Genomic DNA, 115,343 nt, shown 5'->3' with positions numbered 1-115,343 from the left:
TAGAACAACAACCAGATCGCCTTGCCAATGGCGTAGTTTTTAATTAAGCGAGCCTCGTACCAGTCTGGCAAATCGGCATCCAGTTCGTGAACCCCCTGAAAAGCATGGTGCTTGATATGGAAATTCTTAAACGTTAATGCCGTTGGGAATACGGTTGGGAGGTTGGCAAAAATAGCCGCCCACATATTAGCCGTCGGTTTGCGAAAGATCAGATTATGAGCCGCTTCGTGAATACAAACGAATAGCGTGTGTGCCGGGAAGGCGCCAATAAACCAGGCAGCCGCAACCACAATCCACCACGATTGGTCACGAACGAGCCAGGCCATACCCGTCATCAGAACTACACAAAAGGCAGCCACCCAAAACGTATTCGGGTTTTTCTGACCAATCAGTTTCTTGATTTCGGGGTGAGATTTAAGGATTTGTCGGGTGCGAATTCGGTGAGGTTCGGAAGCGTTTGAACGTACAAAATCAGTTAACGTTGCCATAGATGAGGTGTCGCCGTACAAATTCGGTGAAAAATGAAGAGTAAAATTAACACATTTTCAATGGATAACGCCATTTGCCCCTCCTTAAATTTCCTGACTTTAGTCATATTTTCATCATTAAAACGAGAAAGGCGGAACTGAGCAGCCCCGCCTTTACTGATTCAGGTTGATTCAACAATTCTTGAAGTGTATGGCGGAATTAGTGAAGTAGGTGGAGTTAGTGAAGTAAATTATATAGTCCTGTTTTACTCACTTAACTTACTTGACTAACGCCACTTAATATCCAATCGGGAAGGAATAGCCTAAAGAGACGGCTACACCCCGATTCCGAACATTTACATTGACAACGGGCACCTGTATCTGCCGGGTGAAGCCCTGCGTATAGCGGCCTTCGATAAAGAACTTACCCGCACCTGCATCCATTGCAAGCCCCAGACCGCCGACAGCACTCACATCCCAGCGACTTAATGTACCTCCGTAGTTTACGTCAATATCATAAGGTTGGGTCGTAAACAAGGCCGAAGCCCGCGTCCGAATTCGACCATCCAGGGCATAACTTGCAGCAGGTCCTGCAATCAGATAAGGTTGAACAGGACCATCGCTCAGATTGAATTTAAACAGCAGGGGCACTTCAAGTTGTTGCGATTGGTAGGCAATGGTGGCACCTAGTGGAAGATTAAACCCACCCAGATTAAGATCGAAACCTTCTTTTATAGCGACACCTTTCTGTACATACGCCAGTTCGGGGCGGAAGGAAACACGGTCACTCAACGGAATATCCAGGAAGATAGCGCCGGTTGGTCCAGCCGTTGGATGAAAATCAGGAGTCAGGCTACCCAGAAAGTCGGGTTTAGAGGCAAAGCCCCAGTTGGCACCACCCCGGATACCGACCTGAACCTGAGCAAAAGACGTTTGGATAGAAAATAAGCCAAAGAAGGCAAGAACACCGGCAAGCACAATTCGTTTCATGGTATTGAAGGGATAATAGACTAAGAAATGAGAACCTGAAATTGATTGTGTAAAGCGTAGGCGATAGGCGACGTGATTAGTTATTGGCGTTTTCGTTGGTTAGAGGACACGACTTCAGAAAGGATTAATCCCTATCAAAAAAAAATATGGCGATCCGTTTAAAATCTTTCCATGTAGCGTCACTACCGCACGTTTTTCTCTGGTAATCAGCCAATTGTATTTTTTGTTGAAAACATTGTAGCGGTCTCGTAACTTTACCAATAACCTACGATCCTTAACCTAACGATGAAGTACATTAAGCCAACTAAGTTCAGCTATCTGCCTAAGTTCCTGATGCCGCTAGATGTGCTGGGCCTATTTGAGTGTGACCCTTTCGGCAGTTCGTTGCTAATCAGACGAATACTGATTGGCACGGTTGGTTGGCTGACCTATGCGCGTTATACCGTAGTGAATCGGATTCAGATTGAAGGAACCGAAAACTTAGAAAATCTGCCCATCAATAACGTTCTGTTTCTATCAAATCATCAGACCTACTTTGCCGATGTCATTGCGTTTTTCCACATCTTCTGCGCCGTAAAATGGGGGTTTCAGAACACAATGGTACCACCTGTTTATCTGTTCGGCCCTCGTGCGCGGCAGTATTACGTGGCGGCTTCTGAAACCATGAAAAAAGGCTTCGTGCCCCGTGTTTTTGCTGCGGGTGGCGCCCTGACAATCGAACGATCCTGGCGGGCAGAAGGGCGTGAAGTGCAGCGAGCAGTTGATAATACTGCCAATGAGAAAATTGGAAAAGCCTTAGCTCACGGTTGGGTAGTGAGTTTCCCACAAGGTACTACTACGCCTTATGCCCCCGTTCGGAAAGGGACTGGGCACCTCCTGAAAAACAACCAGCCAATCGTTATACCCGTTGTTATCAATGGCTTTCGTCGCGCCTTCGATAAAAAGGGGTTACGCTTCAAAAAACGAAATACACTCCTGACAGTCCAGTTTAAAGCACCTTTGCATTATAGTCCCGATGATACGGTCGATGACATTGTCGCCAAAGTTCGTCATGCCATTGAACAGGACGCTCCTGAGTGGGCGCAGGAAAAAAGTTGATTGGAACAACCGCTACTTTTGATAACCTATACCCCCTTTGTCAACCCACCTTATTTATAAGCGAATGACAAAGCCCCTTTATTCCTAAAGCCGAACTGTTATGAAACCGTTTTCCGAAGTAAACCCGGATCGCAAAAGTTGCCTTTTCTCTGTCTTTCTTCTTGCACTCATCTTCGTTTCCGTTAGTTGTAACAAGTCCTATAAAACGTCTTCCAGCAAAGACTTTACCCGAGTCGTACTGGATACAAATCCGTCTGTAGAGCCCTTATCGCCGGAAGCAAGTATTGAAAAAATTCAATTACCGCCCGGATATCATATTGAACTGGTAGCCAGCGAGCCCATGATTCAGGAGCCGGTTGCACTGGCCTGGGATGGCAACGGCAGACTGTATGTAGCCGAGATGAATACCTACATGAAGGATGCCAGCGCTACCGGTGAGTATGCGCCAACAAGCCGGATTAAACGGTTGGAGGATACGGATGGCGATGGCAAAATGGACAAATCAACCATCTTCATTGATAGTCTTGTTTTACCCCGCACCATTTTGCCTGTGGGCGATCAATTATTGGTGGGTATAACCAATGTTCTGCACATCTGGAGCTACCGGGATACAAACGGTGACGGAAAGGCCGATGAGAAGAAAATAGTCTTTAATAACGATGCCATCGACTCCCGAAATCTGGAACATCAGAATGGCGGGATGATCTGGAATCTGGATAACTGGATTTACCCCACGCGTGATAACCTTCGGTATAAATACAGGAACGGAAAACTGCTGGCCGACACCCTCGTCGACAATATGATTGGCCAATGGGGAATGACGACCGACAATTACGGTCGCTTATTTTACTCAGAAGCTGGCCCTGGATTGCCGGCAGTACAGATTCAGCAAAACCCAGCTTATGGGGCCCTGAACTTTGCCGATCAATATTCAGAAGGCTTCACGAAACCATGGCCAATTATCGGGACTGTCGATGCGCAGGGAGGACGAGAAGCGTTACGACCCGAAGATAATACGCTGAACAAGTACACGTCGGGCTGTGGGCAATCTATTTTCCGTGGCGACCGCCTGCCTACCGATATGCAGGGCGATTATTTCATTCCAGAGCCTGTAGGGCGGATTATTAAACGGGGGAAAGTGAGTAACAAAAACGGGAAAATTTACATCGAAGATGCCTACAAACAGCAAGATTGGCTGGCATCGGCCGATATGAATTTCCGCCCCATCAATACGTATACGGGTCCCGATGGCTGTTTTTACATTGTGGATATGTACCACGGCATCATTCAGGAAAGCGAATGGACAAAGCCCGGTTCGTATTTAGGGGGGATCATTCAGCAAAAAGGACTATATAAGAATCGGGGAATGGGCCGTATTTACCGGGTGGTGCACGACGACTTCAAGCGCGACACACGTAAGCCAAACATGCTCAATGAATCGGCCAGCCAGTTGGTTACCTACCTCGATCATCCCAACGGCTGGTGGCGCGACAATGCCCAATTATTGCTGATCATAAAGAATGACCAATCGGTTGTGCCGAGCCTAAAACAGATAGCCACTGGTGAAAAAGCATCGCTGGCGAAAGCACCTAGTCCATTAGCCCGTATTCATGCCTTATGGACGCTGGAAGGCTTAGATGCCATTGACAAACCAACCCTTTTTCGTGCATTTACCGACGCTGATCCACAAGTCAGAAAGACAGCCGTCTGGGTTAGTGAGTATTATCTAAAGAAAAAAGACCTGGAAGTAATCGAGAAACTGGCCTCCTTAAAAGCTGACCCAAGCGCCGATGTTCGCATCCAGTTGGCGTTATCACTTCGGAGCCATAAAACGCCCCAAACGCAGTCACTTGTCAAAACGCTGCTGGCCGAAAATCCGAAGAACGAACTCATGCAGTTCTCATTTACTACGTTTGCCGAATCCCAGAAAATGCTCCAGGCCGAGCAGGAACGAACCCGCAACCTAAGCCCCGCCGACCGCGCATTGGTAACGCGGGGAGCCACGATTTTTAAACAACTCTGCGCTACCTGTCATGGCCCCGATGGAAAAGGAATCGCGATGGGTGGCAAGCAAATGCCAGCTCCTCCTTTGGTCGGCTCGCCCCGCGTAAAAGGCGACAAAACACTCCTGATGCAGTTGCTACTAAATGGTATGCGAGGTCCCGTTGATGGCAAGACCTACCCGGATATGATGCCCTCAATGGCCAGTAACGACGATAAATGGATTGCCTCAGTATTGAGCTACGTCCGAAACAGCAGCGAACTAGGTAATAAAGCCTCCGTTGTTACGCCAGAAGAAGTTGCTTACACGCGTGCGAATACGCCCGTGATTTCGGCGGGGATGACCCAGCAGGAACTGGAAATATTTAAGTTAGGCCGGGCCGAACGAACAAACTGGAGCAAACCCGAAGAAAAGGATAAGTCTCATAAATAATCGCTTGTCATGAACCTGTCCTTCTTAAAAAAATTTCCGGGTTTTCTGCTCTTACTTGGCACGCACGCCCTATTTGCGCAGGAATCCACGTTTACGAATCGAATTGGAATGGAGTTCGTACTCATTCAGCCGGGGAGCATGATTGTTGGACGATTTCAGCCACCCTATCCGCACCAGCCTCAGCCAACAGAGGCATCTAAAAAGAGCGAGCCGGGCATACCGTGGACTCAACAAGATTATCAACTCGCCGAAACGTTGGTTAAGCAGGATGCACGGCCCGGCTTTACGGTCAAGATCAATCGCCCATACTACATTGGCAAATTTGAGGTAACTCAGGCCCAATGGAAGCAGGTTATGGGCATGAACCCATCCGCTTTTCAGGGGAGCAAGGTTAAGGACGAGGCAGACCAGCATCCGGTTGAGCAGGTTTCCTGGCAGGATGTTCAGAAATTCCTGACGAAATTAAATGCGCTGGATAAAGACCATCATTACCGGTTACCTACCGAATTCGAGTGGGAATATGCCGCTCGTGCAGGTGCTCAGGATGATATTTCGTGGAAAGCCATTTGGGCATCGGCACAGATGGGCTCAACAACAACGAGCAAGATAGGTCAGAAAACACCTAATGCCTGGGGACTTTACGATACGCTAGGCAACGTTTGGGAGTGGGTTCAGGATTATTACAACGAGAAACTCTTTGCCGACCCAACCGGCTCACCCCGCACAGGTAGCCAGCATGTGCTGAAAGGAGCCTCGTTTGTGGGTGATGTGAAAAATGCGACCTACATGACCCACGCAGCAGGGCCAGGCAACGGCTGGGATATTGGATTCCGGATCGTCATGGAAGTCAAGTAATCAACCCAACAACAAGATGGTCGTATCTATGACTCGCAGGAAATTAATTAGCCTCCTCCTACTTACACTGATAGTAAGCATTGCCAATGCTCAGATTGGCAAAATCCCATCGGGCTTCACACCACTTTTCAACGGAAAAGACCTGAAAGGATGGCACACCAGCCGAACATCGCACCAGGGTACTACCGGTAATTTTTACGTAGAAAACGGCGTCATTACGCTAAAACAATACCCGTATGGGCAAGGTGGTGTTCTGCTAACCGATAAAAAATACGGCAATTTCGAATTGTACCTGGAAGCAAAAGTTGACTCGTTTTGCAACGGGGGTATTTTCATTCGATCTACCGAAAGCGGGGCTGCTTATCAAATAGAACTGGCTATGCCCGGAGGCTTAGGTGATCTGTTAGGTGAGCGGATGAATGTGAGTAAGGGCGCTCGTGCCGAAACGATTGCTAAAGTCTGGAAACCCGGCGAATGGAATTCATTCCGTATCCGTATGGAAGGCGACATTCCCCATATTCGCTTATGGGTAAACGATCAATTTATGTGGGACGTTACAGAACCCGTAAACGACTTTGTGGCGGGTGAAACAAAAGGCATGATTGGCCTTCAGGCGCACTGGTCAGCCGTGTATTCGGCGGCAGCGGAGTCTTTCAATATGGCCAATTCCTGGAAACCCGGTGCTGCCCACCGCTTCCGGAATATTGCCATTAAAGAATTGTAACGTGGCCCTCTGGTCCGCATAGTTGAAGAATATTCTTCAACTATGCGGACCAGAGGGCCACGTTACTTTACTACAAAAGCCAGCGGAAGAAAATATAGAGGGTAAACGATAGCAATATCGAAACGGGTAGGGTAAGTACCCAGGCCAGAGCAATGTTCCGAACAGTAGAAGCCTGCAGGTTTTTAACCCCTTTACTGGCCACCATACTCCCGGCAATTCCAGATGACAAAACGTGTGTGGTACTAATTGGCAGCTTCAACCAGGTGCCAACTCCAATCATTGTTGCAGCCACTAATTCGGCAGATGCACCCTGGGCGTAAGTCAGGTGTTGCTTACCAATTTTTTCACCCACCGTTACCACAATCCGGCGCCAGCCAATCATGGTACCCAGGCCTAATGAAAGTGCAATCATCAGGATAACCCAGAAAGGGGCATAGTCCGTAAACCGACGCAAGCCACTTTCTTCACCAAGGCTTTTGTTCAAAGTCGCCATTTGGCTTGCACTTACGTTGGCACCTTCGTCGGCCGTAATTTTTTTCATATTGCTGTTAATCAACAGCAAATCCTTCCGGACATCCAGACGTTTTTCGTTCGGAATTTTCTTATCAACAAGTGCTCCGTTTATTAGCAGCTTTAATTCAGTCAGTTCAATACGGGTTTGTGCCAGCCGATCCCGGTTAATGGGCGAAAGCTGATTGGAATCCAGCACTGCAATGGTTTGCTCGATACCCGTGATGTTCGTCTGCATCAACCTTGGATCGAGGTCAGATTTAATGGCAAAGTGGTAAGGCACAATCCCAATCAGGATAAGCATAATCAAACCAACCCCTTTCTGTCCATCATTACTACCGTGGAAAAAACTCACTAAAGAACAGGTAGCAATCAATACAGCCCGAATCCAGGTAGGTGGTTCGCTGTTTTTCTTAGGCTCTTTAAAAAGCTGTGCTTTCACGTCCTCGGCCACTAACCGGCGAAGTACAAACATCAATACGATGGCGAGACTGAAACCCAGCAATGGCGATAGTAATAAGGCTTCGCCGGTTTCGATGGCTTTGTCCCAGTTAACAGCGGCTCCGGCTGTATTTTCAGGCAAGGTTGAGAAAGCAAGGCCAACGCCTAGGATGGAACCAATGAGTGTATGCGAGCTTGAACTGGGAATACCAAAATACCAGGTTCCTAAATTCCAGATAATAGCGCTCAGTAGCAAGGCCAGCACCATAGCCACGCTATGATACACGTTCTGATCAACCAGTAATTCAACAGGTAGCAGGTTTACAATACCCATTGCAACGCCAATACCACCCAGCAATACGCCAGTGAAATTGCAAATACCGGACCAGACAACGGCAACAGTGGGTTTCAGCGAATTGGTATAAATGACGGTTGCTACAGCGTTGGCTGTATCATGGAAACCATTTACAAATTCAAAAGCACAAGCAGCAAATAAGCTGATGAAGAGGAGGATAAAAACATCCGTTTCTAATCCAAACATGAGTGGGTGTCTTCTGTGTACAGGCAAACAGTGGGTCCGTAAGCCAATGATTGCCACAAAAGTAAGACAAACTTAGGAGAGCAGTATTACCAAATTGTTAAGTAGAGCCGCAAGTAGGCAGCTCTACTTCTTCCCCGCTAGTTGACCACAGGCCGCATCAATATCTTTGCCACGACTCCGACGCACATTTACCGTTACGCCTTTAGTTTCTAAAAAGTCTGCGAATTTATCTAGTGTCTGGGGATCGGTATTTTTAAAATTAGCCTCGGCAATCGGGTTGTATTCAATAATATTGATCTTAGCCGGAACGCGCTTTGTGAATTTCCAGAGTTCCTGGGCGTCCTGCAAGGTATCGTTGAAATTATAAAAGAGGATATACTCGAACGTAATACGGGTTCCCGTTTTCTTGTAGAAATAACCCAGTGCATCGCCCAAAGCCTCCAGCGTATTACTCTCGTTGATGGGCATAATCTGATCCCGCTTCTGGTCATTGGCGGCATGGAGTGAAAGCGCAAGATTGAACTTCACGGCATCGTCGCCAAGTTGCCGAATCATTTTAGCAATACCCGCCGTTGACACCGTAATCCGCTTCGGCGACATACCTAACCCATCAGCCGACGTAATGCGGTCCACGGATTCCAGTACGTTTTTATAATTCAATAGCGGTTCACCCATGCCCATGTACACAATGTTGGAGAGGGGAACATCGTAATTATCCTTCGCCTGCCGGTCAATGGCTACCACCTGATCATAGATTTCGGCAGCGTCGAGATTTCGCTTTCGATCCATGTAGCCCGTTGCGCAGAACTTACAGGTCAGCGAACAACCCACCTGGCTTGATACACAGGCAGTCATACGATCAATATCATCGTGACGTAACGATGGAATCAGAACGCCTTCCACCAGATTGCCATCAAAAAGTCGGAATGAGGATTTTATGGTACCGTCGTTGCTGCGCTGCTGCTGATCGACGGTTAATGGACGAATCTCAAAGTTTGTATTCAGCAACTCGCGCGTTGGCAGCGACAGATTCGTCATCTGCTCAAATGAAAGCGCCGATTTTTTCCACAGCCATTCATGAACCTGTTTGGCCCGGAATCCCTGTTCTCCGTTTTGAGTAAACCAGTCTTTTAACTGAACCGCAGTCAGTTTACGTATGTCTTGTTTCATGATACAAAGAGCGAAAGAGTGAATAGCGAAAGAGCGAAAGCAGAAAAACCACTCCTTCACTCTTTTACTCTTTCGCTCTTTACATTTTCTGCCCGCCATTTTTTTCCGGCTTCGAGTCCTTTCGGTACCCAAACGGCTGCTTTATCCATCACTTTGGGCGCAATAGGCCGTATGTAAGGATACAAGAATGCCGTTTCTGCCTGGCGAGCGGGCATTTTTACGCCCATATGGCTTAACAACCAAAGGATAACACTAATTCCAAAGACCCATGTAAAAAGACCTACAGCGGCTCCTGCTACACTATCAAATGTTCCTAGTACAGAATACTTAAGCGACCGTCGGATGGCCAACCCCATCTGATTGATCATCAATACAGTTGGGAAGAAAATCACTGAAAAGCCTAGCCATGGCAGGATTTTCCGGGCCAATTCGCGGCTGATGTAGGGACTGAGCAAGTCAATACCAAAAGCCAGAAATTTAAACCCGACTATCATGGCTACCACAAAGGCAATAACGGCTACGATCTCCACCAGGAGGCCTTTGCGATAGCCGTTAAAAACGCCCCAGGCAAGGGGGATGATCATGAGCAAGTCGAGGGTGTTCAAATTTTTAATGAGTGAATGAGTGAAAGAATGAAAGAGCGCAAAGAGCTTGCATCAGCAATCCACTCTTTCACTCATTCTCTCTTTCGCTCATTGTAACAATACCTTCACCATGGCCGAAATGGCTTTTCCATCAGTCTGGCCAGCTAGTTCTTTAGTTGCTACGCCCATTACTTTACCCATATCCGATGGCACGGAAGCACCAAGGCGGGTAATGATGGCCTGTAGTTTTTCTTTCAATTCGGCTTCGGAAAGTTGCTTGGGTAAATACTGCTCAATAACCGCAATTTCTGCTTCTTCTACAGCCAGTAAATCAGGGCGATTTTGTTGGCGATAGATGTCGGCAGAGTCTTTCCGTTGCTTTACAGCTTTGGTCAGAATTTTAGTTTCGTCTTCGGGTTTTAGTTCGCCTGTTTGACCTTCTTTGGTTTCTTCGAGCAGGATCATGGACTTCACGGCTCGTAACGCGCGAAGTTTGTCCTGATCTTTAGCCAGCATAGCCTGTTTTATATCGGCGTCAATTTGTGCTTTTAATGCCATTGTCGTAATGAATAATGTAGAATGTAAAATTGATAATGATTTATTGGTCGTAGCACCATGAACCATCATCGGTTTGGCAAAGTTAAGAAACCAGTCATTGTTCATTGTACATTACCCATTTTTCATTAGCTGATGACTCGTTTAAGCGTTAATATCAACAAAATTGCTACCATCCGGAATGCACGGGGTGGAAATAATCCAAATCTGGTACAGGTGGCTCTTGATTGCGAACGGTTCGGAGCACAGGGCATTACGGTTCACCCCCGTCCCGATGAGCGGCATATCCGTTATCAGGACGTTCTGGATCTTCACGACGTTGTTACAACTGAATTCAATATTGAAGGAAATCCCGATGATCGGTTCATCGAACTGGTAAAGCGGGTGAAGCCTGCTCAGGTAACACTCGTACCCGACGCTCCCGATGCCATTACCTCCAATGCCGGTTGGGATACCATTCGCCATGCCGATCACCTACGTCAGTTAATTGACACCTTCAAAGCCGATGGCATTCGCGTGTCTATTTTCGTTGATGCCGACGAACGTATGGTAGAAGGTGCCAAGGCCGTTGGTACCGACCGAATCGAGTTATATACAGAACCCTACGCAACGCACTATGCCGAGAATCGAGAAGCTGCGGTGGCTCCGTTTGTTCGGGCGGCAAAGCGAGCGAACGAACTAGGTCTGGGCCTGAACGCTGGCCACGACCTGAGTTTAGAAAATCTGCGTTATTTCAACGAGCAAGTGCCTGGGCTGGAAGAAGTTTCCATTGGCCATGCGCTTATTTGCGATGCGCTTTACTTTGGATTAGAGAATACGATTCAGATGTATTTACGCTGTCTGAACCGGGATTACACTGATTAAAGGATTTATCTGATTTTGCTTCCAACAGAAACGAATAAATAACAAAATCCTGTAAATCTATAAATTTGCTAACTATCGGCCGCGTCGGCGGTCCGACCAGAATGATTCATAAGTTATCCGTTGATGCTTTTTTAGACAAAGCCCAGGACCTACCCGTTATTGACGTTCGGTCGCCGGGAGAGTACGACCATGCGCATATTCCGGGTGCCATCAGCATTCCACTGTTTGATAATGAGGAACGGGCGCTGGTCGGCACGAAGTATAAGAACGCGGGGAAAGATGCGGCTGTGCTACTTGGTCTTAGTCTGGTCGGGCCAAAACTTGCCGATTTTGTTAAGCAATCGAAAAAACTCAATCCCTCAACTAAAGAAGTACTTGTGCATTGCTGGCGGGGTGGTATGCGTAGTGGCTCCTTCGCGTGGTTGTTAGATACGGCTGGCCTGACGGCTTCCACACTTATCGGCGGCTACAAAGCGTATCGCAACACGGTTCTGGCAGCCTTTTCAGAACCCCGAAATCTGATAATTCTGGGCGGAAAAACAGGGAGTGGCAAAACGGATATACTAAAAGAACTGGCCCGACAAGGAGAGCTGGTCATTGATCTTGAAGGACTGGCGCACCATAAAGGGTCGACCTATGGTGCCATCGGCCAGTTACCGCAACCTGCCACGGAGCAATTCGAAAATCAGCTGTTTACGAAGTGGCGACAACTTGACCAGCTCCCCGAATCATCCTCCCGCCGAGTATGGCTCGAAGACGAAAGTAGAAGTATAGGCTCCTGCTTTATTCCAATGCCACTCTGGCAACAAATGAGGGTTGCCCCTGTAGCCTTTATCGACCTTCCCAAAGAAATCCGTATTCAGCGACTAGTAGCCGAATACGCCGGAATCGACCCAGCGGCCCTCGTTGCCGCAACCGAACGCATTCGGAAACGACTCGGCGGAAAAGTGACGAAAGACGCGCTGGATGCACTAGCCCGCCAGGATTACGCTACCGTTGCTGATTTGACACTGGATTATTACGATAAAGCCTACCTGCACGGGCTGTCTCTGCGCGATGCTGACCGTATTCACTCAATAGACATTAAGGAAGATAACCCACCAGAAACAGCACGGCAACTAATTGAGTGGGCCAATGCCAGCAGTTTGGGCTCGCCAGTCAACGCTAATCGCTAGGATTGTTTCTTTTTCTTGGTATCGCTCATCCGCCGAACCACTTCCCGTTTCTTAAAACCCAGGTGCCAAACCGCAAAGGGTGTCTCCTGGTTGCCAAAACAGGCTGCACAAATCAGGCTATTGACCGCAACAGGTACATTGTACACGAATGTTGTATCCGTGATTTTCTGAATGTTAGAACTAGATACCATTTTCTGTTTGGTGCCGTACAGATAAGCATCCAGGATTTCCCGCTCTTTAGTGCTTAACCCTTTATTCTGGATATCAGCTTCGCCTAGTAAGCGGATATCCAGTGCATAGTTTTCGGCAATAGCTTTTGTACGAGGCAGATTTTGTAGCTGACAGAGTTTGGCTCGTTCAGCAGGATTTGTCGTTTTCTGGAGTTGAGTGGTTAGCTCTTTTTCAACTGCGACACTGACTTTCGTGCCAAGATTATCAACAGTTTCAATGAGGTCAGCATTCGTAATCCGTTTAATCTTCGAGTCGGCCATTTCTGCCTTTAGCTCACTGGTATAATGCACCCGTTCAGGATTACAGGCCCCTAAAAAGCTGGTTAACAGAGAAAACAGAAGCAAGGAGCGTATCATATAACAGGAACTTAATGCGGTTACGTTTCGTCATTTATCAGGAAAACCATCCTGGCGTCGGCTTGGTTGCAATTACGCAATACAAAGCTGAATTGCCGGGATGCCAGACCACGGGATTTTCGTAATTTTGTATTTCTTAATTGTCACATCGTCTTGTCATTCTATTAGAACGACAAATAAAGTTATAACTCATGCTTGACCAGTTAGAAGCCATTCGTGAACGCTTCAACGAAGTAGCTCAACAAATTGTGCAGCCCGAGGCCGTTTCGGACCAGAAGCGCTTCATGAAGCTTAGTAAAGAATATAAGGATTTAGAAAAGATTGTTGTGCAGTACCAGGCGTACACCCAACTGCTTGAAGAAATCGAGAATGCCAAGCAAATCATCGCAACCGAGAAGGACGAAGATTTCCGGGAGATGGCCAAAGGCGAATTAGATGAGTTACTACCCCGCCGGGATACGCTGGAGGAAACACTCAAGGAAATGCTGATGCCCAAAGACCCCAACGACAGTAAAAACGTTATCCTCGAAATTCGCGGGGGGACCGGGGGCGATGAGGCCGCCATTTTTGCGGGCGATATTTTCCGGATGTACCAACGCTTCTGCGAGAAAATGGGCTGGAAAATGTCTCTCGTTGATTATACCGAAGGCACATCGGGTGGTTATAAAGAAATTATCACCGAAGTAGAAGGGGAAGATGTATACGGAAAGCTCAAGTTTGAATCGGGAGTTCACCGTGTGCAACGCGTACCCGCAACCGAAACCCAGGGCCGGATTCACACGTCAGCCGCCAGCGTAGCCGTACTTCCCGAAGCCGAAGAGGTAGACGTTGACATTAACATGAACGACATTCGCAAGGACACGTTCTGTTCATCGGGGGCGGGTGGTCAGTCGGTTAACACGACCTACTCAGCGGTTCGTTTGACCCACATTCCAACGGGTCTGGTGGTTCAGTGTCAGGACGAACGATCGCAGTTGAAAAATTTCGATAAAGCCTTAACGGTATTACGTTCCCGCCTGTACGAAATCGAGTTACAGAAACACAATGATGCTATTGCTTCGCAGCGCAAAACGATGGTAGGTAGTGGCGACCGTTCCGATAAAATCCGGACCTATAATTACCCCCAAAGTCGCGTTACCGATCACCGCATTGGTCTTACAGTATATAATCTCCCTGCCGTTATGGACGGTGGTATTGGTGAATTTATCGAGCAACTCCGCATCGCTGAAAACGCCGAGCGGCTGAAAGAAGGCGCAACGGCTTAAGCCTAGTTGTACCCACGGGCTTCAGCCCGCGCAAATGTGGATAGGATTGAAATACGGGCTTTATCCGTGGATACAAACAGGAAGGGGCAAATCGAGTCGATTTGCCCCTTCCTGTTTGTATCCACGGATAAAGTGGTTCATGACTACGAACCCCAGCAACATTTATAGCGCAACCTGTTGCTAAGCCGTTAACGCGGTCATTCGCTGAATAAAACCCGTTAGCCAGCGCGTTTTATATACTTGATTAAAAAGCGTAATGCCGATCACAGCGCAGGTAATGCCCGCCATGACATCCAGTACATAATGATGGCTTGTATAAACGGCCGAAAACCAGATACCCACCATCACAACCGCAAAAAATAGATTGACCAGTCCCAGCTTATTTTTTATGCCGTAGTACAAAACAATCACGGGATACGACGAATGAAGCGAAGGCATAGCCGCAAACACATTCGAGCTTTTGGCATAAATACCACTAAAGAGCGAAATACCAAAATACTGATCAAAATTGGCTAAGCCAGCGGTGTTTCCGGGTGTGTGCGGATGAAAGGTAAAGCCATACAGCTGTACGTACCAGGGTGGAGCAGCGGGATATAGATAGTAGATAATAAAGCCAAGCAGATTAACCAGCACAAACGTCAGCGCCAGGGGAAAGAACGCTGGTCGATTTTTGATGAAAAGGTAGGTAGCGAACAGCAGAGGAATAGGAATCCAGCTTACATAAAACAGCCCGGTCAGTACGTTTAAAAATGTTGTTCGGTGGGCCAGCCAGTATTCATTGGGCGTTAGAACTGAAGAGTCGGCGGGAATACCAAACAGGCTCTTTTCAAGTAAATACAGGGATTTGATGTGTACATCATTGTATTGGTAGTTTGGAAACGCTTTCATGTAGTCGAAAATGATCCAGTACACAATGAAGATTGAAAACCCGATTAGAAACTTACGGCTCTGGTCGGAAGCAAAGAATAGCGCATTCACTAGCCCAACCAACACCAACTGATCTGACTTAAAGCCAACCAATATAAAGGATAGCAACAGATAACCCAGAGAGACGATACTTAGTGTTAGAATCTGTTTGTAACGAGATGGGCTGGTAATTGAGGAAGTAGGTGTCATTTTATTACTAAACACGGTACTAGACCATAATACGTTCAACAGTACTCTCTCCCGTAGACGCATTGATCCCTTCAACCTGAATATACTTTACATTCGGCTTCCACATGGTCCCGCCTTCTATATGCAGATAAAGGCGTCTTAGAATTACCTTTTTCTGATTCACGTTCGCGTAGACGTAGTAGCCTGCATCCCGTTCCGATTTAGCCAATCGTAAAGGGAATTTTTTATAGGATACAAAGTTCAGTTCATACTCCTGGTTTGAGAGCGCCCGCGCTTTGATCCCATACGCAAACGTACGTTGAATGTACGAAAGCTCCTTCTGCTGACTTTCTTCGGTATAGCGAATCCAGAAAACATGAACGGGGTCCTGCTTATCCAACTGGCCATTTTTTACATTCAGCGCACAGATAATCGTATTTGAATTCGGGTCTCGCTGAAGGTAAAACAACTGGTTAGGAATATTTCTAGGTACCGGAAAGCTGGTTATTGGCTGATCGTGGTCAGACGTCAACTTCTTCGGAACTGCCGATTGGCTCAATGAAGGAGCCAGGAGCAAGAGTGCCAAAACCAGAGCACCCGGCAAAGAGGCTGACTTTTCTTTTTGCGTAAGTGCTTTTTTTGAATCCGTCAACCGCTTATAGGCCGTTATATTGGTCATAAACGCCATGATCGTTAGCGGTAGCGTAAAAATGGACATTGTTTCAAAAACGTGCACAGGAATACCCGGCACATACAGCTTAAAATCAGGCCCGAGCAGAGGGGCCAGACAACCACATGCCAGCGCCGACACGCCAATGGTTATGACCCGTTCGGGGCGCTGCATAAGACCGCCTTTGCACTCGATGCCTAAGCCCTCGGCCCGGGCGCGAATGTAGCTGACCATCATGGAACCGATCAGCGCAATAAATGCAAACAACGAACCCAAAAAGTAATGCTGGGCAATCAGGTAATAACAAATACCCAGAAACATGATCAGTTCACTATAACGATCCAGTACCGAATCGAAAAGCGCACCATATAGCGAACTCATCTTACCCAGACGCGCTACCTGTCCATCCAGCATATCAAATAAACCGGCAAACAGTACCAGCGCTCCGGCCCAGCCAACATAGCTTAAATCGCCCCGGTTGCCTTGCTGAGCCCCCAGAATGAAGATACCCGCTACGCCTATGTTTAACACCAGACCAATGGTTGTGATCATGTTTGGTGTTAGCCCTAACCGAATTAGTAATCTAACGATGGGATTGATGACCGTATAAATCCCGAATTGAATTTTTGTGCGAAACGAAAGTGCCTGTTGCATAGTGAGTAGGCGTCATAAGTTAAAAATCAAATGTGGCCCGGGCGCGTATACCCCATTGTGACACATTTGGATGATCTAAGTAATTGAGTCGTTTAACCAGGTCGACCCGGAAAAACTTAAATACGTTGGCAACACCTGCACTGGCTTCAATGTAAGGTGTTTTGTTTAACGTGTACGTGTACGGTACCCCCGACGCATCCGTTGGGAATTCGTACAGCGATGGATTCTGCTGAGGGTCATTCTGACTCCGTAAACCACCATAGAGCGCTTTAAATGAAACGGCTTCCCGCCATTTCAGTTTTTTAAACAAGGGGATTTTATTAAAGAAAAATCCATTGAATGAGTGGTCAATACTCAGGCTGGCATAGTGGTCGCTAACGAATTCCAGAAAATTCATCAGGTTATACGAATTCAGTTGATACGCATACGTTTGGTTAGCCCGGTGAATTGTCAACAGAGGGAAAGGGACTTGCCCGAAAATATAGCCACCCTGCAACGTTACATTTGAATACCCCAGCTGGGATAACAAAAAGCGCTTGCTAATGCTCCCCATTAAATTCTGATAGTTGTATTGGCTACCAAGTAAGCCCTGTACGCCAGCGGCAAAGCGGAGTGTGTATACCGGATAGCGGCCCACAATCGGCACGCGGTAAATCTTACCCTGATAGAATTGCTCATTAGGCGCCCAACGCGTTTCTACTGAAAACTCAGACGTTGTTAGCGTATGAGACGGTGCAGCATCGCTCTCATCAATTCGCTTAAACTGGAGTGCCCCAGCTGGTGACTGCTGCCAGTTTTTGAAGCCAATCGTATAAGAAAAGTGGTTCTCAAATTCATGAACGTAGTCAATCCGCCAGGTATCGTTATAGAGCCATTTATCATTAACACCCCGTTTGAACGACAGTAGAAAATTATCCTCCTGCACAAATTGAAGTTCCTGACCTGGAATCTTCGTATCGCGCTGAAAACTGGCCCGAACGTAATTTTGCGGAAACTGGTAAATAGTCTTATTGTTAATAGAATACGTTCCACTCAGAAAATACTTCCAGCGCTGGTCTTTAAACCCATAAGCCGCATAGGTTTCGGCATAGTAGCGTTTGCTTAACTCAGGCGTGGTACGTCCGCCCAATCGGAGCCGAAACCCCTCAACCGGATTGAAACTATAGAATGTATTGGCCGGACCTACTTCAAACGCATTGAATGATTTGTAACCCGCCAATAAGAATGTCAACGTACCCATCGTGCGCCTGAACGAGGGCATTTGTTTCAAACTATCAATATTGGCATACACCTTCGACTCGGAGGCAGAGAGCGTATCATGGCGGTTTTCTTTCCAGAACAGGTCAGTTTTTGTGGCCGCATCAGCTTCTACGACCTGTGGTGGACCCGTATAAAAATCATCAGAGTGTGCTTCGTTCGTTATATAGTTCCGATACGACAAGGTTCTCTCACCGAAGATACCCCCGCCTTTTCCTTTGCTAATGCCAAAATCGGCCAGTAAATCACTCTTACTCAGGAAGTATTTCCCGTCTGTATGCTGATCAAATTGCAGTCGAATCCGTAGATCGCGAACCCAGTTCAGGTTAATTTTGGGGTTTACCGTTAGATCTATTTTCTGAACCGCATAATTACTATCCAGGGTCACGTACATTTTCCCTTCAAACAGCATGTCGGTCCCATTACGGGGCACAAAGTTCAAGCCGACCAGCTTTGTCGTACCAATCACGAGTGTATCGGCCAGATAATACTGATAGAAGGTTGGGGCACTACTGGCAATGGGGCTGAGGAACTGGTTGGTCATCAAAAAGATCGAATTCGAATAAATATCGACCTTTGAATACATCCGATTCAGGTAAAGACTAAGGCCATTGTTGTCGAAATACTGGCCAAAATCGACCCGTTTTTTCGCCTTAATAATGGTTTTTTCCTTCTCTGGATTTTTACGATAATACGTATCGGATACTTTTTCTTCCAGATAAACGGGCAACAGGGATTTCCCCGGCAACGTAGTCGTGTCCCGATTGTTCAGTAGAAAGCGGTACTTCTGAAAGATTTTTCGTTCTGCTACTTTGGTAGATAAACTACTGAGCGAAAACTGAAGTTTATCGTATTCTTCATAGGCCGCATACTCGTAATGCCCGATCTGATTTTGTTCTTTGTGACTGATTACATTTCTGATCAGTTCAACAGCCGGATTATTTTTATTCCGATACCGTTCCTGCTTGCTTTTTCGAATGACAACTTCATTCAAAAGCTGGGAATCCGGCTCCAGCCGAAGGTTTACCTGCTGTGCTGAGCCAGGTTTAATTGATCTGACGATTGATTTATAGCCAAGAAATGAAACGGAAACTTGCATAAAGTTTCCGTTTGCCGTTAACGTATAAGTCCCTCGTTCATTACTGGTCGTACCAATTGTGGTGCCCACAAAAATAATGTTGGCAAACGGCAAGGGCTGGTTGGAAGCCCCGTCGATAATGGTTCCAGTAACAGTAGTTGTCTGTGCGCGGCTCAAACCAGAAATAAGCAACAATAAGCCGCACAGGAGCGAGACTATACGGTATGGTGCGCAACGGTATAAATGATTCATGACATGGTGAAGACGAAGTCTTTCTGTAAAAAATAATTGTAACTGACGCCAACCAGTATACCTACGATAGTTTTGGCTACCAGGTACTGGACACCCAGGAAATGAGTGGCGACGAAAAGTCCGGTTGCATTAGCGCCTGCATTGCCGAGCCACACAAGGACAAACCGACTGAACTGTGAGGCAACGGGCTGATTACTATTGGCAAACGTCCACTTTTTTGAAATAATAAAACTGACAAGCCCACCACCAATTGCCCCGCTTACACTACCCGATAAATACCAGAAGTGCCACAGACGCACACACAGAATAGTCGTCAAAAAGTCGACCCCTGTAGCCATAAGGGATGTAGCCTGAACTTTAATAAATGTTTGCATTCGATTTATAAAATACCCAAACCCAGAGCAACCTGTAACACTATGTTCGCATAAAGACCGGCGAGCAGATCGTCCAGCATAACGCCCCAGCCTCCACTCAATTTTTCCAGCTTTCGAATACCGAAGGGCTTGGCTATATCAAACAGACGAAATAAAAAAAGTCCTGCCAGCAGGGTCTTTTCGTTAATCGGGATAAACAACAAACTCAGACACATACCAGCGACTTCGTCAATAACAACCCGGTAGCTGTCTTTACCCCACTCCGCTTCAACTACATTTGCCGACCAAATTCCAATTACCGTAATCAAGCCAGTGACTAGTAACGGAACGAGAATCGGATCGCCACTGGCCTGCGCCATAGCAGGCCAGGCCAGATACCAGACACCGCAACACACAACTGCGGCTACCGTGCCTCCGCCTTTCCGGATATAGCCAATGCCCAGGCCGGTAGCAATTAGTTTATGCATTGATTATAGCCTTTATCCAATAACAGGTTGTGTCCATTACTTGTTAGTTAACCTGCTGTAATTCAATGTCACTTATAGATTCAGGCATTGGTTCAGCGATGAATAAAAAGTTAATAATCATCTCCGTAATAAACCGTTTATGATCATCAGCATAGGTATTAAATGCCTCTTCATCCATTTGCCAGGTACTCATCGTAATGGCTTTGCCCAGAAAAATAAACTGCGTGTTCGACAGTAAAAGGCTCAACACATGTTGCATTTTAACGGGACGCACGATGCCTTGACGAATCGCTTCGTTTAGCTGCTGCTCAAAGAGTAAAGCCGCCTGGGTTTTAGCCGTCTGTATAAGGTTTATTAACTGATCTGGGTCCCGGTGTAACTCATTCAGGATAAAGATGCACAGGCTCGGATTCTGCTTGAACGTCTGAAAATCGTGTTCTATTAATTCAATAATTTTCTCTTTCAGACTAATAGGCTTATTGAGCACTGTTATCATGCCTTGAAAGAAGAGTTGAAGCATTTCCTCGAAAACAAACGCGAACAATTTTTCTTTACTACGGAAATAGTAATTCATCAAGGCACAGTTCAGCCCAGCCTCCTTGGAAATATCGCGGGTTGTAGCTCCAGTAAAGCCTTTTTCCAGGAATACTTTTCGGGCTGCTTCTTTAATTTTCTCTTCAGTTGAACTAACCATTTGCATCATTACTGGGTTTTGTTGTGTAAAGATACGGATGCTTATTTATATTTGTCAACTGTTTTAATCAAATGTTTAAACTATGTGATTAAAGCAATTCATTATATGAAATTATTGCGAGCGTTGACCAATTTCATTCGTTTATAGAGGTCGACACCCCTTACCCTAGTAGCTCGCGGTACTGGATAACAGTAATAGTATCAACACTCAAACGTAGTCTGTCAAAAAAGGCTAGACATCAATTATGATCGACATCTGCACAATTGGCCATATATCACTGGACAAAGTCGTCACTCCGCATTCGGTGACTTATATGCCGGGCGGAACTTCTTTTTATTTTTCTAAAACGCTTTTACAGGCGGATATCGAGTATAAACTAGTCACGGCGCTTGCCTTGCAGGAACATCATATTGTTGATGATCTGCGGGCGGAGGGCGTTGATATTTACACCTTACCAAGTACGCACACTGTTTATTTTCAAAACAGTTATGGCGACGACCAGGATTACCGCGAGCAACAGGTACTACGAAAGGCCTCTCCCTTCAGTGTTTCGCAAATGCCCGAATTGCGTGCCAAGGTATTTCATCTGGGACCACTGCTTGCCGATGATATTCCGGTCAAGCTAATTCAGGATTTATCAAAAAATGGGCTGGTATCGTTAGATATACAAGGCTACTTACGGCGTGTCTGGAATAAAAAAGTAGTCTATCAGGACTGGCCCGCCAAAAAGAAAATCCTTCCGTATGTCAGTATTTTAAAGGCCAATGAATTTGAAATGGAACTTGTTACGGGCCGAAAGAATACGAGGGAGGGAGCTATGTATCTGGCCGATCTGGGCGTGCGCGAGGTAATTATCACGCTCGGGAGTAAAGGGTCTCTCATTTATACAGGAGGTATCTTTTATGAAATTCCAGCGTTCAAGCCTAGGGCTGTAGTGGATGCCACTGGCTGTGGCGATACCTATATGGCAGGTTATTTACTGAAACGCGTTAAGGGTAGCCACGTGCAGGAGGCCGGCGAATTTGGAGCGGCACTAGCCACATTAAAAGTTGGCTCATCAGGTCCCTTTTCTGGCCCTCTTGATTTGGTTACTACATTAGGATTAGGAGAGCAAGGCGTTTTAAGTTAACGCCCTAAGGCTTAGTCACAAAAAAGCGTGCATTGACTAGCTAGCAGGTAAATTTTCAGAAACCATCAGAAAACGCGAATGGATTGATAGCATATCAATCCATTCGCGTTTTCTGATTACCAGGAATCTGATGTTTGTAAACCCTGTGGTCTAAGCGCTTGCCAACTCCATCTAGTCGCATGCGGTTATACATACGTTTTCGTTTGATAAGAGTAACTTTATTTACCGAACAATCCCAACAGAGAACGGTTAACTTAGATGATCCTACCGCCATACAACCAGCCTCCGAAATCGTTTAATTCTTAAACCCGTATTCTCCGACCAATTGCATGCAGGACGAAAACGAAACACCTCAATTGACAGAGGATGAAAAGAAACTATTCGAAGAGTTGATGCCAGAAGATCTGGCCGAAATTCTCGATATAGGTGTCAACAGACGTCATTTCCTGAAGTTAATAACCCTGGCTAGCGGAGGAATCCTGGCTGCGCAGTCAGCGGTTGCAGAGCAAGTACTAATCAGACCACTGAGTGCACCGTTACCAGCCGAACTCTCTCCCACAACTATCGAAAACGGTGTAACTATATCGTTCAAGGTCAACGGTACCGTTCGTAAGCTGATGGTTGATTCCAGAATGACCCTACTAGACACGTTACGGGAAAGGCTGGAACTGACTGGCTCCAAAAAAGGCTGCGACCACGGGCAATGCGGTGCCTGCACCGTGATCGTAGACGGACGACGGGTATTATCCTGCCTGACCCTGGCCGCAGCCTGCGAAGGCAAAACGGTTAAAACGATTGAAGGAATCGCCCAGGGGAATGACAGTCGGAATGCCGCATCACCAACCGTTCGGCTTCATCCAGTGCAGGAAGCATTCCTTAAACATGACGGATTTCAATGTGGGTTCTGTACACCTGGACAAATCTGCTCGGCGGTGGCGCTATTAGAGGAGGCCAGAAACGGCGAGCTAAGTTATGTATCGGAAACCATCCGTAAAAAGGCGGCCCCGCTTCAGTTATCAACCGAGGAAATTCGGGAGCGGATGTCTGGGAACATATGCCGCTGTGGGGCTTACCCAAATATTGTTGCCGCCATTCAGGAGGTTCAGAGCGGAAAACCCGTAGAACAAACCTGGCACATTATAGGCTAATCGCTCTGAACCAGCATACTATGAGACCTTTTACATACACGACGGCCAAAGACCTCCCCTCGGCAACCAAACTTCTGACGGGGAACCTGAACGCAAAATTCCTTGCTGGCGGGACCAATCTTCTGGACCTGATGAAAGAGGATGTCGAACGGCCCAATGAGCTGATCGACATTACCAGGCTAGGCTTGAGCGAGATTAGGCCCATAACGGCCGGAGCTAATACTGGGGGCGCATCGATTGGCGGGCTGGGAAAAAATACCGATGCAGCCAATCACCCTTTGATCCGCCAAAACTATCCGTTACTAACACAGGCCATTCTGGCGGGTGCGTCCGGGCAGATCCGTAATATGGCGACGAATGGAGGTAACCTGCTTCAGCGAACGCGTTGTCCGTATTTTTATGATGTATCCATGCCCTGCAATAAACGCGAACCGGGAACAGGCTGTGGTGCACTGGAAGGCATCAACCGGATGCATGCCATTTTCGGTTGGTCAGACAATTGCGTTGCGGTGTATCCATCCGATATGGCGGTCGCACTGGCGGCACTGGATGCCATTGTTAAGGTCAGGAATGCCAGTGGCCAGGAGAGAGTCATCCTATTCGCAGATTTTCACCGGTTGCCGGGCGATACTCCTGAAAAAGATACGAACCTGAATCACGGCGAACTGATCACCGCCATTGAGCTGCCCAGGAACAACTTCGCCGACAAATCCTACTATCTGAAAGTGCGCGACCGGGCTTCCTACGCCTTTGCCTTAGTTTCGGTGGCAGCTGCCTTGGAAACTAGTGGAACCAAGATCGTACAGGCCAGAATTGCCATGGGCGGTGTGGCCCACAAACCCTGGCGGGCCTTGAAGGCGGAGCAAATGCTTATTGGTAAAGAAGCGACCGAAGCGAATTTCAAGTTGGCTGCCGATGCCGAAATGGCCGATGCAAAGCCGTTGGCACACAATAAATTTAAAGTGGAGTTGGGCAATCGAAGCATTGTACGGGCGCTGCAAATGGCGATGAACGGAGGTAAAGCTTGAGGTTAATGTCAATAAAATCCATGCAACAGAAAAACAAATTAGTCGGCACTCCCATCAATCGCATCGACGGGATACTTAAGGTAACTGGGAAAGCAGACTATTCTACGGATCACCCGGTTAAGAATCTTGCTTATGCCGTTCTGTTTAAAAGCACCATTGCCGCCGGAAAAATTCTGACTATTGATACGACTGCTGCCGAAAAAGCACCCGGTGTTCTGGCCGTTATTACCCATAAGAATGCCCCAAAGCTTAAGGTCGATGGTGGCCTGCGCGGTGGGGCTCTGCTACAAAGTCCTGAAATAGAGTTTTATGGGCAGCATATTGGTTTGGTTGTGGCCGAAACTTTTGAGCAGGCCCGGCACGCTACACGTCTGGTAAACGTGGAGTATGAAAAGACAACACCCAAAGTTGATTTTGACAAGCTGGCCAAGGAGGCTGTACTACCCAAAGACAAAGAGAAGGCGGATGCCAGGCGCGGAGACGCAAAAGCAGCCCTTAGCAGTGCCGACTATAAAGTTGAAGAAGTGTATGGGACCCCCATTGAGCACCACCACCCGCTGGAACCCCACGCCACTATTGCCGAATGGACCGGAGACCATGTTACCCTCTACAATAGTGCACAGATCGTAAATGCGGCACAAAGCGCAGCCGCAGCTACCCTAAACCTCAAGCCAGAACAGGTACGTATCATTTCGCCCTACATCGGTGGTGGTTTTGGCTCCAAAGGGGGGCAATGGGCTAATCTGGTGCTAACAGCCGTTGCGGCCAAGCAGGTTAATCGTCCGGTCAAACTGGCCCTAACCCGTCAACAGATGTTTAATTCGGTAGGGTTGCGGCAGCGCAACTTCCAAAAGGTGAGTTTGGCAGCTACCAAAGATGGTAAGCTGACAGCCCTGGCCCATGAAATTACAACCCATGCGGCCATCCACAGTGAGTTTGTGGAACCCTGTGGCGATTGCTCCAAAATCATGTACGATGCACCCAACTCGCTCATTACGTACCGGGTGGTGCCCATGAATTTGATTCTGCCAACCTACACCCGAGGACCCGGAAAATCCACGGGAAGCTTCGCCCTTGAATCGGCGATGGATGAACTGGCCTATAAGCTAAAAATGGATCCAATCGAGCTTCGCATCAAAAATGAGCCAGCACGTGACCCATCGGATGGTAAACCCTGGTCATCGCGGGCAACGGTTCAATGCTTACGGGAGGGGGCCAAAGCCTTTGGCTGGGACAAACGCAAGGCAGAACCGCGCCAGAACCAACAGGGAAATTATCTGATTGGCTACGGCGTAGCCTGCGGTACCTATCCCGCTCACCAACGACCCACATCGGCCATCGTAAAGCTTAAACGCTCCGGCAATGACGTTACAGCCACCGTTGAACTGGCTGCTGCGGACCTGGGAACCGGCACCTACACCATATTGACTCAAACGGCGGCCGATGCCCTGGTGCTACCCATCCAGAACGTTAAAGTACTAATTGGCGATTCAGACCTCCCCCCTGCTGCCGGTGCCGTGGGTTCGGTTGGGGCCGCTAGTTATGCCAATGCCGTTAATGATGCCTGCATAAAAATAACCGATGAGCTAATTGCTAAATCAGGTAAGCAGTTTTTTGCCCGACCAACGGCTACACAACTGATGATTTCTGAAAAGATCACCGATTTCCAGACCCGAGTGGATTCCAAGCCACCGGGAAATGTAGACGAATACTCTTCTCACAGCTTTAACGCCAATTTTGCGGAAGTAGCCGTAAATATATCGACGGGTATGGTTCGGGTTACCCGTTTTCTGGCCGTGACGGGAGCTGGTACTATTCTGAATCCGAAAACAGCCCGCTCGCAAATTATTGGTGGAAATGTGTGGGGAATTGGCATGGCGCTGACCGAAGAATCCGTTGTCGATCCGCGCTGGGGCAATTTTGCAACCCGATCCTTCGCCGATTATCACGTTCCGTCTAACCTGGATATTGGAACGATGGACGCTATTTTTATCCGGGAAGACGATCAGATTATCAACAGGATGGGGGTAAAAGGAATTGGGGAAGTAGGTATAGTTGGTGTGGCTGCTGCCGTTGCCAACGCCGTTTTTAACGCCACTGGCAAACGCGTTCGGGAATTACCAATAACACCCGATAAGCTCCTGTAACCGCATCAATTAGCAAGGAAACACCTTCCCCGAGGAGAGGATCAATGATTACTTTGCATTTAGTGGATTGACTTCATAAACAAAAGAAGCCGCAACCAATTAGATTGCGGCTTCTTTATGTGCCGAAGGCGAGACTCGAACTCGCATGTCCGTAAAGACACACGCCCCTGAAACGTGCGTGTCTACCAATTTCACCACTTCGGCAGTACGCTTCCCTGTTTGGGATTGCAAAGATAAGAGTCTCTGCGCTGATTGCACAAGGTTTTTGCGTAAATTTTTTCCAGGCTATCGGGTAAATAATAATCGTTCGCCCGGCTGATCCGTTAGGAACTGGCCATTTTCATAAACCACCTTACCCGACACAATTGTATGCGTTACGCTGGCTCCAAATGTATGGCCTTCTAATGGTGACCAACCACATTGATATAGAACGTTTTGCTTCGTAACCGTTGATGGCTGATTCATATCTACCAAAACCAGGTCGGCCCAATAGCCTTCTCGAACGTAGCCTCGGCGGTCGATCTGAAAGCAATCGGCTGGAGCATGGCTCATTTTTCGCACAACCGTTTCGATGGGCAATTTGCCCTGCGTCACAAAATCAAGCATGAGTAACAACGGATGCTGAACCAACGGCAAACCCGAGGGTGCCTGCCAATACGGTTGCTGTTTTTCCTCCCAGGTATGGGGCGCGTGGTCAGTAGCGATGATGTCCAGTCGGTCGTCCAGAAGAGCGGCCAATAGCGCTTCTTTATGATGCGGTGCTTTGATAGCCGGATTACACTTGATCAGGTTGCCCAGGGTTGCATAATCCCGGCTGTCGAACCAAAGATGATGCACGCATACCTCTGCTGTAATTCGCTTCTCGGTAAGGGGAATAGTATTATCGAACAAAACGAGTTCGTCGGCCGTCGAAATATGTAGTATGTGTAACCGGGCGTTATGCCGACGCGCCAATTCAACCGCCATTGACGACGATTTCAGGCAGGCTTCCTCATTACGGATCAAGGGGTGAAGATCCGCCGTTGCATAGTCATCATATTCCGCTTTGTATCGTTCGGTATTGGCCCGAATGGTGGCTTCGTCTTCGCAATGGGTAGCAATGAGCATGGGACTTTGCCGAAACAAACTATCCAGCACCTGCTCATTGTCAACCAGCATATTGCCCGTTGAGGAACCCATGAATACTTTGATGCCGCAAACAGTCTTCGGATCGGTGCGCAATACTTCGTCGAGGTTATCATTCGACGCGCCCATGAAGAATGAGTAATTCGCCAGCGATGTCTGCGCAGCAATTGCGTATTTATCCGCCAGCAAATCCTGCGTCAAGGCATTCGGAACCGTGTTGGGCATCTCCATAAAACTGGTGACGCCCCCCGCTACAGCTGCGCGCGCTTCGGACTTAATTGTGGCTTTATGCGTTAGACCCGGTTCCCGAAAATGTACCTGATCATCAATGACACCCGGCAACAGGTATTGACCAGTTGCGTCAATAATCCGGTTAACAGTACGATCAGACAGTCCCGACTTAATTTGGGAGATGAAGCCGTTTTCAATCAGTACGTCGGTCTCAACAATTTGACCTTCATTCACTAACCGAGCATTACGAATTAATAGTTTACTCATAATAAGCGGGCGGCTTCTTTTGCAAAATAGGTCAAAATTAAATTGGCACCGGCCCGTTTTATGGACATCAACGATTCCATCATAGCGCGTTCGCCGTCGAGCCAGCCGTTTTGCGCAGCCGCTTTTATCATGGCATATTCACCACTGACATTGTAGGCAGCAATGGGCAGATGGAAGTTATCATTCAGAAGTTTTATGATATCCAGATAAGCCAGTGCGGGTTTTACCATTAAGAAATCGGCCCCCTCTTCAAAATCAAGTTGTGCTTCAATGAGTGCCTCACGACTGTTGGCAGGGTTCATCTGGTACGTTTTCTTATCGCCAAACTTCGGTGCCGAATCAAGGGCGTCGCGGAAAGGGCCGTAGAAGGCACTCGCGTACTTGGCTGCGTAGGACATAATCGCTACGTCGTGAAAGCCGCCTTCGTCAAGCACTTGTCGGAGGTAGCCCACGCGTCCATCCATCATGTCGGACGGGCCAATAATATTAGCGCCAGCCTGTGCCTGGGCGAGGGCCATTTTACCCAATACTTCGAGTGTGGGGTCGTTCAGGATTTTACCGTTTTCAACAATGCCATCGTGTCCATCCGAGCTATAGGGGTCCATCGCTACGTCGGTCATGACCATTACGTCCGGGAAGCGATCTTTAATGGCCCGAACAGCCTGTAAATACAGACCATCTGGATTATAACTTTCGGTAGCGTATTTGTCTTTTTTCGACTCAGGCAGGTTCGGAAACAGATCGAACGTCTTGATACCCAGATCGACACATTCCTGAATTTCATCCAGCAGCAGATCCAGTGATAGCCGGTAGATACCCGGCATAGAAGCCACCTCCGACCGAACGTTCTGGCCTTCCATGATAAAAACAGGCAGGATAAAATCAGTGACCGACAAACGGGTCTCCTGCACCATGTCGCGGATAACCGCCGATTGACGGTTTCGACGCGGACGACGTAGTATATTCATTGGTTTTCGTGGAGTGAGCGAAGTAAGTGGAGTGAGTGGAGTAAGTGAAGTGAGTGGAATAGGTGAAGTGAGTGGAATAGTTGCGAACGATCTACTCCACTTATTTTCCTTACTTAACCTACTCTGCTCACTCCACCTACTACACTCACTTCACCCACTACACTATTAACTTAAATCCTTCCCCGTGTACGTTCACCAATTGAACAGTAGGGTCTTCTTTGAGATACTTGCGCAGTTTAGTCACGTACACGTCCATGCTTCGGGCGTTGAAATACGAATCGTCGCCCCAAACCATTTTCAGTGCAAAACTACGACTGACGGGCTGATTGAGGTTCTGTGCCAGCAATTTTAATAATTCAGACTCCTTACTGGTCAACTTCTGCGGTTGCGACTCGGTTGTTGCATCGGTATTCCGGGAAAGCAATTGATGCGGGTAATCGAAGGAAAGCGAGCCGATTTGATAAATAGTAGCTTCCGCCGAATCGGTTGAGCGTTGGTATCGGCGCAAAATAGCCTGAATGCGAAGTAACAACTCCTCCATGCTAAATGGCTTAGTCATGTAGTCATCAGCCCCAACCTTAAAGCCCTGGATAGTATCTTCCTGCATAGATTTGGCCGTCAGAAAGATAATGGGCACATCGCGGTTACCCATCCGAACTTCTTTAGCCAACGTGAATCCGTCTTTCTTGGGCATCATTACGTCGAAAATGCAGAGGTCGTAATTGCCCCCCATGAACAACTGTAATCCCTGATCACCATTGATGGCGCGGTCGGTAGGGTAGCCTTTCATGGTCAGGTATTCCTGCACCAATTGACCCAGATTCGGGTCGTCTTCAACGAGGAGAATGGTTGGCATAATTTCAGTAATTAGTGCAGTAGGTAACCTACGTGAAGTATGTTTCGTATTCGTTTTCACGACTCCACTTAGTTCCTTACTTCACTACTAACTCTTGTTTATAAGGTAAAATCACTTCAAAAGAACTGCCTTTGCCTAAGTGGCTTTCGACCATAATCTGGCCGTGGTGTTCATCAATCATCTTTTTCACATAACTCAATCCTAAGCCGAACCCCTTTACATCGTGGCGGTTGCCGGTTGGCACTCGGTAAAACTTCTCAAAAATTCGGCTCGTCTGGTCTTTCGACATGCCCAGTCCCTGGTCAGTAACCGTAATACTAACGCCTTCAGGAAGGCTTTGTGTACTAAGGGTAATGTGCGGGCTCTCAGGCGAGTATTTTAGTGCGTTGTCCAGCAGATTGTAAACGATATTGGTCAGGTGTAGTTCATCGGCCTCAACCACTTCCCGATCAGCATCAAAATGCAGGTCTACCTCTCCCCCACGCTGCTCAATCTGCAACCCCAGGTTGTTCAGCACCTTTTCGATTACGTCGTGTACATTCACGGGCGATAGGTTGAGTTTAATTTCACCCCGGTCCAGTAAAGCCATCTGCAATACCTTCTCCACATGCGAACCCAGCCGCCGGGTCTCATCGCGGATAATGCCCATATAGCGGGTCAGCCGCGAGTCCACTTGTTCAGGCGGTTCGGAGAAACCCATGCCCCCCTGTCCGCCAGAAGCCATCCCAACTGGCACCCGCCCAACTTTTGACTGGGCTTCCGACCGCAGTTGCTCCTGTGCCATTTCGACGGCCAGCGAGATGGTCGAAATGGGTGTTTTAAACTCGTGGGTCATATTATTAATGAAGTCATTCTTGATATCGGCTAGTTTTCTCTGCCGAACAATCGTGCTAATGGCTATGTAAAAACATGCCAGTATAACCAGAATGAGTACGACCGACGCACCAAACGTGAAACCCAGCCGACTTAAAATGAACTGCTGTTGCGTAGGGAAATAAACATAGACATAATTCCCGGTTTCGAGCAGATTATTGGGAAACAATGCCGCTTTGTAGCCTTCTGCATCGAGTTGGCGGGCATCCATACCCAATGAGGTAAACAGAAATTTGGGTTGTTGCCGAGTTCGAACTCCATAGGCAAATGGAATGCTGATACCTCGTTCAACCAGTGCCTGCTGTAGTAGAGTGTCGAGCGCCAGCCGGTTAACCCGGTCTTCAATGGGCCGATCAGATAACAATAGGCCTTTAAGGACATCTTTAATCCGGTGCGACTGTTCTTCGGCCCGATGTTGACTCATGCTTGCCGGATGGGTGGGAACTCCAGGCTTAACCGACCCGAGCGTATTTTCCGGTAGAGCCTTCCGCTGTGGGGGCGACTGACGAAGGCGCCTTTTGGCCGCTCGTCGGAGTGAATCCCCATTGACCTGCTTATTGATACGGAGTAGCTCGGAACTGAGCACATTTTCGACCCAATGATCGAACTGTTGTTGTTGTAATAGCTGGGTCTGCCAGTCACCAACGGCCATCAACTCTTCCTGCTGCCGAAAAAACTCAACCACAACAGCCGACTGCTCAGCTGACAGTGGCTGAACCGTTGGGTGAAGCACATCCGATTGTACCACAACAGCACCAGCAGGGGTCATTCCAAGCGTCATTGTCTGCCGTGAGTTCGGTGGAATAGCCTGCGTTCGATTCTCCTGTTTCGCTTCGGCCAACCGATCGGCTTGCTTAGCAGTCATGCCATGATAAATGGACTCTTTAGGAATTGACTTTCCTTCTTTTTTGGCAATAGCCATCAGGCGATCCTGTTGCTCACGAGCTTGAATACGCTGCTTGGTCAGGTATACAATTTCCTGCCGTTCCAGTGTCCGAACCACCTCCTGCAACGCATCGGTAACTTTGTAGGCGAATTGTTCTTTCTGCAAGCGCAAAGCACTCCCAATCCAGAATAATTGCAGGCCTACAAGACCCAGCAACCCTATGGCCATTAGTGCAACAATCCAGCGTATACGTTGTCTCGACATTTTTTTACTCGCTCATGCAACCTTCGTCCAAGTTCTGCATCTATTCAAAAACTGGGCGTGGTATGTAAAAGTACGAACGGGGTAGCCTACTCATTGGCGCGTTAACAAACTTTAACACCCCCACTATCAATTGGTTTCACAACTTATTGTTCCTTCGTTTGCAATTATCCTGTACTATGAAAAAAACAGTTTTAGCGGTCTCCCGGTTCACACCGGCCCTGCTTCTGGCAGTCACTTTCAGTGGTGTTGCTCTGGCACAAAAGGCGGTATCGCCATCGCCGAAATCTACTACGAATGACGTAAATGTCCGAATTATTGAACGTAATGGTGATGAAGTTCGGGAAATCGAACGCACGTATAGCATGGATGGCATGAGCGATCCACAACGCGATAAGATGGTTATGAAATTAGTGGATTCGCTCAAGGCAACCCGCAAGGATGGTCGCAAACGGCAAATGACGATCATTGTAGAAGATAATGATAGCGACCGAATTGTATCCCGCAAGCGCATTGGCCCAGGTATGAAACGTATTCCGGGAGACATCTATGTTCAACGGAATAAATTACCCCGTAACAACCGTGAATCGTGGGACAACCAAAACTGGAACTACGAACTTCATCGGGGAGTCGATTCCATGGCGGATCAAATCCGTCGGTTCAAATTCGAGTTCCCAAGAGATTTTGATCGACAGTTAGTTCAACCTTTTGAGAGTTGGTCCCGGAATATCGGCGGCAAACCCTCTACCATTCGGGGATTAGATGCATACCCCAACAATCCTGACCGCGACCAACTGAACGTCCGCTTTACGGCACCCACCAAAGGCGACATAAGTATTATTGTTACGAATCCGAAAGGGAAGGAAGTGGCTAAACGAGAGATAAAAGACTTCTCAGGCGAGTTTGTGGGACAGATTGATCTGGGCAAAAAAGCGCAGGGAATCTATTTCATTACGGTTACCCAAAATGAAGATGGAGCGGTAAAACGGGTTATTGTGGAGTAGTAATTCGTGAAGTGGTGGAGTAGGTGAAAAGAGGGTATTAAGTTGAGTCGTTGATTAATACCCATTCGCTTACTCCACTACTTCACTTACTTCACCCACTCCACTAAACTCAAAAATAATTTGAAAAATTTAGTACTATGTATTGCAAGATACCAAACTAAACATATATCTTTGTAGTGTAATTAAGATAGAGGTCATGAAAACGTTAGTAGTTATCGGCATTTTACTAGTGGGCATCAGCAGTCAGGCATTTAGCATGGGGCACCCACACAATATGTTTGCGGCCCGGAAACAATTGCGGGCTAAAGCATCAGCATCAACAGCCAGACCGAAAGCAACATCGACTATTGGATGGCAACATGCTGTGCAGGTTACAAAAGCTGAGTTCAGCGAGCGTCTTCTGTCGGCTCTGTCACATATACGCCCAGCCAGAGCTTATTAGTCATTACGTTATCCATTATCCCTCTAGTTTGGCGAGCTTCCTGATTCGCCATGTCCCTACTTTAAAGCCTACAGCATCGGCTTCTTCCCTCTGGCCCTTCGGGCCTTTTGTTATTGCCGGTTCGGCACACTACCCAACAAGGATTTCCCTTACACTTACTGGCTGATTTCCGCACATCCCCAACGAGTGTCAACACCTGGGCGTTCGCCTTTCAACTGGCTGCTATCTACCAGCGGCATCATTTTTGTACTTATCCTCCCTACCTATTCCTCCAAATCAACTACTAATTTCCTATCCGTACAGGTAAGGCTCAACCAATCAATACTTTTTAAGTCATAGATGCGAGAACGAATCGTTGGTGTCGTTCTTGCCGTATATAGCGAACGTGTTAACCGTCTGAATTACAGTATGGCCTATACATTATGGTTGACAAAAAGAATTAATTTTCAACTTTAATTTTGTATTAATCCGTTGGCAATAACATTTGTTCTACATTATTTCGTTTAAAATTTAGATAATTCAATGATGAGTGCCAATTTTCGGTAGGGTTTGGCTATTTTTATGGTTTGCCAGAAACTACCGTTAACTGACCTAGACTTTTTTACTTTCAGAGTGCCCATGCGGAACATCGCTGTACGACCAATTTTACTTGTCGGCCTTCTGTCCGTCAGCTTGTTAACGGCTTTCGGTCTAATGAGGCCAGGCCGTAGCTACTGGGCACGACATGCTCATGCGAGATCGCACAAAGCGAAAGCCAAAGTCAAACGACCATTGCCAGTTGTGACTCCTGTTGTTGTTTCGCCCTATAAATATGGGGAAGCCGCTACACCTGTCGAGGTTTTTATGCTTCCCGATAGCGGACGGCAATGGGTAGATAGCGTTTTCCAGGGCCTGACACCTGAGCAAAAAATAGGGCAATTTTTCATGGTCGCGGCCTTTTCAAATCGCCATGAGAATCACTACCAGTACATTGATCATCTGATCCAGAACAATCACATTGGCGGATTAATCTTTTTTCAAGGCGGTCCTTACCGGCAGGCTATTCTGACTAATCGCTACCAGGCTGAATCAAAAGTACCGCTGCTTATTGGTATTGATGGTGAATGGGGTCTGGGCATGCGTCTGGATAGTGCCATGGACTTTCCCAAACAGATGTCGCTGGGTGCTATTCGGGACAACGAGTTGATTTATCGAATGGGGGCCGAGATTGGCCGTCAGTGCCAGCGTTTAGGTATCCATATCAATTTTGCCCCCGTATCCGATATCAATAGCAATCCGGCTAACCCCGTAATTGGAGTTCGCTCATTCGGTGAAGCCAAAGAGAACGTAGCCTTGAAAGCGTCAGCCTACATGCGTGGTTTACAGCAAAACCATGTCATTGCTACTGCCAAGCACTTCCCCGGCCACGGCGACACTAACGCCGACTCGCATCATACACTGCCCACCGTTTCCCGGTCGTCGGAACAAATGCGCGAAATTGATCTGTACCCATTCCGCAAACTTATTGCCGATAGTTTAATGGGAGTAGTAACAGGTCATCTGCATGTACCTGTAATGGACAACAGACCGGCGCTGGCCGCTACATTATCCGAAAAGATTGTTACCGAACTCCTCAAAAAAGAACTCGGATTCCGGGGGCTGGTTTTCACTGATGCGTTGAATATGGGCGGCATTAGTCGGTCACCCAAAGCAATGGACGTGAACTTACAGGCGTTAATTGCCGGAAATGATATTCTTCTCTATCCAGAAAATGTGCGAGAGGCTGCGGCAACGATCCTGAATGCTGTTCAGCAGGGCGTAATTACGCAGGAGTTTATCGACGAGAAAGTCAAAAAGATTCTTAGGGCCAAATATTGGGCTGGCCTTCATCACTACAAACCTATTAACCTGGGCGGTTTATCAGCAGAGTTGAATTCTCCCGAAGCTCAATTGCTCAAACAGGAACTCTGCGAGCAGTCGGTAACGGTGGCCGATAATCAGAACAATCTTCTCCCGCTCAATCGGCTGGATACCCTGCGGCTGGCCTCGATAGCTATTGGAGCCGAACCCGGCAATGTATTTCAGAAAACCCTGAACCAATATGCACCCTTCCAGACAGTGGCTTTCCCGGAAAAACCACTGTCGGAAGCAGACCTCACGAATATGTTAGCTCATGTGGGGGATGCAAACACGGTTGTCATTAGTTTTCACCGAATGAGCGAATCAGCCGCCCGTCGATTCGGGATTACCAAACCTTCTCTGGATCTGATCACCCGCCTGAAACAGCGCGGAACCAAAGTAATTGTTGCAGCCTTTGGATCGCCCTATAGCTTACCACAATTTGCCGGTGCCGACGCCCTTGTCTGTGCCTATCAGGATCTTGATGATATGCAGCGGGTAGTCCCTCAAGTGTTATTTGGCGGACTGGGTGCCCGAGGCATGTTACCCGTCTCAACATCGGGCGATATGAAAGTGGGCATGGGCCTGAGAACCAATCCGGAAGGTAGGTTGTCAGCCGGGTCGCCGGAGAGCGTCGGGATGAAATCGGCCGTATTGAATCAGATCGATGCCATTGCCCAGAGTGCAGTTAAGAATCATGTTGTTCCAGGCTGCGAGATTCTGGTAGCTCGGAAAGGCAAAGTAGTATACAGCAAAAACTTTGGTGCACTGACCTATGCCGCGGGTGCCGAGAAAGTAACGGATGAGACTTTATACGATCTGGCGTCCCTTACGAAAGTACTGGCTACCTTGCAGTCCGTGATGGTGTTATATGACCGGAAACAGATTGATCTAACCCAGAAAGCATCGCTTTATCTACCCGAGCTACGGAATACCAACAAGCAAAATATTACCCTTCAGGACTTGCTCTGGCATCAATCCGGTATGGTATCGTATTATCCAACCACCTGGGATCGCACCCGACTACCAGGCGGAGGGTTGAAAGCTCAATATTACGCAGCTACACAAGACAGCCTCCATACACTTCAAATTGCCCCTACACTCTGGGGTGTCCCCGCCCTGAAAGATTCGGTTTGGAAATGGGTGATTCAATCGCCGATGTCTCGAAAAACCGATGAAGCAGGTAAGCCGGCCTATGTGTATAGCGATCTGAACTTCCTGACCCTACAGAAAATCGTTGAACGGGTCAGCAAACAGCCATTAGATAAATTTGTTACGGAGAATGTATATAAGCCGTTAGGGCTGCACCAACTTGGCTTTACCCCGTTGCAACGGCTACCTCATCCGCAGTGTGCTCCAACGGAACAGGATACCTACTACCGAAATCAATTGCTGGTGGGAACAGTACACGATCAGATGGCGGCAGTGCAGGGAGGTATTTCGGGGCATGCCGGACTGTTTGGTAACGCCCATGACATTGCTACACTCCTACAGATGAATCTTCAGAAAGGCGTTTACGGAGACCAGCGAATTTTGAATCCAATGACCGTGCCTTACTTTACCCAAACTCTTAGTAATCGCAGCTTCCGGGCCCTGGGCTGGGACAAACCTAATCCCGAAAGCGCGGGCAGCGTGTACATGTCACCTAAGGCATCAGCCCGGTCATTTGGTCATACGGGTTTTACGGGTAACGTTGTCTGGGTCGATCCAGATGAAGAGCTGGTTTTTGTATTCCTCTCGAACCGTATTTATCCAACAGCGGGTAATAACTCCATCAATACAACGAAACTCCGCCGACGGATTCATGAAGTAATCTACAGCGCCGTTGAGTAATGGTTTCTTGAGTAAGCGGTAGCGTATTCTTAAGTTGCCCTGCTGGTTAAATTAGCTTATGCCACTTCAATACTGAAGTGGCATTTTTATTGCAGCAACTTATAGGTATGTGTGTCTTCAGCTAATCGAATGGAGACAAAATAGCCGTATACTTCTACTGATCAATCAATTAATCATATATTTATCCTCATAGTTCTGTCTGGTATACTTAGGCAGTGGCTTAGCGCATCCGCATATCAAGCATAAATGCATTAACTTTAGAGTCCAAAATGGATTCATTACTCAATTTTTTATGAAGGGACGTATTTTTTACTCCTATTTAGCGGTTTTGCTGTGCCTAACTGGCCTAACAACGCACGGCTTTGCCCAAACGATTACTACGGTCACATTTTCCCCAGCTACGGTTTGTGCAGGTAGTGGCCTTACGGTAACTTTTACAACAAGTAGCTCATTCGCTGTAGGCAATGTATTCACCGCTTATTTATCTGATGTTGTTGGAGGAACCTACCCAACAACATTAGGCACTCTTGCCTCAAGAACGGGCGGAAATATTAGTGGAACAATTCCCTCGGCAGCTGTTAATGGGGATGCCTACCGTATTCAGATAGTGGCTAGCAATGCTACAAAGGCTAGTAGTTTATCAACCCTCACAATTAGTGTTCCAGCGGCTCCAAGTGTAACTACACCGTCCCCTTATTGTGAAGGCACAACAGCCTCAGCGCTAGTAGCTACCGGCCAGAATCTAAAATGGTATGGTACTAGCCAAAGTGGGGGGACTTCATCTAGTATAGCTCCCGTCCCCAGCACCGCTGCTGCTTTTATAGGCAATTTCAACTATTATGTAAGCCAGACGGTTGGCGGCTGTGAAAGTCCAAGAGCCGCGATTACGGTTACAGTGAAAGACGCCCCTCCCACACCGGCCACTAACCCAGTGACCTATTGTGTGGGACAAACAGCGAGTGCTTTAACCGCAACGCCAGTCTCTGCTGGAGCTACCCTTAACTGGTATGGCACCTTGGCTAGTGGCGGCTCACCCTCTTCTGTTTCTCCAGTTCCTTCAACAACAATTGCGACTACAACGACCTATTACGTCAGCCAAACCCTAAATGGTTGTGAAGGCCCCCGCGCCAGCCTGACGGTAACCGTAAATGGCATCCCCTCTGCCCCAACTGGCACTTCTGCTACCTATTGCGAAGGGAGTACAGCCCAACCATTGACGGCTACTGGTCAAAATCTAAAATGGTATGGAACCAGCCAAACCGGAGGCTCTGGGTCGAGCAATGCCACCGTCCCCAACACGGCAACCCTTGGTACTACTGCCTATTACGTAACTCAAACAGTGAATGGTTGTGAAAGCCCGCGTACGGGTATATCTGTACAGGTGAAAGACAGCCCTAATGCACCAGGCACGTCAACCATTGAATTTTGTCAGGGAGTTGTTGCCCCAACCTTAACAGTAACCCTTACTGCTGGTGCCACCCCAAATTGGTATGGCACAGCTGCCAGTGGAGGCTCGCCTTCAGGGACGGCCCCTATACTTTCTAGCTCCACCGCTGGCACTACAATTTATTACGTCAGTCAAACACAGAACGGTTGCGAAAGTCCTCGTGCCAGTCTGACTGTACGGGTGAAAGCTACCCCAAGTGCTCCGGGAGTCAGTTCAATTGGCCTATGCAATAATAGCACCGCAGTACCCTTAACGGCGACAGGATCAGGCCTTAAGTGGTACGATGCCGCTGATGCTCCACTAGGAGGAGCGCCCACACCAAATACAAATACCTTGGGCAGCCAAACCTATAAAGTTTCCCAAACTGTAGAAAGTTGCGAAGGCCCTAAAGCCACTATTACTGTCACCATCAATGCGATCCCTTCTGCCCCAGTCGGTACCTCTGTTACCTATTGCGAAGGAAGTTCGGCTCAGCCATTAGCAGCTACGGGTCAGAACTTAAGATGGTATGGTATTAGTCAAACGGGAGGTACTTCATCAGGAACACCCAATACTCCTAGCACTACAACTTTGGGCACTACGCTCTATTACGTAACCCAAACGGTAAACAACTGCGAGAGCCCACGGGTAGGAATACCAGTGTTCATCAAAGATACACCTATTGCCCCTGGCACTACGGCTATTGATTTCTGTCAGGGAAGTGGTGCACCAACCTTAACCGCAACACTAGTAGCCAATGCGACGCCTAACTGGTATGGCACCTCAGCTAGCGGTGGTATAGCGTCTGGCACTGCGCCAACGCCCTCGAACTCCACTGTTGGGACAACTGTTTACTATGTTAGCCAAACCCTAAATGGTTGTGAAGGACCAAGAGCGAGCCTGGCTGTGCGCGTAAAAGCAATACCCGGCGCACCAGGCGTTAGCCCAGTAAGTTTCTGTAACAACGGTCCAGCCCAGCCCTTAACCGCGACGGGTTCAGGGCTTAAATGGTATGACGCTTCTGACAGTCCGCTAGGGGGAGCCCCAACCCCAAACACAGGTACTGTTGGCAGTCAGACATATAAAGTCTCTCAAACCGTTGAAAGCTGCGAAAGCCCTAAAGCAACGCTTACCGTCACAATTAATTCGATACCAGCTTCGCCTACCGGCACTTCTCCTAGTGCCTATTGCGAAGGAAGTCCGGCACAAGCGCTGGTGGCTACTGGTCAGAATTTGAGATGGTATGGCACCAACCAAACAGGTGGTTCAGGGTCAAGTAATGCCACCGTCCCTAGCACAGCAGCCTCCGCCATTGGCAGTATTACGTACTATGTAACGCAAACAGTGAATGGCTGCGAAAGCTCACGTACGGGCATACCTGTACAAGTGAAAGACACACCAGATGCACCAGGCACCTCTTTAGTTGAGTTTTGCCAAAACTATGGCGTACCCACACTGACTGCTACCCTGGTAGCCAATGCGACTCCTAACTGGTATGGTACTTCTGCCAGTGGTGGTACAGCTTCTAGTAGCGCACCAGTTCCCACAAATTCCACAGTTGGTACTACGATTTATTATGTCAGCCAAACTCTGAGTGGCTGTGAGGGTCCTCGTGCCAGTCTGAGTGTACGGGTAAAAAGTACCCCTGGCGTACCGGGCGTCAGCCCAATTAGCTTTTGTAACAATAGTCAGGCACAGCCATTAACAGCTAACGGCACCAACCTAAAATGGTATGATGCCTCGGACAACTCAATAGGTAACACGCCAGTACCAAATACAGGCACTGTTGGTAATCAGGTTTATAAAGTCTCCCAAACCTCTAGTGAGGGCTGCGAGGGGCCCAAAGCAAGTATAACCGTTGTTATCAATCCACTTCCTGGTCAGCCGAGCGTATCGAATGTTAACTATTGCCAGGTCCAACAAGATCAACCACCCCAAAATGTAACCTCATTGGCGTCTAACGCCAGTGGTCAAAACCTAAAATGGTATAATAGCGCAGGCAGTCTGCTTTCCGGCGCACCAATTCCTTCTATTACCACCGCTGGCACACAGTCTTATCAGGTAAGCCAGACTGTCAATAATTGTGAAGGAGGAAAAGCAACTATTCAGGTTACAGTTAATACGTTAGCAGCCCCTACTACACCAAAACCGCTGGTTGTTTACTGCCTGAATGATAAGGCAACCCCACTGGAAGCAATTGGCGAATCAGGAAGCCAGCTAAAATGGATTGACCCCTATGGCCGAGTTACTAATGACGCTCCTACGCCATTAACGCTCAACACAAATGTTCAGCCGGGGGGAGATCCTTTCTACGTGTATCAGATTGGGACAAACGGCTGCTATAGTCCGCGTGCTACGATCAAAGCTATTGTTACTTCACCACCCACACTGGCACTGGTTGCGCCCGTATCCACCGTCAATCTAGGACAGAAAGCTCCCTTACAACTGAAGTTTACCAGTTCAGGACCGTATAGTTATACCCTAACGGGTGGGTATTCGGGCACATCACTCAAGGCAGATACAACTATTTCGGTGTTACCACGTGGCAACACCATCTATCAGGTAATTACCGTCTCGAATGGATGCGGTATAGGTTTACCAGGTAGTCCGGCAACTGCCCAGGTCAATGTCATTGTTCCAACTGTTTCAACCAGTTCCCTATCCACAACGACCCTATGCTCTGGAACATCGCTAACTGTACCCTTTACTACAACGGGTCAGTTTAACTCAGGGAATGCATTCAGAATGGAATTGGTGAGTACAGCCGATACATCCAAAAAGTATGCGGTCTCGGCAACAGCCACTAGCTCACCTGTTACGGGTAGCCTGCCTCTTACACTTCCGGGAGGACAGTACTTCGTACGAGTGAAAGCTGATAATCCAGACATAGCCATTATAGGAAGTAACAGTCCTACGTCACTCACCGTGCGCTCGGTGGCTAGTGCAACTTTGACGGGTACACAAACTATTTACGAAGGGACCCCAGCTAACTTAACCCTGACATTTGGGGGAGATGGCCCCTGGACTGCAACCTATGCCGATAGTCTTCGTTCATACACAGCTACAACATCCAGTAGCCCTTATATTTTTGAAGCACGACCTGTTCGAAGCACAACCTATCGACTCACAGCTGTGAGAAATGTCTGCGGTAATGGGCCAATTTCTGGTACGGCAATAATCACAGTAGCACCATTACTAGGCGTAGATGATAACTCGCTTGATCCCCTGGTAAAAACCTATCCAGTTCCTACCCAAACGGTACTCAGCGTAGAATTAGACCTACCACTAACTCGCGATCCAGCAACCCTATCGCTTATGGATGCCCAAGGCAGGCCCGTTCTACAGCATACCACACGGAATCAGCGCAATGAACTCGATATGACTACACAGCCTAACGGTCTCTATTTCCTACGTATACAAGTAGGCGACCGACAAACGGTTCGTAAAGTATTGAAACAATAACATAAGTCGCTACACACAAACGATTATCATGCCCGACGAATATTTTATGGATATTGCCCTTGGTATGGCGGAAGAAGCTGCTGATAATGGCGAAATTCCTGTTGGGGCCATCGTCGTTTGTCGCAACCGAATCATTGCCAAGTCGCGCAATCAAACAGAACAATTGACCGATGTAACGGCTCATGCTGAACTTATGGCTATTACAGCAGCTGAGCACTACTTAGGCAGTAAGTACCTGACCGATTGCACCTTATATGTGACACTGGAACCTTGTGTAATGTGTGCAGGTGCTTTATTCTGGGCACAGCTGGGCCGGTTAGTTATTGGTGCACCCGATCCCAAGCGTGGCTATAGTCGTGTGAATCCATCAATATTACATCCTAAAACCCGCTTAGAATCCAGTATATTAGCCGATGAAAGCCAAGCGCTACTGGCAAAGTTTTTTAATCGCCTAAGAACATAATTTGGAATAGGCTTGTTAACAGAACCGAATAATCTTACATTCTAACTAATCAATACAATGGCTTTTGTATTAGATCCGCTTCCTTACCCAAGTGATTCGCTCGAACCGAATATTGACAAGCAGACCATGGAAATTCACCACGGCAAGCACCACAATGCTTACGTGACGAACCTGAATAATGCCATTGCAGGCACAGATATGGAAAATAAATCCATTGAAGATCTGCTGGCCAGCGTAAGCAAAGCACCAGTGGCTGTTCGTAATAATGGCGGTGGTCATTATAACCATACGCTGTTCTGGAATACAATTTCGGGAAGTGGCGGTGGCCAGCCAACAGGCACGCTGGCTGATGCAATCACGCAGAAATTTGGCTCATTCGATACCTTTAAAGAAGAGTTCACCAAAGCAGCAGCCACCCGGTTCGGGTCGGGTTGGGCCTGGTTGATCGTAACGCCTGAAGGCGAACTGGCAATCACCTCATCCCCTAATCAGGATAATCCATTAATGGATATTGCCGAAGTGAAAGGCTTCCCCATTATTGGTCTTGATGTGTGGGAACACGCTTATTATTTGAAGTATCAAAATCGTCGGCCGGATTATATTGCTGCGTATTTTAACGTAGTCGACTGGAATGCAGCTGAGAAACGGTATCAGCAAGGCAAGCAAGCCTAACTTATAAAGAATGATAAGTGAAGAATGAAGAATAGGAATTGAAAAAATACTTTTCATTTTTCACTCTTCACTCTTCACTTTTTATTACCTTTGCACTCTCAAAAATGGTGATTGTAGCTCAGTCGGTTAGAGCGCCGGATTGTGGTTCCGGAGGTCGCGGGTTCGAGCCCCGTCTTTCACCCTGGATCAAAGCCCTGATTTTATCGGGGCTTTTTTTATTGCCCTACCCTTCTGTCTACAAACTGAGATTCAGTATTCAGTCGACGTTCAGGCTGGCTGGACAGTAAGTAGAGAAATAAAAATTATTGTTTGTGAATCTAGAGTAAGTATTATTACCTATTGATTATCAGAATCTTACCTATAGATTAATTCCTTACAAGTTAATAGTCAGCCCTTACAGCCATTCCCCTCATTTGCTTTATACCGATTAGGCGGTAATTTTGTTTATCTTTTTAAGACAAACATTAAACAAGTCAGTTTAGTTATCATATATGGGTTTGATTGATTAGGGAAAGAAATTATAACGCTTCTTCACCTTCTTTCCTATCCATGCGGCTTGTTTGGTCATAGCCATCTCATCTCATGAGCACGTATTCCATCAGAGACTTAGAGCAGCTTTCAGGCATAAAAGCCCATACGCTGCGCATCTGGGAGCAACGATATGCAATTATCGCTCCCCAACGGACCGATACCAATATCCGGACTTACGATGATCAGGACTTGAAACTTGTTCTGAACATCTCTTTATTGAAAGATCATGGCTACAAAATTTCGGAAATCTCCAAGCTATCGCCAGATGAGTTAGCCAGCGAAGTGGTTAAAGTCTCGGACAGACAAGTTACTTATCCAGATCAAATCCATGCTCTCACCTTGTCTATGCTGGATTTGGATGAAGACCGATTTGAAAAAATCATCAACACAAATATTCTTCAATTTGGATTTGAGAACACGATGATCCATATCATCTATCCATTTCTGAATCGAATCGGTACTCTATGGGTCACAGGATCCGTGGGGCCAGCGCAGGAACACTTTATCACAAACCTGATCCGGCAGAAAATCATTGTAGCTATAGATGGTCAAAGCAAACACACTGTAACTGGCAAGAAATACCTGCTATTTCTACCGGAGGGAGAATTTCATGAGATAAGCCTGTTATTTGCGAACTATATTATTCGTGCCCGCTCTAATAAAGTTATCTATCTGGGGCAAAGTTTACCATTTGAGGAGTTAGCTTATGCCTACGAGCGACACAAGCCTGATTATTTATTTACCGTTATAACGTCACACCCGTCAAACCATGAAGTGCAGCCTTACGTAAACCGTCTGGCGAAAACCTTCTCAGATTCTCATATCATTATGACAGGGTATCAGGTTGTAGGGCAGGACATTGATAGTCCAGATAATACGACGATTATTAACCAGATTAATGATTTGGTCCGAATTGCCACGAATTGAGGTTTTCCAATTTTTCTCTCCAGTTAGTTGCCCCGTGTGAATGATAAGGCACGACGTTCTGCATACGTATATATGTCGCGGGCAAGTTGAAATCCAACGTGACCACCTACACGGGGCGTTTCCAGAAAAATTGATGCATGATGTTCCGCCAGCCAAGCTGGCGAACACTCAGGCGATAGCAACGGGTCATTCTGTGCATTCAGCAACAATGTCGGCACGGTAATATCGGGCATAAAATTGACGGCTGATGCCTGCGTATAAAAGTCGTCTGCATCAGCATAGTTATTGACCGGAGCAGAAAAAAACTCATCGAAGTCCCGCCATTTTTTTACGTATTGCAACTGAGTCATATCCAGCCGCCCGGGAAAGAGGGTAGCTTTCTGGCTTAATTTGGTGATTAGCTTTTTCATAAACCGATTCCGATAGAATCGGTTGGCGGGTCGATCGAGCAGTACGGCACTAGCGCCTAAATCAGTTGGCGCTGAGATGGCAACCCCACGCTTAATTACATCGGGAAGTTGCTTTCCATGAACGCCAAGGTATTTGAGCATAATATTCCCTCCCATGCTATAGCCAACTAGTGCCACGTCATTATAGTGTTTAGTGTGGAGTGCATGATTGATAACCTCCCCTAAATCACCAATTTCGCCATGATTGTACAATCGAAACGCTCGGTTCATTTCGCCACTACACGATCGACAATTCCAGGCCAGTACATCATAGCCGTGTTGAGCAAACAATTTAGCCGTACCTAAAATGTATTGGCGACTACTATCTCCCTCTAACCCATGCGTCAAAACAACCAGGCGATTTCGGCTAGTATCAATCCAATCCAGATCAACAAAATCGCCATCAGCTAGTGTTAACCGCTCACGCTCATAGGTAACGCCCGTCACCTTACGCGTCAGGCTGGGAATAACCGTTTGCAAATGACCATTGTATTGATAGGCAGGTGGACCGGGGTAAGTAGAATGAATCAGCGGCATATAAATTGAACAACGGATACATTTACGTCGTTGTTCCAGCACAAACCACAGTTATGCATATTGCCAAATACCTTTCCGTTATCATTGCCAGCACCATTAAGTTTGTTGGAGGGCCACTTTCGGGTGTCGCACTGGGGTTAACCTGGCCCGAAACGGCAGTATGTACAACACTGGGCATGATGATAAGCGTCATCGTGGTTGCATATGCTGGGGCGGCCTTACAGGCTTTGTGGCGTCGATATCGCCCAGAGCCACCTAAACGATTTACGAAACGAACACGACTGGCCATTCGTATCTGGCGACGGGCGGGTCTGGCGGGTATTGCTCTACTGACTCCACTGATTCTGACGCCAATTGGCGGAACGATCATCGCCGTTTCCTTTGGCGTTAAACGTGGCCCGCTCTTACTCTATATGTTTATTAGTGGTGTTATCTGGGCCGTTGTTCAAACACTTGCCTTTTACCAGATTCCAGGCCTTAAGGGGATTTTTGGCTAGTTGTGAAGTAAGTGAAAGTGAGTGGAGTAGGTGGAGTGAGTACTAGAAACACTTAATGTTCCAAATACTTACTTCACCTACTCCACTCACTTTCACTTACTTCACCAATTTCACTACCTCACCGGCTTACCGACTGAGGTGGCGCTGTGGCTGACTTTTTGCGAAAATCACCCTGAGAGAAATATTTTTCGATCAGGCAGTACATCAGAATAAAGAAGTACCGACTACCCATTTCCTTAATCTTCAGTTTCGACTCACCGTATTTTCGATTTGTCCAGCTATTGGGTACTACCGCATAGGAATACCCCCGTACAATAGCCTTGAGTGGTAATTCGACTGTTAGATTGAAGTGGGGTGCCAGAAACGGTTTAATGCCTTCAATCGTCTCGCGTTTGTAAAGTTTGAATGCATTGGTCGTATCGTTGTATTTAATTCCCATTACGATCCGCACAATGAAGTTGGCAACCCGATTGATAAATTTTTTCAGCTCAGGGTAGTCAATTACTTTCCCATCTTTCCCCCAGCGTGAACCGAACACCGCATCGACATCGGTTTCCAGCATTTTGTGGTAAAATTTCACTAAATCTTCTGGATCATCAGATAGGTCTGCCATAAACACGGCCACGCAATCGCCCGAAAAACGTTCCAGGCCATAGCGTACGGCGTATCCAAATCCGTTCGGGCCTGGGTTCGTATAATAGACCAATGTTGGAATCTCAGTGGCGGCCAATTGTTCCAGTACCTTTAGCGTACCATCTTTCGAATTATCGTTTGTAACGCAGATTTCGTGAGGAACTCCGTGCTTGGCCAATGTTTGATAGAGAATGCGCAGTGTTGGTGGCAGCGACTCCTCTTCGTTATAAGCAGGGATAACAACGCTTAATTTCATAAAAAGTCATGTGCGGGATAAAACCGCAATTGGGGTTAAATTCATCCCGCATTGGCTACCGATAAGGCAATAGGCGGATTGTACTGTAGAGTTTAGCCAGCGGTCCGGGCACAATATAGTCTCTAATCACGTCTTTTGCTTTATCCCAGCCGGGTTTTGCCATATACAGATACTTGAAAGCAAGTCGAGCGCGTCGGAAATAGCTACCTTCATATTGTTTGGCATCAAGCATCATCCGATAATAGCGAGCCATATTACGGCGAAGAATCGCATCGTACCGATAGTCGAGCTCACGGTTTATATCGCTGTACATTTGGATGCGGTTACGCAGAAATGTTTCGTTTCGATAGTTGTCATGAAAACTGGCACCTGCCCGATTTTTCCGATATACCGACATAACATCGGGTACATAACCAATCTTACCGAGTTTGGCTTTCAGAATTAAGCGCGGAATATCGCCACTCGACGATTCCCTAAACCAGGAGGGATACTCCTTAATGCTATTCCGATACATGGTACTCGAGGTAGCCATAAACCAGATTTCATCCTCACCAATCAGATCATCAACCGTATAAAACGGCTTCATATCATTCCCATTGAGTACATGAGAAGGGCTACCATCCTCATAGGTGATCAATGCATTATGAAATGACATTGAATAGTCGGGATGGGCATCCAGTTGATCGGCCTGTTTCTGAAGCTTTAGTGGATCGGTCAAGTAGTCGTCCCCATCAATTAAGGCGTAATAGTCGCCTTTAGCAAGCTTCAGGGTCTCCAGAAAGTTAATCCCCCCATTTTTACCCATATTATGCGGATGCAAAACGCCAATAACCAGGCCGGGATATTGACGTTCATATTCCTGAATAATCTCCCGTGTACCATCACTCGAAAAATCATCTCCGACTAATATTTCAATAGGGAAGGTCGTTTTCTGCGCCAGAACACTATCAATAGCCTCGCGGATGAAATTCTTCTGATTGTAGGTGATAATCAGGACGCTAACTTTTGGCATAACGTTTTATAATAAAGAGTAAGACGTGAGATGTAAGGAAACTCCTTACGGTTTCTCACGTCTTACTCTCATCTATTCACTTCCTATACGGTTACTTCTTTAGCCGTTTGGATATGGGCTTTCCAACCCTGAGGTTCATCTTTTTCAGCAGGTTTGGCCCAGGGATCGTAAAATGGCAAAATGGCTACCCAACGTCCTGCGGGATCGTCCCAACTAAACCGGTCAGCAAAGCTGGATGGACTAACCCAATGCGGTAAGTCGTAGCGGAATAAAATCAAATCACCAATGTCCTGAAAGCCCTCTGTCTCAACAATATGGTCGTTGATCACATAGCCCGTACCACCTGAATTGTAGTCTTTCCCGTATTGATTTAATGCCAGAATAGTGCCTACTTTTTGTGGATTAAGTGGGTGCCAGTGCCGACCGAAGAAACTGCCGCCTAATGGATAATGTGTTACCTGTGGATGGAAATAAGGCTGTCCCTTACGGATACCATATTCTTCATTATTTCCGGTCAGGTTATTCCAGAACTGACGCATGGGTGTAAAAACGCCCATCAACGTCTGTTGTGTTGGCTCTTCAAGGTCAAGGATAGCATCGAAGGTGTGATCATGAAACAGTTGCGGGGCCTGCTGAATCTTGGCAATGTGCAACCGTTGCTTATGCTGGTTATTATCGAATGGATCGGGAACTTCGGCCAGAGGGGTTTTGGACGCCCAGGCGTGAGTGGCTTCAATCACACCACGGAGTGTCTCTTCTGGAATACCGGTTTTGATAATAACAATATTTGGTTCGTTGACTAACCGCATTACCTCTTCATACGGAATCTCGGGCACGATCTGGCCATCCTTGAATTGAGCGTCAACTTTTATAAGGTATTTTGCTACTTCTTTCATGGTTATTCGCTTACTGATTTGGTACAAAGTAGGATGCTGTCTATATAAAATGCAAATTCCACTAGCCTGATTTTAGTCAGTTTTGGGTTGCGTTGCATAGCCGAATCCAGATGCGCCGAAGCCATTTCCATTGTAAAACATTACCCACTGATTTTGATGAGAAAAAATGTGGCAATAGTCCATCATCATTGAATCCCAACCATCAGCCGAGCGCTCTATGCCTGCCAATTCATCTTTCCTTACCCAGTTAATACCATCTGTTGACTCGGCATACCCAATCCTGTAACTACGCTGCACGTCGGTACGGTAGTTGGTTGCGTTCCGGTAGGAAAAATACATTTTGTACAAATTCCCGTCCTTATAAACCGTAGGCCGACCAATAGCATCGGTAAACTCATCGTAACCTACACAAACATGCCCTGTTCGCTCCCAATGAATACCATCTGTTGATTCAGCATACTTTACGTCATAAAATGGCTCCGGATGACCGTTTATCACTTCAATTTTGGTGCAGGACAGGTACCACATCCTCCACCGAATTGAGCCATCGGCCTGCTCCTCACGCATGACACAGGGCTGAGCTACCCAAACCTGATCGAACATATAGCGGTCGAGTAAAGGGCCGGTAAACTTACGCTCAAACGTCAACCCACCATCCCGACTAATGGCCAGACCAATTCCAAGCCGATAACTAGCCGTTTCACTCTTATTCCAGCCGGTATAGTATAACCAGATTTCGTCACCCGCATCGGCGGACCGTACTGGCAAAAACCAGGAAGGCATTGTTCCTGTTTCGTCAAACATGCCAACGGCCCCTTTTGTTAAGCAGGGTTTGTCATGTACATAGACGACTTCGGAAAGATTATCGGGATTCAGTTCAACAAACGATACCGCCGATGAGACGTTTTCATCGCGTGTAGAGAAATAAACCCGCACCTTATCCTTCATGGGATATCCAAACGGAACCTGAGCGTGGGTTCGGCTAAATGGCTGCGAGCCATCGGGTTTATAAATCAGTCCTTCTTTTTGCCAGATCATTAAATTCAGGTATTGCTTACAATGTTAATAAAGCAGGCCGACTACCTTACAAGTCAACAAAATTAAATCGTTGCTAATCAACCTGTCTTATTGCACTTCTTGAACGGTCAATTAGTTTACAAAGCCAGGCGGGCGGCCATGCTATCATGAATCTGGCTCATCGTTTCTTTCAGATCGAACGTCCAGTGCCAACCAGGATAATGTTGTTTGAATTTACTGAGGTCAGAAATGTACCAGATATGGTCGCCACTCCGGTTCGTTTCTGAGTACTGATAATTCATTTTATTACCCGAAATTTCTTCGCAAAGGGCAATTGCTTCGAGCATCGAGCAGTTGGCATACCGGCCACCGCCCGCATTGTACACTTCACCTGGGCGTGGGTTCTGATAGAAATGCCAGAACATGTTCACTAAATCCCAGCTGTGGATATTGTCGCGAACCTGCTTGCCTTTATAGCCAAAAATGGTGTATTGATTTCCCGTAATAGCACATTTCATCAGGTACGAGAGGAATCCATGTAACTGGGCTCCCGAGTGATTCGGTCCTGTTAGGCAACCACCCCGGAACACACCGGTGTTCATCCCGAAATAACGACCATACTCCTGCACCATAATATCAGCCGCCACTTTCGAAGCACCGAAAACAGAGTGTTTGGTATGATCAAGGCTCATGAACTCATCAATACCATTCTCGAAGTACGGGTGGTTCTGATCGATTTCCCAGCGCGTTTCCGTTTCAATCAACGGCAGGAAGTTAGGATTATCACCGTACACTTTGTTGGTAGAGGTAAATATAAAGACTGCTTCGGGGCAGTGTAGGCGGGTCATTTCAAGCATATTGAGGGTGCCAACGGCATTCACCCCAAAATCTGTAAACGGCTCACGGGCAGCCCAGTCGTGGCTTGGTTGTGCTGCTGTATGTAAAACCAGCTTAATATCCGTACCAAATTCCTTGAAGATCACTTCCAACTGAGGAACCTCCCGGATATCAGCGGTACGGTGTTGGTAATTAGAATAGGCGTCAGCCAGACGATTACGGTTCCATTCCGTTGAGCCATCAGCTCCAAAGAAGTACTGCCGCATATTATTATCAATCCCAACAACGAGATCAAATTTGTCAGCAAAAAAGGCAACGGCTTCACTGCCAATTAAACCAGCAGAACCCGTAACTAATGCAATTTTCATGATTTTATGGTGATTTCTTAAGAAGGAATCAATGAAAAATACTATTTATCTCGGTAAAAGTAGCTCAATAAACCCGAAAGATTATAATTTCCCCTAAAAACCTAGCGCACAAAATAGCCAACGGTAATAGATTATGTACTACTTAGTAAGGCTTTTAGCGACAACTGATAAAGGATAATAGGTTAAAGAGCCATTTTTTAGGCGTGCAAATCGAATTTTATCAAAGTGGCTCAGGCAAGGTTCATTTAATGCATTCCAGTCAATAACTGCGTTAATACTCGTCTGTTGAAACCTAAACCGTAGTATATCTTTCCAGGAACGATCAGACAGTACGGGGAAATGATATTGGTAGCCTCCACAGTTTACAACGAAGAATGCATGTTCGGAAAATGGAGAATAAGTCAAATTTTCTGCACGTAAAATTAGACCTGACTTAGTGGAATCAGCATTGGCTTCGTAGCGAGTATTAGTTTCGGTAAAACTTGGTTCAATCTCCGAATAATACCCTTTTTTAATTACAGCGTTAGATACAGTATTAACAAACTCATACTCCTTTTTGCCCTGTATCACTGGATAAAAAAGCCACTTTTTTGTTGAATGGTAGTTCAATGCATCAGCTACTTGGTTAGTAAAATGGGTATACATTCGGGGAATATAAATCGTATAATTTACCAGTGTGATCAAAATACTTATAGCCACGAAAGAATATTTCCAGAAAGTTGTTAAACTTTTTTGTTCTGTACAATAATAGATTAGAATGCCTAAAAAAAGGCAGGGATAAATTTTGTAGTGATCAATTACATTGGCATTTAGTCCATTAACTGAAGACCTTAAAAAGCTAATTAAGGCCATCGATAACGAAAGGAATAGCAGGTAAACTAATAAATATGATTTTTCAGACTTATAGTAAAATGGCTTATTTTTTATCACTAAATAACCTACTATCAATAAAAGTCCGGTCCCAATAAGTAGTGGTATCCAGGGCAGGGCATAATCTGGCCAATTGACAAAATAAGCATGAATTTGAATGAAGTAGAGAAGAGCATGGCTGATAAATTCCACATCGATAACACGCGGAGAATCTGCCTGGCCACCTTGTAGGGAGTAAACTAGTACTAATAAAGAAAGCGTTGCGCCGTAAACAATCAATCGTTTACCATCTTTCTGTACAAGTGAAATAAGTATCCCCAGTAGCCAGACCAATAGTCCATTTCCATTGGAGAAGGTGGCCAGAAGACCTAACAGTATAATCCATCTTAAGGTCCCTTGCTGAACCATTAATCGAATACAGAGTAATGAAAATAGAAATACGGGTAAATTAAAAAAAGCAAAGGTATAATAATTCATAAACGAAATAGGCTGAAAAGCGAGCCAAACTAATACAGCACTACCAATTAAATTGGTTTTTCGTATAATAGTAGAAAGAAAAGCGATAAAGGAAATATTACCTATTATGATAAAAAAAGAGATATTTATTTGTCCTGTTAAGTAAACAAATGGGATGATTAGAAGCCGCTGAAAATAATGACGATGATTATTATACGGATCCAGAAAGGTATGTAGCTTATCCTGAAAAGCGTTTGCACTATCAAATTTATTTATAAAATTAAAGTACCATGAAAAGTCATCTATATAAGGAATATTTGTCAAAAAATGAAAAAATAAACTATAAAATAAAAATATAGGAATTAATATCAGTAAATAGGCAGCATAGTTATTTAATGTAAATTTTGTAGAGTTTGAATGGGTATAGACAGGCATAGGAATGGGCTGATACAGAAATTAGTTACGGCTAACCAGCTGCAGCTCTTAAATTTACTGTAAAATTTAAGGTGCAAATTATATTGTACAACCAGTTACTATAAACTTGGTACAAAAAAATATTTTTCGAGCCTGGGGGTCGGAATTTCAAAAGATGATAATTCCGACTCCCAGGCTCGAAAAATAAAATTTCAAGGAATAACTAACGGTGCTTATACTACGTACCGGTGTAGCTCTTAGTTACCTTGTGCAATAGAACCAGCACCGAATAGCTTCTCGCGAATTTTTTGAGTCCTTGCCTCTAGCTCAGGATTAGGCGTGTACGTATATTTTGATTGAACGGCTGCCGAATCTTTACCTGTTCCATATACTTCGGGGTCCCCAGCCCGGTAATCGGAGCGAAAATCTTCTGCCCGATAATCCGCCTGACGGACGGAGTTATACTTTTGATAGTCGCACGATGCCATCGATACTACTACTACAGCCAACAAACTTATATTGAGTACGCGTTTCATAGCCACTTGATTACGAATTAATTCGACAAAAATAAGAAACAGTCCCTTGTCAATCGTAGTTAGTCGTCAGTTTTTTTCGCTCACATCCGTATACAAGTACCTCAGTTAGCCTAATTTCCTGATTTCATCTCCCACAAACTGCATCAATTCCCGTATATAGTCACGGGAAAAATCGAATGGAACATTGGCGGCTGCATATATTTCACGGATAGGGGCCTTGTAGCCCAGACTCAGTGCTTTTTTATAACCTGCCAGCCCAGCAGCAGGGTCACGTCGGTAGTTCCGCCACACACCAATGGCACCCAATTGGGCAATTCCGTATTCGATATAATAGAAAGGCACCTCGTATAAGTGAAGCTGCCGCTGCCAAATGTACTCCTGATAAAAAGCGAATCCATCCCAACTTGTCACCGTATCGGCAAACTGATTGTAAATCCGCAGCCAGTTTTCACGTCGCTCCGCATCGGTATGCGTTGGGTTTTCGTAAATCCAGTGCTGAAATTTATCAATTGTTGCTACCCAGGGGAGCGTTTCGATAATAGATTCCAGATGCTGCAATTTGGCTCGGCGTAGCTCGTCAGGGTTATCGAAAAATACGTCCCAGTGATCCATTGACAGCAATTCCATACTCATAGAGGCCAGCTCAGCTACCTCCATAGGCGGGTTTCGGAACGCTTTTAGAGGCAGTTCACGCGTTAGAAACGAATGAACGGCGTGGCCACCCTCATGAACCATCGTCACTAAATCGCGCAAACTGGAAGTAGCATTCATGAAAATAAATGGCACACCAATTTCCTCGAGCGGGTAATTATAACCACCAGGCGCTTTGCCTTTCCGCGACTCCAGATCAAGGTGACCCATGGCCCGCATAATGCGCAGATCATCCCCTAATTCCTTATCAAGTCGATCGAAACAGGCAATAGCTTTTTCCAGCAGTTCATCACCCGTTGCGAATGGCTTTAACGGGGGCCGACCTTCCACATCAACCTTTGCATCCCAGGGCCGCAATGGATCTACCGAAGCGTCGGACCGAGAAAGCTTCTGTTCTCGTTCGCTGGCCAGATCATTCAATAATGGTACAATAGCTTCGGCTACTGATTCATGGAAATTGAAGCAATCCTGGGGCGTGTAATCGAACCGGCCTAAAGCCGCAAACGAATAGTCCCGAAAATTAGCAAATCCGGCATTGACCGCTATCTGATGCCGGAGCGTGCGTAACCGATCAAACAGTTGGTCAAGGGCTTCATGATCCTGATAACGTCGTTCCCAGATTTTACGCCACGCTTCCTCGCGCACAGCCCGATCTGTCGATTGCAAACGGTCACTTGCTGCGGGAAGGGTCATTTCCTTACCATCAATAGTCACAGTCATAGCACCAACAATGGCTCCGTATTTGCGCTCTTCGGTCTGTAATTCGGTTTGAAGCGGAATGTTTTCCTCACGAAAAATTTCGATCGCTTTTTTCATACCCCGAACCATAATATCGTAGCCTTCGTCGGTCAACTCACTCAAAAATGGGCTGTTAACTGCCTTCAAGTCTAGATCATTGCCATAAGCAGTCATGGGTGGCTGAATCTCGGCAATAAAGAAGTTGAGATTATTAACCAGTTCTTCATTAGCCGTATCGCAGGTCATCCGAATATAGCGCCATGCAAAATCTTCAGATAAATACGATTCGAGTTCACTCCGATCGATTAACCACTGGCGCAGGTCCTGGGCATTGTGCAGCGGTCGTGCCAGCAGGTTATCAAAAAGCGATTTAACATCATCCCAGCTTTGCAGGGTAAGTGCCTCGCCAATAAATGGCCGGGCAGGACGAGTTGGAATAGGTAGTGTTTCGTTCGTAGTCATTGTTAACTAATAAAATTCTAGAGATCCTTTTGATGCTGTGGACCTACTCTCTTTGAATGCGATTTGTATGTAGTGTATATAGAGCCTGTCACCCGTACGGTCAAAGAAACATAGACCAAACAGAATCCACAAGAATCAATGATAAATAAGCCATTGTAAAACTTTTTTGTTCATAAACTTGCAACTACGAAACGGTTCGTATATGTTTGCTACGAAATTATTCGTAGATCAATTATGAAACCAACCGACTCCGAACTGGAAATCCTGCATGTACTCTGGACCAATGGCCCCAGCACGGTACGTCAGGTACACGATGCATTGAGCCAAAGCCGGGATATAGGCTATACAACCGCACTGAAACTTATGCAGATCATGTATGAAAAAGGGTTGCTTTCCCGCCAGGAAGATGCTCGTTCTCATACCTACACCGCAGCGGTAAGTGAGGAAGATACTCAGCGAAATTTAGTAGATCGCTTTGTTGAAACGGCTTTTCGGGGGTCGGCCTCAAAGTTAGTGATGCAGATACTGGGTCAGCACAAAGCCTCGCGTGAAGAATTGGATGAAATTAAAAATCTGCTAAGTGACCTGAACCGGGACACCGGCCGCCAGGATTGAGCTGATTGACATGATTTTTCTACCGTTTGCGATTTCCCTTGTCACTATCCTCTGATCTGAAGGCTTGTTATTAGTCTGATTTTGTAAACTAACAAACTGATTTTACTCACACTTAACGATTTCCTATAACTCATGAACGCTTTCCATTTTCTGTCGAATCCGGTGGTGGATGCATTGGGCTGGACGCTGCTTCACGCACTTTGGCAGGGTTTTGCATTGGTTCTACCCGTTGCGGTGATTCTGCATTTCCTTCGGAATCAATCGAGTACGCTGCGCTATCGGGTAAGTGTATTTACCTTACTAACCCAGTTGCTGGCATCAGGCGCTACATTCGTCTGGTATTACGAGCCAGCGGTGGTTAATCCGCCTATAGTCCCCACCACTATTCATTATGCGAAACTGGTTCGATGGCAGACCGTGACCCAAACTTTACCCTGGCACCAGCAAACGCAGTTATTTCTGGAAAATCACCTGAGCCAGTTTGTTCTGATCTACCTGATTGGAGTGGCCTTGTTCGGTCTTCGGCTAGCAGGTGGCTGGCTGTATCTGCAACGGCTCAGTAAAACGGCTACAAAGCCCGCTACAACAAACTGGGGAATCCTGACCAACCAACTTCGTTCGGTATTGAACATCCAGTCAGTTGTGCAGGTTCGTGAATCGGCACGTATTGCCGTACCAATGGTCGTAGGTATCCTCAAGCCTGTTTTACTACTACCAATTGGCTTGGCAACGAGCTTATCCCTTCGTGAAATAGAAGCTGTCTTAGCGCACGAATTAGCGCATATAAAACGGCACGATTATGCTGTCAATCTGTTGCAATCGGTCGTTGAGGTGCTTTATTTCTTTCATCCGGCCTTGTGGTGGTTATCAGCGCGGGTTCGTGAAGAGCGCGAACATTGCTGCGACGATCTGGCGGTTCAGGCCTGTGGGGGCGACGGTCGCATACTAGCCCAAGCGCTTGCCCGAGTAGAAGAACTGCGGCTTATACAAGTGGAGCAAACTCCCGCTCTGGCCATGGCTTTTGCCTCAAAACGGCAGCACTTGCTACACCGGGTACGCCGGGTATTGGGTGTACCAACCCGCCCCTTCGTCTCGAACGCCAGTCTGGCCGGATTAACATTCGCTACTATTCTGCTGATGAGTGTGTCTGTCTATGCTGTACAAAAACACGATCAGCCAAAGGCAGAGGCCAAACAACCTAAGCCAGCCCATTCGACCCGCCGACATAAGGTAGATAGCAATTCAGAATATGGTATGGTAGACGGCCAGAAGATTGGCTATGTTGTCTGGAAAGGGCAGAAATTACCCGCTGCCCGTGTCGCGAAGTTGCAACGCCAGCTTAATCAGGTTATGGCTGGCCAACTCTCCCTCGATACCGTTCAGCAACCGGATCGTGACATTCTGTTAACGATCATCGAAAAAAACCAGGCGTTTGATGGAGGTATGAATTCATTAGCCGAAGGGTTATCGCATATTGACTATAACTCTATTGTAGCATCGGCCTTGAACAATGTTCCTCTTAGCCCGGATGGAACGGTGGAAGGACTGGCCAAAGTTGACTACAATAGTATTATTAATGATGCCTTTGCTTCGATTCCTACAGCTAAATCCATCCACGATACGTTAGCCCCACAGCGAGCTTTCCAGCAACGGCAGCTCGATAGCCTGAGCCAGATTATGGCTGAGCGATCACGGCAACTTCAGGCGCTACATCTTCAGATGGAGAAAATGCAGTTTCCAATTGAAGAATCAGAACGAAGCCAGCAGATTGTGGAATGGCGAAAACAAAAACTGATGGAGCTTCGAAATGCCCTGATCGAAAAACAACGGCGGGTGATGTATCAGGATGGAAAACAAAAGCAGAACCTAGATGAACTAGAGAAACAGGTAGCGGCTCTGGAACCAGAAATTAAAAAACAGGAAGCTAGCATTGAAGAAGCCAATAAGCAACTGGAAGCTACACAGGCTAAATTGATGGAAGCGCGAAAACCCCTGGAAAAATTAGAACGCGAATCCCAGCAATTGAATGAACAAATGGAACGCTTATCAGAAGAAATGGAGCGGCACGGAGAAAGTTTATCTCGACTATCTGTAGACTTATCCGATATGGACATGGATGTTAATGTTGATATGCGCCGGTCGGGCTCAATACGTGCCCCTCGCCCTCCACGTGCTATGCGTATGCGCACACCTAGTCCTATGGTAGCGCCAGCACCAGTGGCTCCAGCTTATCCAAGTGTTAACGTAGCTCCGGCAGCACCCACACGCGGCACAGGACGTATCCAGTCGGCTCCTGCCATCGCCCCTACCCCCCCTGCCCGAGCAACCGCTCCTCGGTCAGCGCCAAAACCCGCCGTGGCTCCGAAAGTCCAAGAACCGGAGTAAGGTAGTACCGGACGTCCCGCCGAGGTGTGAAAGAGTGAGGTAGTAGCGATGGGCTATACTTGCGTCTTCAACACCCCGGCGGGACGCCCGGTACTACACTATTCTATCTCAATGACCACATTTGGCCCAACGGGATGAGCTACACAGGTTAATACATAACCTGCTTTCAGTTCCGATTCAGACAGACCATCCTCTTCGTCCAGTTTTACCTTACCCGAGGTGCAACGGCCTAGGCAGGCCGTACACATGCCCGCCTGACAGGAATACGGCAAGTCAATATCGAGATCCAATGCCGCTTCCAGGATAGTCTGATGGGGAGCAACGGCAAATTTATACTCGCTGCCTTCATACAGGACTGTGACTTCGGGTGTACCACTGTCAGCAGCTGTGAGGGGTTCCTCCACCACATCACCCGCCATAACCGGCGCGGTTGCATAACTTTCTTTGTGAACGTGCTCCGTCGAAATACCAACTAGAGCCAATGCAGATCGAACTTCGGCCATCATGCCATCGGGTCCGCATAGGTAAAAGCTAGCATTCTGGCGTTCGGAAGCCGGTAACTGATCCAGCAATTTGGTTAGCGTGTGCTGATTCAGGCGCCCTTCAGGCCCTGTCCAGCCGTATGTGGGCTGGCTCAGGATATGTGTCACCTGGAAACGTGACCGGCCATACCCCTGCTCCATTGCATCCAGATGCGCTTTATAAATGATAGACTCCTGATTCCGGTTACCGTAAATAAGCCAAATCCGGCTGTTGGGTTCAACGTGCATCACCGACTTGGCCATCGAGAACAAAGGCGTAATGCCGCTACCTGCTCCAATCAAAATAATGGTTCGTCGATTCTGTGGATCGAGCTTTGGTACGAAGGTGCCCATAGGCTCCAGGGTTTCCAGTATGTCGCCGGGTCGGATACGATCGCAGAGATAATTGGATGCCAGTCCGCCCGGCACGCGTTTTACAGATACCGATAAGGACACATCGACATGGGGCGATGAGGCCATTGAATAAGAACGCCGAATTTTCTGTCCGTTGATATTGAGTAAAAAGGTCAGAAACTGACCAGGCTGATAGCGAATTTCCTCGTTGATGGGGTGCCAGAAACTTATCGTCACCGCATCGGGCGTTTCCCGAACGATGTCTTTTACTTTCAAAAAATACCGATTTGCCATTACTATTCAGGTTGTTGTACTTCAAACACAGAGGAACAGAGAATAGCAGGAATACTCCTTGACCTTTATGTTTTTCTCCGTTCCTCTGTGTTAAAATTTTCCCACAAAGGTACATCAAGCGGGCGATTGATGAAACTGAACTAACTGTTCAGCAGGAGCTTTCAGGATACTACCTATTGTTAAGCCTGTTTGTTTTACAGCCTGTTGTAACGGCTGAGCGAAATAATAGGCAATTGAACCCACAAAATGAACCGGCCAGAAACCCGCTTCGGGAAACCGTTTGACATAGGTTGTCAGAAATAGGGCAAAGGCTTCTGTTACCAAATCAGTTATATAAGGGTGAGTGAGGTGATCAGATAAAAAGGGCGTGAACGAAGCGAAATAGCGGTTAGGAAACGGTTTTTGATAGGCATTTTCCAGCAGCGTTGGCCGATCAAGTGCGTAGCGGGTCTGGAAAGCCTCACGGAGATCAGTTGGTAAGCGCTCCTGAAAAAAATCCCGGACGAGCGTTTTGCCCAGATACCCACCACTCCCCTCATCGCCGAGCCAAAAGCCCAACGACTGTATACCTCGGGTTAACTGATTACCATCATAACAGCAGGCATTTGACCCTGTGCCGAGAATACACGCTATTCCAGCCTCATGGCCAATCGCGCCCCGAGCGGCTCCCAGCATATCGCTATTCACCTCAACAAGCTGCAAACCGGGTAGCACGTCCTGTAGCGCATCAGCAACAATATGATTCACTGCGGGGCCAGTACAGCCCGTTCCGTAGAAAAAAACCTTTGTAACCAGGGCCTCTTTCAGGTGTGGAATCAGTTGATTCTGTAGTGTAGTCGCCATTTGAGCGGCTGTCTGATAATATGGATTGAATCCATCCGTTTGAATAGCATGAACGATTCCGTTGTCGTCAACAAGACGCCAGTCGGTTTTCGTGGAGCCGCTATCAGCAATAAGGGTGTTCATGGTTTATGGGTAACGTTGACTTATACCAATTTCCCAATTACCGGGAAACGGTTGAAAACGGCGTTTGTATGGGGCGCATCGGCTAGTTCGTCGGTGAGGTCCTGCCCGGCCCAGTGTTCGTAGTGTTTACCATTGCGCCATAGTCGTGATGCCGACAGATCGTAAATGGTGCCCTCATAGGCACACCAGATGTCGTCCCGATCCTGTCCATTGCGTAAAGCTAACTGTGAGCGAGTGAAAGACGGCAAAGAAGTAGGGGTTGGCGGCATACGTCCGTAAACTCAAACAAATGAATTATTAGGCATTAATTTTGCGAGTGCCAACAAAATTAGCGTAACTTTAGCCACTCTGATTACCTTGTATTTGATTAACTATGAGAAAGACTCATTTTACCACTTTCCTTTCAGCTTTAGCTTTATTTAGCCTGTTAATGGGCTGCAATGGCAATAAGGTTCCTCCTGTTTCGGAACGCATCGCCAAAGTCTGGACAGCTAGCAAAGTGGATGAAAACAGCTCAACTGTTTATACGAAAGGAGGCACCAGCAACATTCGAAACTATACCAGTTTCAAACTTGATTTGAGCGCTGCACCAACGGTTAAATATACTGAGTATGACGGCAATACATTCACCGGACAGTATTCTCTACCCGACGATAATACCCTAAAACTGACGAACCTGAACCCTTCGCCAACCGGCGACAATGGAACAATCACATTTACGATTAACTCCATTGATGATAACAATTTGAAGCTTACCCGGACAACAGCCAGCCAGAAAACCGGCAACACCACAAACGTGTACACGCTGACAAATCCCTAAGATTTCCGCAAACCAATTCGTAAAAAAAGCCGTTCCGTATGTCAATCGGAACGGCTTTTTAATGGATAATGATTAATGTACAATGGATAATGAACACACTAATCCATTCATTATCCATTGCACATTAATCATTATCCATTGTTTGTTACTATGACTGATTTAAATACGCTTGGTGAAATCGGCTTGATCGAACGGATTCGGCAGGCAACACCTATACCTACTCACACTGAAACCATTTACGGTATTGGCGACGATGCCGCAGTATTTGACTGGGGTGATGATTATGGGTTACTTACGACCGACATGCTCGTAGAAGGCATTCACTTTGATTTGACTTACGTACCACTGAAACATCTTGGCTACAAAGCCGTGACGTTTGGCGTGTCGGATATTGCGGCTATGAACGGCTTACCGATACAAGCAACTATTAGTGTCGGACTTAGTAGTCGGTTTCCGGTCGAGGCTGTTGATGAACTGTATGAAGGGATTCGGGCCGCCTGTGAAGCCTACAATGTAGATTTGGTGGGTGGCGACACCTCATCCTCACGATCAGGCCTGATTATTTCGGTCTCTGTTTTGGGAAAGGTACCCAAAGACCTGATCACCTACCGAAATACAGCCCAACCCAATGATGTTATTTGTGTAACCGGCGATCTGGGAGCAGCTTATCTGGGATTGCAATTACTAGAACGCGAGAAGCAGGTTTTCCTGGCCGACCCAAATATGCAGCCTAATCTGTCAGAAGAGCGGGCTTATCTGGTTCAACGGCAACTTCGCCCCGATGCTCGCACCGATATGGTTCACGAACTTCGCGATTTAGGCGTTCGGCCTACGGCTATGATCGATATTTCGGATGGACTGGCTTCAGAACTTCTCCACCTTTGCCATCAGTCGGGAACGGGAGCGGTGGTATTTGACGAGAATCTACCCATCGACGACCAGACACACTTAGCTGCCGACGAATTCAAAATCAGTCCTATAACGGCTGCATTGAATGGAGGTGAAGACTATGAGCTATTGTTTACGGTCCGTCCGCAAGCGTTTGAAAAACTGGAAACGAACGCCCGCATCACAGCCATAGGCTACCTTACTGCCGACCCAACAAAAATTGTACTGGCAACAAAAGCCGGTCAACAGACGCCTATTCGGGCGCAAGGCTGGCAGCGGCAAGGATAAGTTTCGTTAAGAGGAATCTCAAGCTTTACACTAGTCAAGTTTGAGATTCCTCCTGGCGTCGGAAAGATTAAAACGTATAAACAGGATATTAATCATAAGCTTTTCGCTAAAGCCGTTGCCCGGCTTTAGCTTTATTTCCTATTCCTATGCGCTTAAACGTAACATTCCTTACTAGCTGGCTTCTCGTGTTGATTATCTGCTTACTAGCTGGATGCAAAAAAACAGAGACTATACCAGACCCCGATATGGCCTCCCGGGTTTCTGGTCGATATGCGGTAACGACCATTACAATTACTGGAAACAGTCAACCCATTACGGTTGTGAATGGTACGGTCATCATGGTTCGAAATGGGGTGGCGCTGGATACAGTAGACCTAACGCTTTCTTATGCAACAGCAAGCACATCAGGGAGTTCAACTTTTTCGGAGACAAAAACGATCACGCTGCAACAGTCGGGAAACGCTATTGACTTATACAGCGGTACAACTAAAGTGGGCAGTTGGACTACAGCCCTGTTAACAGTAACGAACTATCCGTTCAACAATACAACCGTAAGCTTCACCGCGGCTAAGCAATGAGGTAGTGGCTCACCTCACCCGGACGAACTTTGAATAGCAGAGTCTGTCGCAGCGGGGAAGTAGCGTCAATACATCCCCTTGAAAAGCTACGCCCTGTCGAAATGGAACGGTAGCCCGATTGGTCGTAATAAACAGATTAATACCCAAGCCATCCGAGATGGTTGAATCGACCCGAAAGTATTTTATTGGATAGTAGTACGACATTTCGGCCCCGTTGGCGCTTAACTTACCATCCGCACTAAAGGTGAGCGTCTGGGCTGGATTTACCGAATACTTCTGGGTTGAATCGATTGATTTTGAGACCAAAATCGAATCCCGTTGATAATGGTCTTTCACAAAAACAGTATCCTTTACATAATGACCGTTGGTAAATGTAGAGTCTACCACATAGGCTCCTTTCACAAAAACCGAGTCAAATAAGTAATACGCACTGTCAACGGGATAACGCCGTTCGGTCAGACGCCATGTACCCGTAATGCGTGCATCGCTCGCTCCGGGCGAAAACTCATTGGTTTCCTTACACTCAATGAGAAGAGTGGTCAGAAGCAGGCTTAGACTTAGGTATAGAACTTTTTTCACGGGTTAATCAGCGGCTCGTAAAGCTAACGAACAGATGGTTTCTATCATTGCCCTGGTGGCTAGTTGACGCTATAACCAATACCGCGCCAATTTTATACAAATCTATCAAGAATCGTCTACCCCTACAATGCTACAAAAAAACTGTGCCATCCCTACTAAGGAATGGCACAGGGAACAAATCTGATTGTAGCACTTCCTACCGGCTTAAATACAGATTCCGCTCCGAGTATACTTTCTGGAAATAATCATCGGTGAGATCATCAATGAAGTAAATGCCCTCTCCGGTCGATTTCATTTCGGGACCAAGCTCCTTGTTTACGTTCGGGAACTTGCTGAACGAGAACACCGGAATCTTGATTGCATACCCTTTTTTAACCGGCTTGAAATCGAAATCCTTCACCTTCTTGTCGCCCAGCATCACCTTCGTAGCATAATTAACATACGGTTCCTGGTACGCTTTGCAGATGAATGGTACGGTTCGGCTGGCACGGGGATTGGCCTCAATAATGTACACCACCTCGTTTTTAATGGCAAACTGAATATTAATCAGCCCGACAGTTTTAAGCGCAATGGCAATCTTTTTCGTGTGTTCCTCAATTTGTCGGAGCACGTTTTCGCTCAAATCGAAGGTGGGTAGCACAGCGTACGAGTCACCAGAGTGAATACCAGCTGGTTCAATGTGCTCCATGATGCCAATAATGTACACGTCTTCACCATCGCAGATGGCGTCGGCTTCCGCTTCGATGGCGCTTTCGAGGAAGTGGTCGAGCAGGATGTTATTGTCTGGAATATCTTCCAGAATCTTCATCACGTGCTGCTCGAGTTCGTTCTCGTTGATCACGATTTTCATGTTCTGGCCTCCCAGCACGTAGCTTGGCCGCACCAGCAAGGGGAATCCTAATTCGCGCGATAATTCCAGTGCCGCTTCTGACTCCCGTACCGTTCCGAATTTTGGGTATGGAATATCCAGTGTTTTCAGCAATTCCGAAAAATGACCCCGATCTTCGGCTAAGTCGAGGGCTTCCCAGCTTGTGCCAATGATCTTAATGCCGTAACGAGTAAGTTTCTCGGCCATTTTCAGTGCTGTCTGCCCACCCAACTGCACAATAACGCCTTCAGGCTGCTCGTGCATGATAATAGCATGTACGTGCTCCCAGAAAACCGGCTCAAAGTACAGCTTGTCGGCAATGTCAGGATCGGTCGATACGGTTTCAGGATTACAGTTGATCATGATGGTCTCATAACCCGCTTCCTTTGCCGCCAGTACGCCGTGTACGCAGGAGTAATCGAACTCGATACCCTGTCCAATACGGTTTGGCCCCGAACCCAGCACCACCACTTTTTTGCGGTTACTCCGAATCGACTCATTACCGGGCAGGTCAGAAACTGGCTCAGCGTGGTCGGTTGTGATAGGAACCTGGTTGTTGAAGGTCGAATAATAATACGGCGTTTTGGCCTCAAACTCAGCCGCGCAGGTATCCACACACTTATATACCCGACGAATGTTGTGTCTCTGACGGTAATCATACACCTTGCTTTCTTTTACCTGAAGCAGGTGGGCCAACTGTCGGTCGGCATAGCCTTTTTGTTTGGCCGTACGGAGAAGTTCGGGCGGAATATCGTCCAGGTCGTACTGCTGAATTTCACGTTCCAGCTCAATTAATTCTTCGATCTGGTGTAAGAACCAGGGGTCAATTCGGGTCAGTTGCTGAATCGTCCGGAACGACATTCCTGCTTTAAACGCATCGTAGATATGAAACAGCCGGTTCCAGCTGGGGTGTTGCAGACTTTCCGTCAGAGCCGCCCGGTCGGTTAGTTCATGTCCATCGGCACCAAGTCCATTTCGGCGAATTTCGAGCGACTGACAGGCTTTTTGTAGCGCTTCCTGGAAGTTTCGACCAATACCCATCGCTTCCCCAACCGACTTCATTTGCAGCCCCAATGACCGATCGGCTCCCGGAAACTTATCGAAGTTCCAGCGGGGTACTTTTACAATAACATAGTCGATTGCGGGTTCGAAGAAAGCCGAAGTGGTACCCGTAATAGGGTTGATCAACTCATCGAGGTTGTACCCAACCGACATTTTTGCGGCAATCTTAGCAATCGGGTAACCCGTTGCTTTTGATGCCAGCGCCGACGATCGGCTCACCCGTGGGTTTACTTCAATAACGATGATGTCGTCGGTTTGTGGATTAACCGAAAACTGGATGTTACAGCCGCCTGCAAACTGCCCGATGCCTCCCATTACTTTGATGGCCAGATCGCGCATTTTTTGGTACAGCGTATCGGGCAGCGTCATGGCCGGGGCAACGGTAATGCTGTCGCCGGTATGAATACCCATTGGGTCAAAATTCTCGATGGAGCAGATGATAATGAAGTTGCCGTTATTATCGCGCAGCAATTCCAGTTCATACTCTTTCCAGCCCATCACACTTTGTTCGACCAGCACCTCATGAACAGGCGATGCGTGTAATCCGGCGGTAAGTGCCTTATCAAAATCTTCGGGCCGGTTAACGAAACCGCCCCCTGTGCCACCAAGTGTATACGATGGCCGGATAACCAGCGGAAAGCCAATTTCCTGGGCAATTTCTTTACCTTCCAGAAACGAGCGGGCCGTGCGGCCTTTGCAAACGCCAGCACCAAGTTCAAGCATGAGCAACCGGAATTTCTCCCGGTCTTCAGTTGTTTCGATGGCTTTAATATCCACGCCAATAATCTCGACACCGTATTTTTGCCAGATACCGGCCTTATCGCAGTCGATAGCCAGATTCAGAGCGGTTTGTCCCCCCATCGTTGGCAGAACGGCGTCGATGGGCCGCCCCATTTCCTGGTGTTTTTTCAGGATTTCGACGATAGATTTTTTCTCTAACGGCAACAGATACACATAATCTGCGTTGATAGGGTCGGTCATGATGGTGGCCGGATTGGAATTAATCAACGCCACTTCTATGCCTTCTTCCCGAATAGAGCGAGCGGCCTGTGAGCCAGCATAATCGAACTCACATGCCTGGCCAATAACGATGGGGCCTGAGCCAATAATAAGAACCGAGCGAATGTTGGTATTTTTAGGCATTTTTCTGCAGGACAATGACCGCATGGGCGGCCCTGAATGAATCGTGAGTTGAGCAAGCTGCCTGACGGATTACCAGGCAATTCAGGGTCTGGTCAAAAATCCTGCAAAATTAGGGGTTTAGCAGGTAATGGAAAAGGAGAATTTTAGAATATAAAGGCAAAGTGGCGATTCCTTGCCTTACAAGCTGTTTTTTTAAGTGCGTTTACATTGAGAAATAGCTTTTGACCAGAATGAAATCAGGTTTTTACCATGCTACGTCTATAAATCAGCTATGAAACGAGTTGCCATTGTGGGTTGTGGAGGAGCCGGGAAGTCAACTCTGGCTCGTCAGCTTGGCCAATTGACCCATCTCCCGGTCGCTCATCTGGATGCCGTATTATGGCAACCCGGCTGGATCATGACAGACCAGGCTACCGAACTGGTTTTACAAAAACAATTGATTGACCAACCCGAGTGGATCATTGATGGAAATTACGGCTCGTCAATGAACTTACGTTTTACCATGGCCGATACCATAATCTTTCTGGACTTCCCTCGCTGGTTGTGTTTGTGGCGGATTATCAAGCGTTTGGTTACTTATCAAGGGCGAGTTCGTCCTGATATGGCTCCCGGTTGCCCTGAGCGCTGGAGCTGGGATTTCCTGCACTGGATCTGGACATTTCGACAGACTCAGCGCGCACAAATTCTGGCTAAAATTGATCAATATGCTCCAGGACGTACAGTATTGATTTTTAAGAAACCAGTGGAGGTAAACCAGTTTCTGCATCAATTGATGCCAGAGACTTAGCGATACAGAGTGAGTAGAGCGATAAAGGCCAGTGAATAATAACTATTGCAAAACCCTTAACATACCCCTATTTTTGACTAATCTATTTCCTAATACGCTGCGTTTATGGTTCGTCCTTATATACTGTTAGTTTGTGTATTGGTAAGCAGTTTGGCCGTCACCTGCGTTCGTGATTACCCGTCTACCGATCCTCATAAAGCACCCGTTGTGTCGAACCCACCATCCGGCGGATTACCGGGACAGACGCAGACATCTCCCCAAAAACGGCTGTATCTGGACAATGATAAGATACGCGTTGGGATCGATCTGAATGCGGGGGGGGCCATTACGTATCTATCAGAAGCGGGTAGTAGCGTAAATATGGTCAACAATAATGACCTGGGTCGGCAAATACAGACATCGATCTATGCGGGTCCTTACCCCTACAGTGTAAACGGTAAAGATCCAGTTTACCAATGGAGATACCTTGGCTGGAACCCAGTTCAAACAGGCGATTATTACAATAATCCGGCTCGGGTTGTTAGCTATCAGCAGGGCCAAAACACGCTGTATGTTAAAACGATCCCTTTGATTTGGCCATTACTGAATGAACCTGCCGACTGTGTATTTGAACACTGGATTGAATTGAAAGGCAATACCATTCACGTACGCTGTAAGATTGTGGTTAACCGTTCCGATACCACTCAGTATGAGTCCCGGACTCAGGAGGTGCCTTGTGTGTACCTGAATGGTCCCTATTATCGGATGGTAACTTATGGTGGGGTAAAGCCATTCACGAATGATGCGGTATCGGAGTATACCGATCGGGATGTATTGAATCGATATGGGAGCGAAAACTGGATTGCCTTGCTGAATGCTGAGGGACGGGGAGTTGGTTTGTATAAGCCCAATGAGGTCCGATTTGGCTCAGCCGGTTTCGGCGTTACCAAAGTTGGGGGCGAGTTTGATGTGTCGGCAGGATACATAACCAGCCAGCCGCACTTGCTCATTGATCATAATGGGCAGTACGAATTTGAATACACATTGATTGTTGGTGACCTAACTGACATTCGGCAGTTTGCCTACGCCCAACCCCGGCCGCCTACCGGCCCTACGTATAGATTTGTCAATGATCGGCAGGGCTGGTACTTTAACCGCACCCGCGACAAAGGCTACCCAATTCAAAATGAGTTAAATGTTCTCTGGATGCGGGACGATCCGACAATCAGGAACTTTCGGGTTATGAGCCCAATGTCGTTCTGGCACGCAAGTAATGTTCCAAAAATTTACATACAGGCTGCTTTTCAGACAAAAGGAACCATGGCTCGATTTTCGTGGCGAAAGCCCGAAGATTATGACTTTCTGGACATACCGGGTCGGTACGTCGATTTCCCTATTGTGGGTGATGGCCAATTTCGTACCTATGAAATCAATACAAGTCAGTTAGCAGGCTGGGACGGTGCTATTACCCAAATTTCGCTGACAAGTCCTGAGAACCAGCTTCAATTCGAGAATGGATCAATTTTGCGATTGCGAAGTGTAACATCTACCAATTAGAAAAGTCTTGTAGACAAAAAATGAGGGATTCATTTCGTTAACCTAGTTGCTGGTCGCTCAATGAATCCTTCATTTTTTGTTTATGCGTGAACAATCGTGCGTACACCTAGTTGTAATTTCATTTAACAACTCATAGAAATTCAACTGTTATGATCACGAATAAAGAAATCGTTGATGATCTCAACGACCTGGTAAAAATCAACAACGATCGCATTCAGGGATATGAAAAAGCGATTGAAGACAACGAAGATGCGCAACTGGACGATCTGTTCCGCCATTACGTAATTCAGAGCCAAAATTTCCGTAGTCAATTGGCCGATCATATCGTACGCATTGACGGAACGGGCGTATCAGACGCAACGTCTACCGACGTAACAAGTAAAATTCACCGCGCCTGGATCGACATTAAATCAGCGCTGACGGGCAAAGATCGCGATACGGTATTAAGCTCCGTTGAATTTGGCGAAAATGCCGCTATTGAAGCCTATCAGGACGCAATTAATAAAGACCATATTCCGGCTTACATCAAAGAGGATCTTCAAAAGCAACTTAGTGAATTACAGGTTGCCTTTGATAAGATCAAGTCATTGGAGAATGCATAACCTGCATTAATCAACAAAAAAGGATGCTCTTCTAGAAAGGCATCCTTTTTTGTTGAAAATTCTCGTCTTTACCGGGCTTCTGTAACCTGTTTTGACGTCTCTTCGAGTACCTGAGCCAGCTGAAGTAACTGGCCTACCAAACCAACATCCGATGCCTCGTTAGCAGCCTGCTTCGTTAGTTTGCTGAGCGTATGCAATGACCCGGCAATTTTTGGAGCTTTCCCTTCTTCTAAAGCTCGTTTAAGCGAGAACAACTCATCAGCCACGTTTTCGAGTGTCAGATTTCCTTCACCCAATGCATCACTCCACTGATTGATCAGCTCATTGACCGGATTAATGTGTTCAGCCCCTTCCTGCAGCCTATGTAGCGTTGATGCCAGGAGTTGCTGTGGATCTAGTTTGGTTTGTGTTAGCATACAGATTGACGATTTAGGGTTACAGTATTTGGTATTCGGTTTAAGGTATACGGACGCGTAGATTGCTGGCGTCAGCTTACCGTATACCTTAAACCGAATACTATAAACCTTAATTAGGCAATGGCATATCCTGCAAATCTTCGTCAGTAAGTTTAATAGCGGCAGCTTGCAGATTCTCCTCCAAATGCTTTACCGACGATGTTCCGGCGATGGGCAACATTACAGGTGATGCGGCTAAGAGCCAGGCCAGTGCAATCTGGTAATCTGTTGCACCGTGACGGGCAGCTACTTTTTTAATGGCATTTTCGGCAGCCACGTTCCCCGCGTTGAGCGGAAACCATGGAATAAAGGCGATGTTATTTTGCTCGCAGTAGGCAAGCACATCATTCCAGCGTTGCTCGCCAAAGTTGTACATATTCTGTACCGATACAACCTCGAAGTATTTTTTTGCTTCTTCGATCTGGTCAATACCCACTTCCGATAAACCAATATGCCGGATCTTACCCTGTTGCTGGGCTTCCTGTAGAAAACTCAGGAATTCTTCGGACGGTACTTTCGGATCGAAGCGGTGAAGTTGATACAGATCAATCCGATCTAGTTTTAAGCGTTTCAGGCTACCATTAAGTGCTTCCTCCAGGTGTTTTCGGCTGCCATCAACCGGCCATTGATTCGGGCCTGTACGGAGTAGTCCACCTTTCGTCCCAATAACTAAGCCATCGGGATAGGGATGCAGAGCTTCAGCAATGAGCTCTTCCGATACGTAAGGGCCGTAACTATCGGCTGTATCAATAAAATTTACGCCAAGTTCAAGGCAGCGTTTTAATACGCGAATGGATTCGTCGTGATCTTTGGGAGGCCCCCAAATTCCGTTTCCAGTAATCCGCATGGCACCGTAAGCCATACGATTAACGGTTAAATCACCACCAATTGTGATGGTACCAGCCTGTGCGGCCACTTGTGATCCAGCTGGTTGTTCAGTTGCTTGCATAGGTTTACTAATGATTCTGTTTCGGGACTTGCCAATTCGTGGCGTCTTATGATATAAACCAATAGAAATCCGTTTTGTGTCAGCAACCGGAAAAAGTTTTACTTTTTTACCGTTTCTCGATTCCGTCCAGCACGCGTCGAATGACGTTGGCCCGTTGCATGAAATCCAGCGAGGTAGTAACGTCCTGGCTGTCAATTACCTCTTTAAACTGCTGTAAAAAGTCGATATAAGCCGCCAGCGCGTCGGATACATTGGTTCGGTTCTGATCGAAAATAGGCGCCCACATTTGCGGAGAGCTCTTTGCCAATCGCACCGTTGAACTAAAGCCGGTACTGGCCATATCGAAAATGGCCTGCTCGTCTTTTTCTTTTTCCAGTACGGTCAAGCCCAAGGCAAACGCACTAATATGACTTAGGTGTGACACATAGGCCAAATGCAGGTCGTGTTCTTTTGGCGTCATATAGAACAATTTCATACCTATATCCCGAAACAGACTTTCAACCAGCATCAAGCTATCGGCGTTACTTTTCTCCCGATCGCAGATGATGAGGTTTTTACCTGCCAGCAGTTCCTTGAACGCGGCACCAGGCCCCGAATTTTCGGTGCCGGCCATAGGATGAACAGCAACAAACTGGGGCCGTTTAACATGTGCATCAACCAGATCGCAAATCAATTCTTTGGTAGATCCTAAGTCAATGACGGTAGCAGCCGCAGGTAGGTGATCGAGAACCGTAGGCAGTAAGTCGGTAATAATGTTAACGGGTGTAGCCATCACTACGAGGGTACTCTGTGCTACTGCTTCAGCCAGTGGCAACACCTCATCAACAATGCCTTTTGCCAGCGCCAGTTGGCCATTTACGTGGGATGTATCAACGCCAATGAAGCGCATTTTGGGGTATTTCTCGCGAACCGCGAGCGCGAACGAGCCCCCGAGTAGGCCTATGCCAATAATGGAAACAGTCATCTGAACCGGGATTTAACAGATTTAAGGATTAAAACAGATTTTGTGCCCCACGCGGAGATTAAGATTTAGGATGGAATCTTCGGAAATGAGGATTGAGGACACGCTTAAATTCCAGGCTGGAAGCCCCAAAATTTATTAGTAATCCGATTTCCAGATTATACGCTTCCAGGTAGTTGATGGCCTGTGCCAAATGAACTTCTTCTAACTTAATGATCGCTTCTAATTCAACCATAATCGTTTCTTCAATCAGGAAATCAGCTCGGCGGATACCCATTAGAATACCTTTATAAAAAATCGGCATGTCCACTTCTCTAGCAAATCCTATGTTGAATTGCTCAAGTTCATAAGCTAGAGAACGCTGATAAATGACCTCCTGAAAGCCATTACTCAGCACTCGATGTACTTCCATTGAGCACCCGGTAATACGGTGTGTTAACTCGCCATATTTGTAATTTGGCTGCATCGCTACAATCAATAATTCTTAATAATAAGAGCCTATTCATTCAGAAATTTATTGAAAGAGCTATAGAGGAGAGCATTCGATTTTAGAGCAAGTAATTTACTGACAGGGTAAAAACAAAATCTGTTTTATCCTAAAATCCGTTCAATCCCGGTTCGGATACGGTTTTCTGGCACACACAACGATACCCGTACGTACCGATCTCCTTTGGGGCCAAAGATGAAACCAGGCGCAATGAACACATGTTTTTGTCGAAGCAGATCATTCACCAGCGTTTCGGCCGATTCAACGGAGTCGGGCAGTTTGGCCCAGATAAACAATCCCTCCTGATCGGTTGTATAGGTGCAGCCCAGGGCATCCAGAAACGCATGAACGGCATCTAACCGACCTTGATATACAGCGTTACGCGCCCTATGCCAGTCGTCAGAATTACTGAGCGCTTCGGTTGCGGCATCCATGAGCGGCTTAAACTGTCCCGAATCAATGTTGCTCTTGATCGTTAGCACCGCATCGACATAAGCTTTAGAACCCGCCATCCAGCCAATGCGCCAACCAGCCATATTATGCGATTTACTTAAGGAGTTTAGTTCCACGGCCACGTCCTTCGCGCCATCCACCGACAAGAGGCTGATCGGCGGCTTTTTATTCAGAATCAGACTGTAGGGATTGTCATGGCACAACAATACCTGATGCTCATGGGCGAACCGTACCGCCCGCTCAAACAGGGCGCGGGTAGCAGGTGCTCCTGTGGGCATATGGGGGTAGTTCAGCCATATAATCTTTGTCTTTTCATTGGCTGGCTGGGCTGCCAGTAAATCAGTCATAGCTTCCCAATCGGGTTGCCAGCCAGCGTATTCCAGAAGTGGATACTCATGAACAGTAGCTCCTACCATACGGCTTACTGCCCGGTAGGCTGGGTAACCAAGCTCAGGGACTAAAACACCATCGCCTTCGTTCAGGAACGTCAGCGAAATATGGGTTATTCCTTCTTTAGAGCCAATAAGCGGCAAAATTTCGGTATCAGGTTCGAGTGTGACGCCGTATGTATGGCCATAGAAGCTAGTAATGGCCTGCCGTAACTGTGGGGTACCTTTATACGGCTGATACCCGTGCGCAGTTGGTTGCTGCGCCGAACGTACCAGCGCATCAATCGTATTGGCAGAAGGCATCAGATCAGGGTTGCCGATACCGAGGTTAATAATATCATGACCAGCCGCCTGTAACCGACGCACTTCAGCTAGTTTCACCGAAAAATAATACTCCTGCGTTTGGTCAGCGCGGAGGGCAAGGGGAATAATCATTCTGAACCGGGATTGAACAGATTTTAGGATTGACAGGATTTTGGCTAAAATCCTGTCATTGTATACATTGGGATGGCAAAGATACTCGTTGGGGGTAATGCAGTAAATAATCAGGTAGATAAACAAAATCAGGTTAATCCTAAAATCTGTTCAATCCCGGTTCAGACAGGTATTTCAATAACGGGGCCAAATGCAAAGCCTGCATCATCTCGCCGTTATTGATAATCTCCATGGCCCGTTCCCGCGAAATAACATGCACCGTGATTTCTTCGGTGTTTTCGAGATGTTGCGCCTGCTTCACCTCAACCCCCGTTGCCAGAAAGGCATAGGTCAGGTTTGCATGGGTGCCCGGATTTGCAGAGAGTGTCATAAGGAGCTGCCAGGTGCCACCACCAAAGCCCGTTTCTTCCAGCAATTCGCGCTGGGCGGCTACAAGAGGCTCTTCGCCGGGGTCAACCACGCCTGCACAAAGCTCATAGTGAACTCCGGCAATGCCATGGCGATACTGCCGAATGAGTACCAGTTGACCTTCTGTGGTAACGGCCACTACGTTGATCCAGTTAGGATACTCAAAAACAAAATAATTAGGAATAACTCCCCCATTCTCCATCCGAATGGCATCTTTACGAACTGTAAACCACGGTAACTGATGAATGTATTCGGAGGATTCAACCTGCCAGGGCTGGGGATCATTGTCTGGATTCATAGCCGCAAAGGTAGGCACTGCTGGTGGACAAATTGAAGGCTTTTTCGCCAGAGTCATATCAACCGACCTTCCCAATTCGTTGTAAATGGGATTTTTGTCTCCGCTAGTATCGTTCGTCCAACTCACGACCTGATGAAAAATGCCATTGCCCTTTTTGTTGCCGTCTTATGTCTTTTTCTTTCATCCTGCCATCGACCTGTCGCTTATTTTCAGCGCTCATCCCATCCGGCAGCAGCACGAGTAGCCGTTGAAAAGTTAAAAGAGCGAAAGAGCGAGATAGTGAAAGAGCGCTACACATCCCTGGAAATGGTGCCCATTTTGGATTCAACAGAACAAGGCGATCAATCAATTACAAACTTGCCATTAGTTGGTAATCCTGTTGTTGCTAGTCGAAGTCGCCAGCCTGTACAATCGTCGACCAATGCCGGTGTGGTGCGGCATATGCAGCGAGTTCAGTCGATGCTACCGACCCCAACGGAGTCTACTGACAAACAACCGGACCCGAAACCCAAGAAAAAACTCAAATTAGGCAATCAAATTCGGCAGAGTCTGGGTATGAAACTACGCCCCGAACTCAACTGGTGGCAGCGGATTAGCTGGAAGTTGAAAGCCTCCGTCCTGATTATTCTGGTAGCGGTTGTATTCGCCATTCTGCACGTCACAATACTGGCGATCATCTTCGGAATATTGGGCGCATTCCTGATGATTAGTGGCCTGAAGCGGTCATTTAAAGTTAAACGTCCCTGGTTTTAAAATAAAAATGGACCCGCACCGGCGGACCGGCAGATGACGCTGATTATTATGATTTATACTGATAAAAATCTGCGTAAATCATAATAATCAGCGTCATCTGCGGTCCATCATTAAGGCAGTTTTTGAACAGCCTCATAAATCAGATTGATGTATTTCTCCCGGTCAATGTCGTAAACGAACTCAGTATTCGGGGTTTTCTTCAACACATCGAAAAAATCGACGACCGTAGTACCCAGGGTCAATTTCCCTGCCACTTCAACATCCACAAAACACGACTTTGACGTAAACATTGTTGGGTCAATCAGCCAGGCAATAGCGCAGGGATCATGCAAGGCAGCCCCGCCTTCCAGTTCCGGACGTTCACGGCGGTAGAAAATGGAAAAGAAATCCATCAGTTCTGCAACCACCTTTCCCGATTGATTGCCGATGGATCGGAACCGTTCGATATCCTCCTGAAAAACCAGCGCCTTGTGTGTCACATCCAGGCCACACATGGTAATAGGAACCCCGGAATTGAACACTATAGAAGCCGCTTCAGGGTCTACGTAGATGTTGAACTCAGCTGTGGGCGTCATGTTCCCCCGGAAGCCACCACCACCCATCAGCGAGATTCGTTCGATTTTTGGTTTCAAGTGTGGATAAGCCAATAGAAAGGTAGCAATGTTGGTAAGTGGGCCGGTGGGCACAAGCGTTATTGGCTCCTCGCTTTCAGCCAGAATACTCGCCATCGCTTCTATAGCCGATAAGGCCTCTGGCTTTAGCTTGGGATCAGGTAATATCGGGCCATCCATACCCATCTCACCGTGTACATAATCGGCAATGATCAGCTCCCGAAAAAGGGGTTTATCGCAACCTTTATAAATTGGAATATCAGAACCAAGTAATTCTTTAAGCTTTAAGGCGTTAGTAAGGGTCTTCTGCTGAGTCTGATTTCCGGCCGAAGTGATTATAGCTTTGATATCGAAAAAATCGCTGCCAATGGCCAGCATAAGCATAACAGCATCATCGTGGCCGGGATCGCAGTCGATAAGTATGGGCACCTTTTTCATGTTCGTTGATTTTACTGATTCTCTTCGATAAATACCACTACTTATCGCCCTGTTTGGGCGACGAATATACTATCAATTGAGCAAGTGTACGGTTAAGCAACCTAAAGTTGGTTAAGCCAGGGTTTCAATTTGTTCTACTAAAACTGTGGCCTATATTCGCTAATCGTTTTTCGTCTTAGCTTTCCTCAATGCGACACGTTACAACAACTTTATTACTTAGTATAGTCATTAGCCTGTTGGGCGCAAGCCTGGTTATGGGCCAATCCAATGCAATTCCTGCCGATGTGCAGCGAGTGGCCAAAACTGTTCGACCTGAAGCGATTCATACGCATATGGGTATTTTGGCAAACGACTCACTTCGGGGCCGGAAACCAGGTACCCGAGGGTTTGCCATGGCAGCAGATTATGTGGTTGCCCAACTAAAAGCGTTAGGTCTCCAGCCCGCCGGAGAAAACAATGCATTTCGGCAGAATGTGCCTCTCCGTAGGTGGCAGGTAAAGGAAAGCAATAGCTCACTCACGCTACTGACAAACGGGCGTGAGCAACCGCTTACTTATGGGAAGCAGTTTATTCTGAATCCGAATCCCGACCATCCAGCCAGCGACGTAAGCGCCCCAGTTGTTTTTGTTGGTTACGGTGTTTCAGCCCCTGATCTCGGTTACGATGACTACACGGGCATTGATGTGAAGGGAAAAATCGTGGCGTTTCTGAATGGAGCTCCAGCTTCGTTTCCATCCAATCAGCGCGCTTACGCTTCTTCATCAAAGGCGGAAAATGCAGCCGCGCACGGAGCTGTAGGTACTATTGCGTTCAGTTTGCCTACCGATCTACGAAGTCGTATTGAAACGGCGGCTCCCCGCGCCCGGCAAGGAATTACGCGTTGGGTAGACAAGCAGGGAAAACCAAAGAGCACCTATCCTGCGTTGAAAGGGGCCGCATCCATCAGTGATTCGCTGGCACGCTTACTTTTCGCCGGTGCGCCAACTTCCTTTACCGAAGCCATTGGGCAGGCCATGAAAAATCGCTCGCAGGCATTTCCGCTTAACGTTTCGGTTCGAATGAAAACGCAGACCGATATAGCCGAAGATATAGCCGGCTTTAATGTAGTAGCCGCGTTGCCTGGTTCAGACCCAGCGCTGAAAAATGAATACATCGTTCACGTGGCCCACCTCGACCATCTGGGCGTTGGCCGTCCAGTAAAAGGAGATTCCATTTTCAACGGTGCCCATGATAATGCATCGGGCGTAGCCATCATGCTCGAAACGGCACGGCTTTATGCGTCGCTACCCAAAGCCCCCCGGCGCTCTATTTTGTTCGTGGGCGTAACGGGCGAGGAAATGGGTCTGCTGGGGTCCGATTATTTCGCAAGTAATCCAACCGTGCCCAAGGAGAAAATTGTAGCGAATTTGACGTTAGATATGCCCTTTTTCTTTCATCCCTTACTCGATATTGTTCCTTATGGAGCGGAACATTCGAGCCTTAGCAAAGAAGTTAAACAGGCTGCTTCATTTTTGGGCGTCCAGATAAGCCCGGACCCGATTCCCGAACAGACTGTATTTATGCGAAGCGACCACTTTAGCTTTGTACGGCAGGGCATTCCGGCACTTTTCATCAAAAGCGGTTCGCAAACGGGTAATCCCAATCTGGATGGTACCAAACTCAACCTCGACTGGCGGGCAACCATCTACCACACGCCACAAGACGACATGAATCAACCGTTTGATTTCAATGCCGCAGCCAAACACGCGCAATTGCAGTTTCTGGTTGGCTATTTAACCGCACAGGACGATCAGCGCCCCACCTGGAACAAGGGCGACTTTTTCGGGACTAAATTCGGGAAGGACGGTCTGGTAAAATAACCGCAAGGGTCGCAACGGAAAACGCAAAGCACGCTAAGAAATCTTTTCTTGCGTGCTTTGCGTTTTCCGTTGCGACCCTTGCGGTTAGAACTACGTATTTTTCCTCTTAATGCCGCATCCAACAGCTCTTGCCGAAGCCGTTGTTACAGGTTTACCGGCAATTAATTCATTGACAGCCATTTCAACCTATTTCTTGTCACCCGCAGTTGCATCGTACTGATTATTGTCGATAGCACCGATATAAGCAACCCTATAGTGGCTTCCTTCCCGTTTCACAACAAACATATGGGGTGTATTGGTATCCCCAAACGTGCGGGCTACTACCTGACTCTCGTCATATAGATAGGGAAAGGCATAGTTTTTGGACTTAGACCGCTACTGCATGGCCGTATAGGAATCGCCGGAGTGACTTACTGCAACAAAATTGGACTACCCTTCAGATTTAGGTCTTTTACCCGACTCCTGACTTTCCGCATGAATGATTTGCCAGGGTCGATTTTGCTGGTCAGATAATTCGGGTCTGTTTCTTTCCAGAGTGGTGTACCAATAAAGTCTTTATACTCATAATGCCCAATCAGGTAGTCAATGCCTTTGTAGCGACGTTTCAGATAACGAACCAGTTGCACATTGGCTTTCATCTGCGCTTTGGTCAGGTCATTATTGCCAATATTTTCGATACCAATGGCACAGTAATTCAGACCAATACAATGGCGCGCAAAAGTTGTATCGGGAAGTAATCGAAAAATGGTACCATCCCGATCAACCAGAAATGGGACCGACGTATTCAGGCGACTGGCAACCTGAAGATCGGGTCGACCGGGTAATACCGATGGGTTGAATACATCGAAAGTTGCTTCAAGTGTTGGCACGGCTGTCCAGTGCAACACAATCATTTTGGGCTTGATAAATGGTTCCTGTTGTTGAATACCATGCCGTTTCGCTAAGTACTCAAGTGATAGTTGCTTTCGCTCATCATCAAAAATGATAGGCTTATCTACTAGTCGAAAGGTCGGCCTGGCGCAGGAATTTACTAGTAGAAGGAAGGTAACGAAAAGGATAGAAAGAAGATAGTTCACAGGTAGTTGACGGTTGTACCGGTTGAAAAAGTGTGTTATGGTTGAATTCCAGCAAAATAAGGAAATTAGCCTGTAGACATTACTAGGAATTTGAGCGAACAGTAAGTATTAACTGCTAATCAACTTTTATGTATAACTGGAATGTCAGCCTTTTTCCCAGGATTCTGAACTCAGGCGTTAAGTATATTTAACTATCTTTTAATTAAGATTTTACGGGTTTGGGGCCTGCGGATTGTTACTTTGTTACGTTCTTATAAAGCGAATGACGTTAAAAATTGCCTCATATCAACTGTTGTGCTTTAGTCTGTTCTGGGTGTCGGCTTCGGCACAAACTACATTAACCTTACGACAGACTCTTCAACAAGTGCGTACAAATAGCCCAGCTCTAAGAGTTGAACGGCTAAATATAAATGCAGCTCAGGCTGATCAAACGACGGCCAACCTCCGCGCTAATCCTGTTCTGAATAACCAGACGCTGTTTCAATTAACGCCTACGCCCGTTATGCCTGGAGCCGATGCCGCCGGTTTATTGAGTCGGCAGCGACGGCAATTCTGGTTGCAGGCTACCAAAGAATTCGACATTTATAACAAGCGTACCTACCGGAATCGGTTTGCCGAAGCCAACACGAACCTGGCCGTTCGGAGTGTGGCCGAAACTGAACGCAATTTACTGTTCGATGCCGCGAATCGCTATCTCGACGCCTGGTATGCCCGTATCCAGTTGGCCCTATTGCAACGGGCAAAAGCGAACGTGGATACGCTGGTTCAATTAAATAGAGTCCGCCTTAAAGATTTAGTCATCACCAGTACTGATCTGACCCGAACACAACTGATTTCGGATCAATATGACATTCAGACGCGTACGGCGCAACAGGATCTTAGTAATCGGTTAAACGAATTACGCTTAGTGCTCGGCACTCCCGACAGCATCAACGTAGCCATGAACGATTCCATTATTCAGCCCAACTTCACGATCCCATCCCGGCTGTACCCAACCGTGAATGCCTCGGCGGATAGTTTGTTTCGATTGGCTTCTACAACCCGAACGGATGTACAGGTAGCCGAAGCAAATATCGAATCGGCCCGTAGAAACGTAGATTTACAACAGGTACTAGCGAAGCCTCGAAACGAAGCGGGTTTGATCTGGAACCCACAAAATTCCGTTCCCTACGCCGGTATATTTCTAACGATTGAATTACCCGTCTACAGTCGTAATCAGGGTGAAATTCAGAAGTCCAGGGTCTTACAGGAACAGGCCGGGCAGGCAGCCCAATTGGTACAAACCCGAATCCGATCCGAAGTGGAAACGGCTTACCAATCGTTTTTGACCAGTAGGCAAAACATTGACCGGTACTCAATTATCCGACGCGATGCCGACCGGGTACTGGCCTCTGTCCGCTACGCCTATTTGCGGGGTGCCACTACCCTAATTGACCTGCTCCAGGCCCAGACTTCCTGGTTCGATACCCAAACGGCTTATTATCAAACGCTTTATACCTACCGTCAAAATTACGTTCGACTGCTGTACGCAACCGGACAGATTAATCAGTATTAACACAATGAATGTTCGTCTATTAGTAATCGGGCTGTCGTTTCTGACACTGGCTTGTCAGGAAAAGCCTAAGTCGGTGGTTAAGTCGATACCACGCCCGACAATCAGCACCGACGGTAGTCGGCTTACGTTTCCCGACGCCATGATGATGCGTTCTTTTCCAACGCAACCTGCCCGCCTGGCTGCTATCCGTACTGATTTTTCGGCTCCAGGTCATGTAGCCGCAATGGTGGTGCGTTCCGTTGAAACCCCCTCCGAACGATTGGTACTGTTCGATGATCCGGGTTTATCGGATAACTACACCGCTATTTTACAACACCGGAACAACATTCAAACCCAGAAAGGAAACCTGGACCGGGTAAAGGATTTACAGGCCCACGGGGCAGCATCGGGTAAAGAAGTGATTGAAGCGCAGACTCAATTGGCCAACGAAGAGGCAGCCATTATCTCAGACGAAGCCACGCTTAAACTCGCTGGCTTTGACCCGAAGGCGCTCCGTCTAGCGCGCCCAAACACAATCCTCGTCGTTTGCGAAATACCTGAAAATCAATTTGGTAGTATTCGGCAGGGGCTGGTCTGCTCGCTCAATTTTACCGCCTTCCCAAACGAGCGATTTGTGGGACGCATCGACAATGTTAATGACTATGTGGATAACACCACTCGTCAAATTAAACTCCGTATCTCGGTAGCCAACCCGGATGGACGCCTGAAGGCGGGCATGTTTGCCACCGTTCAGTTTGGGGTTACAGAAGGAAAATTTATGACGGCCTCGCGCGATGCGGTCGTAACCGTACAAGGCCGCGATTACGTATTTGTAAAAACGGGGCCGCAAGCTATCGAGCGTAGAGCCGTACAACTCGGTCAGCAACGCGATGATCGGGTTGTGGTTCAAAGTGGCCTGAAGGAAAACGATCAGGTTGTAACGGAAAATGTACTGCAACTGAAGGGATTAAGCTTTGGGTATTGATGACGAAGGGAGAAAAGGGAAGAGAGGGCGGAAAGGGACGAGAGGAATAGCTGATATCAGCCCTTTTGTCCCCTCCTCCCTTTCCTCCTTCCTCCCTCTCCTCCTTTTACATTATGATTCAGAAACTAATAACATTTTCCCTCAAAAATCGCTGGATCGTAGTCGGGCTGGCGGTGGCGGTTATGGGGTTGGGATTGTGGTGCTTCAAACTGCTGAAGATTGAGGCTTATCCCGATATTGCCGATACCAACGTCATTGTGATTGCCAAATACGACGGACGAGCGGCAGAGGAGGTTGAGCAACAGGTTACTATACCGCTCGAACGGGTCCTCAACAGCGTCCCACACGTTACGGATCGTCGTTCCCGAACCATTTTTGGCCTATCGGTCGTGCAGTTGAATTTCGATGAAACGGTTACCGATTACTTTGCCCGTCAGCAGGTTATCGAACGACTTAGCGGTGCGCAACTTCCCGATGGTGTTTCACCCGAGCTAGCTCCGCTCACCACAGCAGTAGGCGAGATTTACCGCTATGTAATTGAAGCCCCAGCCAGTATGACGCCTATGCAACTGCGCGATTTGCAGGACTGGGTCATTATTCCGCAATTACTCCAGGTACCGGGCCTGGCCGACGTAACCACCTTTGGCGGCCCGATTAAGCAGTTTCAGGTTATCCCGGACCCGGCCAAACTCCGGAAATACGATCTGACATTGCAGGATGTGATTGATGCCGTTCAGAAAAACAACCAGAATACGGGTGGTAATGTCATTGCGCGGGGTGGTCAGGGTTTTGCTGTCCGAGGTTTGGGGGCACTCAAAACCCCCGACGATGTGCAACATATTGTTCTGAAAGCCAACGAAGGGGTACCCGTGTTACTCCGCGATGTGGCCAGCGTGGAAATCAATCCGCCCTCGCCATCGGGTATTTTAGGCTACCGGATTCCTGACGAGAATTTAGATGTAATTGGCGCAACGGAAGGGATTGTACTGCTGCGTCGGGGTGAAAATCCGAGTGAAGTACTGGAATTGCTTAAGGATAAAATCGCTGATCTCGAAGCCCGTGAGTTACCCAAAGGCGTGCATTTGCGGGTACTGTATGATCGTGGATTTTTGATCGACCACTCACTCGAAACAGTAGCGCATACGCTTATCGAGGGTATTTCCATCGTGGCTATTCTGCTGGTCTTGTTTTTGGGCAGTTTACGGGCCGCTTTGGTCGTTACCGTTACCATTCCGTTCTCGTTACTGTTTGCCTTTATCCTGATGAAACTGGTGGGTATTCCAGCTAACCTACTCTCATTGGGCGCTATCGACTTCGGGATTATTGTGGATGGAGCTAGTGTCATGGCCGAGCACCTCATAAGGCGCTATCGAGCGTCCGGCCCCGCGGATCGAAACCAGGGTATCGTGAATGTCACGGCTCGGTCGGCGGGGGAAGTGGCCAGAGAAATTTTCTTCTCGGTTACCATCATTATTCTGGCGTATATGCCCATTTTATTGATGCAACGGGTTGAAGGAAAGCTGTTTAGTCCAATGGCCTTGACGCTCTCCTTTGCCGTTATTGGTTCATTAATCTGTGCGCTGACGGTAATTCCGGTGCTGATTTCGTTTGCCTTCCGTAAGGTGCTTGCGCCAGATGGTAAGCCGTTGAAAGGACATAAAAACTTTCTGCTGTCGCCCCTGGAACGAGGCTATCAATGGCTCCTGAAATCAACGTTAATGCGGTCACCTAAAATCGTGGTTGGCGTTGGTATGACAATTGTTCTTATTATGATTGGCTTCGGACTAAAACTGGGTACTGAGTTTCTGCCGGAGCTGGACGAGGGGTCTATTTTCATGAGGGCCTTTATGCCATCGGGCATCACGATTCAGGAAAACGCGAAGATTTCGCCCAAAATCAGAGATATCATTAGTGAGTATAAACCGGTCAGTTTTGTTATTACACAGGCCGGTCGCAACGACGATGGAACGGACCCCTTCCCAACAGACCGTACCGAAATTCTGATTGGGTTGAAAGATTACAGCACCTGGTCGGATACGATTTCGAAGAAAGAAATTGTGCGCTCCATGCAGGGAAAATTGCAGGAAGCGTTTCCGGGCGCGTTCTTCTCATCAGGTCAGCCTATTATTGACCAGGTCATGGAAATCGTAACGGGCAGTGCCGCCGATTTAGCTATTTCAGTAGTCGGTAACGACCTGACGCTGATGCGGGCTAAAGCCGACAGCATTGCCAGTCTGGTACGGGCCATGAATGGTGCGGTATCTGTGAACATTGAACAGGAAGGCCCTCAGGATCAGCTAGCGATCAAGATTAATCGCCCGGCTGCGGCTCGCTATGGGATCAACGTTGCCGAAATTGAGAACATGATCGAAGCGGCTATTGGCGGAAAAGCCATTGGTTCCATCTATGATGAGGCCAAACGCTACGATATTGTGGTACGCTTCACGCCTGAGAGCCGGGGCAGTATCGACGCCATCCGGTTGTTGCAGGTACCTTCAGCAACGGGCGCTCTGATTCCGATGAATGAACTGGCTGATATTCGCTACGTGCAGGGACAGACAAACATTTATCGCATCAACGGAAAACGGATGGTTACGGTCCGTACAAATATCCGGGGGCGCGATCAGGGTGGTTTTGTGAAAGAAATCAGCCAGAAGGTACGCCAGCACGTCAAAATTCCCGAAGGCTATAGCGTGATCTATGGCGGCCAATATGAGAATCTGGAGCGAGCTGGTGGTCAATTAGTTATTTCGATTCCCCTGACCATTGTGGTTGTGTTTCTGTTCCTGTTTATGCTGTACGGAAACGTTCGCGATACGCTGCTGACACTCACCTGTTTGCTGTTCGCGCTGGGCGGGGGGATTGGTGCCTTGCTGCTGCGAGGTTACAACTTCAATGTATCAGCGGGTGTGGGATTTGTGTCGATCTTCGGCATTTCGGTGATGGCAGGTGTATTACTCGTATCGGCGCTGAACCGTAACCTGATCAACAATCCGAAGTCGCTGTTAGAAATCACTATCGAGACAGCTCAGGAGCAGTTCCGGGCCATTATGGCCATTATGGTCGTCGCCATTATCGGTCTTGTACCAGCGGCTATTTCGAGCGGTATCGGTTCCGACGTACAACGTCCGCTGGCTACAGTGATCATCGGTGGTTTGACAACAACCTTGTTGTTCGCCCCACTGATTATTCCGCCTTTATTTTACCTTGTCAACCGAAAACGGCCTCGCCCAACGCCGTTAGATTCTACGGGCCATCACATTCCCGAGCCAATTGAGGAAGGGACGGAGATTTAGTGAATAATGTAAAATGAATAATGGTTAATGTATAATGCAGGCTAGGCTTTTCATTATACATTAACCATTATTCATTTTACATTAAACTTCAGGCGAACTTCTCCAACTGCTTTACCAGCACGTTAAAATCCTTTGGATAGGGGGCCACAAAGGTTTGCTCTTCGCCATCCAGTAGTGTAAATGTCAGGGAATGAGCGTGTAAGGCAACACGGTGAATGAGCGGCAGCTCCTCCGTACCTTCCTTTAAATTAAATTTACGCTTCACTTCCGATAGATAGACTGGCTTTCCGCCATAGGTTGCATCGTTGACGATCGGCGCTTTCAGGCACATCAAATGCACGCGAATCTGGTGCATACGGCCCGTAACGGGCATGCACTCTACCAGCGTCGTTGTTCGATACGCCTGTAAGGTATTGAAAATCGTTTCGGCAACTTTCCCCTTTTCGCGATCAATCCGCACAGCCGTGCCGTCCTTAATCGGAGAAATAGGCAGATAAACGGATATACCCTCGAAATTATGCACCCCGTTCGTTACGGCATGATACCGCTTTGTGACTTCGCGGTGCTCGAACTGCATGGCCAAGTGCCGGTAAGCTTCCGGATTTTTAGCAATTGCCAGAATACCCGAGGTTTCTTTATCTAACCGATGGCCAAGCTGTGCATCTGGATAGTACGCCTTAGCCATCCGCACAATGCTTTGACCACCCCGGTCGGGCGTCCGTTCATCAAGCGACGCCACATGGGGCGGCTTGTTAATCAGTATATAATCCTTATTCTCAAAAACAATGAGGTCTTCAAAATTCAGTTTCACAATTCGAAGTCTGTAGTTTGAAGTTATTTGTTAGCGTAAGAGGTAACTTCGAACTACAGACTTCAAACCTCAAACTATAAACTAAACACAAAAAGCCTCCTCCTAACCGGAAGAGGCTTGATGGACTATCTTGCGAAAGACTATACGGACAGCGTGCCGCGTTCGTAAGCCTTCTGAAGTGTAGCTTCCAGACCGTTTTTGTTGATGGTCTTAATGGCCGATGTAGCCACTCGTAACGTAATCCATTCCCCGGTCGATTCAACGAAGAACCGCTTCTTTTGCAGGTTCGGGAAGAATTTACGTTTGGTTTTATTATTAGCGTGAGAAACGTTGTTCCCCGTGCGTGTGCGCTTTCCTGTGATTTGACAAACTCTGGCCATTACCGTACTCGTTTTCCGTATGAGGGCGCAAAATTCGCTAATTAATTCATAATCTGCAAGTCCTTATTACTTTTTTTTGAATCCATAGGGGCAGTGGCGGCATCCGTTCTGGCAACAATAGCCCCGTTTGAGGTGATACGTTGCCGTAAAAACGACATAACCTTCGGGCGTGTAGTAATAGTCATCATCCGCCAAATGGGGAATTTTTTTCTTCGGCGGTTGAGATCGCATCATGTTTGGGCGTCTGTTGAAGAAGACGTATTTTTGAATATAAACGGTCAGGTTGACCAATTGGTTGCAGATTTTAACCGCTTCTCACTATGATAATCGAACCTACAGAACCAGTCTCTTCTGCCGATAAGGCTATGGAACTGGAATGGCATTACGGTGCTCATAATTATCATCCCATTCCGGCGGTATTAACCCGGGGCGAGGGCGTCTTCGTCTGGGATGTAGATGATAAACGGTATTTTGATTTCCTGTCGGCCTACAGTGCCGTCAGTCAGGGACATTGCCATCCGCGCATTATCAATGCCATGATCCAGCAGGCACAGCGGTTAACCCTGACATCGCGAGCTTTTTATAACGACAAAACAGGTCTTTGCGAAAAATACCTTTGTGAATACTTCGGCTTCGACAAAGCCCTGATCATGAACTCCGGAGCAGAAGGTGGCGAAACCGCCTTGAAACTGACCCGTAAGTGGGCCTATAAAGTTAAAGGGATTCCGCAGAATCAGGCAAAAGTAGTCTTTGCAGCCGGAAACTTCTGGGGACGAACATTGGCGGCTATTTCATCATCAACAGATCCCAGTAGTACCAACGATTTCGGCCCCCTATTGCCGGGTTACATTGTTATTCCATATGACGACCTGACTGCGCTGGAGGATACGTTTAAAAGCGATCCGAATATTGCAGGTTTTATGGTAGAGCCGATTCAGGGCGAAGCGGGCGTTGTTGTGCCCCACGAAGGCTACCTACGGGGTGTACGCGACTTATGCACGCAGTACAACGTCTTGTTCATTGCCGATGAAGTCCAGACAGGCATTGGCCGTACGGGCAAGCGCATTGCCTGCGATCATGAAGGTGTTAAGCCAGATTTGCTTGTGTTGGGTAAAGCACTCTCGGGCGGAACAATGCCGGTATCGGCGGTACTAACGTCCGACGAAGTAATGCTAACCATTAAACCCGGCGAACATGGCTCGACGTATGGAGGCAACCCGTTGGCCTGCGTCGTTACTATGGAAGCTCTTCAGGTAGTTGAGGATGAGAAGTTGACGGAGAATGCAGCGGCTATAGGTGAAATTTTCCGCGCCCGGATGTCGGCCCTGAGTCAGAAAACCGAACTTGTGAAATCAGTACGTGGAAAAGGCTTGCTGAATGCCATTGTGATTACAGAACGGCCTGATCTCGGTGAAGAAACCGCCTGGGAAATCTGCCTGAAACTGAAAGACAATGGTCTGCTCACTAAACCAACCCACGGCGACAAAATCCGCTTTGCGCCCCCGCTCGTTATCAATGAAGAGCAAATGCATGAAGCCTGCGATATAATCGAGAAAACTATTCTTGAGTTTTAACTGTGTTGTCGTACCGACCCTCCCAGTCGGTACGACAACACAGTTTGAACCGCTTCTATGTTACTTGTACTCACCCAATTTAGATTCTATTTTGGCAAAGCACAAGTAGCGCTTAGTTAAGGCAGCTAATTTATTTAGGCTAGCGCTAACAAGCCCACAAGAAGCAGGCCTAGCAGAGGGGCCAGATAGTGGATCTGCTCACGAAGATGAGAAAGGGCTTTGTGAAGCGTATTACGAACAGACTTTTCAGTAATGCCCATGATAGCCGCAATTTCGCGCGTCTTAAAATTCTCATAAAAACGAAGCGTAACCACTTCCAACTGTCGTTGGGGGAGATCTTGAAGTAGCTGGGTTAACCGTTGGGCTAACTGTTCTTCCTGCTCCTGCTCTACCAGCAGTTGCTCTGCCGAGTGAAACGTAGTATCAGCAAAGGCCGATGAAGAAACGGTATCGGATCGTTTCTCTTTTTCGCTCATTCGGTAGAGCTGTCGGCGGAGGGAGCGAAACAAATAGAACTTCACGGAATCGGCCGTTGACAGGTTTTGCCGCAGACGCCATAACTCAATGAATAGATCCTGAATGGCATCTTCAACCGAACCTACTTCAGGGAGTAATTTAAAGCCATAGCTGTAGAGCGGGCTATAATAGCGTTGATACAATTCGGCAAAAGCCAGCTTATCGCCCTGTTTGAGGGCATTCCAGATGAAATCGTCAGATTGCCGTTCAATAGTCATCTATTGTCTGTAGACTGGAAGTAAGATGTAAGCCGATAAACCACCCAAGAAGATTGAAATTTTCACAAATTCAACCTCTATAGTTATATTCTTGATAGATTAAACAAAAGTAATAAGTTTAGCCGATAGCATCAATATACCACTCAGTCGGTAATTTTCACTTCCTTAACCCGGCTTGGTAACCATACCTGCATAGGACTTTTGCCCCGGTTTGCCCACGCATAATAGGGAATGGCGGTGATGGTTCGTGGGCTTGTTTGCACTGCCAGCCCGTCGGGAGACGCTTCAACAACGGATAGATTGGCCTGAATAGCGATGACGGGTTCGTCAAGAATCTGGTGAGGTTTCGTAGCAAATGTGGCTTTAGCCGGTACAAGGATATTCCACGCCCGACCACCATTATCTGCGCCTTCAACGCAATACACTAGCGGACCGCGCTGGAGAGCAACCCGATCCTGATTAGCTTTCACATCAGCTCGGGACGTAACCTGCCGAACGTCCATTGGCAGGGCCACCTCAACAACATCGCCTTTTTGCCAGGTACGATCGATCACCAGATAGCCCTTTTCCTTGCGATAGGCAACTGGCTTCCCATTTAGCAGGACATTTATGGCTGTTTTGACACTATCGGTAAATTGGTAAAGTTTGCCAGGCGCAGGTACGTTTTCTGCCCAACCTGGTAGCCTGACGTGTAAGGCATACGCGACTTTTTTTGCTGGATTAACGGTAATTTTTATGGCCCCTTGCCAGGGATAATTCGTATCCAGTTGAAGCGGTATACTAGTTTTTCCAATTGTGACTGTTGTATTGCTGGCCACAAACAGATTTACCCAGATTCCCTGCTCCGAACGGCCATAAATATAATCGCCCAAGGAAGCAACCAGCCGGGCAATATTTGATGGGCAGCAGGCGGTTCCAAACCATTCACTCCGGCCATAATTACCGCTTGACGATAGTGGGTTGCCATAAAAAAAGCGATCTCCGCTCAGGCTTAGGCCGTCTAAGGCCCCATTGTATAAACTCCGCTCCAGTACGTCAATGTATTTGCTTTCGCCCGTGAGCAGGTTCATGCGCTGATTCCAGAATACCATGCCTACCGATGCACAGGTTTCGCAGTAAGCCGACTCATTGGGTAAGTCATAGTCTTCCGTAAATCCTTCGTTACGGCCCGAAGAACCGATACCGCCAGTCAAATACATATTTCGGTAAACAACGTCTTCCCAGACCGTTGTCATGGCAGTCAGGTAACCGGGATCGTTGGTAGCTGCGGCTACGTCGGCCGCACCCGTGTACTGGTACATAGCACGCACAGCGTGACCAGTAATTTCTTTCTGCTGCTTTACGGGCACATCATCCTGACAATACTTGGGGTTTTTCCACTGATCCCAGATAACACCCTTACCAAAGCCATGACCACGCTGGTCCAGATACCAATCGGCCAGTTTCAGATAGCGATCCTGATGGGTTACGTGGTATAAGCGCATTAGGGCCAGTTCAATTTCCTGGTGCCCACTTACCCAGGGCCGGTTTTTAAGCCGAAATGTCGAATCAATATGATTAGCAAAGCGGATGGCCACATCGAGCAGTTTCCGTTTACCGGTTGTATTGTAGTACGCAACAGCCGCTTCAATCAAGTGACCAGCGCAATAATCCTCGTGCTTTTCCATATCGGTCCAGCGTTTGTCTAAGCCCGTCAGCGTATAGTATGTGTTGAGATAACCATCAGGCAATTGGGCTGCGGCAATCTTGTCAATCCATTCATCGGCTTTCTGTTGAACGGCTGCATCGGGGTGATTTTTAAGCGAGTACGCCATGGCTTCAATGGCCTTGTATACGTCGCTATCATCGTAGTAAATGCCCTCGTGCTGAATGTCGCCCAGCTTTTCGTTCTGTTTACGGGCCACTTTTTCGAAGTTGCGGATACGACCCGTTTTTTCTTCCGTCTGCACAATACAGGCGCGTAGGGTTGCCGTAGCCACTTTGTCTAGTTTAGGCTTCCAGAATTGATCCGTGATATTCACCTGAGCAAACCCAACCGGCTCAAATCGTTGAACAAGCAGTTGAGCGTGCGTGGCTATTGTGGCCGAAATCAGTAAGGCAAGGGAAAGGGTTAACTCCCGTTTGATACGTGTCATAGTTGTAAAAGCAGTCAGGTACATTCTAAAGCAAGTGCCGACCTGGTTTTACGCAGGTGACCAGTTCCATGACCTACCTACCCACCTGACTTTAGGTCAAAAGGCGCTTCTATGGCTTTATTTCTATAAATTCGAATGCAGAAATAGCCGTGCCATGAAAATTCTGATTATTGAGGATGAAGTCAAAACGGTTCAGAGCATTAAGCAAGGGCTCGAGGAGCACCAATGGGAGGTCGATGTAGCCTATGACGGAACGATGGGGTTTCAGTTGGCCGTCCGGTCAGCGTACGCCCTTATTATATCCGACATTATCCTACCCGGCATGAATGGCCTTGAGCTTTGCCGGAAGCTACGGGAAGCCAATGTATCTACCCCTATTTTGATGTTAACAGCCCTAGGTACTACAGACGATAAAATTGTAGGGCTCGATGCAGGCGCGGATGATTACCTGATCAAACCCTTTGAGTTTCGGGAGCTTATGGCGCGAGTCAGGGCACTGACCCGCCGGAGTAACGGGTTGATTCCAACCGCCAACCTGCTAAAAATTGCGGATTTAGAACTCGATCCGGATGCCAAAAAGGTGATGCGGGCGGGCAAAGAAATTTCGCTGACAGCCAAAGAATTTCAACTGCTGGAATACTTCCTGCGGCATCAGGGACGGGTAATTTCTAAGGTTGAATTGGCGGAGAAACTCTGGGACCTGACGTTCGATACCGGCACGAATATCATTGAAGTGTATATCAATTTCCTGCGCAAAAAGATAGACAAAGACTTCGATCCTAAATTGCTCCATACACAGATTGGTATGGGGTATGTTGTAAAGTTATTGTCGTAATGATAAACATCCGCACTCGACTTACTTACCAATTTGTCTTTCTGGTAACGCTTATTCTCCTGTTTTTCTCGCTTGGTGTTTATTTTTTCAGTCAGCTTTATCTGGAAAAACGGTTTTTCAAGCGCCTTCAGGATCGCGCTATTACCACCACAACCCTCCTGTTTGATTTAAAGCAAACCGATAGCACCGTTTTGCGGCTCATCGATGCATCGGGGAAAGAGCCGTTGCTCAATGAGAATATTTCGGTTTACAATGAAAAGACCAAAGAAGTCCTGTTTTCCACCAACCCGGCCAATACCAGTTTCCACGAGCAATTCATCCCGCAACTCGATTCGACTTCGCAGACGCTGTATCTACACAAAAATGAGTATCAGATCGTAGCCATTCACCTAACCAATGGAAAAGACAGTAATTGGGTGATTGTGAGCGGCATTGATCAGACTGGCCGAGAAGCACTGGATGACCTGAAGAAGATATTGATGATCATGATTCTGGCCGCTATTCTTTTGCTTGGCATTTCGGGCTGGCTTTTTGCCGACCGGGCTCTGGCTCCCATGTCGGGCATTATCAGACAGGTCAAGACCTTTTTCCCCGCGAACGTGGAGAAGCGGGTAGAGCATCCGAATCGATCTGATGAAATTGGGCTTTTGGTGGCTACCTTCAATCAGTTACTCGACCGAATTGAGCAGGCGTTGAACACCCAGAAAATGTTTATTGCCAATGTATCGCACGAGTTAAAAAATCCGCTCACTAAGATCAATTCGCAGATTGATGTGGCGCTCATTCAGAAACGCAATCCGGAGGTATATGAACGAACGCTGCAATCACTTCAGGAGGATACCCGCAACCTGACCCAACTTACCAATACACTGCTGGAACTGGCGAATACATCCATTCAGAGCAATACCATGCTATTTGAGCCAGTTCGGATGGATGAACTACTCTGGGAAACAAAAACGCAGTTGCAGCAGTGGCACGATGATTACGTAATCCAGCTTACGTTTACTGATTTTCCGGACGACGAAGAGGCTCTGATCACCCACGGCAACAGGCCCTCACTTAAGGTATTGCTGATGAATCTTATGGATAACGCCTGTAAGTTTTCCCCGACCAAAACAGCTACCGCCGATTTTCGATCCACAGGGGGTAACATAACAATAACCGTTTTCAATGAGGGTGCTCAGATTCCAACAGCCGATTTACCATTTATTTTTCAGCCTTTCTTTCGGAGCAATGCCACTGCACTGTCGAGCAAAGGACATGGCGTTGGGTTAGCCATTGTGTCGCAGATTATCCAGCTCCACAAAGGCGACATTGCGGTACGCTCTACACCCCAGGGTACTACGTTTATCCTGACGCTGTCTAGTAATTGACCTATTTTAATGCTAATCTTATAGAGGTCTCACGTTCTCGCTTGGCTTCGCCGAGTGATGGCTATTTTTTTAACGGCCTCTGGCCGGAGGATAGAAAATCAAAAACGGGCCAGAGGCCCTTGAAGGAATAGTCCTCACTCGGCGAAGCCAAGCGAGAACGTGTGTCAAAACCCCAATCAATGCCTGTATATCATTCACACGGAACCCCTGAAAGGTGCCCCTATTTTAAGGTAAATTTAAGGTTAGATTAAGTCCTGATTAAGTTCGGTTTCGTTGCTTTGCAGATGACCAACTCAACCAGGAGCATGGAATCAGAAGCCACAAGTAATCAGCAGGGAGCCCTGAACATGACAATCGGAGCTTTAGCCGGTATACTGGCCTTGCTAGCCTACCTGTTTATTGGCTCCCGCAACGAAACCTTAGAAGTCCAAAAGCTACTAACGTCTAAAGTAGAGCAATTTGCCTCTACGCAGGTTAAGCTCGATTCAATTTCAACGGTACTGGATGCGAAGATTAGCGAAGTCCGTCGGCTTGGGGGCAACCTTACCGAGCTGGAGCGCATTAAGCGGCAGCTTGAGAATGACAAGAAGAAGTTAAAATACGACCTTACTTTCTCGATTCAGAAGTACAGTTTGAAAATCCGGGATTACACTAATTTCCTGAAACTCCACGAGAGCGATATCCATAAGCTAAAAGTCGAAAATGGGTCATTATTAAGCCGAACCCGTGCTCTTGAGGAGGAAAAGGAGAGCATCCTCAGCGAAAACGAAGGGTTAAAGAACGAAAAGGCAGCATTAGCCAAAACGGTGATTGACTACTCCGTCCAGAATGCCAACCTGCAGAATCAAGTGACGCTGGCTTCGGCCATGAAGGCGATCAATGTGGAGGTAACTGCGCTGGCGGACAATGGAAAAGAACGCCGGGGAGGCACCTACAAGGCCTCGCGTATTGATCGGCTGAAAATAACGTTCATCATGCCGTCGAATCCTATAGCGGAAACAACTAATAAAGATATCTACCTACGCATACTGGATAGCAACGGAGCCGTTGTCAGCGAAAACGGGATTGGTGGCGTCATGTTGTTCAATGGGCATGAGCTTGGCTATAGTGCCCGGCAAACAGTACCCTTTGAGAATAACGACCAGCGGGTTGATCTCTTTTTTCGCCGGGATATTTCTTATAAACCAGGTACTTATACCGTCGAGTTATACGCAGAAGGCTTCCGAATCGGTGATAGCCGTTTCGATGTAAAGTAACCCACAAGCCTTTCCGGCTCGTATTATTTACCTCACTACTCAAGTTATGGAAACTCTATACAAATTTTCAGGCTCTCTATCGCCGGCCTTGCAGCGTTTAGGAGAAATGCTGCGCGACGGAGGCCGATGGCTGCTTGATAAATACCGCCAGTTCCCAATTGCTTACACAACCCTCAGCTATCTGTTTTTCACGATGGCGTTTAGCTACTACCCGGTAGATGGCCATTGGCTGACAGGTTTTGTGATGATGACTTTACCACTGGCCATTCCCTGCGGTTTAGCAGCCTGTATTTACCTGTTCTATAAGCAACAGAAGGGGATTGCGTCTGCCGGGCTGATCTGGGTTTTATTTTCGTTTGTGGTTGTAAAACGACTATTGGGCGTAAGTCCCGGCGATATGGATATCCGTCAGATGGAGAGCCTGAAAGTGCTGAGTTTCAATAGTGAAACGTTTCCCCTTAGCGCAGATAATGGCTTCGATGCCTCCCCTCTACAAGCCGACATTGCCTGTTTTCAGGAATATTCGCCCAATGCACAGATCGAAGACCAATACACAACCAAATTTGAAAAGCTGACCTGTTTCGATAAGGGCCGGGAAATAGGGTTGGCCTTATTTTCCAAATACCCGATTGTGAATCAGTACGGTCGTATCTGGAACCGAACCTTGGGGCCAGATATTAATGGTTTCCTCTGTGCCGACATCGCGTACGGAGCTGATACAATTCGGGTGGTAAACGTACATTTATGGTCGATGGGCGTGCGAACGAATGAAGCCGTAAGCGCCTTGAAGGCAGGTAAATTAGGTACATTTTGTGCAGCCCTATCGGATACTTTTCACAAGCTGAAAGAAGGATTTGAACATCGGAATGAACAACTAAAGGAGGTAGAATCGTACGTAGTGGGCAGCCGCTATCCGGTCATTATTTGCGGAGATTTTAATGAAACACCCATTGGTTATTCGTACGGAAAACTTAGTCAAAACTTCCGAAATGCGTTTGAGGAAGCGGGACAGGGCCTTGGCTTTACCCTTAACCGGCACCCCTATTGTGTACGAATCGATCAGCAGTTTGTGAGTAGTGACTGGCATATTAAAACCTGCCAAACCCTTTCGGGCATTTCCTTCTCCGACCACTTCCCCGTAGTAGCACAGTACGTGCTCAAAAAGTCGTTAAGTAACCCACCCGATATACTGACACAGCGTAGGCAGCTCGGTCATGCCATGGCCAGCAACTGAGCGTATTTGCGCAGAAACGCCAGAAATCATCAGTAAATGGTTCGTTAGCGCCCCTTTTCGAGGGGTATTAATGAATTACACACGATGAAGAATTTAGTCCTACTCATAGTCCTCATTGGTTTAACCAGCTCAGTTACCCACAAAGACCTTACCTGGACGGCCATTGGGGACTCGATCACCTATTTAAATGAGCATCTGGACGAAACCGGCAACCGAATTACCAAAGGATACATGACCCGAGTCGTTGAGCGACTGCCTTATATCCATTATACCAACCAGGGGCATAATGGGTGGACTTCAGGCGGCATTGCAAATTCAATTGACAAATTAGGACTAACCAAAGCCGATATCTACTCCGTCTTTCTGGGTACCAATGACTGGTGGGCAGGCCGTCCGTTAGGTCGTCTGGAGGATTATCAACGCAACACGGGTAACGGTACGGTGTACGGTTCGTTCCGCATTATTGTCAACAAGCTTCGTAGCCTAAACCCTCAGGCCCCGATCATTTTAATCACCCCGATGCAGCGGGTGGATTTTGTCTATCTGGCAAATTTCAAAAACAATGCATATGGATCATACAAAGCCAAAAATGGCCAATACCTCGAAGCGTTTGCCAATGCCATTGACTCAATAGGCCGCTTCGAGCATTTGCCTGTTGTTGATCTCTACCATATGAGTGGCCTGCAAGCGAAGAAGTTAGTGAAGTACAAGCGGCTGAAAGATCCCCAAAGTGGTACATACACCAATTATGCCTATCCTAAATTCATTGACATACCGTTTAACCCCGAAACGGATGAGTACCCCTACCCTACCGGAGCCATTGATAAGACCTATGATGGCTTACACCCCTCCGATAAAGGGTATGCGTTGATTAGCAATCGGCTGATAAAGGTTATCAAACAATATTGAGGCTCCTAGCTTAAATCTACTAAATTCTAGTTTAGCAACTCACTATCGATCTACACCCGTCTTAGGAAGGCCCGCCTGGTTTTCGGGCATGGCCATTGGCTGGGTATACGCGTGTTTGATCGCCGGGAAGTCCTGCCGAATCGAGTTGTGGATGCGCACAATGGCTTTATTGATTGCATCCGTTGTTAAATCAGGCTGAAAGACCACGCCTTGTGCAAGCGTAATCTCTTCCGGACCCAGGTAGATAGTGGCTATCTGGATTGCTTTCAGAACTGCCGGATCGGCTTCGGTTAGGGCTACCAGTTGATTCGACGTAGCTGCGTCGACGCCTTCGCCCAGCAACAGGCTCTTACTTTCGCGGGCCAATACTACAGCCACTGCCACCAGCAATAGACCAATAAAGATTGACGCCAGGCCATCCAGGTATGGGTTTTTAAAGATATGTCCCAGAAATACACCCAGAAAAGCAATGATCAGCCCTAATACGTCGGAGGCATCTTCAAATAAAACAGTGAAGGTAGCTGAGTCTTTACTGTCTTTTATGGCCGCCCAGAACGGCTGACTTCCGCGCTGGATCGTAAAGGCTCGCCAGGCAGTAATCAGGGAATAGCCATCTAAAACAAACGCAATGCCCAACACAATGTAATTCCAGAAGGGGTCTTCAATCAGTTCTGGATGCTGCATATGGGTTACGCCTTCATAGAACGAAACACCCCCACCCACCGCAAAAATCAGGAGTGCTACTACGTACGACCAAAAATACTGTTCCCGGCCGTAGCCAAAGGGGCGTTTCTGATCGGGTGGTCGCTGACTTCGGCTAATCCCCAACAATAACAGCACTTCGTTTAAGGTATCAACCAGCGAGTGAATACCCTCCGAAAGCATGGCCGAACTGCCTGTTATACTAGCTGCTACGAACTTAGTGGCGGCAATACCCAAATTAGCAGCTAGTGCCGTGTATAATGGTGTTTTAGAGGAAGCCATAGTAGTGAAACTGAACCTGGTTCCAGATGTTCGAACCCCAAACTACTTCTTTTTATGGACAATGGCACTCGCGATGTCGGTTACTATTACTCGTGATGTCGGTTCCTTATAACCGACATTTTTAGGTTTCTCAAAACCTACTGTTCGCACTGATAGGTTTTGAGAAACCTCATTTGTCAGGTTCAAGAACCTGACAACACAAATATATAAACACGAAACGCTACAAACCGGCGCTGGTGAACGTATACACGCCCGATCCAATTTTTAGTACTACGTAACCCGGTTCACTACCAGACGCTGTCAAGCCTGCCGCTGCTAGCGATTTTCCACTTTCCAGAACAGTTTCGGCACTTTGGGCAGGTACATAAATGGTAGCTATTGTATTGGCGGGTACTTCCACGGTTAGCGTTAGATGACCCGATTCTTTTTTCCAACTTGAGCGAACGGTGCCATAATACGTTTGCAGACTCGCATTAGCGGAGGTCAGTTTGCCACCCGGTTGGGGTTTGATGATGCTATGTTTATAACCCGGCCCGGTTTCATCGGTGTCAATGCCCGTAATGGTCCGGTACATCCAGTCGCCGACAGCACCATATGCATAGTGGTTAAAGGAAGTCATGGATGGACTTTGGAATGTACTGTCGGGCTTCATAGAGTCCCAACGTTCCCATATTGTCGTCGCGCCCATTTTGACTGGATATAACCACGACGGATATGTTTCCTGCAAGAGCAGGTCATAGGCGACATCGGTACGCCCGAAACGGGTTAGCACATGGCATAGAAAAGGCGTTCCCAGGAAGCCCGTCGTAAGGTGATTCTTGTATTTTTTTATATTCCCGACCAGCCGATCAACGGCCTGTGGCCGCAAACTTTCGGGCATCATATCGAACTGTAATGCCAGCACGTAGGCCGTTTGTGTATCCGAAATCAACCGTCCGCTTGGGGTCATGTATGCATTCTGAAAGGCTGCTTTGATCCGACCCAGAAGCTCCGTGTAATGGGCAGCGTCTTCGGTTTTTCCCAATAGCGTTGCCGCTTTTCGCATTAGATCGGTACTGTACGCATAGAAGCACTGCGCCACTAAATGATTGTCGGTAAAGGCCGACTTGGCTTCGGAGGCCGGGCTGCCTTCGGTTGTTACGTAGGATAGCCAGTCGCCAAATTGAAAACCTTCGCTCCAGAGCGCGTTCCTGGCTACGCTTTCCATGTGGCTTTCATAGGCTTTCATGCTGGCATACTGTTGCTCCACAATTCGTTTATCGCCGTAGGCCAGGTACATATTCCAGGGAATGATGATACTCGCATCCGACCAACCGGCTGCCCCTGCGGGGTCTTCTTTAAGAGGACGTTTATTAAGCACATCTGGAATGATAAACGGAACAGCTCCGTTCGGGAACTGATCGGCAGCAACATCTTTGAGCCACTTCGCGAAGAAACTATTAACGCCAAAGTTGAAAGCCGCCGTTCTGGAAAACACTTCGGCATCCCCGGTCCACCCAAGCCGTTCATCGCGTTGCGGACAGTCAGTCGGCACATCCAGAAAATTACCTCGCTGGCCCCATTGAATATTGCTCTGTAGCTGATTGACCAGGGCGTTCGATGTGGTGAACTCACCCGTTTTCGGCATATCAGAGTACAACGTTATCGCGGTAAAATCGGCCGGATTGATCGGCCCCGTTAGCCCATTAATCTGTACGTAGCGAAAGCCGAAAAAGGTAAAATGGGGTTCGAGCGTTTCGGTTCCTCCTTTAAGCAAATAAGTGGCCTGTGCCTTCGCTGTACGCAGGTTTTCGAAGTAGGGATTACCGAATTTATCGAGCATCTCGACATGTGAAAGCACGATTTTATCACCAGCCTTTCCGGTTACCTTGAACTTTACCCAACCAACCAGATTCTGCCCGAAATCCAGCACGGTTTCGCCCTTTGGGGTAGTTAGCACTTTAATTGGCTGGCGGGTCTCATGCTGCCGAATGGGCTCATTGTAATTCGCAACCAGGTTTGTGTACCCAAACGGTTTCGTTGTTACTCCCGACCAATCGGAGTCAGAATAACCGGGGGTGGCCCAGCCTGTTTTCTCGAGCCGGGAATCATAGAGTTCACCATCGTAGATTTCGGCAAAACGAACAGGGCCGGTCGATGATTTCCAACGCTCATCGGTACTAACCGTTTCCGAACTTCCGTCGGTATACGTAATAGCCAATTCCCCTAATAGTGCCAAATTTTTGCCGTATATATTCTTTTGGTGCTCCCAAACCAACCGTCCGCGATACCAGCCACTGGCCAGCGAAACCCCAATCGCATTCTGACCTGGGATCAGTAAGCTGGTTACGTCGTAAGTCTGGTATTGAAGATGGTTGTTATAACTTGTCCAGCCGGGTGTCAGGTAGGCATCGCCGACGCGTTTACCGTTTATCTGGGCTTCATAAAGGCCATGCGCCGTGATAGACAAGGTAGCCGAACGCACTTTTTTAGAAGCGGCAAACACTTTACGTAATAATGGGCTGGGCCGGTTCACGGTATCTTCAACGAAACCCGGCTCTATCCACTTCGCTTTCCAGTTGGTGGCAGCCAACATACCCGTTTGCCAATAGGCCACAGGACTCCAGGCAGAGGGGTTCTCCGCTGTGTTATCCCAAATACGAACCTGCCAGAAATAGCGCTGTCTGGGTTTTAAAGCTTGGCCTGCATAAGCAATGTGTACCGACTGATCCGATGCCACTCGGCCGGATTGCCAGATCGCCCCTTTGGTTACGGAGGCTGCATCGGCACTTACCCGAACTTCATAAGCTGTTTGGCGGACATTCTGTTTGGTGGAATGAAGCTGCCAGCTAAATCGAGGCACGGCTACATCCAGCCCAATGGGATTGGTGCGATTTTCAGTCAACAGATTTTGAACATTCGACTGCGCAGATGTCCAGGTGCTTAAGCAGATAAGCAGTATGGAAAAAGGAAGTAACTGTTTCATATAAACGGCAGGCACCCTGATAGGCAGCTACATGATTTTTCAAAGGTAAAAAATGCTTATTCAACTACTTGCTCATACTTTCTTATCGTTCAGTTGGCCAATTTCCTCACAACCTAACGTGCTTAGGTGCTCAACAAAAAGCCATACAACCAGTTTAGCAAACTAGTGAACTTGTTTCGAATAGTCTTGAGGCCTTCGTACATACAATCCGTTACTTTACCAACCCTCAGACCAAACTATTCTTAACTTTTCGAGTATATACTTAGGAATCCCACGTCAAGTCTAACTAAAATAATGAGGCAAAGACGTTTATGAATATCATTTGTAGATAAAGCCGATGATTTTAGAATCAGACCCCTCTATACTTAGATGAGTTTAACGAGATCAAACAAACACAATAGCCCCTTAAAGCCCCTGCCTAAAACGCCAACTGGTATTGTAGGGCTGGATGAAATAACGCATGGAGGTCTACCCGCAGGCCGTCCAACCCTCATTTGCGGCAGTGCTGGCAGTGGTAAAACCCTGTTCTCTATTGAATTTATTGTTCGAGGAGCAATGGATCATGATGAGCCGGGTGTCTTTATGGCTTTTGAGGAAAAAACGGAAGAACTAGCCCAGAATGTGGCATCGTTGGGATTTGATCTTGACCAGCTTCAAAAAGATAAGCTGGTCAAACTTGATCACGTCCATATTGAACGAAGCGAAATCGAAGAAACGGGCGAATATGACCTGGACGGGCTTTTTATCCGCCTAGGCTATGCTATTGATAGTATAGGTGCCAAACGAGTTGTGCTGGATACAATTGAAAATCTGTTTGCTGGCCTAACGAATCAGGGCATTCTACGCGCCGAACTAAGACGCTTGTTCGAATGGCTGAAAGAAAAGAAGGTAACCACTATTATTACGGGCGAAAAAGGAGATGGAACCCTAACCCGTCATGGGCTTGAGGAGTATGTGTCTGACTGCGTTATTTTACTTGACCATCGGGTTACCAACCAAATTTCTACCCGACTTCTGCGTATTGTCAAGTATCGAGGATCAACGCATGGTACGAATGAATATCCCTTTTTGATTAATGAAAAGGGGATTTCTGTATTACCTGTTACGTCCTTAACGCTGGATCATCCTGTTTCGTCCGAGCGAATTTCGTCGGGTATCTATACCCTGGATAAAATGCTGGATGGCAAAGGCTTTTTTCGCGGAAGCAGCATTCTGGTCTCCGGCACGGCAGGTACGGGTAAAACCAGTATTGCGGCCTCGTTTGCCGATGCCTCCTGTCGGCGCAATGAACGATGTATCTATTTTGCCTTCGAAGAATCTCCGCAGCAGATCATTCGAAATATGCGCTCTATTGGTCTCGACCTGCAGCATCATATTGATAAAGGGTTATTGAAATTCCAGGCTTCCAGGCCCACCCTTAATGGACTGGAGATGCATCTGGTATCTATTCACAGCCAGATTCAGGAATTTAAGCCATCCACGGTCATTCTGGACCCAATTACTAATCTGATTACGGTTGGTTCAGTTAGCGATGTGAAGTCGATGTTGATGCGGCTGATTGATTTTCTACAAGCCGAGCAAATTACAGTTCTATTCACGGCGCTCTCCTTAAACAATGTTGTTAACGAGCAAACTGACGAAGGCGTATCATCGCTGGTGGATGCCTGGTTATTGGTTCGGGATATTGAGTCTAACGGTGAACGTAACCGAGGGATGTATATCATGAAGTCCAGGGGCATGAAGCATTCCAATCAGGTTCGGGAATTTATCATTACTGATAAAGGAATGGAAATGGTAGATGTTTATTTAGGGCCAGAAGGCGTATTAACCGGTTCGGCCCGGGAAGCCCAGCAACTACAGGAAGAAACAGGTATTGTTCTGCGTGAACATGCCCTTAGCCGGAAAGACCGTGAAATTGAGCGTAAGCGGTTAGTTCTTGAATCGAAAATAACCAGCCTGAAAGAAGAATTCGAATCGGTACAGGACGAGTTAAATAAGACCTATATCGAGGATGAACTACGTAAAGAGGTACTAGATAAGAATCGGGAGCAAATGACTCGTAGCCGCCATAAGGAGTAAATCTAGCGTTCCACCAACTCACTATACATGAAAACAAAAGAAGAAATCTGGGAGTTGCGACTCTACATTGCCGGAAATACCCCTAAATCTCAAACGGCTCTGAGCAATTTAAAGAAGTACTGCGAGGAGCACTTAAAGGGTAAATACATTATTGAGGTGATTGATTTATTGGTGAAACCCCAATTGGCCGAAGGCGACCAGATTTTTGCCGTGCCAACCTTAGTGAAAAAAGTACCCGAGCCCATTCGAAAGATTATTGGTGACCTATCGAATGAGGAAAAAGTCTTAGTAGGATTGAACATTCGTCCGGCAATTAAGTAGATGATTGAGCCATCAAGAACCGGGGATACCGATCCAGATTCGGAAGATTGTCTCTATGTATTGCATTTATTTGTAACTGGAGCGTCCTTGCATTCAACCCGGGCCATTACGAACATTAAGCACATCTGTGAGTCATATCTCCCGGGTAAGTACTCGCTGGAAATAATTGATGTGTATCAGCAAAAGGAGCGGGCAGAACAGGAACAACTAATTGCTCTGCCTCTATTAATAAAACGTTTGCCCCTGCCTGAACGAAGGTTAGTTGGTGATCTGTCCGATACAGAAAAGGTACTCAACGGATTAGGAATTTCCAGGAAATAAGAATGAGTGCGTCTAAAACATATGAGCAACTGGTAGCAGAGAATGAAAGTCTACGCTGGCAACTCGAAGAAGCAAATGAAACGATACAGGCGATTCGAACCGGCCAGATCGATGCATTGGTTGTGGAAGGCGAAGATGGCCATGAACTTTATACCCTAAAAACTGCGGATCAGACCTACCGTATTTTTATTGAAACAATGAATGAAGGGGCCGTAACCCTCAATAGAGATGGCCTTATTTTATACAGTAATTCAACCTTTGCTTTAATGGTAGATTTGCCTTTATCGAAAGTTATTGGCTTATCATTTGATCAATTTATCGCTCCTGATTCCAGGGAGGAATTTGACGCTTTGTTTAAAGGTGTCTGGAAAGGTAATCGGAAGATTGAATTTACGCTTAGCAGTACTCAAAAAGTAGTACCCTGCCAGCTCTCCGCCACTGCCCTAGAACTAGATGGTGGCGTTTGCCTGAGTATGATTCTTACTGATTTGACGCTACAAAAGGAAACTCAGCAGTTATTAAAAGTAAACAACGAGCAGCTCGCCAGAGCAAATACAGCACTTCAGGTTAGTAATCAGGCGTTAAATCGGTCCAATAGCAATCTTCAGCAGTTCGCCTACATTGCCAGTCATGACCTACAGGAGCCTCTACGAAAGATCCAATCCTTTGGCGATCTGCTAAAAAGCCAGTTTGCCGCCCAGTTAGGTGAAGGAGTCAACCATCTGGAGCGTATGCAGGTTGCGGCCGGCCGAATGTCAACCCTAATTAAAGACCTACTGAGTTTTTCGCGCATTTCTACCCAACAGAATACAACAGCCCTTGTTTCATTGACGGGGGTAGTCAATATGGTCTTAACGGATCTGGAACTACGCATCCAGGAAACAGGTGCTGTGGTAAAAGTTGACCCATTGCCTACTATACAAGGCGATAAATCGCAGTTGGAACAGTTATTTCAGAATTTACTGAGTAATGCACTGAAGTTTCGCCGGGCCGATGTTATCCCTCAAATTCAAGTCAGCTCTCAAACGATAGCTGCTTCAGAAATTCCCGATTCAATCAAGCCAACACACCAGGCTGATACCTACTACCAAATCAACGTTTCAGACAATGGAATTGGCTTTGATCAGAAGTATGTCGATCGCATATTTCAGGTTTTCCAGCGGTTGCATAGCAAAAGTGAATTTGCAGGCACAGGTATTGGCTTAGCCATTTGCGAAAAGGTAGCCGCCAATCATGGCGGGGCAATTACGGCTCATAGTGAACCTAGCAAAGGCACTACATTCCAGGTTTATTTCCCCACAGAAGGTAACATATAGTAAATCAGTTCATACAAATAATTAGCTACTAACATCACCGTGTTACTGGCTAATTTAATCATCCCAACATGTCTGTAGGCTAAATTTGTTCGTCTATTAGCGCATTAAAGTATATGCATTACTCGAGCCCCAACTTATTCCAGCAGTGGAACGAATACATAACTATCTAAAATAGTGCACATTACAATAGGATAGAGTCAATTAACTAATTGTATTGAATACCAAAATTAAAAATACTTATATATAAACACCGCTTAATAAATTCATAGCACCAATATTAACCAAAAGAAAATATTAATGTCTATTAACCATATAGATACATTTAATTTGTAAACTAAAACTAACCCATAATTAACAATTTCTCATGCAGGTTGCGTTAACCGACGAAGAGATGATTCGGCAGTACTTACCTACTCAGCCCGATCACTGCTTCGAAGCCCTTTATAACCGGTATGTCAAGAAAGTTTACCGGCGATGCCTGTCAATGACCAATGATTCGTTACAGGCCGAAGATTTTACCCACGATATTTTTTTGAAAGTATTCCATAAACTGGATGCTTTTCAACAACGGTCAAGCTTTTCGACCTGGCTTTATTCAATCGCATATAACTACTGCGCCGACCAGATCAAGCTTGCCAAACGATTGCCAACCACCACCCTGGAAGGAGGTCTGGATTGGCACGGAGCTGACCCAATGGAAGCCCAATTGCACGAAGAAACGCTCCAGATTGTCAGACAGGCGATGGAAACCCTTTCTGTTGATGAGCGTAAGCTGCTCCGTTTAAAGTACGAAGACAATATGAGCATCGAAGAAATTGCTCAGTTGTATGATCTCAAGCTTAGTGCGGTTAAAATGAGACTTAAGCGGAGCCGGGAGAAGGTGCAGCGTTTGTGTGCGCAACAGTGCCATAGCTAATGGATTTTGCCTACAGAAATGATAAGTAGTGATTTTGATTCATAGTAAAGCCCAATCATCAACATGATTGGGCTTTACTATAAGCGGGCAGTCTGATGGATTAAGCCCTACCGGCTAAAAAATCAAAAAGCCGCTTCCGTAAAAGCGGCTTTGAACTCATCTATAGGCTACAGGACCCTCAAGTCCCGGAAGGAGTGCAGCGGTAATGATTAAAATAAGTTTTTGATGTCGATCCTACGATGCAGATGCTCTTCATCTTTGAAGGGCAGCATGACCAGAACCCTACCGTGTTCGTGAACGGCCTCAATATGATCGGCGTCAATAAAAGACGGAATGTCCAGAACCCGTAAAAACATCGGTACAGCCAACCGTTGGCTCGTGCCCTCTTCCTGACGCTCAGATGTACTGACCAGCAATGTATAGAGAACGAGTTTACTGCCCTCAACCAACACATTGAATGAGTTGGCCTTTACGCCCGGAGCAGATAGGGTTATAATTAAGCGTTCATCTTCCCGCTCAACGTTCATGGTGGTCTGACTCGACCCACCATATAGGGTATTCAGCAAGTCGATCTGTCCGCCGGTTCCCTTAAACACGTTTTCTATCGCTTTCATAGTGGATGTTGTTTACTGCTTTATTCAATTCTTTTAAGTATTAGACAAACCTCGTGCCTAATGGATTAATCCTACTTATATCGGCCAGGATGGCAGCCCAAAAGCACTCTTTTTCGTTGAATTATGCCGTTTTGACACTGGAGCCGTCTATTCTGCCACTTTTATTATCTATGTACGGAAAAACAATAGTGTTGCGATTTATGGGCTCTGTGTGGCTCTCTTTCTACACTTTACCACAGTGTATCTGCGTTACTAAAACCTGACTTTCCTACCGTATCTTTGTCAGATCATGCATATTAAAGTTGGAACGCGAAGCAGCCGATTAGCCATCTGGCAGGCAGACTACATACAAACGTTACTTCAGCAAGCGGGCTTAACCTCCGAGTTGGTACTCATTGAAACCAAAGGCGATTTGGTACTCGACCGGTCGCTAGCTAAGATTGGGAGCAAGGGCGTATTTACACAGGAACTTGAAGACCAACTGCGCGATGGCAGCATCGATATTGCTGTTCATAGTGCCAAAGACCTTCCCTCAAGCCTCCCTCCCGATTTGGGAATCATTGCCTTTACCGAGCGTGAACTGGCTAACGATGTGTTGGTTAGCCGAAACAAAGAGGTATCTCTGCGCGGAGGCCCGGTATTTCGCATTGGCACATCGTCTACACGACGGGTAGCCATGCTCAAACACTATTGCCCACACCTGACTACGGTTGATATGCGCGGTAATCTGCAAACGCGTATTCGCAAACTCGACGAAGGTCAATGCGATGCATTGCTGCTTGCCTATGCGGGCGTTCATCGGATGGGGTATGATGACCTGATTGTAGAACACCTGCCCATCACCGAATTTACGCCCGCTGTTGGCCAGGGGAGCGTAGCTATTGAGGTAGCCACTTCGCTGGATAGTCAGGTTTCTGAAGCCCTCACCCGAATCATTAATCATGAGCCGACTGCGGCCTGTTTACGGGCTGAGCGTGCATTTCTGGCCAGACTGGAAGGCGGATGTAGTATTCCATCGTTCGCGCTGGCTCAGTGGACCAGTGACCAGATGATCAGCCTAACGGGTGGTTTGGTTAGTCTGGACGGTAGCCAACTGCTCCGCGAAACCTTTTCCGGCACACCCGAAGAAGCCCCATTATTAGGCCATTCATTAGCCGAAAGCATTCTGGAACGTGGGGGTGATGAATTACTACAACAAATCCGCCAACAACTATGACCGTAACGATTGCTCAATCCGATGCCGATATTCGGCGCTGTGTGCCTGCTATGCTGGCCTTACGTTCCCACCTGACACCTGACCAGGCTTTTGACCGAATTCGCGCTCAACAAGCCAGCGACGGCTTCGTACTTGCCTTTGTGGATACGGGGAATCCATCGGAAACGGTTCCTGCGGTAATTGGCTATCGGTATTTGAATTTCCTATACAGCGGCAAAACGCTGTATATCGACGATTTGTCGACCCTACCCGAAGGACGTGGTAAAGGATACGCCAACGCCTTACTTGATTTCGTGATCGATCAGGCACGGCAATCGGGTTGCCAGTGTGTATCGCTCGATTCAGGACAGAATCCGGGTCGTTATGACGCCCACCGCTTATACCTGAATAAACGATTTAATATTGCCAGTCATCATTTTAAACTGGATTTGTAATGTGTTTATTTAACCGCAAAGGACGCAAGCGATAGCGCAAAGAGCGCGGAGAAAACTTTACTTTGCGTTCTTTGCGCTATCCCTTGCGTCCTTTGCGGTTAACTCTTAAAATACTATGAATCTTTTTCGAATTAGTTGGAGTAATCTAAAAGATAAGCCTCTAAGCAGTTTTCTGAGCGGGTTGCTGATGACCTTTGGCATCACGATTATTTCGCTGTTGTTATTGCTGAACAAGCAATTGGACGACCAGTTTCGGAAAAATATCAAAGGAATCGATATGGTTCTGGGTGCCAAAGGGAGCCCACTTCAACTAATTCTGTCGAGTATTTATCAAATTGATTCACCGGTCGGTAATATCCCGCTCGATGAAGCCGAACGGCTCACCCACAATCCGATGATTAAAACGGCCATCCCGCTGTCTATGGGCGATAATTATCAGTCGTTCCGGATTTTGGGTACGAACAAGAAATACCTCGATCATTTTGAAGCAACGGTTGGGCAAGGGAAGTTATTCGAGCAGAATTTAGAGGTAGTCATTGGCCCCCGCGTTGCTGCTGTTACCGGCTTAAAAATTGGCGATACCTTTTCAGGTTCACATGGCCTGGATAAAGAGGGTGAAGTTCATGCCGGCTCAAAATATAAGGTCGTGGGTATTCTGAACCCAACTAATACAGTTACAGACCAACTTATTCTGACTCCTCTTTCAAGTATCTGGGCTATTCATGACCACGGTCATGAAGAAGGTGAAGCCCATGAGGAAGAAGGGCACGAGGAAGCCCCTCACGAGATTACGAGTATGCTTATAAAGTTCCGAAATCCAATGGGTATGATGGTTGCCAGGGGCATTAACAGCAACTCAAAACTTCAGGCAGCCTTACCCAATATTGAAATCAACCGGCTGTTTACGTTACTGGGCGTTGGCGTTGAAACCTTACGTGGATTAGCTATTGTGATTATGCTTATTTCGGGCGTTAGCGTATTCGTATCTCTGTACAATTCATTGAAAGAACGACGCTACGAAATGGCCCTGATGCTATCTATGGGTGCTACGCGAGCTCAATTATTCGGCATGCTCTTACTCGAAGGGCTAGTATTGGCATTAATTGGTTTTGGCTTAGGCATTTTGCTGAGCCGCGTTGGCCTGTGGCTCTTTTCAAGCAGCGTTTCAGAAGATTATCATTACAACCTGGCCGCATTTGGCATCCTTCCTGAAGAATGGATCTTGTTGGGCGTAGCCATTCTAATTGGCTTAATAGCCGCTGCCCTCCCCGCCATAGGCGTCTACCGCATGAATATTTCCCGAACCCTGGCAGAGGATTAATGTAAAATGAACAATGGTTAATGTATAATGCAGCTAACATGCGTCATTAACATTAACCATTGTTTATTTTACATTAATCCACATTATCCCACTACGTTATAAATTACGACAGGGGCGGATTTATTCTTTAGCGTTACTTCACCAATGCGTTCGCAGGTGAAGGATTCGGCAACTTGCTGCTGTGCCGACTCGGCAATGACAATTTGACCGGGTTGTGCTACCGATTGTAATCGCTGAGCGGTATTAACCGCATCACCAATAACGGTGTAATCTAATCTTCGTAGGGCTGTTGAACCAATATTGCCCGATACCATCTCGCCCGTATTAATCCCGATGGAAACTTGCGGATGATAAGTGGGATTGGTAACCAGACTATCTTCAAGCGTAGCAATCTGCGTCCGCACCGCCAGCGCAGCCTCAATGGCCCGATCAAAATGGTAGTCTCCCCGGAAAACAGCCATTACCGCATCGCCCATAAATTTATCGACGTAGCCACCCTGCCCAAGAATCTCCTTAACCATCACATCGAAATACCGATTTACCAACCGGACAACCGTATCAGGTTCTTCTCGCTCTGAAATCGATGTAAACCCGCAAATATCAATGAATAGGACGGTGGCAACTACGGTTTCACTGGCCGAGAGCGACGTCTCAAATTCGGGCTTGTTCATAAACGTCAGCACCGACTCATCCACGTACATGCGCAGGATATTGTTTTCCTTAATGGCCTGCAATGTTTGCCGGAGCTGCATGATGTACTCCATCGTTTTAGCCATTGTCAACTCCAGATCCTCGAAATTGACAGGTTTGGTAACGAAGTCAAACGCGCCCCGATTCATAGCTGTACGAATATTATCCATATCGCCGTAGGCGGATACGATCACCGCTTTGAGCATTGGATTGCTTTCGTGCAACTTGATCAATAGTGTCAGGCCATCCATACCTGGCATATTAATATCGGTCAGCACCATGTCTGTATCGGGTTGCTGAGCCAGCATTTCCAGTGCTTCTACACCATCATGGGCAAAGATGAATTCGTATTTTTTTTCCCGAATCTGTCTTCGAAACTTTTGCTTGATCAGTAATTCAAGATCCGTCTCGTCGTCAACCACCAATATTTTGGCATTCATGCTAAATCGTGTAGTTTTTGTTTGAGAACCGTAAAGTCGAGCGGTTTCGTCAGAAAATCGTTGGCTCCCAATTTAACAGCCTGTTCCTGTGACTCCGGGTCACCGTAGGCTGTAATCATCATAACAACGGGTGGTGGAGGTGTCTTAAAACCCTCCCGAATATGGCGTAATAATTCAAAGCCACTCATACCGGGCATATTGATATCAGACAGGATCAAGATAACCTCCGATTGATGATCGGCCAGGTAGGAAAGAGCCTCTTCGCCTGAATTGGCAAAGTCTAATTTAAATTCTGCATTACGAATTTCGCGACGGAACCGCTGAAGAAACAAGTCTTTTACGTCTGTTTCATCGTCAACAACTAAAATTTTCATCATTGCTCGGAAGGGTATGACTCAAAGATAGAAAATTTGCCTCAGGCATCATAGATTTGTAAACTTACTACTGAATAACACCTCATCCATGGCTCCAACACCGCAGGAAAACCAAATTGACGTAGGAGCAAACCCGCCCTCCCCCACACAAATACCTGAAATCCCAACGCTTAAAAAGTCAAAAAAAGAAAAAAATAAGAAAGCCAGTAAAGGGGTTGAAACACTATTTCGAACCACACTGTCGAACCATATGAAACTCAGTGAGATGGCCGATCGAAAGGCTAATCTGATGATTTCTATCAATACCATTATTGTTTCCATCATCATTTCAGCTTACGCCCGAAAATACGATGCCCCAGATAACCTGCTTATCCCTAGTTTACTATTGCTGGCGGTCTGTCTGGTTACCATTATTGTTTCATTGATTGCAACCAATCCAACGATTTCGCCCATAAAAAAGCGGAACAGTATACCGGAGGATCGCCCAATTGATTTGCTGTTCTTCGGCTACTATTCCCAGCTTTCGTTAGACGAGTATCGCAAAAAACTGCGCAAACTGCTCAGCAACGATGATGACCTTTATACTAGTCTGATCAATAATATATATGCTCAGGGGCAGGTTCTGGCCCGAAAATACCGGCTACTCAAATTTGCCTACCAGTTTTTTATGATTGGCTTCTCGGTGGTCGTCATCACCGTTGTGATAGCCCTGCTCGCTACGTATTATAGCTAATTCAGTTTAGCCCTTTAATGACCACGCCCGACTGGACATTCTGGCGGAATATGGCTCGTGCCGATGCCGGTTTGCTGAGGAGCGCATAAAAATCATCCAGGTATCTTACTGTACGCTTTACATAGGTTTTATCCAATCGGCTATCGTTCTGATAGAGCGCGTAGACTTGAGGTTTTATCTGATTGAATTTATCGAATACCTGTTGCAGAAGCGGCATCGGGTAAGTAGGCCCCCGGTAGACCCGCTCCCGAACCGATGAAAGACCGAGCTGTTCCGCAGGTTTTGCATAAGACGCTTCAACAATACCGGCATGATCAAAGTCATAGGGTACTGGTAGCGAGCTCGTTACGCCATCAGCAAACAAGCGAATGTTGTGCAAATAAGGCACTGACCAATCAGTATTCCCGATCATGTATTCAAAAACGGCAACGGTAGCCATGCCCAGCGAATCAGCATAACCCATCCCTATTTGCTTCATGGTATTGAGTTTTACGTTATTTCGTTTTGCCAGATCACTCTCATCTTCGAGCAGAAAGCCCCAATGTGTTTCAGGCGCGCGCTTCCCCAGCGAATCGGCATAGGTAACCCGAGCCAATTGAGCCCGGAAGCTTAAGTCTGTGAGCAGATTGTAGAGTTTATACACCAGGTATTCACGTACGACCCATTCGTCATTCTGGCAGTGCGTGACCAGTTTCATCTTATTCTGATGCGCAAATAAAGTCTTCTTAACTTTCTTTTTGGGGAGATCAATCAATAGGGGCGGAAATGTGCAGTTGACTTTACTTCTCCGAAAATTCCCCCGGACTTTCAGTGTCAGGGGTAAGGTATCTAGCTCACTCCCATTCGTATAGGTTAGCACTGCAAGGTGGGTAATCGGCTTATCACCTCTATCTTTTGTCAGATCGCGCAGATTGGCAGTCAGTGTAAATTCTAGCTCACGATCAAGGTCAAATAGTGAAGGTTGCTTGTTGGTATCGGCAGCAATCCTCTTTTTAGGTTTTAAGGCCGAGCTTTTCGTGCTATCCTGAGCGACCGCATCTGGTGTAACACAGGCAGCCCAAACCAGCAGCCCAAGGAGGTAATAGGGTTTCATAGTAGCTTAAAATATGGGCAATTTAATGGAAAATGGGGCGCCAGTCTACTTCATAAAAGCCCGTGCCGATAGGTTCAATAGCGACACGGGCTTTACAAGAAAAACGAACTGGATAAAATGCCGTGTTTATGGCTAGCTCATTTTACAGCAGCAGGTGGCGTCAGATAGCGGGCCAGAAACTTGTATATCTCTTCGCGCGAATCACGAGCCAGTTTAGTATCAAGTCGATTGAAGCTATGCCCACCCGGCGCGTCCTGATAAATCTTGTACTCGAACTTTTTCTCGTGTGCTTTCAGAGCATTTATTAGTGATTCAACCTCCAGTACATTCACATCTTCATCATTCGTGTTGGTATGAATAAGCAGGGGCGTTTTCAGTTTCTGCGCATTCCAGACTGGCGACCGCCGACGGTATTCGGCCACATTATCGGAGGGGTCTTTACCAATGTGGGTAGCTGCCGAGAATATGGTTCGATAGCTGGCGGGTTTGTATCCCAATCGGGCAATGATGTCGGTAACAGGAACACCTGCATACGCCACTTTGTAATCTTCGGGATGGTCGAAAATATTCATCAATGAGATCATTCCTCCGTGGCTCCATCCGATAATACCCACCCGGTCGGCATCTACCTGGGGCATGTTCTCAACGGCCCATCGTTTTCCTGCCAGTACGTCGTCGTTTTCGTAATCGCCGTAATCTATTTGATTATAGAAGGTTCCGCCATAGCCAACGCTCCCTCTATATTCCGGGGCCAGGATGAGGTATCCCTGATCAACCAACTCCCGAACAACATGTGCATAGAGCGTACTGAAATCGCCATGTACACCATCGTGCACGAAAATAAGTAGAGGTAGTTTTTTGGCCGATGCAAACTTCCGGGACACAAAGGTGTAAGCTGGAATTACGACAGGGTTATTGGCTCCCTGACCGGTTGGGTTTTTGATGACATGCGGAGGCTTACTGGCATATCGGACCTTGTCAATAATGGCTATGTCGCCCAGTTTTTGGTACCATAGTAAGTCATCAATGCTTTTTGCCAACCCCTGATCTGAGAAGCGTAGATTTTCTTCCAGCATCCGAACACGTTCGTTCAAATCAACGGACGCGGGTGATGCCGTTTGGCTGGGTGGGGCTGTTTGTCCATAACTACAGACGTGAAGGAGGAAAATTAATGTAGCGAGATACAGGTTGTACATAAGTTAGTTGATTGAGTTATTGGCAAAATACTATTGTTTCTACCTAAGCTCCATCATCTAATCTGTTTCTTAAGCAGGAAGGGAAATTACGAATTTTGTCCCTTTTCCCTCTTCACTTTCAACGGTTAATGTTCCACTATGGCCCTTTGTTACAATATCATAGGCCAGCGATAAACCTAAACCTGTGCCCTCACCCGTGGGCTTGGTCGTGAAAAAAGGCTGGAAGATCTTCTGTTGTACCGACTCAGGAATCCCGGTGCCATTGTCACTAACCACAATCACCGCCTGGCTGTTGTCACAACGAGTGCTGATCGATACCGTTGGTTGGTAGGCCAGGTCTGGGTGCTGCTTCTGACGTTGCTGAACGGCATAAAACGCATTGGTGAACAGATTCAGCAATACCCGGCCAATATCCTGGGGAATCATACTGATCTGACCCAGGGATGCATCAAAGTCCGTCTTCAATACGGCGTTGAAGGTCTTGTCTTTAGCCCGCAAGCCGTGGTAAGCCAGCCGTAGGTATTCATCAGCCAGCGCATTCAGATCCGTTCGCTCTTTACGACCCGTACTTTTGCGCGAGTGTTCCAGCATTCCCTTTACGATACCCGATGCCCGGTTACCATGCTGACTGATTTTTTGAAGGTTATTCGATAAATCAGTTAATAATTCATCCTCAAGCTCTTCATCCCGATCCGCCCCCTTTTTTCGCTCTTCTTGTAACTCCTGCACCAACTCAGTACTTACTTCGGAAAAGTTATTGACGAAATTGAGGGGGTTTTGAATCTCATGCGCAATACCGGCCGTCAACTCGCCCAATGAAGCCATTTTCTCACTGTGAATCAACTGATTTTGTGTAGACTTCAATTCGGCTAGTGCTTGATTCGTCTGATCGCGCTGGATCTGAATTTCTGTCTTTTGCTGCTGCAGGAGGGCATTGGCTTTTTGCTTCTGGCGATTGTTGCGGTAGACCAGAAAGAGTAAGCCCAGGACTAGCCCCATGCCAACGAGGGTGCCAATTAGCAGTTGCCGTTGTCGCTGTGCCGTGGCGGTTTGTAAGGCTTTGTCTTTTTTTAACAAGGCAATTTGCGTTTGCTTTTCGGCAAGCCCGTAATTGTATTGCAGGATAGCCAATTGCTGCTGTGTATTTCGCCCAGACAGCGTATCTACGTAAGCAATGTACTTCTGCTGAGCCGCATAGGCATCGACAAACTTGTTCTGGGCCGCATACACCTGTGCCAAAATTTCATTAGCATCCCGAGATGCCTCTCTGTAACCGATTTGTCGACTCAAGTTCCAGCTACGAAGCGCGTTAACCAACGCACTATCAAGCCTATTCTGCTTGAGATAGGCTCGGGCTACTACCGTTTGAGTCCACACAACCACATCCGTTTCGGGTATTTTCGTTAAAACCGACAGCGCACGGCGGGCCATATTAAGCGCATCGTCATAGTTACCCTGTGCCACATATACAGCCGCCAGATTGCTCTCGGCCTGAGCTGCCAGACGAGGCCTGTTTAATGCATGGGCCAACCGGATCGACTTGTTGTAATAGCGATCAGCCCGGTCATAATCCTCCTGAAGTCGGTAAAGGTCACCAAAGCCATTCAACGACCGGCAAACGCCCTCCTGATCATTCGTACGCTCAAATAACTGAATAGCTGCCGATTGAATAGCTAAACCCTGCTGGTAATCGCCCAGTATAATGTGTAAACTACCCAAACGAGCTGTTGTGCGGGCTAATAGCTCCAGATTAGCTGCTTTTTCGGCTAACTGCTGTGCTTGCAGATTGTACGTTAGGGCCAACACATAATCGCCCCGTTGCGTATAAAACCAGCCAATTTGGCTCAGTACGCGCGCCATACCTGTCCGATCATTCAATTGCCTGAATAGTGCCAAAGCCTGATTCAGGTAAGGGAGCGTTTGTTGATACTCTCTATCCGTAGCATGGCCAATTCCCAGATTATAGAGCGCCGTGGCTTCTCCCCGCTGGTAATTGAGTTTTCGGGCTACTATCAATGCTTCCTGAGCAAACAAAAGGGTTTGTTGCGGCTGGTCACCCCGGAGTAGATAGGCTAATGCATTCAGCCGGTTTACCCGGATCGTATCGGCCTGTAGATGGCCGGCCAATTGGGTACGTAGTGCGATCCGTAACGAATCCTGTGCCTGTACGCTGGTTGCCGTTGCGGCCAACCAAAGCAATAGACTAAACAACAATGGGCGAATAGGCATAGTAACTAGCTGAAACCGGCACCAACTAACTAGTCAACCCTTAAGCCGGTAATGTTATGGTAAATGTTGTCCCTTCTCCTTCCTTACTTTCCACCTCCAACGTTCCCCCATGCCCCTTTGTTACAATATCATACGCCAACGATAAACCTAAACCTGTGCCCTCACCCGTGGGCTTGGTCGTGAAAAAAGGCTGGAAGATC

100 protein-coding genes and 2 tRNA genes (1 of these 102 running past the window's edge) are annotated in these 115,343 nt (G+C 47.2%); 48 read left to right on the top strand and 54 right to left on the bottom strand.

Features of this window, described 5'->3' with window-relative positions:
- Nucleotides 1-488: the beginning of a fatty acid desaturase gene (locus ACYVGO_RS06000; protein ID WP_460968308.1), read on the bottom strand. The gene continues 544 nt to the left of window position 1, outside the view; 488 of the gene's 1,032 nt are visible here — the first part of the coding sequence; its start codon is at nt 486-488; the stop codon falls past the left edge of the window.
- A 276-nt stretch (nt 489-764) separates the two neighbouring features.
- The gene (locus ACYVGO_RS05995; RefSeq protein ID WP_460968306.1) at nt 765-1,457 is read right to left on the bottom strand and encodes a porin family protein; all 693 of its coding nucleotides are present in this window, start codon (nt 1,455-1,457) and stop codon (nt 765-767) included.
- Between the two features lie 285 nt (nt 1,458-1,742).
- Here ACYVGO_RS05995 and ACYVGO_RS05990 point away from each other — a divergent pair, with 285 nt between their 5' ends.
- The 4 genes from ACYVGO_RS05990 (at nt 1,743) to ACYVGO_RS05975 (ending at nt 6,568) form a co-directional block, all read left to right on the top strand.
- Nucleotides 1,743-2,555 (top strand): lysophospholipid acyltransferase family protein, encoded by an 813-nt coding sequence (locus ACYVGO_RS05990; protein WP_142776124.1) that lies wholly within the window; start codon nt 1,743-1,745, stop codon nt 2,553-2,555.
- A 100-nt stretch (nt 2,556-2,655) separates the two neighbouring features.
- Nucleotides 2,656-4,989, top strand: a complete 2,334-nt coding sequence (locus tag ACYVGO_RS05985) for a DUF7133 domain-containing protein (RefSeq protein ID WP_460968304.1) — start codon at nt 2,656-2,658, stop codon at nt 4,987-4,989.
- A 9-nt stretch (nt 4,990-4,998) separates the two neighbouring features.
- Nucleotides 4,999-5,844, top strand: coding sequence for a formylglycine-generating enzyme family protein (locus tag ACYVGO_RS05980; protein WP_460968302.1), 846 nt, complete (start codon nt 4,999-5,001; stop codon nt 5,842-5,844).
- A 28-nt stretch (nt 5,845-5,872) separates the two neighbouring features.
- Nucleotides 5,873-6,568, top strand: a complete 696-nt coding sequence (locus ACYVGO_RS05975) for a 3-keto-disaccharide hydrolase (RefSeq protein ID WP_460968300.1) — start codon at nt 5,873-5,875, stop codon at nt 6,566-6,568.
- Between the two features lie 70 nt (nt 6,569-6,638).
- Here the strand turns inward: ACYVGO_RS05975 and ACYVGO_RS05970 are convergent, their stop codons facing one another.
- The 4 genes from ACYVGO_RS05970 to ACYVGO_RS05955 form a co-directional block, all read right to left on the bottom strand.
- Nucleotides 6,639-8,060 carry an inorganic phosphate transporter gene (locus tag ACYVGO_RS05970; RefSeq protein ID WP_142776128.1) on the bottom strand — a complete coding sequence of 474 codons (1,422 nt, stop codon included), beginning with the start codon at nt 8,058-8,060 and terminating at the stop codon, nt 6,639-6,641.
- A gap of 123 nt (nt 8,061-8,183) precedes the next feature.
- Nucleotides 8,184-9,230 carry a dual-specificity RNA methyltransferase RlmN gene (gene rlmN / locus ACYVGO_RS05965; RefSeq protein WP_460968298.1) on the bottom strand — a complete coding sequence of 349 codons (1,047 nt, stop codon included), beginning with the start codon at nt 9,228-9,230 and terminating at the stop codon, nt 8,184-8,186.
- 56 nt (nt 9,231-9,286) lie between these two features.
- Complete coding sequence (locus ACYVGO_RS05960) at nt 9,287-9,814, bottom strand: CvpA family protein (protein WP_142776130.1); 528 nt, start codon at nt 9,812-9,814, stop codon at nt 9,287-9,289.
- A 108-nt stretch (nt 9,815-9,922) separates the two neighbouring features.
- Entirely contained in the window at nt 9,923-10,372 is a 450-nt protein-coding gene (locus tag ACYVGO_RS05955; RefSeq protein ID WP_460968847.1) for a GatB/YqeY domain-containing protein, read from the bottom strand.
- A gap of 132 nt (nt 10,373-10,504) precedes the next feature.
- On the opposite strand from ACYVGO_RS05955, the gene ACYVGO_RS05950 reads away from it, so the two are divergent.
- On the top strand, nt 10,505-11,233 hold the full coding sequence (locus ACYVGO_RS05950) for a pyridoxine 5'-phosphate synthase (RefSeq protein ID WP_142776132.1): 729 nt from the start codon (nt 10,505-10,507) through the stop codon (nt 11,231-11,233).
- Nucleotides 11,234-11,334: 101 nt separating this feature from the next.
- A complete protein-coding gene (gene mnmH, locus ACYVGO_RS05945; protein ID WP_460968295.1) occupies nt 11,335-12,408 on the top strand; it encodes a tRNA 2-selenouridine(34) synthase MnmH in 1,074 nt (357 codons plus the stop codon).
- Here mnmH and ACYVGO_RS05940 read toward each other — a convergent pair.
- Nucleotides 12,405-12,995: a hypothetical protein gene (locus ACYVGO_RS05940; protein ID WP_460968293.1), complete on the bottom strand. Its 591-nt coding sequence runs from the start codon at nt 12,993-12,995 to the stop codon at nt 12,405-12,407. The two genes, mnmH and ACYVGO_RS05940, sit on opposite strands and share 4 nt — an antisense overlap.
- A 191-nt stretch (nt 12,996-13,186) precedes the next feature.
- On the opposite strand from ACYVGO_RS05940, the gene prfA reads away from it, so the two are divergent.
- The gene (gene prfA, locus ACYVGO_RS05935) at nt 13,187-14,260 is read left to right on the top strand and encodes a peptide chain release factor 1 (RefSeq protein ID WP_460968291.1); all 1,074 of its coding nucleotides are present in this window, start codon (nt 13,187-13,189) and stop codon (nt 14,258-14,260) included.
- Between the two features lie 180 nt (nt 14,261-14,440).
- On the opposite strand, the gene ACYVGO_RS05930 is transcribed toward prfA, so the two are convergent.
- The 6 genes from ACYVGO_RS05930 to ACYVGO_RS05905 are packed head-to-tail and all read right to left on the bottom strand — an operon-like array spanning nt 14,441 to nt 20,801.
- Entirely contained in the window at nt 14,441-15,376 is a 936-nt protein-coding gene (locus tag ACYVGO_RS05930; RefSeq protein WP_460968289.1) for a phosphatase PAP2 family protein, read from the bottom strand.
- Between the two features lie 19 nt (nt 15,377-15,395).
- On the bottom strand, nt 15,396-16,679 hold the full coding sequence (locus ACYVGO_RS05925) for a DUF4833 domain-containing protein (protein ID WP_460968287.1): 1,284 nt from the start codon (nt 16,677-16,679) through the stop codon (nt 15,396-15,398).
- 19 nt (nt 16,680-16,698) lie between these two features.
- Entirely contained in the window at nt 16,699-19,266 is a 2,568-nt protein-coding gene (locus ACYVGO_RS05920) for a DUF5686 and carboxypeptidase-like regulatory domain-containing protein (protein ID WP_460968285.1), read from the bottom strand.
- Nucleotides 19,263-19,640, bottom strand: coding sequence for a GtrA family protein (locus ACYVGO_RS05915; protein WP_142776139.1), 378 nt, complete (start codon nt 19,638-19,640; stop codon nt 19,263-19,265). The genes ACYVGO_RS05920 and ACYVGO_RS05915 overlap by 4 nt, the downstream gene beginning before the upstream one ends.
- Nucleotides 19,641-19,645: 5 nt before the next feature.
- Complete coding sequence (locus ACYVGO_RS05910; RefSeq protein WP_460968283.1) at nt 19,646-20,107, bottom strand: phosphatidylglycerophosphatase A family protein; 462 nt, start codon at nt 20,105-20,107, stop codon at nt 19,646-19,648.
- 43 nt (nt 20,108-20,150) lie between these two features.
- A complete protein-coding gene (locus ACYVGO_RS05905) occupies nt 20,151-20,801 on the bottom strand; it encodes a TetR/AcrR family transcriptional regulator (protein WP_246859349.1) in 651 nt (216 codons plus the stop codon).
- A 244-nt stretch (nt 20,802-21,045) separates the two neighbouring features.
- Between ACYVGO_RS05905 and ACYVGO_RS05900 the strand changes: the two genes are divergently transcribed.
- The 4 genes from ACYVGO_RS05900 (at nt 21,046) to ACYVGO_RS05885 (ending at nt 26,253) form a co-directional block, all read left to right on the top strand.
- Nucleotides 21,046-21,930 carry a PfkB family carbohydrate kinase gene (locus ACYVGO_RS05900; RefSeq protein ID WP_142776142.1) on the top strand — a complete coding sequence of 295 codons (885 nt, stop codon included), beginning with the start codon at nt 21,046-21,048 and terminating at the stop codon, nt 21,928-21,930.
- A gap of 329 nt (nt 21,931-22,259) precedes the next feature.
- Nucleotides 22,260-23,078 (top strand): 2Fe-2S iron-sulfur cluster-binding protein, encoded by an 819-nt coding sequence (locus tag ACYVGO_RS05895; protein WP_460968280.1) that lies wholly within the window; start codon nt 22,260-22,262, stop codon nt 23,076-23,078.
- 20 nt (nt 23,079-23,098) lie between these two features.
- The gene (locus tag ACYVGO_RS05890; protein WP_460968278.1) at nt 23,099-24,106 is read left to right on the top strand and encodes an FAD binding domain-containing protein; all 1,008 of its coding nucleotides are present in this window, start codon (nt 23,099-23,101) and stop codon (nt 24,104-24,106) included.
- A gap of 20 nt (nt 24,107-24,126) precedes the next feature.
- Nucleotides 24,127-26,253: a xanthine dehydrogenase family protein molybdopterin-binding subunit gene (locus ACYVGO_RS05885; RefSeq protein ID WP_460968276.1), complete on the top strand. Its 2,127-nt coding sequence runs from the start codon at nt 24,127-24,129 to the stop codon at nt 26,251-26,253.
- Between the two features lie 120 nt (nt 26,254-26,373).
- Here ACYVGO_RS05885 and ACYVGO_RS05880 read toward each other — a convergent pair.
- The 5 genes from ACYVGO_RS05880 to ACYVGO_RS05860 form a co-directional block, all read right to left on the bottom strand.
- A tRNA-Leu gene (locus ACYVGO_RS05880) sits at nt 26,374-26,457 on the bottom strand.
- 81 nt (nt 26,458-26,538) lie between these two features.
- The gene (locus tag ACYVGO_RS05875) at nt 26,539-27,876 is read right to left on the bottom strand and encodes a dihydroorotase (protein WP_460968274.1); all 1,338 of its coding nucleotides are present in this window, start codon (nt 27,874-27,876) and stop codon (nt 26,539-26,541) included.
- Nucleotides 27,873-28,844, bottom strand: a complete 972-nt coding sequence (gene hemB / locus ACYVGO_RS05870; RefSeq protein WP_460968272.1) for a porphobilinogen synthase — start codon at nt 28,842-28,844, stop codon at nt 27,873-27,875. Before hemB ends, ACYVGO_RS05875 begins: the two co-directional genes overlap by 4 nt.
- A gap of 157 nt (nt 28,845-29,001) precedes the next feature.
- Nucleotides 29,002-29,700: a response regulator transcription factor gene (locus ACYVGO_RS05865; RefSeq protein ID WP_460968270.1), complete on the bottom strand. Its 699-nt coding sequence runs from the start codon at nt 29,698-29,700 to the stop codon at nt 29,002-29,004.
- Nucleotides 29,701-29,776: 76 nt separating this feature from the next.
- Nucleotides 29,777-31,723, bottom strand: coding sequence for a sensor histidine kinase (locus ACYVGO_RS05860; RefSeq protein ID WP_142776149.1), 1,947 nt, complete (start codon nt 31,721-31,723; stop codon nt 29,777-29,779).
- Between the two features lie 176 nt (nt 31,724-31,899).
- Between ACYVGO_RS05860 and ACYVGO_RS05855 the strand changes: the two genes are divergently transcribed.
- The 8 genes from ACYVGO_RS05855 to ACYVGO_RS05820 all read left to right on the top strand — a co-directional run bounded on the left by ACYVGO_RS05855 (nt 31,900) and on the right by ACYVGO_RS05820 (nt 44,358).
- Nucleotides 31,900-32,724, top strand: coding sequence for a T9SS type A sorting domain-containing protein (locus ACYVGO_RS05855; protein WP_460968268.1), 825 nt, complete (start codon nt 31,900-31,902; stop codon nt 32,722-32,724).
- A gap of 196 nt (nt 32,725-32,920) precedes the next feature.
- Entirely contained in the window at nt 32,921-33,166 is a 246-nt protein-coding gene (locus tag ACYVGO_RS05850; protein ID WP_460968266.1) for a hypothetical protein, read from the top strand.
- 618 nt (nt 33,167-33,784) lie between these two features.
- Nucleotides 33,785-36,877 carry a glycoside hydrolase family 3 N-terminal domain-containing protein gene (locus ACYVGO_RS05845; RefSeq protein WP_142776152.1) on the top strand — a complete coding sequence of 1,031 codons (3,093 nt, stop codon included), beginning with the start codon at nt 33,785-33,787 and terminating at the stop codon, nt 36,875-36,877.
- Nucleotides 36,878-37,169: 292 nt separating this feature from the next.
- Entirely contained in the window at nt 37,170-41,765 is a 4,596-nt protein-coding gene (locus ACYVGO_RS05840) for an Ig-like domain-containing protein (protein WP_460968264.1), read from the top strand.
- Nucleotides 41,766-41,793: 28 nt separating this feature from the next.
- Nucleotides 41,794-42,228: a nucleoside deaminase gene (locus ACYVGO_RS05835; RefSeq protein WP_460968262.1), complete on the top strand. Its 435-nt coding sequence runs from the start codon at nt 41,794-41,796 to the stop codon at nt 42,226-42,228.
- A 57-nt stretch (nt 42,229-42,285) separates the two neighbouring features.
- Complete coding sequence (locus ACYVGO_RS05830; RefSeq protein ID WP_460968260.1) at nt 42,286-42,900, top strand: superoxide dismutase; 615 nt, start codon at nt 42,286-42,288, stop codon at nt 42,898-42,900.
- 106 nt (nt 42,901-43,006) lie between these two features.
- Nucleotides 43,007-43,082 (top strand) — tRNA-His (locus ACYVGO_RS05825).
- 400 nt (nt 43,083-43,482) lie between these two features.
- Entirely contained in the window at nt 43,483-44,358 is an 876-nt protein-coding gene (locus tag ACYVGO_RS05820) for a MerR family transcriptional regulator (RefSeq protein ID WP_460968258.1), read from the top strand.
- Nucleotides 44,359-44,381: 23 nt separating this feature from the next.
- Here ACYVGO_RS05820 and ACYVGO_RS05815 read toward each other — a convergent pair whose 3' ends face one another.
- Nucleotides 44,382-45,344 (bottom strand): YheT family hydrolase, encoded by a 963-nt coding sequence (locus ACYVGO_RS05815; RefSeq protein ID WP_460968256.1) that lies wholly within the window; start codon nt 45,342-45,344, stop codon nt 44,382-44,384.
- Between the two features lie 53 nt (nt 45,345-45,397).
- Here ACYVGO_RS05815 and ACYVGO_RS05810 point away from each other — a divergent pair, with 53 nt between their 5' ends.
- Entirely contained in the window at nt 45,398-45,841 is a 444-nt protein-coding gene (locus ACYVGO_RS05810; RefSeq protein WP_460968254.1) for a hypothetical protein, read from the top strand.
- A 118-nt stretch (nt 45,842-45,959) separates the two neighbouring features.
- On the opposite strand, the gene ACYVGO_RS05805 is transcribed toward ACYVGO_RS05810, so the two are convergent.
- From ACYVGO_RS05805 to ACYVGO_RS05770, 8 genes are all read right to left on the bottom strand, one after another.
- A complete protein-coding gene (locus ACYVGO_RS05805) occupies nt 45,960-46,730 on the bottom strand; it encodes a glycosyltransferase family 2 protein (RefSeq protein ID WP_142776159.1) in 771 nt (256 codons plus the stop codon).
- A 55-nt stretch (nt 46,731-46,785) separates the two neighbouring features.
- Complete coding sequence (locus ACYVGO_RS05800) at nt 46,786-47,742, bottom strand: glycosyltransferase family 2 protein (protein WP_460968252.1); 957 nt, start codon at nt 47,740-47,742, stop codon at nt 46,786-46,788.
- 83 nt (nt 47,743-47,825) lie between these two features.
- The gene (locus tag ACYVGO_RS05795) at nt 47,826-48,638 is read right to left on the bottom strand and encodes a hypothetical protein (RefSeq protein ID WP_460968250.1); all 813 of its coding nucleotides are present in this window, start codon (nt 48,636-48,638) and stop codon (nt 47,826-47,828) included.
- A 72-nt stretch (nt 48,639-48,710) separates the two neighbouring features.
- Nucleotides 48,711-49,673, bottom strand: a complete 963-nt coding sequence (locus ACYVGO_RS05790) for a glycoside hydrolase family protein (RefSeq protein ID WP_142776926.1) — start codon at nt 49,671-49,673, stop codon at nt 48,711-48,713.
- 119 nt (nt 49,674-49,792) lie between these two features.
- Nucleotides 49,793-50,860, bottom strand: coding sequence for an NAD-dependent epimerase/dehydratase family protein (locus ACYVGO_RS05785; protein WP_460968248.1), 1,068 nt, complete (start codon nt 50,858-50,860; stop codon nt 49,793-49,795).
- Between the two features lie 138 nt (nt 50,861-50,998).
- The gene (locus ACYVGO_RS05780; RefSeq protein WP_460968246.1) at nt 50,999-52,621 is read right to left on the bottom strand and encodes a hypothetical protein; all 1,623 of its coding nucleotides are present in this window, start codon (nt 52,619-52,621) and stop codon (nt 50,999-51,001) included.
- Nucleotides 52,622-52,857: 236 nt separating this feature from the next.
- A complete protein-coding gene (locus tag ACYVGO_RS05775; RefSeq protein ID WP_142776165.1) occupies nt 52,858-53,136 on the bottom strand; it encodes a hypothetical protein in 279 nt (92 codons plus the stop codon).
- 105 nt (nt 53,137-53,241) lie between these two features.
- A complete protein-coding gene (locus ACYVGO_RS05770; protein ID WP_460968243.1) occupies nt 53,242-54,987 on the bottom strand; it encodes a M3 family oligoendopeptidase in 1,746 nt (581 codons plus the stop codon).
- Between the two features lie 234 nt (nt 54,988-55,221).
- On the opposite strand from ACYVGO_RS05770, the gene ACYVGO_RS05765 reads away from it, so the two are divergent.
- Nucleotides 55,222-55,602 (top strand): BlaI/MecI/CopY family transcriptional regulator, encoded by a 381-nt coding sequence (locus ACYVGO_RS05765; RefSeq protein ID WP_142776167.1) that lies wholly within the window; start codon nt 55,222-55,224, stop codon nt 55,600-55,602.
- 132 nt (nt 55,603-55,734) lie between these two features.
- Complete coding sequence (locus tag ACYVGO_RS05760) at nt 55,735-57,987, top strand: M56 family metallopeptidase (protein WP_460968241.1); 2,253 nt, start codon at nt 55,735-55,737, stop codon at nt 57,985-57,987.
- Nucleotides 57,988-58,085: 98 nt separating this feature from the next.
- Here the strand turns inward: ACYVGO_RS05760 and ACYVGO_RS05755 are convergent, their stop codons facing one another.
- The 3 genes from ACYVGO_RS05755 to ACYVGO_RS05745 form a co-directional block, all read right to left on the bottom strand.
- The gene (locus tag ACYVGO_RS05755; RefSeq protein ID WP_142776169.1) at nt 58,086-59,156 is read right to left on the bottom strand and encodes a ferredoxin--NADP reductase; all 1,071 of its coding nucleotides are present in this window, start codon (nt 59,154-59,156) and stop codon (nt 58,086-58,088) included.
- A 114-nt stretch (nt 59,157-59,270) separates the two neighbouring features.
- Nucleotides 59,271-60,122, bottom strand: a complete 852-nt coding sequence (locus ACYVGO_RS05750) for an N-acetylglucosamine kinase (protein WP_460968239.1) — start codon at nt 60,120-60,122, stop codon at nt 59,271-59,273.
- A gap of 20 nt (nt 60,123-60,142) precedes the next feature.
- A complete protein-coding gene (locus tag ACYVGO_RS05745) occupies nt 60,143-60,391 on the bottom strand; it encodes a cytochrome b5 domain-containing protein (RefSeq protein ID WP_142776171.1) in 249 nt (82 codons plus the stop codon).
- 104 nt (nt 60,392-60,495) lie between these two features.
- Between ACYVGO_RS05745 and ACYVGO_RS05740 the strand changes: the two genes are divergently transcribed.
- From ACYVGO_RS05740 to ACYVGO_RS05730, 3 genes are all read left to right on the top strand, one after another.
- On the top strand, nt 60,496-60,942 hold the full coding sequence (locus ACYVGO_RS05740) for a hypothetical protein (RefSeq protein WP_460968237.1): 447 nt from the start codon (nt 60,496-60,498) through the stop codon (nt 60,940-60,942).
- Between the two features lie 150 nt (nt 60,943-61,092).
- Nucleotides 61,093-62,118, top strand: a complete 1,026-nt coding sequence (gene thiL, locus ACYVGO_RS05735) for a thiamine-phosphate kinase (protein WP_460968235.1) — start codon at nt 61,093-61,095, stop codon at nt 62,116-62,118.
- Nucleotides 62,119-62,363: 245 nt separating this feature from the next.
- Nucleotides 62,364-62,696 carry a hypothetical protein gene (locus ACYVGO_RS05730; protein WP_460968233.1) on the top strand — a complete coding sequence of 111 codons (333 nt, stop codon included), beginning with the start codon at nt 62,364-62,366 and terminating at the stop codon, nt 62,694-62,696.
- A gap of 9 nt (nt 62,697-62,705) precedes the next feature.
- Here the strand turns inward: ACYVGO_RS05730 and ACYVGO_RS05725 are convergent, their stop codons facing one another.
- Together ACYVGO_RS05725 and carB are read right to left on the bottom strand one after the other, a co-directional pair.
- On the bottom strand, nt 62,706-63,275 hold the full coding sequence (locus ACYVGO_RS05725; RefSeq protein WP_142776175.1) for a hypothetical protein: 570 nt from the start codon (nt 63,273-63,275) through the stop codon (nt 62,706-62,708).
- Between the two features lie 196 nt (nt 63,276-63,471).
- Nucleotides 63,472-66,348 carry a carbamoyl-phosphate synthase large subunit gene (gene carB / locus ACYVGO_RS05720; protein WP_460968232.1) on the bottom strand — a complete coding sequence of 959 codons (2,877 nt, stop codon included), beginning with the start codon at nt 66,346-66,348 and terminating at the stop codon, nt 63,472-63,474.
- A gap of 271 nt (nt 66,349-66,619) precedes the next feature.
- Here carB and ACYVGO_RS05715 point away from each other — a divergent pair, with 271 nt between their 5' ends.
- From ACYVGO_RS05715 to ACYVGO_RS05705, 3 genes are all read left to right on the top strand, one after another.
- Nucleotides 66,620-67,135, top strand: coding sequence for a DNA topology modulation protein (locus ACYVGO_RS05715; protein ID WP_460968230.1), 516 nt, complete (start codon nt 66,620-66,622; stop codon nt 67,133-67,135).
- 105 nt (nt 67,136-67,240) lie between these two features.
- A complete protein-coding gene (locus ACYVGO_RS05710; RefSeq protein WP_460968227.1) occupies nt 67,241-68,671 on the top strand; it encodes a hypothetical protein in 1,431 nt (476 codons plus the stop codon).
- Nucleotides 68,672-68,820: 149 nt separating this feature from the next.
- Nucleotides 68,821-69,273 (top strand): ferritin-like domain-containing protein, encoded by a 453-nt coding sequence (locus ACYVGO_RS05705; RefSeq protein ID WP_142776179.1) that lies wholly within the window; start codon nt 68,821-68,823, stop codon nt 69,271-69,273.
- A 68-nt stretch (nt 69,274-69,341) separates the two neighbouring features.
- Here the strand turns inward: ACYVGO_RS05705 and ACYVGO_RS05700 are convergent, their stop codons facing one another.
- The 6 genes from ACYVGO_RS05700 to ACYVGO_RS05675 form a co-directional block, all read right to left on the bottom strand.
- Nucleotides 69,342-69,689 (bottom strand): hypothetical protein, encoded by a 348-nt coding sequence (locus ACYVGO_RS05700; protein ID WP_460968224.1) that lies wholly within the window; start codon nt 69,687-69,689, stop codon nt 69,342-69,344.
- A gap of 109 nt (nt 69,690-69,798) precedes the next feature.
- Nucleotides 69,799-70,677: an aldo/keto reductase gene (locus ACYVGO_RS05695; RefSeq protein WP_142776181.1), complete on the bottom strand. Its 879-nt coding sequence runs from the start codon at nt 70,675-70,677 to the stop codon at nt 69,799-69,801.
- A 106-nt stretch (nt 70,678-70,783) separates the two neighbouring features.
- Complete coding sequence (locus ACYVGO_RS05690) at nt 70,784-71,641, bottom strand: prephenate dehydrogenase (protein WP_460968222.1); 858 nt, start codon at nt 71,639-71,641, stop codon at nt 70,784-70,786.
- Between the two features lie 58 nt (nt 71,642-71,699).
- On the bottom strand, nt 71,700-72,104 hold the full coding sequence (locus ACYVGO_RS05685) for a GxxExxY protein (protein WP_460968221.1): 405 nt from the start codon (nt 72,102-72,104) through the stop codon (nt 71,700-71,702).
- 125 nt (nt 72,105-72,229) lie between these two features.
- Nucleotides 72,230-73,402, bottom strand: coding sequence for a pyridoxal phosphate-dependent aminotransferase (locus ACYVGO_RS05680; protein ID WP_460968219.1), 1,173 nt, complete (start codon nt 73,400-73,402; stop codon nt 72,230-72,232).
- 139 nt (nt 73,403-73,541) lie between these two features.
- Entirely contained in the window at nt 73,542-74,108 is a 567-nt protein-coding gene (locus tag ACYVGO_RS05675) for an NUDIX hydrolase (RefSeq protein ID WP_460968217.1), read from the bottom strand.
- 132 nt (nt 74,109-74,240) lie between these two features.
- On the opposite strand from ACYVGO_RS05675, the gene ACYVGO_RS05670 reads away from it, so the two are divergent.
- Nucleotides 74,241-74,861, top strand: a complete 621-nt coding sequence (locus tag ACYVGO_RS05670) for a hypothetical protein (protein WP_142776186.1) — start codon at nt 74,241-74,243, stop codon at nt 74,859-74,861.
- Nucleotides 74,862-74,971: 110 nt separating this feature from the next.
- Here the strand turns inward: ACYVGO_RS05670 and ACYVGO_RS05665 are convergent, their stop codons facing one another.
- Complete coding sequence (locus ACYVGO_RS05665) at nt 74,972-75,910, bottom strand: nucleoside hydrolase (protein WP_460968214.1); 939 nt, start codon at nt 75,908-75,910, stop codon at nt 74,972-74,974.
- A 188-nt stretch (nt 75,911-76,098) separates the two neighbouring features.
- Between ACYVGO_RS05665 and ACYVGO_RS05660 the strand changes: the two genes are divergently transcribed.
- Nucleotides 76,099-77,769, top strand: coding sequence for a M28 family metallopeptidase (locus ACYVGO_RS05660; protein WP_460968212.1), 1,671 nt, complete (start codon nt 76,099-76,101; stop codon nt 77,767-77,769).
- Between the two features lie 410 nt (nt 77,770-78,179).
- On the opposite strand, the gene ACYVGO_RS05655 is transcribed toward ACYVGO_RS05660, so the two are convergent.
- Nucleotides 78,180-78,845 carry a peptidoglycan recognition protein family protein gene (locus ACYVGO_RS05655; protein ID WP_460968210.1) on the bottom strand — a complete coding sequence of 222 codons (666 nt, stop codon included), beginning with the start codon at nt 78,843-78,845 and terminating at the stop codon, nt 78,180-78,182.
- A gap of 262 nt (nt 78,846-79,107) precedes the next feature.
- On the opposite strand from ACYVGO_RS05655, the gene ACYVGO_RS05650 reads away from it, so the two are divergent.
- The 3 genes from ACYVGO_RS05650 (at nt 79,108) to ACYVGO_RS05640 (ending at nt 84,660) form a co-directional block, all read left to right on the top strand.
- Nucleotides 79,108-80,400, top strand: a complete 1,293-nt coding sequence (locus ACYVGO_RS05650) for a TolC family protein (protein ID WP_142776188.1) — start codon at nt 79,108-79,110, stop codon at nt 80,398-80,400.
- Between the two features lie 4 nt (nt 80,401-80,404).
- Complete coding sequence (locus tag ACYVGO_RS05645; RefSeq protein WP_460968208.1) at nt 80,405-81,364, top strand: efflux RND transporter periplasmic adaptor subunit; 960 nt, start codon at nt 80,405-80,407, stop codon at nt 81,362-81,364.
- 113 nt (nt 81,365-81,477) lie between these two features.
- The gene (locus ACYVGO_RS05640; protein WP_460968206.1) at nt 81,478-84,660 is read left to right on the top strand and encodes an efflux RND transporter permease subunit; all 3,183 of its coding nucleotides are present in this window, start codon (nt 81,478-81,480) and stop codon (nt 84,658-84,660) included.
- A gap of 88 nt (nt 84,661-84,748) precedes the next feature.
- Here ACYVGO_RS05640 and ACYVGO_RS05635 read toward each other — a convergent pair whose 3' ends face one another.
- The 3 genes from ACYVGO_RS05635 to ACYVGO_RS05625 all read right to left on the bottom strand — a co-directional run bounded on the left by ACYVGO_RS05635 (nt 84,749) and on the right by ACYVGO_RS05625 (nt 86,085).
- Complete coding sequence (locus tag ACYVGO_RS05635; RefSeq protein ID WP_460968204.1) at nt 84,749-85,471, bottom strand: RluA family pseudouridine synthase; 723 nt, start codon at nt 85,469-85,471, stop codon at nt 84,749-84,751.
- Nucleotides 85,472-85,611: 140 nt separating this feature from the next.
- Nucleotides 85,612-85,851, bottom strand: a complete 240-nt coding sequence (gene rpmB, locus ACYVGO_RS05630; RefSeq protein ID WP_142776191.1) for a 50S ribosomal protein L28 — start codon at nt 85,849-85,851, stop codon at nt 85,612-85,614.
- Nucleotides 85,852-85,917: 66 nt separating this feature from the next.
- Nucleotides 85,918-86,085, bottom strand: a complete 168-nt coding sequence (locus tag ACYVGO_RS05625) for a DUF5522 domain-containing protein (RefSeq protein ID WP_246859353.1) — start codon at nt 86,083-86,085, stop codon at nt 85,918-85,920.
- Between the two features lie 86 nt (nt 86,086-86,171).
- On the opposite strand from ACYVGO_RS05625, the gene rocD reads away from it, so the two are divergent.
- Nucleotides 86,172-87,425 carry an ornithine--oxo-acid transaminase gene (rocD, locus tag ACYVGO_RS05620; RefSeq protein ID WP_460968201.1) on the top strand — a complete coding sequence of 418 codons (1,254 nt, stop codon included), beginning with the start codon at nt 86,172-86,174 and terminating at the stop codon, nt 87,423-87,425.
- A 134-nt stretch (nt 87,426-87,559) separates the two neighbouring features.
- Here rocD and ACYVGO_RS05615 read toward each other — a convergent pair whose 3' ends face one another.
- Nucleotides 87,560-88,159, bottom strand: coding sequence for an RNA polymerase sigma factor (locus ACYVGO_RS05615; protein WP_460968199.1), 600 nt, complete (start codon nt 88,157-88,159; stop codon nt 87,560-87,562).
- A gap of 143 nt (nt 88,160-88,302) precedes the next feature.
- Nucleotides 88,303-90,294: a glycoside hydrolase family 127 protein gene (locus ACYVGO_RS05610; RefSeq protein WP_460968197.1), complete on the bottom strand. Its 1,992-nt coding sequence runs from the start codon at nt 90,292-90,294 to the stop codon at nt 88,303-88,305.
- Nucleotides 90,295-90,448: 154 nt separating this feature from the next.
- Between ACYVGO_RS05610 and ACYVGO_RS05605 the strand changes: the two genes are divergently transcribed.
- From ACYVGO_RS05605 to ACYVGO_RS05585, 5 genes are all read left to right on the top strand, one after another.
- The gene (locus ACYVGO_RS05605) at nt 90,449-91,129 is read left to right on the top strand and encodes a response regulator (RefSeq protein ID WP_460968195.1); all 681 of its coding nucleotides are present in this window, start codon (nt 90,449-90,451) and stop codon (nt 91,127-91,129) included.
- Nucleotides 91,129-92,502 (top strand): sensor histidine kinase, encoded by a 1,374-nt coding sequence (locus ACYVGO_RS05600; protein WP_460968193.1) that lies wholly within the window; start codon nt 91,129-91,131, stop codon nt 92,500-92,502. Before ACYVGO_RS05605 ends, ACYVGO_RS05600 begins: the two co-directional genes overlap by 1 nt.
- A 305-nt stretch (nt 92,503-92,807) precedes the next feature.
- The gene (locus tag ACYVGO_RS05595) at nt 92,808-93,758 is read left to right on the top strand and encodes a hypothetical protein (RefSeq protein ID WP_460968192.1); all 951 of its coding nucleotides are present in this window, start codon (nt 92,808-92,810) and stop codon (nt 93,756-93,758) included.
- A 46-nt stretch (nt 93,759-93,804) separates the two neighbouring features.
- Complete coding sequence (locus ACYVGO_RS05590; RefSeq protein ID WP_460968190.1) at nt 93,805-94,992, top strand: endonuclease/exonuclease/phosphatase family protein; 1,188 nt, start codon at nt 93,805-93,807, stop codon at nt 94,990-94,992.
- An 84-nt stretch (nt 94,993-95,076) separates the two neighbouring features.
- Entirely contained in the window at nt 95,077-95,901 is an 825-nt protein-coding gene (locus ACYVGO_RS05585) for an SGNH/GDSL hydrolase family protein (protein WP_142776199.1), read from the top strand.
- Nucleotides 95,902-95,943: 42 nt separating this feature from the next.
- Here the strand turns inward: ACYVGO_RS05585 and ACYVGO_RS05580 are convergent, their stop codons facing one another.
- Together ACYVGO_RS05580 and ACYVGO_RS05575 are read right to left on the bottom strand one after the other, a co-directional pair.
- A complete protein-coding gene (locus tag ACYVGO_RS05580; protein WP_142776200.1) occupies nt 95,944-96,885 on the bottom strand; it encodes a cation diffusion facilitator family transporter in 942 nt (313 codons plus the stop codon).
- Nucleotides 96,886-97,105: 220 nt separating this feature from the next.
- Entirely contained in the window at nt 97,106-99,850 is a 2,745-nt protein-coding gene (locus ACYVGO_RS05575; RefSeq protein WP_460968187.1) for a family 78 glycoside hydrolase catalytic domain, read from the bottom strand.
- A gap of 369 nt (nt 99,851-100,219) precedes the next feature.
- Between ACYVGO_RS05575 and kaiC the strand changes: the two genes are divergently transcribed.
- The 5 genes from kaiC to ACYVGO_RS05550 all read left to right on the top strand — a co-directional run bounded on the left by kaiC (nt 100,220) and on the right by ACYVGO_RS05550 (nt 104,803).
- Nucleotides 100,220-101,929, top strand: coding sequence for a circadian clock protein KaiC (gene kaiC, locus ACYVGO_RS05570; protein ID WP_142776202.1), 1,710 nt, complete (start codon nt 100,220-100,222; stop codon nt 101,927-101,929).
- A 27-nt stretch (nt 101,930-101,956) separates the two neighbouring features.
- Nucleotides 101,957-102,250 (top strand): circadian clock KaiB family protein, encoded by a 294-nt coding sequence (locus ACYVGO_RS05565; protein ID WP_142776203.1) that lies wholly within the window; start codon nt 101,957-101,959, stop codon nt 102,248-102,250.
- Nucleotides 102,251-102,571, top strand: coding sequence for a circadian clock KaiB family protein (locus tag ACYVGO_RS05560; RefSeq protein WP_142776204.1), 321 nt, complete (start codon nt 102,251-102,253; stop codon nt 102,569-102,571). It abuts the gene before it with no gap.
- A gap of 2 nt (nt 102,572-102,573) precedes the next feature.
- The gene (locus ACYVGO_RS05555) at nt 102,574-103,887 is read left to right on the top strand and encodes a sensor histidine kinase (RefSeq protein WP_460968184.1); all 1,314 of its coding nucleotides are present in this window, start codon (nt 102,574-102,576) and stop codon (nt 103,885-103,887) included.
- Between the two features lie 364 nt (nt 103,888-104,251).
- Nucleotides 104,252-104,803 (top strand): RNA polymerase sigma factor, encoded by a 552-nt coding sequence (locus ACYVGO_RS05550; protein WP_142776206.1) that lies wholly within the window; start codon nt 104,252-104,254, stop codon nt 104,801-104,803.
- A gap of 209 nt (nt 104,804-105,012) precedes the next feature.
- Here ACYVGO_RS05550 and ACYVGO_RS05545 read toward each other — a convergent pair whose 3' ends face one another.
- Nucleotides 105,013-105,417, bottom strand: a complete 405-nt coding sequence (locus ACYVGO_RS05545) for an Hsp20/alpha crystallin family protein (protein WP_142776207.1) — start codon at nt 105,415-105,417, stop codon at nt 105,013-105,015.
- A 289-nt stretch (nt 105,418-105,706) separates the two neighbouring features.
- On the opposite strand from ACYVGO_RS05545, the gene hemC reads away from it, so the two are divergent.
- The 3 genes from hemC to ACYVGO_RS05530 all read left to right on the top strand — a co-directional run bounded on the left by hemC (nt 105,707) and on the right by ACYVGO_RS05530 (nt 108,388).
- Nucleotides 105,707-106,633: a hydroxymethylbilane synthase gene (gene hemC / locus ACYVGO_RS05540; RefSeq protein ID WP_142776208.1), complete on the top strand. Its 927-nt coding sequence runs from the start codon at nt 105,707-105,709 to the stop codon at nt 106,631-106,633.
- Complete coding sequence (locus ACYVGO_RS05535; protein ID WP_142776209.1) at nt 106,630-107,067, top strand: GNAT family N-acetyltransferase; 438 nt, start codon at nt 106,630-106,632, stop codon at nt 107,065-107,067. Before hemC ends, ACYVGO_RS05535 begins: the two co-directional genes overlap by 4 nt.
- Nucleotides 107,068-107,182: 115 nt before the next feature.
- Nucleotides 107,183-108,388 carry an ABC transporter permease gene (locus tag ACYVGO_RS05530; protein ID WP_460968181.1) on the top strand — a complete coding sequence of 402 codons (1,206 nt, stop codon included), beginning with the start codon at nt 107,183-107,185 and terminating at the stop codon, nt 108,386-108,388.
- Between the two features lie 83 nt (nt 108,389-108,471).
- On the opposite strand, the gene ACYVGO_RS05525 is transcribed toward ACYVGO_RS05530, so the two are convergent.
- Both ACYVGO_RS05525 and ACYVGO_RS05520 read right to left on the bottom strand, forming a co-directional pair.
- The gene (locus ACYVGO_RS05525; RefSeq protein WP_142776211.1) at nt 108,472-109,518 is read right to left on the bottom strand and encodes an adenylate/guanylate cyclase domain-containing protein; all 1,047 of its coding nucleotides are present in this window, start codon (nt 109,516-109,518) and stop codon (nt 108,472-108,474) included.
- Nucleotides 109,515-109,895 carry a response regulator gene (locus tag ACYVGO_RS05520; RefSeq protein WP_142776212.1) on the bottom strand — a complete coding sequence of 127 codons (381 nt, stop codon included), beginning with the start codon at nt 109,893-109,895 and terminating at the stop codon, nt 109,515-109,517. The genes ACYVGO_RS05525 and ACYVGO_RS05520 overlap by 4 nt, the downstream gene beginning before the upstream one ends.
- A gap of 85 nt (nt 109,896-109,980) precedes the next feature.
- On the opposite strand from ACYVGO_RS05520, the gene ACYVGO_RS05515 reads away from it, so the two are divergent.
- Nucleotides 109,981-110,625, top strand: coding sequence for a Pycsar system effector family protein (locus tag ACYVGO_RS05515; RefSeq protein ID WP_142776213.1), 645 nt, complete (start codon nt 109,981-109,983; stop codon nt 110,623-110,625).
- A gap of 1 nt (nt 110,626) precedes the next feature.
- On the opposite strand, the gene ACYVGO_RS05510 is transcribed toward ACYVGO_RS05515, so the two are convergent.
- The 4 genes from ACYVGO_RS05510 to ACYVGO_RS05495 all read right to left on the bottom strand — a co-directional run bounded on the left by ACYVGO_RS05510 (nt 110,627) and on the right by ACYVGO_RS05495 (nt 115,342).
- Nucleotides 110,627-111,718 carry a hypothetical protein gene (locus ACYVGO_RS05510; protein WP_460968178.1) on the bottom strand — a complete coding sequence of 364 codons (1,092 nt, stop codon included), beginning with the start codon at nt 111,716-111,718 and terminating at the stop codon, nt 110,627-110,629.
- A gap of 137 nt (nt 111,719-111,855) precedes the next feature.
- Nucleotides 111,856-112,914 (bottom strand): alpha/beta hydrolase family protein, encoded by a 1,059-nt coding sequence (locus ACYVGO_RS05505; RefSeq protein ID WP_460968176.1) that lies wholly within the window; start codon nt 112,912-112,914, stop codon nt 111,856-111,858.
- Between the two features lie 69 nt (nt 112,915-112,983).
- Nucleotides 112,984-115,143 (bottom strand): tetratricopeptide repeat protein, encoded by a 2,160-nt coding sequence (locus ACYVGO_RS05500; protein WP_460968174.1) that lies wholly within the window; start codon nt 115,141-115,143, stop codon nt 112,984-112,986.
- Nucleotides 115,144-115,183: 40 nt separating this feature from the next.
- On the bottom strand, nt 115,184-115,342 hold the full coding sequence (locus tag ACYVGO_RS05495) for a sensor histidine kinase (protein ID WP_460968846.1): 159 nt from the start codon (nt 115,340-115,342) through the stop codon (nt 115,184-115,186).
- Nucleotide 115,343 lies beyond the last annotated feature (1 nt).

Source organism: Spirosoma migulaei (assembly GCF_054776855.1).
This window is presented reverse-complemented; position numbering and strand designations above follow the sequence as displayed.

Bases quoted from the DNA above. Each gene is read 5' to 3' on its own strand.
- ACYVGO_RS05960 (WP_142776130.1), bottom strand. From the start codon at position 9,814: ATGATCATCCCCCTTGCCTGGGGCGTTTTTAACGGCTATCGCAAAGGC.
- ACYVGO_RS05660 (WP_460968212.1), top strand. From the start codon at position 76,099: ATGCGACACGTTACAACAACTTTATTACTTAGTATAGTCATTAGCCTG.
- ACYVGO_RS05585 (WP_142776199.1), top strand. From the start codon at position 95,077: ATGAAGAATTTAGTCCTACTCATAGTCCTCATTGGTTTAACCAGCTCA.
- ACYVGO_RS05920 (WP_460968285.1), bottom strand. From the start codon at position 19,266: ATGAATCATTTATACCGTTGCGCACCATACCGTATAGTCTCGCTCCTG.
- carB (WP_460968232.1), bottom strand. From the start codon at position 66,348: ATGCCTAAAAATACCAACATTCGCTCGGTTCTTATTATTGGCTCAGGC.
- rpmB (WP_142776191.1), bottom strand. From the start codon at position 85,851: ATGGCCAGAGTTTGTCAAATCACAGGAAAGCGCACACGCACGGGGAAC.
- ACYVGO_RS05815 (WP_460968256.1), bottom strand. From the start codon at position 45,344: ATGCCGCTGATTCATTCTACTTACCCCGGTCCACCTGCCTATCAATAC.
- ACYVGO_RS05515 (WP_142776213.1), top strand. From the start codon at position 109,981: ATGGCTCCAACACCGCAGGAAAACCAAATTGACGTAGGAGCAAACCCG.
- ACYVGO_RS05510 (WP_460968178.1), bottom strand. From the start codon at position 111,718: ATGAAACCCTATTACCTCCTTGGGCTGCTGGTTTGGGCTGCCTGTGTT.
- ACYVGO_RS05520 (WP_142776212.1), bottom strand. From the start codon at position 109,895: ATGATGAAAATTTTAGTTGTTGACGATGAAACAGACGTAAAAGACTTG.
- ACYVGO_RS05610 (WP_460968197.1), bottom strand. From the start codon at position 90,294: ATGACACGTATCAAACGGGAGTTAACCCTTTCCCTTGCCTTACTGATT.
- ACYVGO_RS05730 (WP_460968233.1), top strand. From the start codon at position 62,364: ATGGCCTCCCGGGTTTCTGGTCGATATGCGGTAACGACCATTACAATT.
- ACYVGO_RS05595 (WP_460968192.1), top strand. From the start codon at position 92,808: ATGGAATCAGAAGCCACAAGTAATCAGCAGGGAGCCCTGAACATGACA.
- ACYVGO_RS05705 (WP_142776179.1), top strand. From the start codon at position 68,821: ATGATCACGAATAAAGAAATCGTTGATGATCTCAACGACCTGGTAAAA.
- ACYVGO_RS05680 (WP_460968219.1), bottom strand. From the start codon at position 73,402: ATGATTATTCCCCTTGCCCTCCGCGCTGACCAAACGCAGGAGTATTAT.
- ACYVGO_RS05745 (WP_142776171.1), bottom strand. From the start codon at position 60,391: ATGCCGCCAACCCCTACTTCTTTGCCGTCTTTCACTCGCTCACAGTTA.
- ACYVGO_RS05805 (WP_142776159.1), bottom strand. From the start codon at position 46,730: ATGAAATTAAGCGTTGTTATCCCTGCTTATAACGAAGAGGAGTCGCTG.
- ACYVGO_RS05690 (WP_460968222.1), bottom strand. From the start codon at position 71,641: ATGACTGTTTCCATTATTGGCATAGGCCTACTCGGGGGCTCGTTCGCG.
- ACYVGO_RS05970 (WP_142776128.1), bottom strand. From the start codon at position 8,060: ATGTTTGGATTAGAAACGGATGTTTTTATCCTCCTCTTCATCAGCTTA.
- ACYVGO_RS05885 (WP_460968276.1), top strand. From the start codon at position 24,127: ATGCAACAGAAAAACAAATTAGTCGGCACTCCCATCAATCGCATCGAC.
- ACYVGO_RS05650 (WP_142776188.1), top strand. From the start codon at position 79,108: ATGACGTTAAAAATTGCCTCATATCAACTGTTGTGCTTTAGTCTGTTC.
- ACYVGO_RS05710 (WP_460968227.1), top strand. From the start codon at position 67,241: ATGGTTCGTCCTTATATACTGTTAGTTTGTGTATTGGTAAGCAGTTTG.
- ACYVGO_RS05565 (WP_142776203.1), top strand. From the start codon at position 101,957: ATGAAAACAAAAGAAGAAATCTGGGAGTTGCGACTCTACATTGCCGGA.
- ACYVGO_RS05800 (WP_460968252.1), bottom strand. From the start codon at position 47,742: ATGCCAAAAGTTAGCGTCCTGATTATCACCTACAATCAGAAGAATTTC.
- ACYVGO_RS05640 (WP_460968206.1), top strand. From the start codon at position 81,478: ATGATTCAGAAACTAATAACATTTTCCCTCAAAAATCGCTGGATCGTA.
- ACYVGO_RS05555 (WP_460968184.1), top strand. From the start codon at position 102,574: ATGAGTGCGTCTAAAACATATGAGCAACTGGTAGCAGAGAATGAAAGT.
- mnmH (WP_460968295.1), top strand. From the start codon at position 11,335: ATGATTCATAAGTTATCCGTTGATGCTTTTTTAGACAAAGCCCAGGAC.
- ACYVGO_RS05950 (WP_142776132.1), top strand. From the start codon at position 10,505: ATGACTCGTTTAAGCGTTAATATCAACAAAATTGCTACCATCCGGAAT.
- ACYVGO_RS05740 (WP_460968237.1), top strand. From the start codon at position 60,496: ATGAGAAAGACTCATTTTACCACTTTCCTTTCAGCTTTAGCTTTATTT.
- ACYVGO_RS05780 (WP_460968246.1), bottom strand. From the start codon at position 52,621: ATGCCTGTCTATACCCATTCAAACTCTACAAAATTTACATTAAATAAC.
- rocD (WP_460968201.1), top strand. From the start codon at position 86,172: ATGATAATCGAACCTACAGAACCAGTCTCTTCTGCCGATAAGGCTATG.
- ACYVGO_RS05590 (WP_460968190.1), top strand. From the start codon at position 93,805: ATGGAAACTCTATACAAATTTTCAGGCTCTCTATCGCCGGCCTTGCAG.
- ACYVGO_RS05615 (WP_460968199.1), bottom strand. From the start codon at position 88,159: ATGACTATTGAACGGCAATCTGACGATTTCATCTGGAATGCCCTCAAA.
- ACYVGO_RS05930 (WP_460968289.1), bottom strand. From the start codon at position 15,376: ATGACACCTACTTCCTCAATTACCAGCCCATCTCGTTACAAACAGATT.
- ACYVGO_RS05910 (WP_460968283.1), bottom strand. From the start codon at position 20,107: ATGCATAAACTAATTGCTACCGGCCTGGGCATTGGCTATATCCGGAAA.
- ACYVGO_RS05755 (WP_142776169.1), bottom strand. From the start codon at position 59,156: ATGGCAAATCGGTATTTTTTGAAAGTAAAAGACATCGTTCGGGAAACG.
- ACYVGO_RS05700 (WP_460968224.1), bottom strand. From the start codon at position 69,689: ATGCTAACACAAACCAAACTAGATCCACAGCAACTCCTGGCATCAACG.
- ACYVGO_RS05695 (WP_142776181.1), bottom strand. From the start codon at position 70,677: ATGCAAGCAACTGAACAACCAGCTGGATCACAAGTGGCCGCACAGGCT.
- ACYVGO_RS05795 (WP_460968250.1), bottom strand. From the start codon at position 48,638: ATGAAAGAAGTAGCAAAATACCTTATAAAAGTTGACGCTCAATTCAAG.
- ACYVGO_RS05505 (WP_460968176.1), bottom strand. From the start codon at position 112,914: ATGTACAACCTGTATCTCGCTACATTAATTTTCCTCCTTCACGTCTGT.
- ACYVGO_RS05990 (WP_142776124.1), top strand. From the start codon at position 1,743: ATGAAGTACATTAAGCCAACTAAGTTCAGCTATCTGCCTAAGTTCCTG.
- ACYVGO_RS05860 (WP_142776149.1), bottom strand. From the start codon at position 31,723: ATGTCGAGACAACGTATACGCTGGATTGTTGCACTAATGGCCATAGGG.
- ACYVGO_RS05810 (WP_460968254.1), top strand. From the start codon at position 45,398: ATGCATATTGCCAAATACCTTTCCGTTATCATTGCCAGCACCATTAAG.
- kaiC (WP_142776202.1), top strand. From the start codon at position 100,220: ATGAGTTTAACGAGATCAAACAAACACAATAGCCCCTTAAAGCCCCTG.
- ACYVGO_RS05985 (WP_460968304.1), top strand. From the start codon at position 2,656: ATGAAACCGTTTTCCGAAGTAAACCCGGATCGCAAAAGTTGCCTTTTC.
- ACYVGO_RS05675 (WP_460968217.1), bottom strand. From the start codon at position 74,108: ATGAATCCAGACAATGATCCCCAGCCCTGGCAGGTTGAATCCTCCGAA.
- ACYVGO_RS05995 (WP_460968306.1), bottom strand. From the start codon at position 1,457: ATGAAACGAATTGTGCTTGCCGGTGTTCTTGCCTTCTTTGGCTTATTT.
- ACYVGO_RS05835 (WP_460968262.1), top strand. From the start codon at position 41,794: ATGCCCGACGAATATTTTATGGATATTGCCCTTGGTATGGCGGAAGAA.
- ACYVGO_RS05715 (WP_460968230.1), top strand. From the start codon at position 66,620: ATGAAACGAGTTGCCATTGTGGGTTGTGGAGGAGCCGGGAAGTCAACT.
- ACYVGO_RS05875 (WP_460968274.1), bottom strand. From the start codon at position 27,876: ATGAGTAAACTATTAATTCGTAATGCTCGGTTAGTGAATGAAGGTCAA.
- prfA (WP_460968291.1), top strand. From the start codon at position 13,187: ATGCTTGACCAGTTAGAAGCCATTCGTGAACGCTTCAACGAAGTAGCT.
- ACYVGO_RS05750 (WP_460968239.1), bottom strand. From the start codon at position 60,122: ATGAACACCCTTATTGCTGATAGCGGCTCCACGAAAACCGACTGGCGT.
- ACYVGO_RS05895 (WP_460968280.1), top strand. From the start codon at position 22,260: ATGCAGGACGAAAACGAAACACCTCAATTGACAGAGGATGAAAAGAAA.
- ACYVGO_RS05775 (WP_142776165.1), bottom strand. From the start codon at position 53,136: ATGAAACGCGTACTCAATATAAGTTTGTTGGCTGTAGTAGTAGTATCG.
- ACYVGO_RS05670 (WP_142776186.1), top strand. From the start codon at position 74,241: ATGAAAAATGCCATTGCCCTTTTTGTTGCCGTCTTATGTCTTTTTCTT.
- ACYVGO_RS05530 (WP_460968181.1), top strand. From the start codon at position 107,183: ATGAATCTTTTTCGAATTAGTTGGAGTAATCTAAAAGATAAGCCTCTA.
- rlmN (WP_460968298.1), bottom strand. From the start codon at position 9,230: ATGAAACAAGACATACGTAAACTGACTGCGGTTCAGTTAAAAGACTGG.
- ACYVGO_RS05955 (WP_460968847.1), bottom strand. From the start codon at position 10,372: ATGGCATTAAAAGCACAAATTGACGCCGATATAAAACAGGCTATGCTG.
- ACYVGO_RS05855 (WP_460968268.1), top strand. From the start codon at position 31,900: ATGAAAAAAACAGTTTTAGCGGTCTCCCGGTTCACACCGGCCCTGCTT.
- ACYVGO_RS05900 (WP_142776142.1), top strand. From the start codon at position 21,046: ATGATCGACATCTGCACAATTGGCCATATATCACTGGACAAAGTCGTC.
- hemC (WP_142776208.1), top strand. From the start codon at position 105,707: ATGCATATTAAAGTTGGAACGCGAAGCAGCCGATTAGCCATCTGGCAG.
- ACYVGO_RS05765 (WP_142776167.1), top strand. From the start codon at position 55,222: ATGAAACCAACCGACTCCGAACTGGAAATCCTGCATGTACTCTGGACC.
- ACYVGO_RS05890 (WP_460968278.1), top strand. From the start codon at position 23,099: ATGAGACCTTTTACATACACGACGGCCAAAGACCTCCCCTCGGCAACC.
- ACYVGO_RS05915 (WP_142776139.1), bottom strand. From the start codon at position 19,640: ATGCAAACATTTATTAAAGTTCAGGCTACATCCCTTATGGCTACAGGG.
- thiL (WP_460968235.1), top strand. From the start codon at position 61,093: ATGACTGATTTAAATACGCTTGGTGAAATCGGCTTGATCGAACGGATT.
- ACYVGO_RS05845 (WP_142776152.1), top strand. From the start codon at position 33,785: ATGCGGAACATCGCTGTACGACCAATTTTACTTGTCGGCCTTCTGTCC.
- ACYVGO_RS05760 (WP_460968241.1), top strand. From the start codon at position 55,735: ATGAACGCTTTCCATTTTCTGTCGAATCCGGTGGTGGATGCATTGGGC.
- ACYVGO_RS05625 (WP_246859353.1), bottom strand. From the start codon at position 86,085: ATGATGCGATCTCAACCGCCGAAGAAAAAAATTCCCCATTTGGCGGAT.
- ACYVGO_RS05840 (WP_460968264.1), top strand. From the start codon at position 37,170: ATGAAGGGACGTATTTTTTACTCCTATTTAGCGGTTTTGCTGTGCCTA.
- hemB (WP_460968272.1), bottom strand. From the start codon at position 28,844: ATGAATATACTACGTCGTCCGCGTCGAAACCGTCAATCGGCGGTTATC.
- ACYVGO_RS05525 (WP_142776211.1), bottom strand. From the start codon at position 109,518: ATGAATGCCAAAATATTGGTGGTTGACGACGAGACGGATCTTGAATTA.
- ACYVGO_RS05575 (WP_460968187.1), bottom strand. From the start codon at position 99,850: ATGAAACAGTTACTTCCTTTTTCCATACTGCTTATCTGCTTAAGCACC.
- ACYVGO_RS05770 (WP_460968243.1), bottom strand. From the start codon at position 54,987: ATGACTACGAACGAAACACTACCTATTCCAACTCGTCCTGCCCGGCCA.
- ACYVGO_RS05905 (WP_246859349.1), bottom strand. From the start codon at position 20,801: ATGGTTAGTTCAACTGAAGAGAAAATTAAAGAAGCAGCCCGAAAAGTA.
- ACYVGO_RS05665 (WP_460968214.1), bottom strand. From the start codon at position 75,910: ATGAAAAAGGTGCCCATACTTATCGACTGCGATCCCGGCCACGATGAT.
- ACYVGO_RS05545 (WP_142776207.1), bottom strand. From the start codon at position 105,417: ATGAAAGCGATAGAAAACGTGTTTAAGGGAACCGGCGGACAGATCGAC.
- ACYVGO_RS05830 (WP_460968260.1), top strand. From the start codon at position 42,286: ATGGCTTTTGTATTAGATCCGCTTCCTTACCCAAGTGATTCGCTCGAA.
- ACYVGO_RS05925 (WP_460968287.1), bottom strand. From the start codon at position 16,679: ATGCAACAGGCACTTTCGTTTCGCACAAAAATTCAATTCGGGATTTAT.
- ACYVGO_RS05560 (WP_142776204.1), top strand. From the start codon at position 102,251: ATGATTGAGCCATCAAGAACCGGGGATACCGATCCAGATTCGGAAGAT.
- ACYVGO_RS05865 (WP_460968270.1), bottom strand. From the start codon at position 29,700: ATGCCAACCATTCTCCTCGTTGAAGACGACCCGAATCTGGGTCAATTG.
- ACYVGO_RS05785 (WP_460968248.1), bottom strand. From the start codon at position 50,860: ATGAAAATTGCATTAGTTACGGGTTCTGCTGGTTTAATTGGCAGTGAA.
- ACYVGO_RS05600 (WP_460968193.1), top strand. From the start codon at position 91,129: ATGATAAACATCCGCACTCGACTTACTTACCAATTTGTCTTTCTGGTA.
- ACYVGO_RS05580 (WP_142776200.1), bottom strand. From the start codon at position 96,885: ATGGCTTCCTCTAAAACACCATTATACACGGCACTAGCTGCTAATTTG.
- ACYVGO_RS05685 (WP_460968221.1), bottom strand. From the start codon at position 72,104: ATGCAGCCAAATTACAAATATGGCGAGTTAACACACCGTATTACCGGG.
- ACYVGO_RS05940 (WP_460968293.1), bottom strand. From the start codon at position 12,995: ATGATACGCTCCTTGCTTCTGTTTTCTCTGTTAACCAGCTTTTTAGGG.
- ACYVGO_RS05820 (WP_460968258.1), top strand. From the start codon at position 43,483: ATGAGCACGTATTCCATCAGAGACTTAGAGCAGCTTTCAGGCATAAAA.
- ACYVGO_RS05980 (WP_460968302.1), top strand. From the start codon at position 4,999: ATGAACCTGTCCTTCTTAAAAAAATTTCCGGGTTTTCTGCTCTTACTT.
- ACYVGO_RS05645 (WP_460968208.1), top strand. From the start codon at position 80,405: ATGAATGTTCGTCTATTAGTAATCGGGCTGTCGTTTCTGACACTGGCT.
- ACYVGO_RS05605 (WP_460968195.1), top strand. From the start codon at position 90,449: ATGAAAATTCTGATTATTGAGGATGAAGTCAAAACGGTTCAGAGCATT.
- ACYVGO_RS05975 (WP_460968300.1), top strand. From the start codon at position 5,873: ATGACTCGCAGGAAATTAATTAGCCTCCTCCTACTTACACTGATAGTA.
- ACYVGO_RS05535 (WP_142776209.1), top strand. From the start codon at position 106,630: ATGACCGTAACGATTGCTCAATCCGATGCCGATATTCGGCGCTGTGTG.
- ACYVGO_RS05550 (WP_142776206.1), top strand. From the start codon at position 104,252: ATGCAGGTTGCGTTAACCGACGAAGAGATGATTCGGCAGTACTTACCT.
- ACYVGO_RS05850 (WP_460968266.1), top strand. From the start codon at position 32,921: ATGAAAACGTTAGTAGTTATCGGCATTTTACTAGTGGGCATCAGCAGT.
- ACYVGO_RS05500 (WP_460968174.1), bottom strand. From the start codon at position 115,143: ATGCCTATTCGCCCATTGTTGTTTAGTCTATTGCTTTGGTTGGCCGCA.